General features: G+C 34.5%; 116 protein-coding genes and 1 tRNA gene (2 of these 117 running past the window's edge). 57 read left to right on the forward strand and 60 right to left on the reverse strand.

Annotated features, from left to right (window positions below):
* Both M0214_RS14655 and M0214_RS14660 read left to right on the forward strand, forming a co-directional pair.
* Positions 1-361, forward strand: partial view of a YgcG family protein gene (locus M0214_RS14655; RefSeq protein ID WP_248723307.1) — the 3' portion only. It extends 185 nt beyond the left edge of the window; the window shows 361 of its 546 coding nt (coding positions 186-546); the start codon falls outside the window, past its left edge; the stop codon is at positions 359-361.
* Between the two features lie 333 nt (positions 362-694).
* On the forward strand, positions 695-976 hold the full coding sequence (locus M0214_RS14660) for a hypothetical protein (protein ID WP_248723308.1): 282 nt from the start codon (positions 695-697) through the stop codon (positions 974-976).
* Positions 977-1059: 83 nt separating this feature from the next.
* Here M0214_RS14660 and M0214_RS14665 read toward each other — a convergent pair whose 3' ends face one another.
* Both M0214_RS14665 and M0214_RS14670 read right to left on the reverse strand, forming a co-directional pair.
* Entirely contained in the window at positions 1060-1398 is a 339-nt protein-coding gene (locus tag M0214_RS14665) for a DUF4870 domain-containing protein (protein ID WP_248724976.1), read from the reverse strand.
* Positions 1399-1469: 71 nt separating this feature from the next.
* A complete protein-coding gene (locus M0214_RS14670) occupies positions 1470-2327 on the reverse strand; it encodes a universal stress protein (protein WP_248723309.1) in 858 nt (285 codons plus the stop codon).
* A 179-nt stretch (positions 2328-2506) separates the two neighbouring features.
* On the opposite strand from M0214_RS14670, the gene M0214_RS14675 reads away from it, so the two are divergent.
* From M0214_RS14675 to M0214_RS14690, 4 genes are all read left to right on the forward strand, one after another.
* The gene (locus tag M0214_RS14675; RefSeq protein ID WP_248723310.1) at positions 2507-3271 is read left to right on the forward strand and encodes a DUF3108 domain-containing protein; all 765 of its coding nucleotides are present in this window, start codon (positions 2507-2509) and stop codon (positions 3269-3271) included.
* Positions 3272-3275: 4 nt separating this feature from the next.
* Complete coding sequence (locus M0214_RS14680; RefSeq protein WP_248723311.1) at positions 3276-3626, forward strand: FUSC family protein; 351 nt, start codon at positions 3276-3278, stop codon at positions 3624-3626.
* 120 nt (positions 3627-3746) lie between these two features.
* Complete coding sequence (locus M0214_RS14685) at positions 3747-4799, forward strand: M28 family peptidase (protein WP_248723312.1); 1053 nt, start codon at positions 3747-3749, stop codon at positions 4797-4799.
* A gap of 59 nt (positions 4800-4858) precedes the next feature.
* Positions 4859-5881: a M28 family metallopeptidase gene (locus M0214_RS14690; protein ID WP_248723313.1), complete on the forward strand. Its 1023-nt coding sequence runs from the start codon at positions 4859-4861 to the stop codon at positions 5879-5881.
* 51 nt (positions 5882-5932) lie between these two features.
* Here the strand turns inward: M0214_RS14690 and M0214_RS14695 are convergent.
* Both M0214_RS14695 and bshB1 read right to left on the reverse strand, forming a co-directional pair.
* A tRNA-His gene (locus tag M0214_RS14695) sits at positions 5933-6008 on the reverse strand.
* 76 nt (positions 6009-6084) lie between these two features.
* Complete coding sequence (bshB1, locus tag M0214_RS14700; RefSeq protein WP_248723314.1) at positions 6085-6807, reverse strand: bacillithiol biosynthesis deacetylase BshB1; 723 nt, start codon at positions 6805-6807, stop codon at positions 6085-6087.
* Positions 6808-7115: 308 nt separating this feature from the next.
* Here bshB1 and M0214_RS14705 point away from each other — a divergent pair, with 308 nt between their 5' ends.
* On the forward strand, positions 7116-8957 hold the full coding sequence (locus M0214_RS14705; RefSeq protein ID WP_248723315.1) for an SLC13 family permease: 1842 nt from the start codon (positions 7116-7118) through the stop codon (positions 8955-8957).
* A 73-nt stretch (positions 8958-9030) separates the two neighbouring features.
* Here the strand turns inward: M0214_RS14705 and rlmF are convergent, their stop codons facing one another.
* From rlmF to M0214_RS14720, 3 genes are read right to left on the reverse strand one after another with little or no spacing between them, the layout of a single operon-like run.
* On the reverse strand, positions 9031-9909 hold the full coding sequence (gene rlmF, locus M0214_RS14710) for a 23S rRNA (adenine(1618)-N(6))-methyltransferase RlmF (protein ID WP_248723316.1): 879 nt from the start codon (positions 9907-9909) through the stop codon (positions 9031-9033).
* 15 nt (positions 9910-9924) lie between these two features.
* Positions 9925-10194 (reverse strand): hypothetical protein, encoded by a 270-nt coding sequence (locus tag M0214_RS14715; protein ID WP_248723317.1) that lies wholly within the window; start codon positions 10192-10194, stop codon positions 9925-9927.
* Between the two features lie 19 nt (positions 10195-10213).
* Positions 10214-11620, reverse strand: coding sequence for an MATE family efflux transporter (locus M0214_RS14720; RefSeq protein ID WP_248723318.1), 1407 nt, complete (start codon positions 11618-11620; stop codon positions 10214-10216).
* A gap of 195 nt (positions 11621-11815) precedes the next feature.
* Here M0214_RS14720 and M0214_RS14725 point away from each other — a divergent pair, with 195 nt between their 5' ends.
* Positions 11816-12475, forward strand: a complete 660-nt coding sequence (locus M0214_RS14725) for an HAD family phosphatase (RefSeq protein ID WP_248723319.1) — start codon at positions 11816-11818, stop codon at positions 12473-12475.
* 167 nt (positions 12476-12642) lie between these two features.
* Here M0214_RS14725 and lpdA read toward each other — a convergent pair whose 3' ends face one another.
* Together lpdA and M0214_RS14735 are read right to left on the reverse strand one after the other, a co-directional pair.
* Positions 12643-14043, reverse strand: a complete 1401-nt coding sequence (gene lpdA / locus M0214_RS14730) for a dihydrolipoyl dehydrogenase (RefSeq protein ID WP_248723320.1) — start codon at positions 14041-14043, stop codon at positions 12643-12645.
* A 168-nt stretch (positions 14044-14211) separates the two neighbouring features.
* On the reverse strand, positions 14212-15795 hold the full coding sequence (locus M0214_RS14735) for a S41 family peptidase (RefSeq protein ID WP_248723321.1): 1584 nt from the start codon (positions 15793-15795) through the stop codon (positions 14212-14214).
* A 98-nt stretch (positions 15796-15893) separates the two neighbouring features.
* Between M0214_RS14735 and smpB the strand changes: the two genes are divergently transcribed.
* The 5 genes from smpB to corA all read left to right on the forward strand — a co-directional run bounded on the left by smpB (position 15894) and on the right by corA (position 19315).
* Positions 15894-16352, forward strand: coding sequence for an SsrA-binding protein SmpB (gene smpB / locus M0214_RS14740; protein ID WP_248723322.1), 459 nt, complete (start codon positions 15894-15896; stop codon positions 16350-16352).
* Between the two features lie 172 nt (positions 16353-16524).
* Complete coding sequence (locus M0214_RS14745) at positions 16525-17076, forward strand: hypothetical protein (protein ID WP_248723323.1); 552 nt, start codon at positions 16525-16527, stop codon at positions 17074-17076.
* Positions 17077-17086: 10 nt separating this feature from the next.
* Positions 17087-17629, forward strand: coding sequence for a pyridoxamine 5'-phosphate oxidase family protein (locus M0214_RS14750; RefSeq protein ID WP_248723324.1), 543 nt, complete (start codon positions 17087-17089; stop codon positions 17627-17629).
* A 131-nt stretch (positions 17630-17760) separates the two neighbouring features.
* A complete protein-coding gene (locus M0214_RS14755) occupies positions 17761-18246 on the forward strand; it encodes a mechanosensitive ion channel family protein (protein WP_248723325.1) in 486 nt (161 codons plus the stop codon).
* Positions 18247-18256: 10 nt separating this feature from the next.
* A complete protein-coding gene (gene corA / locus M0214_RS14760) occupies positions 18257-19315 on the forward strand; it encodes a magnesium/cobalt transporter CorA (protein WP_248723326.1) in 1059 nt (352 codons plus the stop codon).
* A gap of 59 nt (positions 19316-19374) precedes the next feature.
* On the opposite strand, the gene rimK is transcribed toward corA, so the two are convergent.
* The 10 genes from rimK to M0214_RS14810 all read right to left on the reverse strand — a co-directional run bounded on the left by rimK (position 19375) and on the right by M0214_RS14810 (position 28122).
* A complete protein-coding gene (rimK, locus tag M0214_RS14765; RefSeq protein ID WP_248723327.1) occupies positions 19375-20751 on the reverse strand; it encodes a 30S ribosomal protein S6--L-glutamate ligase in 1377 nt (458 codons plus the stop codon).
* Positions 20752-20773: 22 nt separating this feature from the next.
* Positions 20774-21565: an RMD1 family protein gene (locus tag M0214_RS14770; RefSeq protein WP_248723328.1), complete on the reverse strand. Its 792-nt coding sequence runs from the start codon at positions 21563-21565 to the stop codon at positions 20774-20776.
* 2 nt (positions 21566-21567) lie between these two features.
* Positions 21568-21981, reverse strand: coding sequence for a VOC family protein (locus M0214_RS14775; protein ID WP_248723329.1), 414 nt, complete (start codon positions 21979-21981; stop codon positions 21568-21570).
* A 37-nt stretch (positions 21982-22018) separates the two neighbouring features.
* Entirely contained in the window at positions 22019-22321 is a 303-nt protein-coding gene (locus M0214_RS14780) for a hypothetical protein (RefSeq protein ID WP_248723330.1), read from the reverse strand.
* A gap of 2 nt (positions 22322-22323) precedes the next feature.
* A complete protein-coding gene (locus M0214_RS14785) occupies positions 22324-23298 on the reverse strand; it encodes a deoxyhypusine synthase family protein (protein WP_248723331.1) in 975 nt (324 codons plus the stop codon).
* Positions 23288-24223, reverse strand: a complete 936-nt coding sequence (gene speB, locus M0214_RS14790) for an agmatinase (RefSeq protein WP_248723332.1) — start codon at positions 24221-24223, stop codon at positions 23288-23290. The genes M0214_RS14785 and speB overlap by 11 nt, the downstream gene beginning before the upstream one ends.
* A gap of 1 nt (position 24224) precedes the next feature.
* Complete coding sequence (locus M0214_RS14795; protein ID WP_248723333.1) at positions 24225-25688, reverse strand: arginine decarboxylase; 1464 nt, start codon at positions 25686-25688, stop codon at positions 24225-24227.
* Positions 25689-26201: 513 nt separating this feature from the next.
* On the reverse strand, positions 26202-26816 hold the full coding sequence (locus tag M0214_RS14800; protein ID WP_248723334.1) for a MarC family protein: 615 nt from the start codon (positions 26814-26816) through the stop codon (positions 26202-26204).
* 1 nt (position 26817) lies between these two features.
* The gene (locus M0214_RS14805) at positions 26818-27327 is read right to left on the reverse strand and encodes a DUF3124 domain-containing protein (protein WP_248723335.1); all 510 of its coding nucleotides are present in this window, start codon (positions 27325-27327) and stop codon (positions 26818-26820) included.
* Positions 27328-27480: 153 nt separating this feature from the next.
* Positions 27481-28122 carry a protein-L-isoaspartate(D-aspartate) O-methyltransferase gene (locus tag M0214_RS14810; RefSeq protein WP_248723336.1) on the reverse strand — a complete coding sequence of 214 codons (642 nt, stop codon included), beginning with the start codon at positions 28120-28122 and terminating at the stop codon, positions 27481-27483.
* Positions 28123-28283: 161 nt separating this feature from the next.
* Here M0214_RS14810 and M0214_RS14815 point away from each other — a divergent pair, with 161 nt between their 5' ends.
* The 9 genes from M0214_RS14815 to M0214_RS14855 all read left to right on the forward strand — a co-directional run bounded on the left by M0214_RS14815 (position 28284) and on the right by M0214_RS14855 (position 36970).
* Positions 28284-29243 (forward strand): Gfo/Idh/MocA family protein, encoded by a 960-nt coding sequence (locus tag M0214_RS14815; protein WP_248723337.1) that lies wholly within the window; start codon positions 28284-28286, stop codon positions 29241-29243.
* A gap of 1 nt (position 29244) precedes the next feature.
* Positions 29245-30135 carry a 3-hydroxybutyryl-CoA dehydrogenase gene (locus tag M0214_RS14820; RefSeq protein ID WP_248723338.1) on the forward strand — a complete coding sequence of 297 codons (891 nt, stop codon included), beginning with the start codon at positions 29245-29247 and terminating at the stop codon, positions 30133-30135.
* Positions 30135-30803 carry a YggS family pyridoxal phosphate-dependent enzyme gene (locus M0214_RS14825; protein WP_248724977.1) on the forward strand — a complete coding sequence of 223 codons (669 nt, stop codon included), beginning with the start codon at positions 30135-30137 and terminating at the stop codon, positions 30801-30803. Before M0214_RS14820 ends, M0214_RS14825 begins: the two co-directional genes overlap by 1 nt.
* A 30-nt stretch (positions 30804-30833) precedes the next feature.
* Positions 30834-32201 (forward strand): exonuclease domain-containing protein, encoded by a 1368-nt coding sequence (locus M0214_RS14830; RefSeq protein ID WP_248723339.1) that lies wholly within the window; start codon positions 30834-30836, stop codon positions 32199-32201.
* Positions 32201-34159 (forward strand): DUF3857 domain-containing protein, encoded by a 1959-nt coding sequence (locus tag M0214_RS14835; RefSeq protein ID WP_248723340.1) that lies wholly within the window; start codon positions 32201-32203, stop codon positions 34157-34159. Before M0214_RS14830 ends, M0214_RS14835 begins: the two co-directional genes overlap by 1 nt.
* A gap of 23 nt (positions 34160-34182) precedes the next feature.
* Entirely contained in the window at positions 34183-35010 is an 828-nt protein-coding gene (locus M0214_RS14840) for an ion transporter (RefSeq protein WP_248723341.1), read from the forward strand.
* Positions 35003-35914: a tRNA (adenosine(37)-N6)-dimethylallyltransferase MiaA gene (gene miaA, locus M0214_RS14845; RefSeq protein WP_248723342.1), complete on the forward strand. Its 912-nt coding sequence runs from the start codon at positions 35003-35005 to the stop codon at positions 35912-35914. Before M0214_RS14840 ends, miaA begins: the two co-directional genes overlap by 8 nt.
* Positions 35907-36185 (forward strand): pyrimidine/purine nucleoside phosphorylase, encoded by a 279-nt coding sequence (locus M0214_RS14850; RefSeq protein ID WP_248723343.1) that lies wholly within the window; start codon positions 35907-35909, stop codon positions 36183-36185. The genes miaA and M0214_RS14850 overlap by 8 nt, the downstream gene beginning before the upstream one ends.
* A gap of 104 nt (positions 36186-36289) precedes the next feature.
* A complete protein-coding gene (locus M0214_RS14855; protein WP_248723344.1) occupies positions 36290-36970 on the forward strand; it encodes a GNAT family N-acetyltransferase in 681 nt (226 codons plus the stop codon).
* A gap of 31 nt (positions 36971-37001) precedes the next feature.
* On the opposite strand, the gene M0214_RS14860 is transcribed toward M0214_RS14855, so the two are convergent.
* From M0214_RS14860 to M0214_RS14870, 3 genes are read right to left on the reverse strand one after another with little or no spacing between them, the layout of a single operon-like run.
* The gene (locus M0214_RS14860) at positions 37002-38471 is read right to left on the reverse strand and encodes a hypothetical protein (protein ID WP_248723345.1); all 1470 of its coding nucleotides are present in this window, start codon (positions 38469-38471) and stop codon (positions 37002-37004) included.
* A gap of 11 nt (positions 38472-38482) precedes the next feature.
* Positions 38483-39076, reverse strand: coding sequence for a hypothetical protein (locus M0214_RS14865; protein WP_248723346.1), 594 nt, complete (start codon positions 39074-39076; stop codon positions 38483-38485).
* Positions 39060-39611: an RNA polymerase sigma factor gene (locus M0214_RS14870; protein ID WP_248723347.1), complete on the reverse strand. Its 552-nt coding sequence runs from the start codon at positions 39609-39611 to the stop codon at positions 39060-39062. The genes M0214_RS14865 and M0214_RS14870 overlap by 17 nt, the downstream gene beginning before the upstream one ends.
* A 174-nt stretch (positions 39612-39785) precedes the next feature.
* On the opposite strand from M0214_RS14870, the gene M0214_RS14875 reads away from it, so the two are divergent.
* From M0214_RS14875 to M0214_RS14900, 6 genes are read left to right on the forward strand one after another with little or no spacing between them, the layout of a single operon-like run.
* Entirely contained in the window at positions 39786-40343 is a 558-nt protein-coding gene (locus tag M0214_RS14875; RefSeq protein ID WP_248723348.1) for a DUF2911 domain-containing protein, read from the forward strand.
* 30 nt (positions 40344-40373) lie between these two features.
* The gene (gene meaB / locus M0214_RS14880; protein WP_248723349.1) at positions 40374-41444 is read left to right on the forward strand and encodes a methylmalonyl Co-A mutase-associated GTPase MeaB; all 1071 of its coding nucleotides are present in this window, start codon (positions 40374-40376) and stop codon (positions 41442-41444) included.
* Between the two features lie 26 nt (positions 41445-41470).
* Positions 41471-41884 carry a hypothetical protein gene (locus M0214_RS14885; protein ID WP_248723350.1) on the forward strand — a complete coding sequence of 138 codons (414 nt, stop codon included), beginning with the start codon at positions 41471-41473 and terminating at the stop codon, positions 41882-41884.
* A gap of 56 nt (positions 41885-41940) precedes the next feature.
* Positions 41941-42654 (forward strand): glycosyltransferase, encoded by a 714-nt coding sequence (locus M0214_RS14890; protein WP_248723351.1) that lies wholly within the window; start codon positions 41941-41943, stop codon positions 42652-42654.
* A complete protein-coding gene (locus M0214_RS14895; protein ID WP_248723352.1) occupies positions 42654-43274 on the forward strand; it encodes a lipid-A-disaccharide synthase N-terminal domain-containing protein in 621 nt (206 codons plus the stop codon). The genes M0214_RS14890 and M0214_RS14895 overlap by 1 nt, the downstream gene beginning before the upstream one ends.
* Complete coding sequence (locus M0214_RS14900) at positions 43271-44878, forward strand: glycosyltransferase family 39 protein (RefSeq protein WP_248723353.1); 1608 nt, start codon at positions 43271-43273, stop codon at positions 44876-44878. Before M0214_RS14895 ends, M0214_RS14900 begins: the two co-directional genes overlap by 4 nt.
* Here the strand turns inward: M0214_RS14900 and M0214_RS14905 are convergent.
* The 6 genes from M0214_RS14905 to mnmA form a co-directional block, all read right to left on the reverse strand.
* Positions 44865-45437 carry a phosphatase PAP2 family protein gene (locus tag M0214_RS14905; RefSeq protein WP_248723354.1) on the reverse strand — a complete coding sequence of 191 codons (573 nt, stop codon included), beginning with the start codon at positions 45435-45437 and terminating at the stop codon, positions 44865-44867. The two genes, M0214_RS14900 and M0214_RS14905, sit on opposite strands and share 14 nt — an antisense overlap.
* A 20-nt stretch (positions 45438-45457) precedes the next feature.
* Positions 45458-45685: a hypothetical protein gene (locus tag M0214_RS14910; RefSeq protein ID WP_248723355.1), complete on the reverse strand. Its 228-nt coding sequence runs from the start codon at positions 45683-45685 to the stop codon at positions 45458-45460.
* Positions 45686-45701: 16 nt separating this feature from the next.
* A complete protein-coding gene (locus M0214_RS14915; protein ID WP_248723356.1) occupies positions 45702-46148 on the reverse strand; it encodes a hypothetical protein in 447 nt (148 codons plus the stop codon).
* A 4-nt stretch (positions 46149-46152) separates the two neighbouring features.
* Complete coding sequence (locus tag M0214_RS14920) at positions 46153-47526, reverse strand: MATE family efflux transporter (RefSeq protein ID WP_248723357.1); 1374 nt, start codon at positions 47524-47526, stop codon at positions 46153-46155.
* Between the two features lie 290 nt (positions 47527-47816).
* Positions 47817-48758, reverse strand: a complete 942-nt coding sequence (locus M0214_RS14925; RefSeq protein WP_248723358.1) for a nitronate monooxygenase family protein — start codon at positions 48756-48758, stop codon at positions 47817-47819.
* Positions 48759-48918: 160 nt separating this feature from the next.
* On the reverse strand, positions 48919-50106 hold the full coding sequence (gene mnmA / locus M0214_RS14930) for a tRNA 2-thiouridine(34) synthase MnmA (RefSeq protein ID WP_248723359.1): 1188 nt from the start codon (positions 50104-50106) through the stop codon (positions 48919-48921).
* A gap of 192 nt (positions 50107-50298) precedes the next feature.
* Here mnmA and M0214_RS14935 point away from each other — a divergent pair, with 192 nt between their 5' ends.
* Both M0214_RS14935 and M0214_RS14940 read left to right on the forward strand, forming a co-directional pair.
* Positions 50299-51690, forward strand: coding sequence for a fasciclin domain-containing protein (locus tag M0214_RS14935; RefSeq protein ID WP_248723360.1), 1392 nt, complete (start codon positions 50299-50301; stop codon positions 51688-51690).
* 76 nt (positions 51691-51766) lie between these two features.
* Positions 51767-51904, forward strand: coding sequence for a hypothetical protein (locus M0214_RS14940; RefSeq protein ID WP_248723361.1), 138 nt, complete (start codon positions 51767-51769; stop codon positions 51902-51904).
* A 119-nt stretch (positions 51905-52023) separates the two neighbouring features.
* On the opposite strand, the gene M0214_RS14945 is transcribed toward M0214_RS14940, so the two are convergent.
* The 3 genes from M0214_RS14945 to M0214_RS14955 form a co-directional block, all read right to left on the reverse strand.
* The gene (locus M0214_RS14945; protein ID WP_248723362.1) at positions 52024-52734 is read right to left on the reverse strand and encodes a toxin-antitoxin system YwqK family antitoxin; all 711 of its coding nucleotides are present in this window, start codon (positions 52732-52734) and stop codon (positions 52024-52026) included.
* 231 nt (positions 52735-52965) lie between these two features.
* Complete coding sequence (gene yidC / locus M0214_RS14950) at positions 52966-54861, reverse strand: membrane protein insertase YidC (protein WP_248723363.1); 1896 nt, start codon at positions 54859-54861, stop codon at positions 52966-52968.
* 86 nt (positions 54862-54947) lie between these two features.
* Positions 54948-56585 (reverse strand): CTP synthase, encoded by a 1638-nt coding sequence (locus M0214_RS14955; RefSeq protein ID WP_248723364.1) that lies wholly within the window; start codon positions 56583-56585, stop codon positions 54948-54950.
* 314 nt (positions 56586-56899) lie between these two features.
* Between M0214_RS14955 and M0214_RS14960 the strand changes: the two genes are divergently transcribed.
* The 4 genes from M0214_RS14960 (at position 56900) to M0214_RS14975 (ending at position 58881) form a co-directional block, all read left to right on the forward strand.
* Positions 56900-57442, forward strand: coding sequence for an RNA polymerase sigma factor (locus M0214_RS14960; RefSeq protein ID WP_248723365.1), 543 nt, complete (start codon positions 56900-56902; stop codon positions 57440-57442).
* A 17-nt stretch (positions 57443-57459) separates the two neighbouring features.
* Positions 57460-57855: a hypothetical protein gene (locus M0214_RS14965; RefSeq protein WP_248723366.1), complete on the forward strand. Its 396-nt coding sequence runs from the start codon at positions 57460-57462 to the stop codon at positions 57853-57855.
* Positions 57848-58099 (forward strand): hypothetical protein, encoded by a 252-nt coding sequence (locus tag M0214_RS14970; RefSeq protein ID WP_248723367.1) that lies wholly within the window; start codon positions 57848-57850, stop codon positions 58097-58099. Before M0214_RS14965 ends, M0214_RS14970 begins: the two co-directional genes overlap by 8 nt.
* Before the next feature lie 119 nt (positions 58100-58218).
* Positions 58219-58881: a hypothetical protein gene (locus M0214_RS14975; protein WP_248723368.1), complete on the forward strand. Its 663-nt coding sequence runs from the start codon at positions 58219-58221 to the stop codon at positions 58879-58881.
* Positions 58882-59014: 133 nt separating this feature from the next.
* On the opposite strand, the gene M0214_RS14980 is transcribed toward M0214_RS14975, so the two are convergent.
* The 5 genes from M0214_RS14980 to bshC all read right to left on the reverse strand — a co-directional run bounded on the left by M0214_RS14980 (position 59015) and on the right by bshC (position 65458).
* Positions 59015-59254 carry a DUF3820 family protein gene (locus M0214_RS14980; protein WP_248723369.1) on the reverse strand — a complete coding sequence of 80 codons (240 nt, stop codon included), beginning with the start codon at positions 59252-59254 and terminating at the stop codon, positions 59015-59017.
* A 70-nt stretch (positions 59255-59324) separates the two neighbouring features.
* On the reverse strand, positions 59325-59801 hold the full coding sequence (locus M0214_RS14985; protein WP_248723370.1) for a DUF922 domain-containing protein: 477 nt from the start codon (positions 59799-59801) through the stop codon (positions 59325-59327).
* A 154-nt stretch (positions 59802-59955) separates the two neighbouring features.
* Positions 59956-61872: a LysM peptidoglycan-binding domain-containing protein gene (locus M0214_RS14990; protein ID WP_248723371.1), complete on the reverse strand. Its 1917-nt coding sequence runs from the start codon at positions 61870-61872 to the stop codon at positions 59956-59958.
* A 368-nt stretch (positions 61873-62240) separates the two neighbouring features.
* Positions 62241-63776, reverse strand: a complete 1536-nt coding sequence (guaA, locus tag M0214_RS14995; protein WP_248723372.1) for a glutamine-hydrolyzing GMP synthase — start codon at positions 63774-63776, stop codon at positions 62241-62243.
* 86 nt (positions 63777-63862) lie between these two features.
* Complete coding sequence (bshC, locus tag M0214_RS15000; protein ID WP_248723373.1) at positions 63863-65458, reverse strand: bacillithiol biosynthesis cysteine-adding enzyme BshC; 1596 nt, start codon at positions 65456-65458, stop codon at positions 63863-63865.
* A 315-nt stretch (positions 65459-65773) separates the two neighbouring features.
* Here bshC and M0214_RS15005 point away from each other — a divergent pair, with 315 nt between their 5' ends.
* The 3 genes from M0214_RS15005 to M0214_RS15015 all read left to right on the forward strand — a co-directional run bounded on the left by M0214_RS15005 (position 65774) and on the right by M0214_RS15015 (position 70704).
* The gene (locus M0214_RS15005; RefSeq protein ID WP_248723374.1) at positions 65774-67402 is read left to right on the forward strand and encodes a PhoX family protein; all 1629 of its coding nucleotides are present in this window, start codon (positions 65774-65776) and stop codon (positions 67400-67402) included.
* Between the two features lie 80 nt (positions 67403-67482).
* Positions 67483-69306: a cytochrome-c peroxidase gene (locus M0214_RS15010; RefSeq protein WP_248723375.1), complete on the forward strand. Its 1824-nt coding sequence runs from the start codon at positions 67483-67485 to the stop codon at positions 69304-69306.
* A 129-nt stretch (positions 69307-69435) separates the two neighbouring features.
* The gene (locus M0214_RS15015) at positions 69436-70704 is read left to right on the forward strand and encodes a carboxypeptidase-like regulatory domain-containing protein (RefSeq protein WP_248723376.1); all 1269 of its coding nucleotides are present in this window, start codon (positions 69436-69438) and stop codon (positions 70702-70704) included.
* A gap of 49 nt (positions 70705-70753) precedes the next feature.
* Here the strand turns inward: M0214_RS15015 and M0214_RS15020 are convergent, their stop codons facing one another.
* From M0214_RS15020 to ychF, 4 genes are all read right to left on the reverse strand, one after another.
* Positions 70754-73378: a DNA gyrase/topoisomerase IV subunit A gene (locus tag M0214_RS15020; RefSeq protein ID WP_248723377.1), complete on the reverse strand. Its 2625-nt coding sequence runs from the start codon at positions 73376-73378 to the stop codon at positions 70754-70756.
* Positions 73379-73415: 37 nt separating this feature from the next.
* Positions 73416-75272, reverse strand: a complete 1857-nt coding sequence (locus tag M0214_RS15025; protein ID WP_248723378.1) for a DNA topoisomerase IV subunit B — start codon at positions 75270-75272, stop codon at positions 73416-73418.
* Between the two features lie 108 nt (positions 75273-75380).
* Positions 75381-76295, reverse strand: a complete 915-nt coding sequence (locus tag M0214_RS15030; RefSeq protein ID WP_248723379.1) for a DMT family transporter — start codon at positions 76293-76295, stop codon at positions 75381-75383.
* Between the two features lie 301 nt (positions 76296-76596).
* A complete protein-coding gene (gene ychF, locus M0214_RS15035; protein ID WP_248723380.1) occupies positions 76597-77691 on the reverse strand; it encodes a redox-regulated ATPase YchF in 1095 nt (364 codons plus the stop codon).
* Positions 77692-77999: 308 nt separating this feature from the next.
* Between ychF and M0214_RS15040 the strand changes: the two genes are divergently transcribed.
* Positions 78000-78395, forward strand: a complete 396-nt coding sequence (locus M0214_RS15040; RefSeq protein WP_248723381.1) for a hypothetical protein — start codon at positions 78000-78002, stop codon at positions 78393-78395.
* A gap of 113 nt (positions 78396-78508) precedes the next feature.
* Here the strand turns inward: M0214_RS15040 and M0214_RS15045 are convergent, their stop codons facing one another.
* Positions 78509-78862, reverse strand: a complete 354-nt coding sequence (locus M0214_RS15045) for a 4Fe-4S dicluster domain-containing protein (protein WP_248724978.1) — start codon at positions 78860-78862, stop codon at positions 78509-78511.
* A gap of 76 nt (positions 78863-78938) precedes the next feature.
* Here M0214_RS15045 and M0214_RS15050 point away from each other — a divergent pair, with 76 nt between their 5' ends.
* The 9 genes from M0214_RS15050 (at position 78939) to M0214_RS15090 (ending at position 87447) form a co-directional block, all read left to right on the forward strand.
* Positions 78939-79997, forward strand: a complete 1059-nt coding sequence (locus M0214_RS15050) for an acyl-CoA reductase (protein WP_248723382.1) — start codon at positions 78939-78941, stop codon at positions 79995-79997.
* A gap of 77 nt (positions 79998-80074) precedes the next feature.
* On the forward strand, positions 80075-81139 hold the full coding sequence (gene serC, locus M0214_RS15055; protein WP_248723383.1) for a 3-phosphoserine/phosphohydroxythreonine transaminase: 1065 nt from the start codon (positions 80075-80077) through the stop codon (positions 81137-81139).
* Between the two features lie 133 nt (positions 81140-81272).
* Positions 81273-82223, forward strand: a complete 951-nt coding sequence (locus M0214_RS15060) for a D-2-hydroxyacid dehydrogenase (RefSeq protein ID WP_248723384.1) — start codon at positions 81273-81275, stop codon at positions 82221-82223.
* 107 nt (positions 82224-82330) lie between these two features.
* Positions 82331-82969 (forward strand): DUF937 domain-containing protein, encoded by a 639-nt coding sequence (locus tag M0214_RS15065; protein WP_248723385.1) that lies wholly within the window; start codon positions 82331-82333, stop codon positions 82967-82969.
* Positions 82970-83197: 228 nt separating this feature from the next.
* The gene (locus M0214_RS15070) at positions 83198-83638 is read left to right on the forward strand and encodes a DUF6146 family protein (protein ID WP_248723386.1); all 441 of its coding nucleotides are present in this window, start codon (positions 83198-83200) and stop codon (positions 83636-83638) included.
* 42 nt (positions 83639-83680) lie between these two features.
* A complete protein-coding gene (locus M0214_RS15075) occupies positions 83681-83986 on the forward strand; it encodes a DUF6787 family protein (protein ID WP_248723387.1) in 306 nt (101 codons plus the stop codon).
* Positions 83987-84042: 56 nt separating this feature from the next.
* Positions 84043-84396 carry a hypothetical protein gene (locus M0214_RS15080; protein WP_248723388.1) on the forward strand — a complete coding sequence of 118 codons (354 nt, stop codon included), beginning with the start codon at positions 84043-84045 and terminating at the stop codon, positions 84394-84396.
* A gap of 50 nt (positions 84397-84446) precedes the next feature.
* Positions 84447-86849 (forward strand): TonB-dependent receptor domain-containing protein, encoded by a 2403-nt coding sequence (locus tag M0214_RS15085; RefSeq protein ID WP_248723389.1) that lies wholly within the window; start codon positions 84447-84449, stop codon positions 86847-86849.
* A gap of 22 nt (positions 86850-86871) precedes the next feature.
* Positions 86872-87447, forward strand: coding sequence for a hypothetical protein (locus M0214_RS15090; protein ID WP_248723390.1), 576 nt, complete (start codon positions 86872-86874; stop codon positions 87445-87447).
* Positions 87448-87474: 27 nt separating this feature from the next.
* On the opposite strand, the gene M0214_RS15095 is transcribed toward M0214_RS15090, so the two are convergent.
* Positions 87475-87765 carry a hypothetical protein gene (locus tag M0214_RS15095; RefSeq protein WP_248723391.1) on the reverse strand — a complete coding sequence of 97 codons (291 nt, stop codon included), beginning with the start codon at positions 87763-87765 and terminating at the stop codon, positions 87475-87477.
* Positions 87766-87963: 198 nt separating this feature from the next.
* Between M0214_RS15095 and M0214_RS15100 the strand changes: the two genes are divergently transcribed.
* Positions 87964-88626, forward strand: coding sequence for an ABC transporter ATP-binding protein (locus tag M0214_RS15100; RefSeq protein ID WP_248723392.1), 663 nt, complete (start codon positions 87964-87966; stop codon positions 88624-88626).
* 85 nt (positions 88627-88711) lie between these two features.
* Here the strand turns inward: M0214_RS15100 and M0214_RS15105 are convergent, their stop codons facing one another.
* Together M0214_RS15105 and M0214_RS15110 are read right to left on the reverse strand one after the other, a co-directional pair.
* Positions 88712-89530 (reverse strand): hypothetical protein, encoded by an 819-nt coding sequence (locus M0214_RS15105; RefSeq protein WP_248723393.1) that lies wholly within the window; start codon positions 89528-89530, stop codon positions 88712-88714.
* Between the two features lie 168 nt (positions 89531-89698).
* Positions 89699-90874 carry an MFS transporter gene (locus M0214_RS15110; RefSeq protein WP_248723394.1) on the reverse strand — a complete coding sequence of 392 codons (1176 nt, stop codon included), beginning with the start codon at positions 90872-90874 and terminating at the stop codon, positions 89699-89701.
* 90 nt (positions 90875-90964) lie between these two features.
* Here M0214_RS15110 and M0214_RS15115 point away from each other — a divergent pair, with 90 nt between their 5' ends.
* Positions 90965-91729 (forward strand): TIGR02757 family protein, encoded by a 765-nt coding sequence (locus tag M0214_RS15115; protein WP_248724979.1) that lies wholly within the window; start codon positions 90965-90967, stop codon positions 91727-91729.
* A 125-nt stretch (positions 91730-91854) separates the two neighbouring features.
* On the opposite strand, the gene M0214_RS15120 is transcribed toward M0214_RS15115, so the two are convergent.
* Positions 91855-93756, reverse strand: a complete 1902-nt coding sequence (locus M0214_RS15120; RefSeq protein WP_371873512.1) for a peptidase M61 — start codon at positions 93754-93756, stop codon at positions 91855-91857.
* An 87-nt stretch (positions 93757-93843) separates the two neighbouring features.
* Here M0214_RS15120 and M0214_RS15125 point away from each other — a divergent pair, with 87 nt between their 5' ends.
* From M0214_RS15125 to M0214_RS15150, 6 genes are all read left to right on the forward strand, one after another.
* On the forward strand, positions 93844-94851 hold the full coding sequence (locus tag M0214_RS15125; protein ID WP_248723395.1) for a glycosyltransferase family 2 protein: 1008 nt from the start codon (positions 93844-93846) through the stop codon (positions 94849-94851).
* Positions 94852-94885: 34 nt separating this feature from the next.
* Positions 94886-96811, forward strand: a complete 1926-nt coding sequence (locus tag M0214_RS15130) for a BatA and WFA domain-containing protein (protein ID WP_248723396.1) — start codon at positions 94886-94888, stop codon at positions 96809-96811.
* On the forward strand, positions 96808-98067 hold the full coding sequence (locus tag M0214_RS15135; RefSeq protein ID WP_248723397.1) for a dihydroorotase family protein: 1260 nt from the start codon (positions 96808-96810) through the stop codon (positions 98065-98067). Before M0214_RS15130 ends, M0214_RS15135 begins: the two co-directional genes overlap by 4 nt.
* Complete coding sequence (locus M0214_RS15140; protein ID WP_248723398.1) at positions 98067-98405, forward strand: hypothetical protein; 339 nt, start codon at positions 98067-98069, stop codon at positions 98403-98405. The genes M0214_RS15135 and M0214_RS15140 overlap by 1 nt, the downstream gene beginning before the upstream one ends.
* A gap of 3 nt (positions 98406-98408) precedes the next feature.
* The gene (locus M0214_RS15145; protein ID WP_248723399.1) at positions 98409-99062 is read left to right on the forward strand and encodes an alpha/beta hydrolase; all 654 of its coding nucleotides are present in this window, start codon (positions 98409-98411) and stop codon (positions 99060-99062) included.
* 206 nt (positions 99063-99268) lie between these two features.
* On the forward strand, positions 99269-99967 hold the full coding sequence (locus M0214_RS15150) for a fatty acid desaturase (protein WP_248723400.1): 699 nt from the start codon (positions 99269-99271) through the stop codon (positions 99965-99967).
* Between the two features lie 91 nt (positions 99968-100058).
* On the opposite strand, the gene M0214_RS15155 is transcribed toward M0214_RS15150, so the two are convergent.
* From M0214_RS15155 to M0214_RS15225, 15 genes are all read right to left on the reverse strand, one after another.
* A complete protein-coding gene (locus M0214_RS15155) occupies positions 100059-100763 on the reverse strand; it encodes a response regulator transcription factor (protein WP_248723401.1) in 705 nt (234 codons plus the stop codon).
* Positions 100764-100765: 2 nt separating this feature from the next.
* Positions 100766-102343 (reverse strand): sensor histidine kinase KdpD, encoded by a 1578-nt coding sequence (locus tag M0214_RS15160; RefSeq protein ID WP_248723402.1) that lies wholly within the window; start codon positions 102341-102343, stop codon positions 100766-100768.
* A gap of 76 nt (positions 102344-102419) precedes the next feature.
* On the reverse strand, positions 102420-103007 hold the full coding sequence (gene coaE, locus M0214_RS15165; protein ID WP_248723403.1) for a dephospho-CoA kinase: 588 nt from the start codon (positions 103005-103007) through the stop codon (positions 102420-102422).
* Entirely contained in the window at positions 103004-103963 is a 960-nt protein-coding gene (locus tag M0214_RS15170) for a YbbR-like domain-containing protein (RefSeq protein ID WP_248723404.1), read from the reverse strand. The genes coaE and M0214_RS15170 overlap by 4 nt, the downstream gene beginning before the upstream one ends.
* Positions 103960-104967: a glycosyltransferase family 2 protein gene (locus M0214_RS15175; RefSeq protein WP_248723405.1), complete on the reverse strand. Its 1008-nt coding sequence runs from the start codon at positions 104965-104967 to the stop codon at positions 103960-103962. The genes M0214_RS15170 and M0214_RS15175 overlap by 4 nt, the downstream gene beginning before the upstream one ends.
* 9 nt (positions 104968-104976) lie before the next feature.
* The gene (locus M0214_RS15180) at positions 104977-105795 is read right to left on the reverse strand and encodes a PhzF family phenazine biosynthesis protein (RefSeq protein ID WP_248723406.1); all 819 of its coding nucleotides are present in this window, start codon (positions 105793-105795) and stop codon (positions 104977-104979) included.
* A gap of 96 nt (positions 105796-105891) precedes the next feature.
* A complete protein-coding gene (locus M0214_RS15185) occupies positions 105892-106710 on the reverse strand; it encodes an enoyl-ACP reductase (protein ID WP_248723407.1) in 819 nt (272 codons plus the stop codon).
* A gap of 108 nt (positions 106711-106818) precedes the next feature.
* Entirely contained in the window at positions 106819-108471 is a 1653-nt protein-coding gene (gene recN, locus M0214_RS15190) for a DNA repair protein RecN (protein WP_248723408.1), read from the reverse strand.
* 78 nt (positions 108472-108549) lie between these two features.
* Positions 108550-109440 carry a DUF4835 family protein gene (locus M0214_RS15195; protein WP_248723409.1) on the reverse strand — a complete coding sequence of 297 codons (891 nt, stop codon included), beginning with the start codon at positions 109438-109440 and terminating at the stop codon, positions 108550-108552.
* Positions 109433-110644 (reverse strand): bifunctional phosphopantothenoylcysteine decarboxylase/phosphopantothenate--cysteine ligase CoaBC, encoded by a 1212-nt coding sequence (coaBC, locus tag M0214_RS15200; RefSeq protein WP_248723410.1) that lies wholly within the window; start codon positions 110642-110644, stop codon positions 109433-109435. Before coaBC ends, M0214_RS15195 begins: the two co-directional genes overlap by 8 nt.
* Before the next feature lie 9 nt (positions 110645-110653).
* Positions 110654-110980 carry a DNA-directed RNA polymerase subunit omega gene (locus M0214_RS15205; RefSeq protein WP_248723411.1) on the reverse strand — a complete coding sequence of 109 codons (327 nt, stop codon included), beginning with the start codon at positions 110978-110980 and terminating at the stop codon, positions 110654-110656.
* A 13-nt stretch (positions 110981-110993) separates the two neighbouring features.
* Positions 110994-111851 carry an outer membrane protein assembly factor BamD gene (locus M0214_RS15210; RefSeq protein ID WP_248723412.1) on the reverse strand — a complete coding sequence of 286 codons (858 nt, stop codon included), beginning with the start codon at positions 111849-111851 and terminating at the stop codon, positions 110994-110996.
* A 97-nt stretch (positions 111852-111948) separates the two neighbouring features.
* Positions 111949-112875, reverse strand: coding sequence for an ion channel (locus M0214_RS15215; RefSeq protein ID WP_248723413.1), 927 nt, complete (start codon positions 112873-112875; stop codon positions 111949-111951).
* A gap of 163 nt (positions 112876-113038) precedes the next feature.
* Positions 113039-113911 carry a 4-hydroxy-tetrahydrodipicolinate synthase gene (dapA, locus tag M0214_RS15220; protein WP_248723414.1) on the reverse strand — a complete coding sequence of 291 codons (873 nt, stop codon included), beginning with the start codon at positions 113909-113911 and terminating at the stop codon, positions 113039-113041.
* Positions 113901-114431 carry a hypothetical protein gene (locus tag M0214_RS15225; RefSeq protein ID WP_371873513.1) on the reverse strand — a complete coding sequence of 177 codons (531 nt, stop codon included), beginning with the start codon at positions 114429-114431 and terminating at the stop codon, positions 113901-113903. The genes dapA and M0214_RS15225 overlap by 11 nt, the downstream gene beginning before the upstream one ends.
* Before the next feature lie 58 nt (positions 114432-114489).
* On the opposite strand from M0214_RS15225, the gene M0214_RS15230 reads away from it, so the two are divergent.
* Complete coding sequence (locus M0214_RS15230) at positions 114490-115236, forward strand: 5'-nucleotidase C-terminal domain-containing protein (RefSeq protein ID WP_248723416.1); 747 nt, start codon at positions 114490-114492, stop codon at positions 115234-115236.
* A 7-nt stretch (positions 115237-115243) separates the two neighbouring features.
* Positions 115244-115343, forward strand: partial view of a bifunctional UDP-sugar hydrolase/5'-nucleotidase gene (locus M0214_RS15235; RefSeq protein WP_248723417.1) — the start only. It continues 815 nt past the right edge of the window; only the first 100 of its 915 coding nucleotides appear in the window; its start codon is at positions 115244-115246; its stop codon lies beyond the right edge, outside the window.

Below are 115343 nucleotides of genomic sequence, written 5' to 3' on the forward strand. Positions count from 1 at the left end.
ACCTGAGCAATTGGAAAAATTGACCTCAATAATTCGAGAATTTCAGAAAGAGACAACTAATCAAATTGCTTTAGTATCAATAGACTCAATTGGAAAATATACTGACTTTGACCAATTCGCGATTGACTTGTCGAATTACAACGAAGTTGGAATAAAGGGAAAAGACAACGGATTGACAATTGTTTTCAGTAAAAAATTGAGAAAACTACGAATTTCGACTGGTTATGGAATAGAAAAAATACTGACTGATGAAATCTGCAAGAAAGTAATTGACGAAACGATTATCCCTGAATTTAAAAACGGAGAATATTATAACGGAATTGAAAAAGGAATTACAGAATTAATTGCAAAATGGAAATAAAAGTACTTTGTACAACATCTATAACTTAAAAGAGGCTACATGTACTCATTGCGCTTAATTTAAAATGAACACCCAGAAAACATTAAAAATATTATTTCTTATTTGTGCAGTCTTGTTGACTAACTGTTATTCGACAAAAAAATTGAGCCGAAAAAGCACTTATTCCCCTTCAAACTTAAATAAGTTTGGAATTAACGGTCTTTACGAAAATAGCTTACAGGATTCAACAAGTATAGACCTTTGGACTACATTAAAAAAAAGTTATAGATGGAAGTGGGATATTCCAAAAACCAAAAAACCAATAGTAAAATTGGAGCTGATTTATGACAAAAATTGAATGTAAGCCTTATCGATAATGGCAGAGTTATAGACAAGATCATTTTAAACGGTAAAATAAAGGGAAATTATTTCTCCATTGACAAAAATTTAACCTTCGTGCCTCTATTTCCGATTTACTATATACATAATGAGAACAAAACCATTATAGGTACAGACGAGAATGGGAATTTGATAGTGGTAAATGGCTATATCCGCGAAGGACATATTTTGGTAATGGGAGCTGGATATAGAAGTATAACTAGTAGAGTGTATAAAAGATTAATTGAACAAAATTAATCGGCAATAAAACGTATAAGTTATTATTAAGCTCAAGCCTACTGGTAAAAAACACAATTAATTTTTCAGTGCCGAGTCTCCTTTTATTTAATAAAATTGAACGTTAAAGGATAGCTTGGAATCTCGCCGTTACCTGCTTTGATGGCATTAATAATCGGGAAAATAAAAGAAAAAATCCCCAGAACAATAAAGCCCAATAGCCCTAGTCCAAAAAATAGTATACCAGGAATACATATTAAAAAACAAACAATTAAACTCAATTGAAAATTAATAATATGCTTTCCATGTTCGTCCATTCTATACACCTTTTCTTTTTGGGTAGCCCACAGTATTAGGGGTACCAATAAACTCCCAAAACCAGTTATGAACAACAATAACTGACTCAAATGGGTTAATACGATTAATTGATTGTCTTGACGCATCATACATTTACTTTTTTGATTGATTACCTGTAGGACGCAAAACGCATTTTAATGTTACAGAATAACGGTATTTAAGTCATGGATTTTCCAGAAACGCTCTCCATTACCAAAAACGGCACATCTATACTAAATGCAAAGGTTTCTAACGCATGCCTTGTAAATAAACGATCTAAGAAGGAGTGTTTTTCGCTTATCATAGCAAGCATTTCAATATCGTTATCAATAATATACTGCCTTACCGTATCAAACATATCCTTTTTATTAACATCAATATAGTCGTGAACTGCCAACGGGAAATGTTCACCAAAAAAATCCATATTCGCCAATTGCTTTTGCACCAGATGGTGCTCATCGGCTACATTCAATACAAATAATTTGGCATTATAAATTTCTAAAATACTTTTTAAAGCTTTAAGTTCTTCAACTTTAAACAAGTTAATATGGTTTGTTGTAAAAGCTATTTTTTTAAGTGGTGTAAATGAACAGCCATCTGGAATGGCCAAAACTGGAACATGACAACGTTGCATTACACGAGCAGTATTACTACCAAAAAGAACCCGTTGTAAGCCCGAAGCCCCTTTGGTACCCATAATGATTAAATCGATATTATACTTACTGGAAATTTGGTTTATAGAATCTATAAAATTATCATAATCAACTATAGAATGAAACGTATGCTTAGCATTTGGTTTCTTGTCTTCAATACCAGTAATGATGTTTGACAAGGATTTTTTGGCCGCATCTATTAAAGTAGCATAAATGGTAGTAGATGATGAAACGGTCATCATATCGTCTGAAATAAATGAAGAAGCCTTTTGTACGTTTAGCACATAAAATTTACAAACCTCATCCTTAAACAACGCTGTGGCATAATGAATAGCATTAACCGAATTTTTAGAAAAATCTGTTGGTAACAAGATGGTTTTCATGGCTAGAACATAATGGTTATCAAGTAAATTTAATTGGTTAATCACTTAAAAACTATGACAATTATCAGCTAGCCAAACAGTTATTAAGAAATCAGAAAAATTAGCATAATAATGTAAAGCATTGTATTTTTCGGCACAATAAATGATTAGTAAAACGTTATAACCTAAAACCATTTTACATGATACGTTGCCTTATTTTACTTATGCTTTTTATGAGCCTCTCGGTTGGTGCCCAGAATACTGCCGTTGGGTATAACGAAAAACTAGTCTACACAGCCTCATACAATATGTCTGGCATTTTAAACGATATTGCAGAAATATCTATGGAAACAAGCCCTGTTAAGACATCGAAAGCAACCTTTTTAAGGTTAAAGTGTAATGCGGCCACCTATAGCCAATGGGATAGCTTTTTCAAAATAAGAGATCTTTATGAAAGTTATGTTAGCCCTAAAACCCTAAAACCCTATGTATACAAACGCAACATAAACGAAGGGGGCTATTATAAGGAAATGAAATACACATTCAGCCATAATACCAATACCATTAAATCGGTTCAAACCAAAAAGAACAACCGCATAGAAAAACGGGATTTTAAGTTTAACACCGGTACGAAAGATATTGTTTCGACTATTTATTCCATAAGGTTACTAGATTTTGAATCGATGGAGGTTGGGCAACGAAAAGTAACAACAATTGTTTTTGACCGAAAGGAAACCAAAGCAACCATTACCTATTTGGGTAAAGAGCAAATAAATACCGCTATAGGAAAAAAGGAGTGTTACAAAATAGCCATTGGAAGCGAATCTAAAATTATTGAAGGAAGTAGAGATAACTTGTTATGGCTCACTGCCGATGCCAATAAAATAATGGTCTACGGAAAATTTAAGATTCCAGTTGGCAATGGGGAATTAAAAATAAAGTCTGCTTCAGGTTTAAAAAATTAATAACATGAAAAAACTGTTTACCATACTCGCAATAATCACCTCGGTACTAGCCATTATCTTGGCCGTATTACCGGTTTTTAACCTAGCTATAATTCCTTCGATTTTTGCTTTAATCTTTGGATTATTAGCTTTTTATTTTTCAAAAAAAACAGGGCAAGTAAAAAAAATAATTCAGTTTACATTTTTATTAACCACCATGGCTCTTGTGCTTACCATTTATAAAGCCATATTTAATACTTCTGAAGTTGCAGATACAACAGGTTTAGAGGCAACAGAGTTACAGTCTGAAGAAGAGGCCATTGAAGACCTCGAAGACCTTGAAATCGATGCTGAACTTGGTGATATCGAATTATAATTAAGCCTTTCCACCGATATTCGTATATTTGACCAGAATTAGACTAATGCGCTTAGTTAGAACACTAACTGTTGTAGTTTTCAGGATTTATCTGGCGTTTAAACAAGATTTATAGTATTAATGAAAATCTTTTGCATTCTCTCAGCATTTGCCCTCGTTGGTACTTGTGCCACGCCAAAATACTCTACTAAAATCAAAAATCTTGAGGACAGTATAACCATAGTAGATAGTGCTACGGTAATACAATATGCAAACACTATAACTGCTAAAGAGTTAAAGACACAACTCTACATGATTTCATCAGATCAATTTGGTGGAAGAGCTCCCGGAACTTATGGACATAAACGAGCCGAAGAGTTTGTAATGTCTTTCTATACAAAAGAAAATATTGCTGGGGCCTATGGCGAAAAGCAATATATTCAAACCGTTCCATCAGAGTTTTTTCAAAATAAAACCAAAACTACCAATAATGTACTTGCCTTTATAGAAGGTTCTGAAAACCCCGAAGAGGTTATTGTTATTTCTGCACACCTAGATCACATTGGGTTGGATAAAAAAGGGAACGTCAATAATGGTGCAGACGACAACGGCTCGGGAACTGTAGCCATGTTACAAATGGCTCAAGCCTTCAACTTAGCTAAAAAAGCTGGTAAAGGCCCTAAAAGAAGTATTCTATTTGCGCATTTTACCGCCGAGGAAATTGGAAAAAAAGGTTCTGAATACTACACGCTTCATCCTGCATTTCCTATTAAAAATACGGTTGCCGATTTAAATATGGACATGATAGGCCGTGTAGACGATTTACACGAAACAGATAAAAACTACTTATACTTAATTGGTTCTGATAGACTGAGCAAGGAATTACACTATATATCCGAAAAAGTAAACAACACCTTCTTTAATATAAACCTAGATTACAAATACAATTCTGTTGGAGATAGAAACGATTATTATTCCAGATCAGACCATTATAATTTTGCCAATAAAGAAGTTCCGGTCATTTTTTACTTTAATGGAATACATGAAGATTATCACAAGCACACAGATACGGCTGAAAAAATAGATTACCTTTTGTTACAAAAACGTGCCCAATTGGTTTTTGCTACGGCTTGGCAAATTGCTAATCAAGAACATCGGGTGGTTCTCGATGAACATAATACATTCTTAAAATAACCCCCACAAACTGCTTTAATAAAGACTTTTTTCGTATTATAGTATAAATCGTGCCTATTATGAAAAAAATCATATTAATACCATTTATTGTCCTCCTAACAATTTCGTGTAGCTCTTCGAAAAACAAAAAGAAAAGCAAGGATAGAGACCCAACAACCTATGCAAATACCATTACTGCAAGTGAGTTAAAAGATATGTTATATATCTATGCTTCCGATGACTATGAAGGCAGAAAAACAGGAGAACCAGGCCAAAAAAAGGCAGTTGAGTTCATTAAAAATCAATATGTTTCCAACGGTATCCCATCACCTATTTCTGAAGACGATTATTTTCAGGAAATACCAGCATCTTATTTTAAAGGACATGTAGGTGCTTCGGAAAACGTTATGGCATATATTAAAGGAAGTGAAAAGCCAGAAGAAGTTATTGTTATTTCAGCCCACTTAGACCATATAGGTGTTTCTGAAAATGGTGAAATTAATAATGGTGCAGATGATGATGGTTCTGGTACTGTAGCTATTCTCGAAATAGCGGAAGCCTTTAAAACAGCAACAGATAAAGGACACGGTCCCAAACGTTCTATTTTATTCCTGCATGTTACAGGAGAGGAAATAGGACTTTACGGATCACGTTATTACACCGATGTAGACCCTATATTTCCTTTAGAGAATACAGTAGCAAATCTTAACATGGATATGATTGGACGAATAGACAAAAAATACAAGTATAACCCCAACTATATTTATTTAATTGGATCGAATAGGCTAAGCGATGAATTACATGACATTTCTGAAGCCATGAACGAAACATACGTTAAACTTAAAATTGACTATACTTATAACGCAAAAACCGACCCAAATCGCTTTTATTTTCGTTCTGATCATTACAATTTTGCCAAAAATAATATTCCCTCAATTTTCTATTTTAATGGCACACACGAAGACTATCACAGACCCACAGACACACCAGATAAGATAGAGTACGAACTCCTGGCCACAAGAGCTAAACTCGTTTTTTACACCGCTTGGGAACTGGCCAACAGAGCAGAACGTATTAAAGTTGATGAGGAAAAGAAATTTTAAAAACCAACAATAACAAAAAAAGCCTTTCGAAATTCGAAAGGCTTTTATTTTGGGTGGAAGACCGGGTTCGAACCGGCGACCTCCGGAACCACAATCCGGCGCTCTAACCAGCTGAGCTACAACCACCATGTAGCTTGCATTTTAAATGCGAGTGCAAATGTAATAGATTTAGCTGTTTCAGCAAAGACTTTTTTAACTTTTTACTACTTTAAATCGTACAGACTCTCTACGGCAGCATAACGCTCTGTGGTAAAGCCCTCTGCATGCTCTGCCCCTATTAAACGCCCTAAATCACGAGCTCTATATTCAACACTGTCTGTAAAATTTTTACTAGAAATTGGTGTTTCAGGCCCTTTATTATTTTCATCGTAAAATTGGGTTTTATAGGCCATAACAGCTGCTATTTTTTTCTCTATAAACCCAGAAACATCAACCACAAAATCTGGTTCTATATTTTTCCACTGGATATAGTGATAAACCTGTTTTGGTCGCCAACAATCCTGTAACGCTTTTTCTGTACCAAATTTAGTTTCAATCTTAACTAATCCGCTTAAGAAACAAGCACTACTAACCAACTCACTCCCTTTAGCATGATCTATATGCCTATCTTCTATGGCATTACATAACACAATATCGGGTTGGTATTTTCTAATTACCTTAATAAGCTCTAATTGATGCTGTTTATCATTTACAAAAAAGCCATCGGCAAATCCCATATTAATACGAATCGAAACACCCAGAATATTTTTAGCCATTTCAGATTCGGCCGCTCTTGTTTCTGCTGTTCCACGAGTACCTAGTTCACCTCGTGTAAGATCTACAATTCCGACCGTTTTACCATTTGCAATTTCTTTAGCTAGTGTAGCACCACAACCTAATTCTACATCATCTGGATGGGCCCCAATAGCCAAAATATCTAATTTCATTGATTGTATTTTATTGTACGTTTAATCGAAAAATTCCTAAAATATTTACAAAATATTCAGAAAATCTTCTGTGATAACTCCCTCGATAAGCATAATAATGCAAAGGAAATTTGTAAACCAACAAAACTTGTAAATACGAAAACGTGTTCGTTAATGGTTTTGTTAATTATTGTAGGCTAAATATAATAATTATTCAAAAATAAAGACTTACTGGAAAGCATGACATTAGTCATAATTAGTAGTTTTACTTGGTAATAATTTTACAGTATCAAAAAAAAGAAAAAAACTAACCGGAAAACCTATTCATTATGTATTTAATGCTCGTAATCTTAGTTATAACCATAGGCCTCTTTGTTTGGGGAAAATTCACCCCGGATATTGTAGCACTTATTTCCATGATAAGTCTTTACCTAACTGGTATTTTAACACCAACTGAAACATTGAGCGGATTTAGTAATCCTACCGTAATTATGATTGCTGCTCTTTTCATAATCGGTGAAGGTATTGCTCAAACTGGCTGGACAGCCATGGCTGGTAAAAAGTTTGTAGAATGGGCAGGCAAAAGTGTACCTAAACTATTGGTTATTGTAAGTTTAGGTGCCGGTGTTTTATCTGGATTTGTAAGTAATACAGGAACGGTAGCTACGCTAATGCCTTTAACTATTTCCTCTGCTTGGAGTATTGGTACTTTACCTTCTAAAATGCTTATGCCTGTAGCTTTTGGTTCTAATACTGGTGGTTTACTAACCCTAACTGGAACACCACCAAATATTATCGCTAGTAATGCGCTTGTTGAAGCTGGCCTTGAAGGATTTTCATTCTTCGAGTTTGGATTAATAGGCTTACCACTTTTAATAATTGCCTTATTATATTTTAGGTATGTAGGCTATAAACTTTTGCCTAATAATAAAACCAATAATAAGCCGGTAGATATTGAGTCTACGCTTCACAACTGGATTGAAGCCTACAAAGTAAATAACGATTACTATAGACTACGTATTAGATCCTTGTCTCCACTTATTGATACAAAAATTAAACATTGGGATTTTGAAAACGAATTCAATGTCAACATTATAAGGCTTAAGAGAAGACATCCAAATGTACTTAAAGGCTATCCAAAGTTCGAAGAACTTCCCGATTTAGAAACAGAACTTAGATATCATGATATTATTACAGTAAAAGGGGATACAGAAGCGATTAACAGAATTATGATTCGCTTCAGACTTGGTCTTTTACCTTTGGAAGCTGAGAGTACAGACGAATTAAAAAACAATCTTATAAACCAAGAGGTTGGTATGACCGAGGTTATCGTTAACCCAAACTCTTCGTTAGTGGGACGAAAATATAAGTTAGGCGAATACTTTAGAAGGTACAATATACAATTGTTGGCTGTTTCTAGAAACCACACCCCACTCACAGCTAAAGAAATTCGCGTAAAAGTAGGTGACGCCTTTTTACTAAGAGGAACTTGGGACAGTATTGAAGACCTTAAAAAACAACATGAAAATCTTGTTATTTGTGGTAGTCCCGAAGGTATGGCCAAAAATGTTGAAAGCCTTAATTACAAATCTTACATAGCTCTAGGTGCCCTATTGCTCATGATAGTATTCATGGTCTTTAAAATTGTTCCAGGATCTATAGCGGCTTTAATTTCTGCTGGTATTATCTTATTGACCAGATGCGTACCTATGGCCAAAGCATATAAAGGGATAAGCTGGATAAGCGTGGTAATGATTGCAGCCATGATTCCTATGGGTATCGCATTGCAGAAAACAGGCACAGCACAATTAATAGCCAATGGTTTGGTTAACTATCTTGGATCTGTAAGTCCAACGCTTTTACTTGGAGGGATCTTTATACTTACAACCACTTTTAGCCAAGTAATCAACAACTCGGCTACAGCAGTATTAATGGCTCCAATAGCAATTATAGCAGCTACATCGTTAAACTTATCACCAGAACCATTCATGATTGTTGTTGCTATTAGCGCTTCAACAGCATTCTTAACCCCTATTGGTACAACTACCAACGCTATGGTTATGACATCAGGTGGTTATAAGTTCATGAATTACCTAAAAGTTGGTGCGCCGCTTTTATTAATATTTTTGATTGTAACTATGGTTTTAGTACCTATAATTTGGCCGTTTTAAATCATCCAAAAAATCTTAATACAGGAATTAAAATTAAAGGTACGCTTATGAAATATATAAGAATTAGTATTGGTTAATTTGAATAGGACCAGGCGATAAACCTAGATTGTTTATTCCCTGGTCCACTTTTTAGAACCTTAATCGAGTTAACATTTAATTTTTTCAGGGCTACTTTCAATCCTCTTATCAGTTCTTTCTTTGAAACTAAAGCACTGAACCATACGCACTGGTTCTTAAATAAGGAACTCTCGTAAATATAATTATGCAGAAATGCCTTTTCCCCGCCTTTACACCATAACTCGTTATGCTTTCCAGAAAAATTTCTGGTTAAACTTTCTTCCGTTTTCCCCAAACCTCTCAGTTTTTTTGTTGTAGCAGCGATAGCTTCTTTTTCAGATTTATAGAACGGGGGATTACACATAGCAACTGTAAATTGGTCTTCGTCTGATAAAACACCTTTTAAAATAAACCTACTATCCTTTTGAAACCGAAGTGAAATAGCATGATTTAAATCATTCTTATCAACTATGTTTTGGGCAAATTCCAAAGCGGTTGTATCGATATCGGTTCCCACAAAATCCCAATTGTACTCTGCATTGCCCAAAATAGGATAAATACAATTGGCTCCTGTACCAATATCCAAAACGTTGACGTCCTTCGAAACCCCAGAAAACTCCAACAATTCTGCTAAATGATGAATATAATCTACACGTCCGGGAATTGGTGGGCATAGATTCTCATCTGGAAAATCCCAAAACTTAATGCCGTAATACTTAAACAACAAAGCTGTGTTAAGCGCTTTTACTGCCTTTGGATCAGCAAAATCTATAGTCTTGGTTTGGTATTCATTAGTAAACACAAATGAGGTTAATTGCGGATACACCAAGCCTAGGGCATCTAAATCGTATCCAGAGCTGTGTTTGTTATTTGGATGTAAGTTTGATTCTTTCAATTTTATTATGAATTACTAATCGGCTAATTGAATATTAAGTTCTGAAATTGAACCTTCTTTAATTCTTTCAATTTCATTAAGAGACAATTGAAACCAATATTCTTTTTCACTTTTATCAAAAAAACTGAAACAAAATTCGTCTTCAGTCGCATCAAACCCTCCGCAATAATTTAAAGTTTGAAATTGATCACTGCTTTCAATCTCTCTCCATTGTTCTATTGGTAAGCTCTTTTTGATAATCTCGTCGCAAATATTACGAAGCTCTATATCTATTTTAATTTTCAAAATTCAATATTTTATTAAACTATATCTGAACCATTTTCCAGTTTCCTTTCCTAAACCATACTATAGCCATAATTGCAATTAGTATTTCTGCTACTGTTATGGCCCAAAATACACCTATTGGTCCAAAATCTAAATTAAATGCCATTAAATATGCAAATGGCAATTGTAGTAACCAAAAACAAATAAAATTTATTTTGGTAGGTGTTTTGGTATCACCGGCCCCGTTAAAAGCATTTATAACTACCATACCATAACCATAAAAAACATACCCAGCCGCAATGACCCTTAAACACAAGCTACCATATTTTACAACATCTAGAGTAGTGTTAAATAACGAAATAATCTGTGGAGCGAACACTAAATAGATTACGGAAACAAACCCCATAAAAAAAGAACTGTATTTACCTGTTTTCCAAACCGACAATTCTGCTCTATCTGGTTTCTGTGCTCCTAAATTTTGTCCAACTAAAGTTGCAGCTGCATTGCTCATACCCCAGGCAGGCATTAAAGTAAACATCATAACCCGGATGGCAATGGTGTAGCCAGCCAACACTTCGCTACCAAATTCACTCATAATGCGCATTAGAAACACCCAAGAGGACGTCCCGATTAAAAACTGACCAATACCACCTAAAGATACCTTAATGAGATTTAACATAACACCAACCCTAATCACCAAATCCTTAAAAGCTATTTTTATTTTACCATAGCCGTAGAATAAAACGGTTAACTGAAAAATAACTGCTACCCCTCTACCAATAGTAGTTGCGATAGCTGCTCCCTGAACACCGTAGGCTGGAATTGGCCCCAATCCAAAAATAAAAATAGGATCTAGAATGATATTTAATCCGTTTGAGAGGATTAACACTTTCATGGCAATAGATGCATCCCCAGCACCTCTAAAGATGGCGTTAATTAGAAATAACAGCATAATGGTTACATTCCCACCTAAAAGGACTTGGGTGTAACCATAACCCTCTTCAATTAAATCTGCTTCCCCGCCCATTAAACCTAAAATCTCTTTGGGAAAAAGAACACCAACAACGCTAATGCCCGCAGCAACAAAAATTCCAATAAAAATAACTTGCACCGCAGCTCTAGAAGCCCCCTGAATATCTTTCTCTCCTATACGTCTTGCCACTACAGCGGTTGCAGCCATACTTAACCCTATGGCTACCGCATATACCAGTGTAATCACAGACTCCGTAAGGCCAATGGTGGCCACGGCATTAACACTCACTTGAGACACATAAAGGATATCTACTATGGCAAAAATAGACTCCATGAGCATTTCCAAAATCATAGGAACGGAAAGCATAAAAACGGCCTTTCGTATACTCCCAGACGTGAACTCTTGTTCCTTTCCGGTAACGGCAATTTTAAAGTAGTGAATAAATTGTTTAAACGTAATTTTATTTGACTGCATGATTTTGCTGAATTAAAATAAACATCGCAGAAGACCTAAATCTTCAACTCATTTTTTAACCCGTAAATAAGGGTGTTAACGGAAGTCGGTTTAAACAATCATAAGCAGCAAAGTTGTTGAAATAATCTGAAAAATACAAAATGAAATTTTAGGCAAGCGTTTTAGATTGGTTTATATTCGTTGAAATTTTTTGCCATGCTCAAAGCAGTTATTTTTGATATGGATGGGGTTATCATTGATAGTGAACCCATGCACCACAAAGCCTACCATGATATGTTTGATGAGGTAGGCATTGAAGTTTCCAGTGAACTTTACGAATCTTTTACAGGACAATCAACGATTAATATATGCAAGCGTTTGGTTGAGCATTTCAATTTAGAAGCATCTCCAGAAACTCTTGTAGCTCTTAAACGAAAACACTACAAACAATTTTTTGAAACCAATTTTGACTTAACCCTTATTGAAGGTGTTTTGGAATTGATTCAAGATTATCACCGCAACGGATTGACTTTAGTTTTAGGTTCTTCTGCAGCGATGACGAGTATCAATCAAATTTTTGATCGCTTTGATTTAAATCAATATTTTAAGGCAAAATTGAGTGGTGCCGACTTAAAAGAGTCTAAACCACATCCCGAAATTTTTATAAAAGCAGCTGAAGCATCTGGTTTTAAACCTGAAGAATGTATGGTTATCGAAGATTCAACTAATGGCATTAAAGCAGCTAATAATGCTGGTATTTATTGCGTTGGTTTTGATAGTTTCCATTCCAAAAACCAGGATTACACAAAAGCTAACAAAGTAATTACCGATTTTAAGGAGATTTATTTTGATAGGGTTAGTTCTATTTTGAATTAAAAAAACCAATATCATTCTGAATTCCAGCCTGACACGGTAGGCAGGTGTTTCAGAATCGAATCAAAAAATAATTTAACTAATAGAGAAACTGAATCAAGTTCAGGTTGACAACAAAGCAAAAAAAAAGCAACCAAAAATGGTTGCTTTTTTCATCTATTTCTAAATTCTTAAATATGCAAAGCTCTATCATCAGTAGCAGCTAAAGCCGCTTCTTTAATAGCTTCTGTAAACGTTGGGTGAGCATGAGACATTCTAGAAATATCTTCGGCACTAGCTCTGTATTCCATAGCTACAACTGCTTCTGCAATCATATCGGCAGCACGTGCACCTACCATATGAACCCCTAGGATTTCATCGGTAGCTTTATCTGCCAATACTTTTACAAATCCGTCAATGTCCATACTCGCTCTACTTCGTCCTAAAGCACGCATTGGGAACTGTCCGACTTTATAAGCAACTCCAGCTTCTTTTAATTGCTCTTCGGTTTTACCAACCGCAGCAACCTCAGGCCATGTGTAAACTACGCCTGGAATTAAGTTATAATCTATATGTGGTTTTTGTCCAGCTAAAGTCTCGGCAACAAATACACCTTCTTCTTCAGCTTTATGTGCCAACATAGCACCTTTAACAACATCGCCAATAGCATAAATATTAGAAGCTGTAGTCTGTAGGTGGTCGTTCACTTCTACTCTACCTCTTTCATCTAATTTAACACCAGCGGCTTCGGCATTTAATCCATCGGTATAAGGACGACGCCCTACACAAACTAAACAGTAATCGCCTTTAAACTCAACCTCCTGACCTTTTTTATTGGTGGCTTTAACAATAACCTCATCGCCTACTCTTTCAACAGCATTTACTTGATGAGATACGTTCATTTTAAACTTTTGCTTCTTCAAAACTTTATTTAATTCCTTAGAAACTCCAGCATCCATAGTTGGAACAATTCTGTCTGCATATTCAACTACAGAAACTTCAGCGCCTAAACGCTTGTAAACTTGACCAAGCTCTAAACCTATAACACCGCCTCCAATAACAATTAGGTGCTTTGGCACTTCCTTAAGTTTTAAGGCTTCTGTAGATGTAATGATCCTTTCCTTATCAATAGTAATAAAAGGTAAGCTAGAAGGCTTGCTTCCTGTAGCTATAATGGTATTTTTTGCTTCAATTTCTGTAGTTTCCTCACCAGAAATAGTAATATGAGTGGCATCTTTAAAACTACCTAAGCCTTGATAAACATCGATATTGTTTTTCTTCATTAAGAAATCAATACCTCCAGTAGTTTGGTCAACAACCGATTGTTTACGAGCAATCATTTTTTTCAAATTCACTTTTATTTCTCCAGGAATATCAATACCGTGCTCCTCAAAATGCTTTACAGCATCTTCGTAATGGTGTGAAGAATCTAAAAGTGCTTTACTGGGTATACATCCTACATTTAAACAGGTACCGCCTAGCGTGGCATACTTTTCTATTAAGGCAGTTTTCATTCCTAATTGTGCACAACGTATTGCTGCAACATATCCACCAGGACCCGAACCAATAACGGCTACATCATATGAACTCATAAACTAATTCTTATAATTAAAAATTTGGAAACCAAAAATACGAATGTTTTATCGTAAGGCAATAAAATTAGTGTTTTATGAAGCAAAAATGAATTTACTATAAATTACCCATTGAAAATTTATAATTATACAAGCAGAACGGGATTTTTAAGATTATTTTTTAAAGAACTATAGTTTTCCAATTTCATTTAAGACCCAATTTAGTTCGGGGTCTTGTTTTAACAATCGATTCTGGATAGTTGGCAATACCTGTATATCTGGCTTTACCCCATAACCATCTGGTGACTGTTTGTAAGGAGCTTCAATTTGCATTAGCCCCATTCTTACACGTACTTTAGAATTTGGCAATTGATAAATTTTATAGATTCCTGCCACACAACCATTATAAGCACCTCCTGTTTCTTCACCCACAAATGTGGCTCTTTTTGTTGCCTTTAAATGTGTTGAAATTAAGGATGAGGCCGAAAAGGAATTGCCATTGATCAAAACATAAATCTTGCCTTTAAAGTTTAACGGATTAGGCTTTTTTGTTCTGGAAGACCCAAACTTATAATAGATTTTACCTTCCTTCTTTTTAGTGGTTATCATATTATGAGCGAAAATTATTGGTGATGCTAAACCAGAAGCTATCTTTAAACTATTTGGAGTTGTATTGCTCATTAGATATTTAAAAAAAGGCGTTCTACTATTCACTTCACTTTCTAAAATGAAGCGGTATTCCTTGTTGGTTAGATAAGAATACAATTTATCTATTTCTGCGATACGTCCGCCCCCATTGTCTCTCAAATCGAGAATAAGGTACTCGGTTTTTAACGAATCTATAGTCTTGAAACTTTCTTTGTAAAATTTTTTGTAGTTGCCATTGGTAAAACTTCTAATTTTCATGTAAGCCACAGAGCTATCGCTACCTATTAAACTAAAGTTTCTTGTAAACTGTTTGCGTTTACTTAAAAAACCATACTTCTTGTTATCTTTTCTTCGTTTTTTGGCGACACTTTTTGCATCTTTCCTTTCTTGAATAGATAGTTTTTTGGGCTTTATTTTATTGATAGAATCCTTTGGTTGGCTGACTTTACTATCATCTTTAGAAATACGCCTTAACACCCTTCTATAAACGGAATCTTTATTTTTAAAAGTAACCGTTAAGCTATCAACAAACCCCTTATCACGATAATAAAATGTAGAAAATCGTCTGCCAACATAACGGTTATATAGTGTAGTGTTATAACCATCAGAAGTAAATCGCTTTTTAAAAGTATGGATTAAATCAGGTACTGGCTCATCATCAATTTTAACAATTTCATTGCCTACTAAAGATGTGTCCTTACTATGCACAGCCGTTACCAATAGTTTATCCTCTATATACTCGAAATCTAAATCGTAAAATTCAAATTTTTTCTTATTTAGCGCCTTCAATTCCTTTCGCTTAAAGGCTTTACCACCAATACCAATAGAGACATGACCTTGTTTTACATGGGTAACTACAGGTGCCAACTTTTTGTAGAAAGTTCTGGAGTTAATAGGTTTATGAATAGATTTCTTGAGACTGTCAAATTTAAAATCCAAAACCGCTTTAGAGGTATATTGATATAACTTAGGGTGATGTTTTTTTAATTGATTATAAAGTCTGTCTACATCGTTATGCAATGCTTCAACGGTATGTAATTTGGTAATCTGTTCGTTATAAGTTTTAACACTTGTACAGGAAGCAAGACCCACTAAAAGAAAAATAGACAGAAGTAGTTTTTGCATAAATAAATTTAAATTTGAAGCTATGGCTAAAATAATTCTATTCTTTTTAATTTAATTACTATTAGTGTTTCTTTAACTTTTGAGTACTTTTGTGCACCATGCAAAAAACGGTCAACATATTAAATAAAAAAGCGCGCTTTCAATATGAAATATTGGATAAGTACACCGCTGGTATTGTGTTAACCGGAACTGAAATAAAATCTATTAGAAGCAGTCGCGCCTCTATAGCCGAAAGTTTCTGTGAATTCAATGACAGAGGAGAACTTTTTGTGGTAAACATGACTATTGAAGAATACAGCCATGGCACACATTACAACCACCGTCCCAAAGCGATTAGGAAGTTACTTTTAAACCGAAGGGAGCTTAAAAAACTGCATAAAGAAGTTCAAAATACGGGGCTTACCATAATCCCCTTAAAGCTATTTATAAACGATAATGGATTTGCCAAGTTAGATATTGCATTGGCAAAGGGTAAAAAACTTTACGATAAACGCGAAAACATAAAAGACAGGGATAATAAGCGTAATCTGGATAGGATTAAAAAGAATTTCAAATAAACAGAAACAAGAGCGCTTCGTTACAAGAGCCAAGAGAGAAGACTTTCTCCTGAATCTTGATTCCAAAAATCGTGGCTCTTTCTAAATAATCGTCAATAAAATTTATCAAAAAGTTAACTGTTTAAGTATTTCAAATTCACTAATTTCATTTCTTAAAAATTGAATATCTAAGATGAAAAAAACCTTATTCTTTTTTGTGGTTTTGTTTACCGCAATTTCAACTTTACAAGCCCAAAAAAAGTCCGATAAAGATGAAACTCCGCAAGTTTTTGCAATAGATACTACCAAAGCTAATACCATTGATAATACCATAAAAACCTTATACAACACAATTTCTGGAGATAAAGGCACTAAACGAAATTGGGGACAGTTTAAGTTTTTGTTTTACAAAGACGCGAAATTGATTCCATCTGGAGAAAACAAAGAAGGACAATTTAAATTACGTTTCATGTCTCCAGAAGATTACATAAAAAGCTCTGGAAAATGGTTGGAAGACAATGGTTTTTTTGAAAAGGAAATCCATAGAGAAACACAGCAATTTGGAAATTTAGTACACGTATTCAGCACCTACGAATGTTATTATAAAAGTACATACGAAAAGCCCTTTATGAGAGGTATAAACAGCATACAATTAATCTACGACAACAACCGTTGGTGGATTGTAAATATTTATTGGACCAACGAAACCGAAAAAAACAAACTACCTATAGCCTATTTACCTTAACAAATAGATTATGGCTAATTTTTTCACAGAATTATCACCAGAGTTAAAAGCATTTATTGAAAAACAGAAAGTATTTTTCGTGGCTACAGCTACCGCTGAAGGTAGAATAAATTTATCACCAAAAGGCCTAGATACATTCAGGGTAGAAAATGGCAACAAAGTACTTTGGTTAAATCTTACGGGTAGTGGAAACGAAACAGCGGCCCACTTATTAAAAAATAATCGCATGACTGTAATGTTCTGCGCTTTTGAGGGCAAACCTCTTATCCTCAGATTATATGGTCATGCTAAAATTTACCATGAAAGGGATGATGAGTTTCATGAATATATTAAGGCATTTCCTAAAATAGCTGGCACAAGGCAAATTATTGAAATGACCATTGATTCCGTACAGACTTCGTGCGGTTTTGCCGTGCCATTTATGGATTTTAGGGAAGAACGTCTGCAACTTAATTCTTGGGCAGAAAAACAAGGAGAAAAACGCTTAAAAGAGTATAGAAAAGCAAAAAACACAAAGAGTATTGATGGGTTAGATACCGGTTTAGAACTATAAACGCTTACACTTAAGTACTTCGAAAAATAAGTTTATGAATGTTTTTGTTCGTTATTTGCCCTATTCTTTTGTTAAGTTCACTTAAAACAAACTAAACTAATTTGTAAATTAGCTCATAGATATACTTGAATATGAGCACAGAAACAAAAATAGGTTTAATACTAGTATTACTAGCAACTTTGGTGGTTTTTATAATAGTAACCAGAAAAGCACTTATTAGATTTTCACTATTGAAAGCCATAGAACCAAATAGAAGAAAAATTGTTGGTTCCCTAATCTATTTTACATACTACATTATTGCCCTTTTCATTTTATTGCTAATCATTGGAATTGAATTTAATCAATTCATGATTTTTGCATCGTCTATATTAGCCGTTCTGGGTGTCGGCTTTTTTGCCCAGTGGTCTCTATTATCAAATTTAACGACCAGTATGATTTTATTCTTCTTTCACCCACTTCGTATTGGAAGCCATGTTAGAATCATTGATAAGGAATTGGACCTCTCAGGTCAGGTTATCGATATTACTGGATTTTATGTGCTTTTAAAAAAAGAGGATAATAAAATCGTTTCTATTCCAAATTCGGTGATCATAAATAAAGGCATAGAATTCAACTGATTAAACTCTTATGAAAAAACCAAAAAGAAAAGAAATAGGACAAATTCCTGGAACACCAGTTTATTTGGGTGAAAAAGAAAACAAAGCCCTAGAACTTGAGGTGTTCGATTATTCAGTTGATTCTTTTTCGGAGTCTAAGTATAACGGAATTAAAGGTGTATCTACATTATTGGCTGTAGATAGTGCAACATGGGTAAACATTAATGGTCTAAGCCATGTTGAAGACATCAAAGAACTTGGTTTAAAATTAGGTTTACATCCACTACTTATAGAGGATATTGTAAATACCCAACAAAGACCAAAATTAGATGAGTATGACGATTACGCCCTGTGTGTTTTAAAAATGTTGCATTTTGATAAAAACAACTCCTTAGTTATAGAGCATGTTAGTTTTGTTCTCGGTAAAAATTACATTATAACTTTTCAAGAAGCTGAAGGTGATGTATTCGACCCAATAAGAGAAAGGTTACGAACATCCAGAGGGTTGGTTAGAAAAATGGGGGCCGACTACTTACTTTATGCCCTTATAGATATTATTGTAGACAACTATTTTACTATGACAGATGACTTAAGTTCCAAAACTGAAGCCTTGGAAGATGATATCTTTAGCGCCACTAAAAAGAACGACGACCTAGTTTTGGAAATACAAACTTTGAAGCGAGAAATTTTAAGGATTAGAAAAGCTATTTACCCCCTAAGAGAAGTGGTTGGTAGCTTAAATAAATTAGATAATACACTAGTTAAAGAAAAAACAAATCTTTATTTATCCGATTTGCACGACCACATCATTCAAGTATCTGAAAACGTGGATATTTACCGTGAAATGATTTGGGGCTTAATGGATATACACCAAACTACATTGAGCAATAAAATGAACGAGATAATGAAAGTGCTTACCATAATAGCCACTATATTTATTCCCCTTACTTTTATTGCTGGTATTTACGGTATGAATTTCGAAAATATTCCAGAGCTAAAATACAATTACGGCTACTTCTTTTTATGGGGACTAATGGTTCTTATTTTTATTGGGATGCTTTATTACTTTAAACGAAAAAAGTGGTTGTAACTCTTTAAAGAATAGATGTTTTTTCATCTATTCTTTAAAGTATCATCAAGGCTTTTAAATTAACGTTTAAACTTTAGTTTCTTTTCAATTGCTTCAATCATGATATTTGCAACATCAAGTCCAGTAGCATTTTCAATGCCTTCTAGACCCGGTGAAGAATTAACTTCCAATAAAAGAGGACCCTTGTTAGAGCGTATAATGTCTACACCAGCCACAGGCAAGTTTAAAATCTTTGCTGCTTTTATGGCCAATCTTCGTTCCTCTGGGGTTATTTTTATTTTAGACGCCAATCCACCTTGATGGATATTTGCCCTAAACTCTCCCTTGGCAGCCTGCCTTTGCATGGAGGCAACTACTTTACCATTCACAACAAAACACCTGATATCCTGCCCGTTAGCTTCTTTAATGAACTCTTGTACTAGTATATTGGTTTTTACGCTCTTAAAGGCATTGATAACACTTTCTGCCGCTTTATTGGTTTCAGCTAAAACAACACCCTTTCCTTGTGTACTTTCTAAAAGCTTTATGATAAGCGGTGCTCCGTTTACCATCTTGATTAAGTCTTTGGTATCTAAAGGTGAGTTTGCAAAACCCGTAGTTGGTATATGAATATCATTTTTAGCGAATAATTGAGTTGCTAAAAGTTTATCTCTAGATTGTGTAATGGCTTCGGCTGAATTTAGACAATACACCCCCATAGCATCAAATTGTCTTATTAGAGCACAGGCATAGAAAGTCATGGATGGTTTAATTCTAGGTATAATGGCATCATAAGCATCAATAACATTTCCTCCTCTATATCTAATTTGAGGCTCAGCGGCATCAAACTTCATATAGGCTTGTTGTACGTTAAGAAATACCATTTCATGGCCTCTTGCCTTCCCTGCTTCCATTAAACGTTTGTTACTAAACAAATCTGGGTTACTAGCCAATAGCGCAATTTTCAAACCGGTCTTTTCTGGCATAAAACGAGCATACCTTTCCTCTATCTCTTCTTGTGAGAAACTTTTTTGTAAATCAGCTGAAGCCGCATCAACCATATAGCGGCCAGATAATGCCTCCCTGCCCAATAGCATTCTAAACTCCATAGAATCTCTATTGGCAAGAGTAAGTTCAATATCGAAAGTGTCATCTCCCAACGTTAATGCCGTTTTGATGACATAACGTTCTTCGGAAATTCCAAGGGAACTTTTAACCGTTCTCTTGGCTAAGATTTTCGATTCGCACTTAACAGAAATACTTCGGTTGTCCTGAAGTGGATTTACTTCAAATTTCACCCATTCTTCTCCCTTCTTAAGAAAAGGCTTGATATTATTGGCCTGTATTGATGATGTCTTAGCGCCAGAATCTATTCGTGCCTTTATGGCAGGAATTCCAAACTCTTTAAAAACGCACCATTCCTCACTACCAACTACTTTGTACTGTGTTGTATTCAATGTTATACTATGTTTTTTTGAATTAGTTGAATTTTAAAACGAAAAGGTCTATGACCTCAATTACAATTAAAATGATAATTATTAATTCCAATCTACTACTCTCTCTATGGAACATAATCTCTTTGAACAAATCGAGATTTTCCTTCACGATATCTATTTGGTGGTGAATACTATGATGTCTATCAACTAAATCGAATTTTTTCTTAAGTTCGATATTTAAACTGTCAAGTACCTTATCATCACTTGCTACTTCGTGAGACTCAAAAATATATAGATTTTCAGAAATTTTATTTTTTACATTTAAGACCTTACCTATATATCGTTTTAACTTTTTACCACTTATGTTTAGTTTACCCTTTTCCTCCAGAATATTGGTATGCCTTCTTGTATCTTCCAAAATCTGTTCGGCTATGCCGTAGTAAAAATTTAGTGCTACAGATTGTGACAAATTCAACATAATGAGCCTGATTTTTTCCGGATTTTCATCCTCTAAATTAATGTCATCAAAGCCAATATTGGTTTCATCACAGTTCAGTATAACATCTATATCCTCTGAAACAGGTTTTTTAAAAATAGTACCCTTTAATGCCGAAATGATTTTTCTTTTTAGCACATCTATTTCGGTTAAAGACAGATTGAAAAAACAAATTATACCGTATTTAAAAGCATAAAAGTACTTGTTGTCTCCCATACTATAGTACAGTTCATCATTATCTGAATATAGCGGCGTTTGGTTAAAAATGGTTTTTAATGCATTAATGTTTATGCTTTCCGATACTTTAAAGGCAACTGCATTGGCTTTATTGGCGCTCATAGCTAGGTTTCAAAAATCTCTTTTTTACTTTTAAAACTTTTAAACTCAATCATGTAACCATTTGGGTCTGTAATGAAGAAAGACAAATGCTCTCCAACCTTATTTTCCATAAAGGTTACTTCTGTAGTTACTTCCTGATTGGACTGCAATAGCTTCTTGTATAAGGCGCCCCATTTTTCAATACTAACAATAACCCCAAAGTGAAATGACGGTAGAATGTTATCATCCAATTTGTAGTTTTTATATTTAAAGTCGAAAGACCCCGATTGCGTAAATGTAAGTTGGTGGTTATACAAATTCACATCAACCCATTTATCTGTATGCCTACCTAGTGGCATTCCCAAAACTTCTGAGTAAAACTTCTTTGTTTGGTTTATATCTTCACATGGCAATGCTAAGTGAAATTGAGCTTTCATAATTAATTGTTTTAATTTATTATTTCAATAAAACGCTTTAATCCTCGAAAGGATTTTGAATAGCTTCTGGGTCGTCATTCTCAAAATCCTCGTAATCATCCTCATCATAATCTTCCATAACTTTTTCAAGTTTGGCACTAACTTTCACAAGATATTTAGTGTCCTCTGTAATAATTTCAACAGCTTCAATGAGCTCGTAATTTGCATTTCTAAACTGAATAATATCGATGTCATCATACCCATCAGGAAATTTTTCAACAACTAATGCTAAAATTTCGGGTGTCAATTTTTTAAAATCGACAATTACTCGTTTTAAGTTAGGGTTGTTTTTACTTTTCATGGCTACATATCTAATAAATAGGCAAAAATTAACGGCGCAACAATGGTTGCATCACTTTCAATAATGAATTTAGGAGTATCTATATCTAATTTACCCCAAGTAATTTTTTCATTTGGTACAGCACCAGAGTAAGAGCCATAACTGGTGGTAGAATCACTTATTTGGCAAAAATAACTCCAAAACGGTGTATCAGTTCGTTCCATATCCTGATAAAGCATTGGTACTACACATATAGGGAAATCTCCAGCTATGCCTCCACCAATTTGAAAGAAGCCAATACCTTTTTTGGAATTTTTGGTGTACCAATCTGCCAAAAAGGTCATGTATTCTATTCCAGATTTTATGGTACTTGCCCTTAACTCACCTTTTAAAACATAACTGGCAAAAATGTTTCCCATGGTGCTATCTTCCCATCCTGGACAAACAATTGGCAAGTTTTTTTCTGCTGCCGCATACATCCAAGAGTCTTTTAAATCTATTTCATAATACTCTTCAAGAACACCAGACAAAAGCATCTTATACATATACTCATGCGGTAAAAAACGTTCACCGTTTTCATCAGCCGCTTTCCAAATATCGTAAATATGCTTTTGTAACCTTCTAAATGCTTCTTCTTCAGGAATACAAGTATCTGTCACCCTGTTCAATCCTTGCTCCAATAAATCCCATTCCTCTTCTGGAGTTAAATCTCGGTAATCTGGAATGCGTTTGTAGTGCGAATGTGCTACCAAATTCATTATATCCTCTTCAAGATTAGCACCAGTACAGGAAATAATATGAACTTTATCCTGACGTATCATTTCTGCAAATATTTTACCTAATTCTGCAGTACTCATAGCGCCCGCTAAAGATACCAACATTTTAGACCCGCCATTCAATTGCGCTTCATAGGCCTTGGCTGCATCAACTACTGTAGCCGCATTAAAATGTAGGTAATATTTTTCAATAAAATTTGAAACTGCTCCTTTAGTATTCATCGTCTTCGTGAAATTTTACAGGTTTATTTAATCGATTCGAAACGTCGTACGAACCTTCAAAATCATCATTACCCTCTGTTTGAAACTTATAACTAAGCATTTTATAATATAGTTTAGCTGCCAGAAAATCTGATGATTTCTCGTTTTCATTTGGACATAGTTCAACGATATCAAACCCGACAACATTCTTTTCTTCAAAAACTTGTTTTAAGAAATCCAACGTTTCATACCACAATAAACCTCCAGGTTCTGGTGTGCCGGTACTGGGCAAAATTGAAGGATCTAAAGCATCTAAATCAAAGGTAATAAATACATTCTCGGTCATTTGGTCTATAGCTGATTCCATCCAAGAATCATCCATGGCCATTTCGTGGGCAAAATAGGTTTTATCAAAATCCATTACAGATTTCTCTTTTACGTCCATCGAACGAATACCAACCTGGATTAAATTGGTCTCTTGACTTGCCTCGTAAACAGCACAGGCATGATTGCAGGAACTGCCTTCATAAGATGACCTTAAATCTGCATGTGCATCAATGTGTAAAACCGTTAGGCTATTAAACGCTTCATTAAACGCTCTAATAGTGCCTATAGATATAGAATGCTCACCACCAAAAATAGTTACAAACTTGTTTTTCTTTATATAGCTTTTAACAACTTGATGAACTGCTTCTACCATTTTTTCGGGGGAACTGTTTTCGGCTACTGGATCAGCTAAAAAAACACCTTGTTTGTAGACTTCAGAATCTGTTTCTATATCATAAAGTTCCATATTTTCTGAAGCTTCTAAAAAAGCCTCTGGACCTTTATCTGCTCCTTTTTGCCAAGTGCTTGTTCCATCATAGGGAACTGGAATTAAAACAATGTTAGCTTGTTCTAATTTAGCATACTTCTCTGGTATGCCAGCGTAAGTTTTTGTATTCATTTTATTTACCTGCTAAATGCAAATCGTTTTCTGTTTCTAAAATTTCAATATTTTCTTCTAATAAAGGCTCTTTTTTGTAACCTAAGATTTCCAATAAATCTTCACTCTTTTGTTGTTCTTTAAAAAGTGTGGTTAAGATATTTCCTTGCTCATCTTTATCTATTAGTATGTGCTTAGGATTGGGTATTAAGCAATGTTGCAAACCTCCAAAACCTCCTATGGTTTCTTGATACGCCCCCGTATTAAAAAAGCCAACATATAGCGGTTTATCTTTATCATACTTTGGTAAATAAATAGCATTGATATGTTGCTCACTATTATAGTAATCATCGCTATCGCAAGTTAAACCGCCTAATAATACTCGCTCATAAGAACTATCCCATCTATTAATTGGCAGCATTACAAAACGTTTGTTTATGGCCCATGTATCAGGAAGTGTGGTAATGAATGAGGAGTTTATCATATTCCACTTCTCTCTATCGTTTTGTTGTTTTTGATATAACACTTCGTAGATAGCGCCACCACTTTCACCAACGGTAAAGCTTCCAAATTCGGTAAATAGGTTTGGAACATCCACGCCTTCTTCTTCACAAGCTTGCTGAATTTGGTTTACAATTTCATCAACCATGTATTCATAGTCAAAATCAAAGGCCAATGAGTTTTTTATTGGGAATCCGCCCCCTATATTTAAACTATCCAATGACGGACAAACCTTTTTTAAACTGATATATACTTTTAAACATTTTAAAAGCTCGTTCCAATAGTACGCATTATCTCTTATACCAGTATTGATAAAGAAATGGAGCATTTTAAGATTGGCCTTGGGATTGTCTTTTATTTCGGCGTTATAGAATGGTACAATATTTTTATACCCAATCCCCAAACGCGATGTGTAAAATTCAAATTTTGGTTCTTCCTCAGAGGCTATCCTAATACCAATATCAAACTTGCCGTTTATCTCGTTGGTTAGAAGGTTTATCTCCTCATAATTGTCTATTACCGGAATGCAATTTTTGTGACCGTTGTTAATGAGCCTGGCAATATTGGTAATATATTGCTCTCTTTTAAAACCATTACAAATAACATAAGTGTCATTATTTATTTTACCTGTTTTCTTTAGGTGCTCAACAATATCAATATCAAAAGTTGACGATGTTTCTATATGAATATTGTTCTTCAAAGCTTCATCTAAAATATGTTTGAAATGAGAACTTTTGGTACAATAACAGTAATTGTAAACACCTTGATAATTATGTTTTACAAATGCTTTTTCAAACCACTTTTTTGCTCTATTAATATTGTTTGATATTTGTGGCAAATAGGTAAATTTTAATGGTGCTCCATAAACCTCAACTAATTTATTTAAGTCAATGTCATGAAAAAATAATTGGTTGTTTTCTAACTCAAATTCTGGTTGAGGAAAATCGAATGTCTGATTGATTAAATCAATATATTTAGTATTCATTATAATAAAATTCTATTTTGAAGAAATTAAGGTGTAAAGAGCTTATTGAAAAGACAAGCTCATCAATTAAAAAAAATCAAAAAAGAAATGTTATCAAATACGTATTTGATTAACCGTAGTAGGCATAAAACCAAATAAAATTTGGTTTATGAACAATAAGAAGTTAACGGAAGTTAGCTCTAAATTTCGGATGCTTACACCATAAGCAGCTTTTGAATTTGACTTCCTAATTTTCAAAAGCCCGAACGTAAAAACAGGTCTCACTTTGTTCAGCTAAAAAGTTCCTATGGTAAAAAATTTCTAGTGCAAATGAAAAACAAAATATTTAATAAACAAGTATTTTTATATATTTTTTTACTTCGGTTTTTTTTATTGTACCACCTAAGAAAACCTTGTTTAAATAACTGAATATCAGCATTATAAAAACATAACTAATTTTATAACCCTGGTTTTAATATAAAATTATGGCTAAAAATACACAAACTTTAAGTCAAAGGTATTCAGGAAAAACGCCTAAAGTGTAGTTATAAAGTAACTTTTTATTCCTGTCATTATACTTTGAACTGCATAAGAAGCCAGAATTAGGCCCATAATTTTACTAATTACAGTAATCCCGTAATCGCCTATTATTTTTTGCACTTTATTGGCTATTAATAATATAAGAGCGGTTAAAAATATAACAACCAATACTAAAAATGTTGTTATTGCCTGTTGCTCAAGAGTATAGAGATTATTATCTGTTAAAATAACAACTGCCATAATAGCTCCAGGAGAAGCTATAGAGGGGATAGCTAAAGGGAAGACTGTAACATGTCTGTAGTCTGTAATTCTATTCTTTTCCCGTTCTGGCTTACCATCTCCAAAAATCATTGTGAGTGCAAACAAAAACAAGATAACCCCTCCAGACACCTGAAAGGCATCAAGAGATACATCCATTCCCTCAAAAATAAGCTGACCGACAATAATGAAAAACAACAAAATTAAAAACGCTAAAACAGAAGCTCTTATAGCTATTTTTCTTTTGTGCCATCCATCAAAATCACGAGTTGCCTCCAAGTATACGGGTACCGACCCAATGGGATCCATAACCGCAAATAAAAAGAAAAAAGTTGCCGCTAACTCTGCCATACTACTTAATGCGCCTTGAATGCGTTGTAAACGAAATACCCTGTGTACCTTGCATAGAATTCATAACACCTTCAAAAAGTGGTTCTGGACAAGACTTTGGTGTTTTCCACTCAAATAGAAAATTTGACCCGGTACCACCCTCAATATCGGCTTGGGCTATTACAATCTCTAGAGTTTCCATTGGAGACATATAGATTGGGTAATCGAAATAAGTTCTAATGTTTTCGCCCTCGGTATTAAAATAGTCTGCTCTTAGGAGATAAATGGTATCTTTTTCACTCACATTTCGTAAGCTAACCATGCCTGTTAAATTATACTTTTTCTTTTGAGAAAAACTGTAGATTTGGGAATACACCGATAGATAAGATTTCCCATGATTAAGGGAATCTAATTTAGAAATATCAACTTTCCGCTTTACCCAGTTTTCTTTGTCTATGCTAAATTCAGGCTGTACTTGTTTTTCTTTGCATCCAATAAAAAACAATAAAATTAATATTATAAGGTATCTCATATTGATGATTTTGCACATATAATCTTTATAAATATAGGTCTTTTAGAAAAAATAAAAACCAGCCTCGGTAAATTAGACTAAAAAACATAAATCTCTATAACGAACATTATAAATACAATAATTTTATGTTGTCGCTATTCGAGTTACAGTTTTTTAATTCTTATCCTCTAACATGGGTACAAACCTGAAATCACCAAATTCATGCTGTTCGAACTCTTTTGGTCCTTTTCTGATAAAAAGTGTCATGGTTTGCACGTCATTTCCAACGGGGATTACTAATCTTCCCCCCTCCTTTAATTGACTTAGTAAAGGCTTTGGCACAAATGGCGCTCCGGCAGTTACAATAATACTATCGAAAGGGGCTTCTTCTGGTAAACCTTTATAACCATCACCAAAAACAAGTTTTTTGGGCCTGTAGCCTATTTTCGATAAAAACTTACTTGTTTTTTTAAACAGTTCTTGCTGACGTTCAATACTATAAACTTTAGCGCCTAATTCACACAATACAGCACATTGGTAGCCACTTCCCGTACCTATTTCTAAAACTTTATCACCTCGTTTTACTTGTAGTAATTCTGATTGAAAAGCCACTGTATAGGGCTGCGAAATGGTTTGGTCAGCAGCTATGGGAAAGGCTTTATCTTGGTAAGCATGATCCAAAAAACTAGAATCCATAAACAAGTGTCTTGGTATATTACCAATGGCCCTTAATACGTTTTCATCTGCTATTCCTTTGGCTTTTATAACGTTAACCAACTGCTGCCTTAAGCCCTTGTGTTTAAATGTATCTTTCAATGGTTAGTGAAGTTTTTCAGCCTAAAATTAGTCAAACATTTCAAAGCTTAAAATTATTTAGAAGAGAATTTGGTATTAGGCTATTTTTAACGCTATTTCAACACCAAAGTATTAGCAAAAAATCACTAAATTCACGTACTTTTGTTGAAAACCATATTATTATGCTAAATGCTGGTGTACTAGGTGCGGGCCACCTTGGAAAAATTCACTTAAGACTTCTAAATCAATCCCATAAATACAATCTTATTGGCTTTTATGATGCCGATGCAAAAAACGGTAAAAAGGTAGAAGCTGAATTTGGATACAAGTTTTTCAAATCTATTGACGAACTTATAGATGCTGTTGATGTTGTAGATATCGTTACACCAACGTTATCGCATTACGATTGTGCCAAAAAGGCCATTGTTAAAGGAAAACACATCTTTATTGAAAAGCCTATTACCAATACTGTAGAAGAAGCCGAACACATAAGGGAACTTTTAGCAGAGAACAATTTGAGAGGACAAGTTGGTCATGTTGAACGCTTTAATCCAGCTTTTTTAGCAGTTAAAGATGATATCAATTCACCTATGTTTATTGAGACCCATAGGTTGGCAGAATTTAATCCCAGAGGAACCGATGTACCCGTGGTTTTAGATCTTATGATTCATGATATTGATGTGATTCTTAGTTTAGTAAAATCTAAGGTGAATCATATTTCGGCCAGTGGCGTTTCTGTAATCAGTGATACACCAGATATTGCAAACGCACGTATAGAGTTTGAAAATGGTTGTGTCGCCAATTTAACGGCAAGTAGAATTTCATTGAAAAAAATGCGTAAAGCTCGTTTCTTTCAAAAGGATGCTTATATCTCTGTAGACTTTTTGGAAAAGAAATGTGAGGTTGTTAAAATGAAAGACGCCCCAGAAAACCCTGGAGATTTTGATATGATTCTACAAAATGCCGAAGGAGTAAAAAAACAAATCTATTTTGACAATCCTAAAATAGAAGACAATAATGCAATTTTGGATGAGCTTGAGGCATTTGCCGATGCCATAAACACAAATACAACACCTGTGGTTACACTCCAAGATGGTACAGAGGCACTTCGCGTTGCCAATCAAATCATTAATTGTTTTTAGTATGCAAATTATAGCTGTTATTGGTGCAGGCACCATGGGAAATGGCATTGCACACACTTTTGCACAATCTGGGTTTAAAGTTAACTTAATTGACATCAATGAAGTTGCTCTAGAAAACGGACTTCGCACAATTACCAAGAATTTGGACCGCATGATTGCAAAGGAAAAGATTTCTGAAGTAGACAAAAAAGAAACCCTCAGTAATATTTCAAGTTTTACTGATATAAATGAAGGTGTAAAAACTGTAGATTTGGTGGTTGAAGTCGCTACTGAAAATATAGACCTGAAACTAAAGATATTCAAGCAACTCGATAGCCTTTGTCATCAACACACCATTTTAGCAACAAATACATCATCTATATCCATTACCCAAATTGCAGCAGTAACATCAAGACCTGAAAAGGTTATTGGAATGCATTTTATGAATCCAGTACCCATTATGAAATTGGTTGAAGTTATTCGTGGTTACAATTCCAGTGATGCTGTTACGAACACCATAATGGAACTCTCTAAATCTCTTGGGAAAGTTCCTGTAGAGGTTAATGACTACCCTGGCTTTGTTGCCAATCGTATCTTAATGCCCATGCTAAATGAATCCATAGAAACCCTTTACAATGGCGTGGCAGGTGTTCTAGAAATCGACACCGTGATGAAATTAGGCATGGCGCACCCTATGGGCCCTTTACAACTGGCAGACTTTATAGGTCTGGATGTTTGTCTTTCAATTTTAAATGTGATGTACGATGGCTTTAAAAACCCCAAATATGCGCCTTGTCCTTTATTGACCAACATGGTGCAAGCTGGTAAATTAGGTGTAAAATCAGGTGAAGGTTTTTATGATTATTCCGAAAGTAGAAAAGCTGAAAAAGTAGCCTCACAATTTATAAAATGATGTCGATAACAGATAACCTACAAAATATAAAATCTACACTTCCTGAACACGTTACTCTAGTTGCTGTTTCCAAAACAAAACCGGTTAGTGATATAATGGAAGCCTACCAAGCTGGCCAAAAAGTCTTTGGAGAAAATAAGATTCAAGATATGGCCGAAAAACATCATGTCATGCCAAAAGATATCGAATGGCATATGATTGGGCATGTTCAAAGAAATAAGGTGAAGTACATGGCCAGCTTTGTGAGTTTAATCCATGGGGTTGATAGTATTAAATTGCTTGAAGAAATTAATAAACAGGCTATGAAACACAACCGGGTAATCAACTGTTTAATTCAAATAAAAATAGCTTCCGAAGATTCTAAGTTTGGTATTATTCCTGAAGAAGCTAAAGATATTTTGGAGTCTCAAGCATTTTCAGAATTAAAAAACATAAAAGTGGTTGGTCTTATGGGAATGGCAACATTTACCGATGACCAAGAACAAATTGAAAAAGAATTTAAACTGCTCAAATCAACCTTCGAGAATTTAAAAGACATTAAAACTGAAAACTGCGAACTAAAAACCATTTCAATGGGTATGAGCGGCGATTATAAACTAGCCATAGACTGCGAAAGCACCATGGTAAGAGTTGGCAGTAGTATTTTTGGAGCAAGAAATTACAATTAAACAAAAAACGATTAAACGCATAAACTTTTTTTGTACGCAATACTAGACATAGAAACCACTGGAGGACGATATAACGAAGAAGGCATTACCGAAATAGCGATTTATAAATATGATGGTCACGAAGTAGTCGACCAGTTTATAAGTCTCGTAAATCCAGAACGCGACATCCAACCCTTTGTAGTAAATCTTACAGGTATCAACAACAATATGCTACGTAATGCACCTAAGTTTTATGAGGTTGCAAAACGTATCGTTGAAATAACCACAGATTGTATTATAGTTGCCCACAATGCAAATTTCGATTATCGCATTCTATGCACTGAGTTTAGTCGGTTGGGATTTGAATACGAGAGACAATCGCTTTGTACAGTAGAACTTTCTAAAAACTTAATCCCGGGACAGCAATCATACAGCCTTGGTAAACTGGTTAGAGCGCTGGGTATTCCGGTTTCAGACAGACATAGGGCCTCTGGAGATGCACAGGCAACAGTAAAATTGTTTAAAATGCTTATGGCCAAAGACAGTGACAAACAAATAATTAAAAATTCTGTTCGTGCCAATCCAAAACTTCAGTTAGAACCTCGCCATATAGATATTATCAAAGACCTTCCCTCCGTAACGGGAGTGTATTATATTCATAAAGCCGATGGTGAAATTATATACATAGGAAAGAGCAAAAACATCAAAAAACGTATAAACCAACATTTTACCAATACCAATCCCAAATCTAAAAAAATACAAGCCCAAGTACATGCGGTTACCTACGAGAGTACAGGAAGTGAATTGGTAGCACTTTTAAAAGAAAGTGAAGAAATTAAGCGCGTAAAGCCTATTTTAAATCGCGCCTTAAGAAGAACCATATTTACACATGCTCTTTACAGTTTTGTTGATGAAAACAACTATATAAACCTTAAAATAGATAAAGCTGACGGTAGAAAGCAACCTATAACTACTTTTTCTAATAGGCAAGCAGGCAAAAGTTTTATTACAAGAGTTGTTGAAGATTATAATTTATGTCAAAAACTCACAGGACTTTATAAAACCAAATCAAGTTGCTTTAACTACGAGGTTAAAGCCTGTAACGGTGCCTGTGTAGAACAAGAACCTCCCGAATTATACAATAAGCGTGTTGAATTACTAATCGAAAAAAATAGTTACCATAACAAAAACATGGTCATAATCGACCGTGGAAGAGATATCGATGAGCGTAGTGCTATTTTAATCGAAAATGGTATATTTACGGGACTAGGATTTTTCAACTTAAACTATCAGATTAATAATATAGAGGTTTTAAAATCTATAATAACACCCATGAATAATAACAGAGATACTCAACATATTATTCAGAGTTATTTAAGAAAAAACAAAAAAATCAAACAAATTATATTTAAAGATTAATGAACAAAATCTTTTTAACGCTCGCCTTTCTAGCTACCTTTAATCTCTTTTCACAAACTAAATATAACTCAGATTCTTTCCGTGTAACCCAGGCCGACATAGAAACGAACACCTTTGAAAAAGATTCTACTGCAAACGCTATTATCATTTATGAGGCTGGTAAAAGCTGGATTCGAAATTCTGACTATGACCTGGTAACAGAAGAAAAACACAAACTTAAAATTTTAACCAAGGAAGGAGCAAAACATGCCACCGTTATAATTTACCTCTACCACGACGACTCCAGTAATTATGAACGTGTTAAAAATATTGTAGCAACAACGTACAACTTAAAAGATGGTAAGGTTATAAAAAATCAATTAGACGAAAAGGACATCTTTGAAGAAAAACACAATGAAAACTATAATATCGTAAAGTTTACACTACCAAATATTCAAGAGGGTTCCGTGATTACCTATAGCTATAACATTGAATCTCCATTCAGATTTAAATACAAACCTTGGCATTTTCAACACGAAATACCCACACTCTCAAGTAGATATCAAACCAGTATTCCTGGACTTTGGGAATATAACATTAAGCTCGTTGGCGGAAAAAAACTTACAACTAATACCGCTGATGTAAAAGAGGATTGCTTAGATGGTCCAAATGGGTCCTCCGCTAGTTGTTTAGAATCTGTTTACGAGATGAAAAACATCCCTGCTTTTGTGGAAGAGGAACATATGACTACTAGAGAGAATTACCTAGCGAGAATTGAATATGAATTAAAAACATTTACTGACTTCTACGGTGTTGTAAAAGATTACTCCAAAGAATGGAAGGATGTAGACAAAGAGCTAAAAACAGAACCCAATATTGGCAAACAACTTACTAAATCTGTAAAATTAGAAGATTTGCTAAACACAGACCTAATTAATACTCCTAAAGGTTTAGAAAAAGCACAAGAAATTTACAACTACATACAGGATAGTTACACTTGGAATGGGAAACATCTAATTTTTAAGGACGTATCTGTAAAAGATTTAATTAAAAGTAAAACTGGCAATGTATCGTCAATAAACATATTACTCCACAATATTTTAAAAGAAAGTGGTTTTGATGTGAAACCACTACTAATCTCTACGAGACAGCATGGTATCCCAACAACAATATATCCTGTTATTTTAGATTTTAATTATTTAGTTGTTCATGCCTCAATAGACGGTAAAACGTATTTATTAGATGCAACCGATAAATATTTAAGCTTTGGAGAACTTCCATTTAAATGTTTTAATCACTTCGGAAGGCTTTTAGACTTCGAGAAAGAAAGCCAGTGGTTTGATATTGTACCCAAGAAGTCTGATGTCTATTATTCTGCCAATCTAAAAATAGATAACAACCAAAATATTGTAGGAACCATAAAATCTAAAATAACAGGAAAACATGCCTACGACTACAGAAAGTCTTATTTTAAAAATAAAACTGCTTATGTTGAAAAACTCGAAAATGATTTTAATGACCTAGAAATTTCTGATTTTAAAACTACAGAAAGCTCCAAAACCTCACCGGTATTTAAAGAAGAATATAACATAAAGTATACACCAGAAGACACGGGAGAAAATCTATATTTAGATCCATTTTTTATAAAATTCTTTACAGAAAACCCGTTTAAACTTCAAGAAAGAACCTATCCTATTGATTTCGGATACAAAGATGCTTTTAATTACACACTTATGCTTGATTTGGGAGATGATTACGAGCTTGTAGACCAACCAAAACCTGTTATCCTCAATTTACCGAACAAATCCGGAAAGCTTTTCTTTTCTCCCACACTAATTGGAAACAACTTAAATCTTTCTCTTAGAATAGAATTCAAAAACGCCATTTACCCTCCTGCTTATTATCCATATTTAAAAGCATTTATGAACAAAATAGTAGACATACAAACAAACACTTTATTACTTTTAAAGAAAAAGTAATTTCTTTAGTATTTTTGGGTAATATGAGTAATACGTCTAAAAAGCATTGGAAAGAGAGACTTCATGAAATTATCTATGAGGCAGAAACCCCTGAGGGCAAATTATTCGATGTTGTTTTATTAATAACCATAATTGCAAGTGTAATTTTGGTTATGCTTGAAAGCGTAAGTAGCATAGACGCTAAATTTCATAACATACTTAATGTTTCAGAGTGGGTTATCACCATACTCTTTACAATAGAATATGTACTTCGGGTGGTAACCGTAAAAAAACCCTTAAAATACGTTTTTAGCTTTTATGGAATTATTGATTTTTTATCTACAATCCCGAAATATATTTCCTTATTAGTTGGAGGCGTACATGCCCTGGCAGCTCTTCGAGCCTTGCGCTTGTTAAGGGTATTTAGAATTCTAAAACTTGGCCGTTATCTAGGGGCATCCAATAATTTAGTGAATGCTATTAAAGCCAGCAGAGCTAAAATTTCGGTGTTCCTTTTCGCCGTTATAATAATAGCCATTATTTTAGGAACGATCATGTATCTGGTAGAAGGTGAAGAACATGGATTTACAGACATACCTAGAAGTGTTTATTGGTGTATTGTTACTTTAACTACTGTTGGTTTTGGTGATATTGCCCCACAAACCCCTGTTGGTCAGTTTATAGCTTCATTAATCATGATTTTAGGTTACGGTATTATAGCAGTACCTACTGGGATTGTATCTGCTGAATATTCGGCACAAAACAAGAACAAACCCTCTACAAGTTCTAAAACTTGTAATAATTGCTTAGCCGAAAACCACTTAAAAAATGCTCAATTCTGCCATAATTGTGGCCATAAACTAAATGACTAAATTCCTAATATCTATTGTTGGGCCTACAGCAATTGGCAAAACAGCTTTGAGTATTAAGCTGGCAAACTATTTTGATACAGAAATCATCTCGGCAGATTCTCGTCAATTTTACAAAGAAATGCAAATTGGTACAGCAGCTCCCACTCTCGAAGAACTAAGTGCTGCACCACACCATTTTATACATCATAAATCGATTCATGAAAATTATAGTGTTGGCGCCTTTGAAAAGGATGCTATCAATAAGCTGGACGCTCTCTTTAAAACACACAATATCGTTATTATGGTTGGTGGTTCAGGTTTATATGTTGATGCCATTACCAAAGGTTTAGACGATTTTCCAGATGTAGATTCCAACATAAGAGAACAATTAAATGAGCAATTAAAAAACGAAGGTTTAACGGCGTTACAAAAGCAACTGAAGGAATTAGACCATACATCTTACAATACCATTGCCATAGACAATCCGCATAGGGTAATTAGAGCACTGGAGATCTGTATTGGTACAGGCAAACCATACGCCTCTTTTTTGAATAAAATTAAAAACCTACGAAAATTTAAAACAATAACCATCGGGCTTACAGCAAATAGAGAGATTATCTACGATAGAATAAACAAACGCGTAGATATTATGGTAAATGAAGGGTTATTAGAAGAAGTTAGAACTTTAATTCCGTATAAAGATTTAAACGCCCTGAATACGGTTGGCTACAAAGAAATATTCAAATATTTTGATAACGAGTGGTCGTTGGATTTTGCTATTTCTGAAATCAAAAAAAATACGCGTAGGTTTGCAAAACGTCAGCTTACATGGTTCAAGAAAAATGAAGAAACCATCTGGTTTGACTATTTAACCGAAACTAAAGAAATTATACAAAACATTAAAGAAAACATTGAACATGATTAAAGTAAATGAATATTTTGAAGGTAATGTAAAATCACTTGGACTAAACAACTCGCAAGGTAATTTTACCGCTGGTGTTTTATTACAGGGAACTTACGAATTCAACACCGAATCAAAAGAATGGATGACACTAACCTCCGGAAAGTGGGAGTTAGAACTTCCAGGTGAAGAAAAAAAATCTTATGGTGTATGGGAATCTTGTGAAATCCCTTCTGGAATCACTTTTAAGGTATACGTTCTAGAAGATTCTTCTTATTTGTGTAGATACGAGTAAGACAGATCATCTGTGATCAACTATAAATGACAGAAGACCAAAGCAAAGATAATTCTGAAATGCAATAATAATTTGGTCTTCTGTCTTTGGTAAAAACAAAAACCATGAAACCTTATCCGGAAACACCACTAGATAATCCTGTTTGGTCTTCATTAACCGATACGCATCATAATGAATGTATTGACTACGGAAATGTAAAGTTTTATCATCCAGATTTCACACCATTTGGGGCTTTCGTAAATGGTGAAGATACTAGCGCAGCCATAGAGAAACATGCCAAATTATTGGATACCTTTTTCATTGTTGGCAATAAACCCATAATCCCTTCTTCGTTTAGACCTCCAAAAAAACATGTAGGGTTGCAAATGATAATCTACAATGAAATTGAACACCCCATTTCGGAAGATATCATAGAATTAAATGAAGCGCATTACAACGACTTAATAGACTTGATTAGTTTGGTTTATCCGCATTTCTTTAAAAAGAAAACCAATCTCTTGGGTCGTTATTATGGTATTTATAAAAACAACCTGTTGGTGGCGGTAACCGGTGAACGTATGCAAACTAATAATTTTACCGAAATTAGTGCGGTAGCCACACACCCCGAACATACAGGAAAGGGTTATGCCAAGCAGTTAATTACCTATGCAGTTAAAAAAATATTTGAAGATCGTAAAGTGCCGTTTTTGCATGTAGACGAAACCAATTTAGGACCAATACAACTTTACAAGACATTAGGGTTTACAGAGCGAAGAAAAATGCAGTATTGGCTAATTAGTAAGTAGGCACTATACAAGGGGAGCTCCAAGGTAAATCTTATTTCATGGTAATATTGCTGTATTTGGCATTGACAACAATACTCTTATCACTACTAAAATCTCCAGTTGAAAAAGTAGCCACATTTCCCTGCGCTTTGTTAGGATGACTAAATCTAGACCGGTCTCCTTTATACTGTAAGCTATAATTTGTTTTGGGAAGCGATATTGTTGCATCACAGTTCTGAACAATAACGTTTAAGTTGGTGAAAGAATCACTAAGATTTCTAACGTTTATATCTCCAATATTGCTGTCGATGATGACATTACCTAATAAATTATCGATAGTAATATTAGAAGAACTAGAATTTAACACCAAATGCTTTACGTTATTGAGTTCAACCTGTTTAGTATACTTTAAATTAAGTTCACCCAAATTCCAATGTGTCACAAATACAGGAGAATAAGAAGCATTAATGGAAGTTAAACCTCCATTAATGCTATTTGCTATGAATTTAGTATATGCCAAATCTGCTTTTAAATTATCTACTGTCGAGGCAAACTCTACCTCACCGTGTTTAACGTTTACCTTTAGCTTTGCTTTTTTTGGCATTTTAATGCGTATGGTCTTTATAACTTTAGAACTCACTCCCTTATTGGTTAGCTTCTTAACGTACACCCTACGATTATTAGTACTCTTCTGTCGTTCTTTAATGGCTTTATTTCTTTCCTCCATAGCTTTTTCCAAAGCCTCTTTTCTTTCTTCAAGGTTTTCAGCCTGCTGCTCCATTTGCTCAGCAAAACGAACTCCCCAAGCTTCCATTTTCTTTTCAAATTCCTCACTATCCCATTTTTCTTCAAACTTTTTGGCCCATTCTTCCATTTTCTTACCATACTTTTCTTCCCATAATTCACCAAATTTCTTTCCCCAGGCTTCCATTTTTTTGGAGTAGTCTTCACCAAAAACTTTGTCTACTCGTTTTTGGTATTCATTGAGGTACTTCTCGCCATCTTTCTGGTAAGCCTCATAATCAAAGTTAATACTCTCAACATTCTTTGGTAACTCAGGAAGTTCAGGTAACTCTGGCATTTCTGGCAATTCGGGTATTACAATTTTTTCTGCAAATTTAATTTCTGGCAAATCGGCAATTTCCAGTTTCAACTCTTTCAATATAGTATTAACATCGGCCAAGTCACTATTCACTAGATAAGTACTACTGTGAACAGTTCCAGCACCACTACTTATCTTTACTTCAGTATTGGTAGCATTTACATCTAATTTCCAATGTTTTACAGCCTCTTTGAGTTCCTCTTCACTCAAGTCTTCTCCTTCAATGTAAGCCTCGATTTCCACGACATCTTTATTCCAGGTATCAAAGATCAAATTGCAATGACTTGTGTTTAAATCTATGGTAACATCTTTATCCACATTTATGGATTGCGACACTTTAGTCTGTTTCTGTGCAACCACATTACCAACCATAAAAAAGAAGATAGCTAAGAGTTTAATTTTTATTATTGATTTGTTCATTTCTTGATTGTTTAAGAGATTTGTTTTACCTCCTCGGTCCCTACTTCGGAAGGCGTTAATTCTTCTAATTGAGATTTTAATCTGTATAATAAATTTAAACGCAACTTTAAATTATCGATTAAAGCATTAACCGTTAACTCACTTGGCACAGAATTAGTTAGCTCTTTTGATAATTTTTTATACTCTGTATCTAACTCTGCCAACTGTTCTATGTATCCATCAAAAAGGTCTTTATTCTCTGGGCTGTACTTTATTTTAGATAATTCTAAATTAATACTCGCCAAATAATAATCTTCAACCTTTTTTAACCCGGGTGAAATATCCCCCAAAGTTTTGGTTGCTACAGTAGATTCTGAATTAACAATTGTTTGCGTTTCTTCAATACCAGAGGTGTTCGGGTTAATAAACTTATAGGCTCCAAAACTTAAGCCAATGAGCAACACAATACTTGCCGCCACTCGCATCCAAACATAATTTGAAGTTGAGGTATTTTTCTCTGGAAATGCCTCATCCAATCGCTTTAAAAAACGGTCTTGATGATGTTGTGGCATTTTCTCGTGCGATACTTTTTCGTTCTTGAACAAGTCTCTAATATCCTGTGCCATAATTTTTTAGTTTTAACAGCTCCTGTAACTTTACTTTTCCTCTAGATAATTGCGTTCTAGATGCTACTTCAGAAATATTTAAAATCTCTGATATTTCTTGATGATCATAACCTTCTATTAAATACAACATCACCACATATTGATATTTATCCGGCAGTCTATTTATAGCAAGCTTTACTTCATCTAATGTAATAGCATCATCTACTAACCATTTGTCGTCTGTGGGAGTATCTACAACTTTTAAGTGCACATCATCTAATTCAACAAGCTGTTGCTTTTTAGATTTAATAAAGTCAATACTCTTATTAACAACAATACGTTTTAACCAGGCACCAAAAGTAACCTCTGCCTTATATTGATCTAGTTTAGAGAAAGCTTTGATAAAAGCTTCTTGAACCACATCTTCGGCATCATTCGCATCCTTCAAAAAACGCTTGGCAACAATATACATACCATCGCAGTACTGGTTGTACAACTGCAGTTGTGCCTTTCTGTTGTTTTGTTTACATTGTTCTATAATGTCAACTTGAAACATGCAAATGCTACTTTTGGTTTAGGTTAGGTTTCATTCTAAAGACGACAAAAAAAATGAAGTGTTGCAAAAACTTATTTTTTTTGTGAATAAATACCAAAAGAACGTTAAAAATCGTTTGCTTTTAGTCTATTCATTGCTTTTTCAAGTATATTTATGTCGTAAAATTTTCTCTTCATGAACGCCTTCTTAAAACGGACTTTGGTCATCCTTTCAATTATTGCTTTAGGTTTATTGCTTTATTCGGTTTTTGTCGAAAATATCTTTGAAAAGCGCTTGAGTCCTAAAGATACTGTAAAATTTCAGTTGAATGATTTAAGGCTAAAAGTATTCTACAACAGGCCGTTCAAGAAGGAACGCGATATTTTTGGAGCACTTGTGCCTTTCAATAAAGTGTGGCGAACTGGAGCCAACGAAGCTACCACATTCGAGACCAATAAACCACTAGAGATAAAAGGCATGACATTACCTGTTGGAAAATATACCCTTTGGACGGTGCCTAAAGATTCTACTTGGAATGTCATGTTCAACTCAAAGCAATACGAATGGGGTGTAGATTCTGAAATGAATCCGCTTTGGGACCCTAATTACGATGTGATTAATATTGAAGTACCGGTTGAAAATATTGAAGGCACCGTAGAACAATTTACCATTGCATTCGATAATTCTACCGATAAACTCTTCTTAACCATGGCCTGGGACGATACCAAAATTGCCGTGCCTCTAAAAAATTAAGTTTATCTTAGTAGAAACCCTTGCAAACGCGTGGCAAAATCAAAGAAATCAGCACTTCAAACAGCAAAAGGTGTTTCTTCTCCCGAAATTACCAACAAAGATTCTATACAGTATTTAAAAAAAAGAAGACGCTCTAAAATTGATATAAACGAGCTAGTAAGTGCAATCCTAACTCAAGATATTACAGCGTTAAGCAAAGCTATAACCCTTATAGAAAGTAAGAAACCTAAACATTTAGACCTCGCCAATGCACTAATAAAAACCTGTTTACCATACGCTAATAATTCTGTAAGGATTGGTATTACAGGTGTACCTGGAGTTGGCAAAAGCACTTTTATAGAAGCATTTGGCAACCACCTCCTAAGCCTTGGAAAGCGGGTGGCCGTTTTAGCTGTAGACCCTAGCAGTTCGCTAACCAAAGGCAGCATACTTGGCGATAAAACCAGGATGGTCAATTTGGCAAAAAACGAAAATGTATTTATACGCCCTTCTGCTTCTGGAGACACTTTAGGCGGTGTGGCTCGAAAAACAAGGGAAACGATAACGCTTTGTGAAGCAGCAGGTTTTGATGTTATTTTAATTGAAACTGTAGGTGTCGGACAATCTGAAATCACCGTACATAGTATGGTAGACTTCTTTTTATTATTGAAACTTGCCGGTGCAGGAGATGAATTGCAAGGCATTAAACGTGGTATTATTGAAATGGCAGATGCCATAATCATAAACAAAGCAGATGGTGGTAATATTGAAGCGGCCAATATTGCAAAAACCGAGTTTAACAAAGCGCTTCACCTCTACCCCGAAAAAAAATCGAATTGGCTACCAAAAGTTAGTGTTTGTAGTGCTACTGAAAATAACGGTATTGAGGCCATTTGGGGTATGATTTTAGAATACCTGGATATTACCTCAAAAAACAACCATTTCAATAACAAACGAAACGAACAAGATAAGTTTTGGTTACTACAGACTGTGGAGGAAAAATTGAAGTCTAGTTTTTTTAATCAGGAGAAAATTAAAACCGAACTAAAAAAGCAACTGGAGCTATTAGAACATAACAAAACAACCCCGTTTGCTGCAGCAGATTATTTACTGAGTCTTTAATTGCTAACGCTTAAATCGTAAAAATTATGGCCAAAAAAAATTGGATTGAAAAAAGAGATGTAGATAAATCCTTTATCGTAAAAACAACCGACAAAAGATTTGCAGATATTCCAGAAGGAAGTAAAATGCTTATTGCTACTCCCAAGATAATCGATGCCTATGTAAAATGCATCCCTTTTGGACAAAAGGGCGATTTAGCTACTATGAGAAATGATTTAGCGATTGAATACCAAGCAGATAAAACCTGTCCGGTAACAGCAAGTATTTTTCTTAGAATAGTCTCTGAAGCTGCTTTTGAAGAATTAAAATCTGGAAAAGATAGTGATGATGTTACTCCGTTTTGGCGAATTGTAGACCCAAAATCCAAATTAGCGGGCAAATTAGAATGTGGTATAGATTTTATTGTTGAAAAGAGAACTAACGAAGGTATTCAAGATTAGTCTACCAAGTATTTAAATAAAAAGAATACTTTTGCAGCAATTAATTTTTCTTATTGATGGCCTACCAGTTTACCATTGTAATTCCGGTTTATAATGAAGAAGACAATTTAGAGCGTGTTGAACAAGAACTTGCTGCATTTACGAAAATTTCGAAAAAGCGTACTTGTATCTTATTCGTTAACGATGGCTCTAAAGATAATAGTCAAAGTTTAATCGAAACCATTTGTAAACGCAATGATAACTTCAGTTATATACTTTTTAAAGAGAATAGAGGTTTAAGTGCTGCCATAAAAGCTGGTTTTGATGAAACCAAAACCGAATTGGTTGGGTATATAGATTCTGATTTACAGACCAATCCAGAAGATTTCAACCTTTTATTGGAACATATTGGCGAATACGATTTGGTTACTGGCGTGCGTGCCGACCGAAAAGATTCTTTCGTAAAAAATATGTCCTCAAAGATTGCCAACGGCATAAGAAGGGCGTTTACACACGATGGTATGGACGATACCGGATGCCCATTAAAAGTCATAAAAACCGAATTTGCGCAACGCATCCCTATGTTTAGAGGATTACATCGGTTTTTACCTGCCATGATTTTACTTCAAAACGGCAAAATCATTCAAATTCCTGTGAGGCATTATCCTAGAATAGCTGGTCAGGCAAATTTTGGGTTATGGAATAGGTTACTTGGTCCGTTAAGCGATTGTTTTGCTTATTTATGGATGAAACGCAAATACATTAATTACGAAATTTCCAAACGAGGTTAATGAGCAATTGGATTGTTTATAGTATCGGGTTTATAGCTCAAATTTTATTTTCCTCTAGACTGATTATCCAGTGGATAACTTCTGAAAAGCAAAAAAAGGTAATAACGCCTTCTATTTTTTGGATACTGAGTTTAATTGCTTCTTTCTTACTGTTTATTTATGGTTATCTACGAGCCGATTTTGCCATTATGCTGGGGCAATCGCTCACCTATTTTATATACATACGTAATCTTCATTTACAGAAACAATGGGGTAAATTACCTGTAATTGTTCGTTCTATTTTAATAGTTACACCCATTGCTATTGTCTTTTATTATTACAACAATAATATCATAGACCGGGATTTACTGTTTAAGAACGAAGCCATCCCAAACTGGTTGTTATGGTTGGGTATAATTTCGCAAGTGGTATTTACTCTGCGTTTTGTTTACCAATGGATTTATTCTGAAGCTAAAAAGCAATCTAGTCTACCTTTAGGCTTCTGGTTTCTTAGTTTAACAGGTTCTGCCTTGATTTTAATATATGCCATATACAGAAAAGACCCTGTACTTTTGCTTGGTCATGTTTTAGGATCCATTATTTACTTTAGAAATATTGTTTTACATTATAAAGCAAAATGATAAAACGCTTAGAAAAATATCCAATCCTCACCATTATTATAACGGTAGTTTTAATTCTTCTTCCGTGTTTTAATTACTTGGACATAACCATAATGGAAGCGCGTAATTTCATTACGGCCCGCGAAATGATAAATGATGGTAACTGGCTACTCACTACCATGAACGGAGAGCCTCGCTATCAAAAGCCTCCATTACCAACATGGTTAGCAGCGCTATCTGCACTTGTTTTTGGCACCAAATCCCTCCTAGCCTTCAGGTTACCTGCTATTCTAATGGTTATTATCATGGGAATTAGCAATTATCTGTTAACTCTAAAACTGATAAATAATAAAAATAAGGCTTTAATAAATGCATTAATAACTATTACATCCTTTTATGTAATTGGTATCGTTATTGAAGCACCTTGGGATATTTTTACCCATGGTTTTATGCTATTTGGGCTGTATAATCTGTTTTTGCTTTTTGAAAAATCTAATAATTACTGGAAGCACACACTATTATCCGGCGTTTTTATAGGACTTTCTATTTTAAGCAAAGGCCCGGTTTCATTATATGTGCTGTTCCTTCCTTTCTTGATAGCCTATGGATTAACCTACAAATACAAGAATTTTAAAGTAAAAATATTTTCGATATTCTCTTTACTAATTTTGGCTATTAGTATTGGTGGTTGGTGGTATCTATATGTTCGTTTAGAAGATCCAGAAACATTTTTAGCCATAGCTAACAAAGAGACGGGAAACTGGTCTAGTTACAATGTAAGGCCATTTTATTACTACTGGAGCTTTTTTACTCAAAGTGGACTATGGACCATTCCTGCATTTATTAGTTTACTCTATCCCTACTTAAAGACAAGAGTATCTAACTTAAAGGCTTATAAATTTACATTGTTATGGACTGTTGCAGCTGTAGTTTTACTCTCTGTTATTCCAGAAAAAAAATCCAGGTATTTAATGCCTGTATTAATTCCTTTGGCACTTAACATTGGCTCTTATATTGAATACCTTATTAAAAATTTCAAACAGATAAGAGACAAACGAGAAACTATTCCTGTATACTTCAATTTTGGTTTAATTGCCTCTATTGGTATACTGTTTCCGGTTCTAGGGTTCTTTTTAGGGTCTTATTTAAAGGGACAGATTCTGTTTTGGTTTATATTAAGCACTCTGTTTTTACTTGTAATTGGCGTCTCTATGCTAATTCACCTAAAGCGTAAATCATTAAAACAAGTATTTTATCTCTCGGTTGCTTTGGTCGCTTCAATATGTGTGTTTGCTTTGCCTATGTCACGAATTCAGAACCCAAGTCACTATAATCCTATTAAAAAAACAAATAATGCTATTAAAGTTTATTCTTTAGGTTACGTTTCCCCAGAAATGATTTGGTTGTACGGTGATAAAATAGAAAGCTATAACCACGACAAAGCAATAAGAGAAAAAACCTTTGGCCTTCTAACAAACGAGCTTTCTGAAAAAGATAAAAAACACCTAGAAACCAAATACACTCTAGAGCATATTGACACTTACGATCTCAATAAAACCGAAACATCATCAAGGAAATATAGAAGTAGACTGAAAAACGATTACTTTATCCTTACGAAGCGATAAACTTCTGCATTGCATATTTCCCTAATTTATAGAAGATATACCCTGAAAACACTCCAAACGTTAGTCCGCAGACAATATCAGCAGGATAGTGTACACCGAGATAAATCCTACTGTAAGCTATAATAAGACTAACAACAATTAGAACATAAATAAGTCTCTTGTAGTAATTTTTAAGTAACAATCCGCCAAAAATAGCAATCGCCATAGAATTGGAAGAATGCCCTGAGAAGAAGCCATATTTACCACAACGCACTGCAATAAAACGCATTTGATCTATTAAATCTTGCTCACCACAAGGTCTTGGTCTGGCAAAACCTCTTTTAAATACGTTAGTAATCTGATCTGTAAACGTAATCATTAAGGCAGCCGTTACTATTAAAATCAATACAGCTTTCCACCCAAACTTTCTTTGGAATAAAAACAATAGCAACACACCCAAACATGGCCCAAAAATCCATTTATTGGTAATTCCGAGCCAAAGCCAATCCCAAGATTCAGTTCCTAAGTTGTTTAGATAAAGGAATAACTCGGTATCGTAAGCTAAAATCTTTTCAAGCATATTTAAATAGTTTCAGGATTTTATTCTTCGTATCCAGCTATCTCATTGTCATAGAACTCTGTAGCTAGTTTAATGGCATTTTCGGTTTCGGTTTCCAGTTCCTTTTGGTCTTCGGCATCAAAGTCCTCAAACCATTCCACGTCATCGTTTTCTAGGTTGATAATAAACCTAGGAAATTCAGTATGAATAACATAGATAGCATTAGGAAATTCAGAATTATCGCCTAGAATGAATTTTGGAAGCGTCATTTTTGTTTTTTTTCTATTAATCACATTTATTCAAAGGTAAAGTCTTCTTTTTAAACTTTAAAAATACCTTATCAAATTTTTTATCGACTATCATGTCTTTATCACCATCCCCAATTACAAAACTAATTTTTGTCATCCATCGTTTAGACACATTAGAATTGTTTGATTCAATCTCTTGGGTATCAGATAAGAATATGGTTTCATTATCTCCTGAAAGAAAGGTTAAACTACCCCTTTTAAAGGTCTTGATATTAGTTGCACTCAATACGGTAACATCAAGAAACTCATAATTAGCTAAATTTTGAAATGAAACGAAAAGCTGTCCGTATTCCGATTCTGCAATCTTATTGCCTTTTATATTAGATATCAGATTTTCAGTAAAAGTATCTACATGTGTCCTTTCCATAGCCCTAATGTTTCCAAAAGCTGCTAAAACTTTATCAATTGACCTCAGTAAACTCATAAAATTAGGTTCGATTAATTAGTTTTTTTGTTAAATAATGAAACCGAATATACAATAAAATGGCTGCTGTAGAAAGTCCAGCCAATAAGCCAAACCAAATCCCAAGACTGCCATAGGTTTCTGACTTACCTAAAAACCAACTCACAGGAAAACCAACTAACCAATATGAAATAAATGTAATAAGTGTTGGAATCTTAACATCCTGTAAACCTCTTAATGCTCCTAGTACAATGACCTGAATGCTATCACTAATTTGGAAAACTGCAGCTACCAAAAGAAGTTTTGAGGCAATGGCTACCACTTCGGTATTATCTGCTAGATTCTTGACATCATTAAAATCTACATATAGTTTGGGCAAAACACTATGAAATGCATAGAAAAGAATTGCAAATACGAACGCTAATAAAGTTCCCATTAAAAATAAAGAAAATGCTATCCTGCGAAGTTCACTGTACTTTTTCAACCCTTTTTGATTACCTACTCTTACCATAGAAGCGACGCTAAGGCCCATAGCCACCATAAAAGTCATTGAGGAAAGATTTAGCGCTATTTGATTTGCTGCCTGTGGATTTTTACCAAGTAACCCACTTAACCAAATGGCTGCGGTAAAAATAGCCACTTCAAATAGCATTTGCATCGCACTTGGTGCTCCTAAACTCAATACCTTTTTGATCATGGATTTTTCAAGTACAAGTAATTTTATTTTAGTTACGTAAGCCCGAGACTTATCTCTACCTTTTAGCAAATACCAAAGATAAATTACCATAACACATCTTGAAATCATAGTACCATAAGCAGCACCCACGATTCCTAATTTTGGAAACCCAAACATTCCAAAAATCAATACATAATTCAATAAAACATTAATTATATTAGCGACAAGTGTAGCATACATGGGGTATTTTGTCATTGAAAGCCCATCTGCAAACTGCTTAAAAGCCTGAAAAACGACTAGAGGTATTAAAGAAATAGCTACTAAATTAAGATAAGGCATTGCTAGTTCCACAACCTCTACAGGCTGTTTCATAAAATACATAAGTGGCTTAGCACAATACACCAACAAGAAGAGCGATATACCTAACACCGTACATAAAAACAAACCATGCTTAAAAGACGATTTCCCCTTTTGAAAATTGTCTTCTCCATCGGCTTCTGCCACTAATGGTGTTAAGGCCGTTGAAAAACCAATACCAATAGACATTGCAATAAACATAAAACTATTACCCAAAGAAACGGCGGCTAACTCAGCAGTTCCCAGTTGGCCAACCATTATGTTATCTACAAAACCAACAAAGGTATGCCCTAACATACCTAACATGACAGGGGCAGCCAATTGCCAATTGTATTTAAACTCTTTGGTATAGCTTTTAATATGCATTACACAAAGGTAACCTTTCAATAGTTATTAAAACGTCATGGAAACTAACATATAGGTCTCAAAACCTATGAAATATGTTGATAACTTGAAGTAACTTTCAGATTTTGAAGCATTTATTTTTTTAATTTTGTTTTGTAAAGAAATTGTAACGATACAATCGTAACTAACTCATAGTTGCGATATATAGAAACAACTGGTCTTTATTTTATTAGGGATTGAAAATTAATGCCCAACCGTTTCGAAATAACAAAGGAGGATTTTATTCCTCCTTTTTTTGTGAGTGAAATTAACTATAGTCCCTGTACTTCTTTTTTAGCAAGTTCAAACTCAATCATTATATCTTCTACTATTTGAGCCACTGGTTTAATGTCGTTTATAAGTCCAGACACTTGACCAATTTCGAGTTCTCCATTTTCTAAATCACCCTCGAACATACCTTTTTTTGCTCTGGCACGTCCCAATAGCGCTTTTAGTTCCTCTACGGTAGTTCCCTTTTTGTATAATTCCTGTACCTGGTTAAAAAACGTATTTTTTATCAACCTTACTGGCGCAAGTTCCTTTAACGTAAGCTGGGTATCCCCTTCTTTAGCGTTTACTACAACTTGTTTGAATGCTTGGTGAGCAGAACTTTCAGTACTGGCCACAAACCTACTTCCTATTTGCACACCATCGGCACCTAAAACCATAGTTGCCAACATGGCCCTTCCAGTTGCTATACCTCCTGCAGCTATTATTGGGATTTTAATTTGCTCTTTGACCATAGGAATAAGAGACAAGGTTGTTGTTTCATCTCGCCCATTATGACCTCCGGCCTCAAAACCCTCAGCCACAATGGCATCAACTCCTGCTTCTTGAGCTTTTAATGCAAACTTTAAGCTACTCACTACATGTACAACAACTATACCCTGGTCTTGTAACCATGTTGTCCAAGTTTTAGGATTTCCTGCAGAGGTGAATACAATCTTCACATCTTCCTCTACTATGATATCCATAATGTCTTGGATATTGGGGTATAACATAGGCACGTTCACCCCAAAAGGTTTACCTGTCGCTTTTTTACATTTTTGAATATGTTCCCTGAGTACTTCTGGATACATGGACCCTGCCCCAAGTAAACCTAAGACCCCTGAATTACTGGCTGCCGAGGCTAGACGCCAACCACTATTCCAAACCATTCCGGCTTGGACAATAGGAAATTTAATATTGAAGAGTTTGGTTATTTTATTTGGCATATCTAAAAATAGATATTTTTGAAATGAAACACCTCTAAGTAGTAGATAAATATCAGTAAAGTTTGAATTACATTTTAGACAATATGAGACCCTGTACCTATAAAGAATTAGTTTAGCATACAATTTTAAAGTACCCGTAAGGTTTCAAAATTGAGTTTCTCTAAGAAATAACTCCAGAGCCTAAAAGTTCGTCATTGATGTACCAAGCGACAAATTGCCCTTCTGTGATAGCAGACTGATAATCTTCAAATTCAACATACAAACCAGAATCTACTTTATGTAATGTTGCTTTTTCAAGCGGTTGTCTATATCTAATCCTAGCTTCAACTTGTAAAGTAGCATCAACTTCTAAAGCCATATCTTCACGAATCCAATGCAATTCGTCATTAGATACAAATAGTGCTTTTTTTAACAATCCAGGATGAGATTTACCTTGACCAGTGTAAATAACGTTTTCTTCAACGTCGGTATCAATAACAAACAAAGGTTCTGCGGTACCACCAACAGCCAATCCTTTGCGTTGACCTTTGGTGAAGTAATGAGCACCCTGATGTTTACCAACTACTTTACCCAAGTTCTGTTTGTATTCAATTTTTTTGGATAGAAATAGTAACCTATCTTCTTCTGAAGTAAATTCTGGTTGTTCTTGATTAAATACATCTTGTTCCTTAGGAATCTCGACAATAATTCCCTCTTTAGGTTTTAGTTGTTGCTGTAAAAAATCGGGTAACTTCACTTTGCCTATAAAACAAAGGCCTTGAGAATCTTTTTTATCGGCTGTTATTAATCCAATTTTATTGGCAATATCCCTAACCTCTGGCTTAGTCAATTCCCCAATGGGAAATAATGCTTTAGACAATTGCTCTTGAGATAACTGACACAGAAAATACGATTGGTCTTTATTATTGTCAACCCCAGCAAGTAATCGATACACCTCATTACCCTCTTTTTCAACTACACCTCTTCTACAATAATGACCTGTAGCGACATAGTCTGCACCAAGCTCTAATGCGATATTCATAAATACATCAAACTTAATTTCCCTATTGCAGAGCACATCTGGGTTTGGGGTCCTTCCCTTCTCGTATTCGTTGAACATGTAATCTACTATACGTTCCTTGTATTGTTCGCTTAAATCTACTGTTTGAAAGGGAATACCGAGTTTTTCGGCAACTAGCATAGCATCGTTACTATCGTCTAGCCAAGGACACTCATTTGAGATTGTAACAGAATCATCATGCCAGTTTTTCATGAATAAACCTATCACCTCATAGCCCTCTTGCTTAAGAAGATATGCAGCAACACTGGAATCTACACCACCAGAAAGTCCGATAACCACCCTTTTCATATACCTTGATACGTAATTTAAGAGTGCAAAGATAAACAAAAACCAAACTTATATGAACAGTAAAAACATCGATGAAATACACAAAAAAAGATATTTTGTTTAATTTTTACATTTTTTTATGAAACAAAATTTGTTTTTTTGTTTAATCATATAGTATATTTGTTAAACAAAAATTTAAAAACACATTACACAATGAAAACATTAACAGCCACAAAAAGATTATTAGTGCTATTTTTAGCTGCAACATTTGCATTCTCTTGCAGCAATGATGATGATGGTCCAGCGCCATTTGTTCCAACAAACAATCTTGTTGAACTAGTTCAAGCGACTCCGCAACTGTCTAGTCTAGAAACAGCACTTTTGAAGTACCCGGACTTAATTAACACATTAAGCGGAAATGGAAATTTTACAGTTTTTGCACCTGATAATGATGCATTCGATGCATTATTGGTAGCAATAGGTCAAAATAGTATTGACGATATCCCAGAAAATGTATTAAGAAACGTTTTGGAATATCATGTTTATGCAGGAGCCACACTAACATCTAATTTAGTTGGACCTGGTGATTTACAGATGGTTAATGGTGAAACAGCAACTATTACTTCAGATAACACAGGCGTATTTATTGCTGGTGCTCAAATAATAGGAATAGATGCTTTAGGCACCAACGGTGTAGCACATATAATCAGTAGTGTTATGGTACCACCGTCTATAGCTCCAATAGTAGGTACCATAGTAGCACCTGCATACTTTAATAAAGACTTTACAACGCTAATCGCAGCAGTTGAAAATGCCAACACAGATGTATTGTCTGTATTATTAGGTAACGGGCCAAGCGGAAATGGACTAACATTATTTGCACCAACAAATGCTGCTTTCGAAGCTGCTGGTGTAACAGATGTTAATGGTGCCGATGCTGTTCTAACTTACCATGTTATAGATGGTACAGTAAACGAAGCTGATTTGCCATCAAGTAGTGGATCAGCGATTACTATCCCAACATTAGGAGGAAACTTTTTCCTAACTAATGCAGGAAATGGTGTTACGATAAACGGTTCTACTACAGTTACAGCAACTGATATTTCAGGTTCAAACGGTGTAGTACACGTTATTGATAGAGTATTATTACCACCTACACAAACCATAAATGAAATTGTAGCTGAATTTGCAGGAGGAAATCCAGGCGAATTTACATTATTAGCTACTGCTTTACAAAGAGCTGGGTTAGGTGGCACGTTTGGTACCGCAGGTCCTTTTACAGTATTTGCTCCAACTGACGCAGCATTCCTAGCAGCTGGTTTGGATGCAGACGCCATAAATAGTACAGATCCTGCTGCTGTAGCTGGAATTTTAACGCATCACGTAGTTAAAGCAAATGCTTATGTATTCTCAAGTGATTTGGTAACTGGAAATGTTGAAATGTTGAACGATCAAAACGTAGGTATCGATGTAAGCGCTCTAACAGTGCAAGATGCAGCAATGAGTAGCCCTGCTGCAGGTTTAATACCAAGTTTATTAAATGTACTTGCAACCAATGGTGTTGTACATGTTATAGATAAAGTGTTGCTTCCAGCAGCACCATAATTTAGCTTGTTTGGTTTTGGCAGCTAAAACGAATTTAAATCTAAAATAAGATTAGAAAAAACTATAAGGTAGAGTTATGACAGCAAGCACTAAAGGTGGTCCAACCTTAGCGAATGTAATCTATAGAGTGAGTTACAAAATTGCTGTTAATGTGCAAATCTCTAATGGTGTAATACGTACATTCAACAAGGTTGTGCTACCACCTCTGCATTAAGATTTTACTTGGTCAGTTTGATTTATTTAGTTGGTTAGTTTGTTAGTAGACAATTGTTAGGATTAAGGTTTTAAATATCTATCTCTCGATTTAAAATTGTCTATGAAAGAGGGCTTCCTTTAATTAGGAAGCCTTTTCTTTTTGTATTTTGATTTAGGTGTAAAATCTTTTTCATTAATCAACACACCGTTTTCATAGTACTTCCACACGCCGTGTTTTTTTCCATTTTTATAGCGCCCTTCTGCGATTAAAACCCCTTTAGGATTGTAATATTTTGATACGCCATGCAACTCACCGTTTTCATAAAAAAAATGTTTAAGAACTACGTTCTTAATAGAGTACCATTTGGCTTCTCCTTCTAACTTACCTAACTGATAAAAAGAAGATTCAGCAAGCTGTCCGTTTTTGTAAAAAACCAATCGTTTACCATGCAATTGCCCTTGATTGTCATAATGCTCAACAGTCATTAATTTATCAGAATTATTATGATAATACTTCCACTTACCCACATACTTTTTACCGTCCATTTTCCCTTCACTGATTACTTTTCCATTAGAAGAAAAAAACTTGACTTCAGCAAAATTACTATGTGCATCAAATACCTTCGATGCTGTTAAAACAGCTTTACCTTTAATGTTTTTATAAAATTGGAACGTACCAATTTCCTTGCCGTGATTAAACTGCCCTTTGTAACGAAGCACTTTTGTGCCTTCAAAATTCTTTTTCCAAACCCCATGACGTTTTCCGTTGTCATCAAACTGATTGATGGATTGAGAATAAGAAAGGGAAACAAAAGAAATAACCAGTATTAAAATTTTTAAAATTTTCATTTTGATATCTTTTATTTTGAATGGTTTTTTAGGTCTGCACTTCGACTGTGCTCAGTATGACATATTGGAATTACATTAAAGTAACGAAAAACACAATTTGAAATTGTATTACAAAAAAGCTGCCAAAATTAATGAGTGTTTGTCATCTCTTTTGGCAGCTTAGTATTTTCTATTATGAGAACCTTAAACAACCCTTCGACTCCGCTCAGGGTGACAACACAGGTTGACAAACTATCGTTTTCTTTTTTGTTGCGCTTGCTTTTGTTTTTCTGCTTGCTCCATCATTTCCTGCATTCTCGCCTGAAATTTATTTTGCTTTTTAGGCTTCTTCTTATTTTCTTGAATCTGAGCATGGATTTTGTCTTCATCAAGTATGTAGTTCTTAATAACAAGAATAATACCTATACTAATCAAGTTTGAAATGAAGTAGTACAAACTCAATCCGGAGGCGTAGTTATTAAAGAAAAACAACATCATTATTGGTGAGAAATACATCATATATTTCATCATTTTCCCCATATCTGGCATACCCTCCTGCTGTGGTGCTGCCTGTACATTTTGCCCTGTTGTTAAACGCATATAGAAGAAAATAGCAATAGATGCTAATAAAGGGAACAAACTTACATGGTCTCCATAAAATGGAATATTAAATGGAAGGTTAGCTACCGTATCATAAGACGATAAATCTTCTGCCCAAAGGAAACTTTCCTGTCTTAAATCGAACGCCGAAGGGAAAAACTGGAACAAGGCATAAAACACAGGCAACTGGATTAATGCTGGCAAACACCCCGATAACGGACTCGCCCCTGCCTTAGTCTGTAAGGCCATGGTTTCTTGCTGTGCCTTCATTTTATTGTCTTTGTGCTTCTCTCTAATAGCATCTAATTCAGGTTTTAAAATTTTCATCTTAGCCTGAGACAAGAATTGCTTGTACTGTACAAAAGACAGACATATTTTTACCAAAATGGTCATGACTACAATAGCAATACCATAAGGCATAAGGCCTCCTAAGAAACCAAACAATGGCATGAAAACATAACGGTTAATCCAACCGAAAATCCCCCAGCCTAAAGGCACAATTTCATCTAGGTTTCTATTATAGGCGTTAAGCGTTTTAAATTCACTTGGCCCATAATACCAATTCATGTTATAGTTTAATTCGCCACCTTTTAATTCTAATGGGATTTTAGAAACAAATTTTTTGGTATACACCGTATCAACAACATCATCTTCTACCAGATTCTTTGAAGCTACATTTACCGTTTTAAAGGCACTATCGGTTAACAGAATAGATGAAAAGAAATGCTGTTTGTAGGCAATCCAAGTAACATCGTTAACCGCTTCCTCGTCATCTCTTTGCCCTAAATAACTATCTTTTCCATCTTCATGTTCATAAAGAAGTTCTGTATAACGGTTTTCGTAAGAAATACTCTTGGCGTGTCTGTATCCTGTATGCTCCCAATTTAAATCGATGGCTTGAGACCCATTAATCACGTTACTCAATCCTTGAGAACGAATGGTGAAATCCATCATGTAATCACCATCCTTAATATCGTATCTGTACTCTAAATACTGATTATCAGACACCTTTAATTTCATGGAAACAACAGTAGTATTACCATTCTTTGTAACCGATGGTATAAAAGGTAAGTCTCTGGTATTTAAAATGCGGTTATCGGTGGTTCCAAAATTTATATTGAAAGCCGCATTGTTATCCTTAATCAAATATATCGGATCATCTCTAAAGTCAACAAATGCCTTCAATCTAACTTCTGAAAGTGCTCCACCTTTGTTATTAAATTTTAATGCTAACAAATCACTTTCCACAACGGTTTCACCCTCAGAACCATTAATTGCTGAATAAGCAAATGCGCCTAGCTTGTTGTTCAATGCTATTTGCTGAAGCGAATCTACATTAGATCCAACTGGATAATCGGCAGCTATAGTTAATTTTGAGTTTTGAGCCTCTTCTGTTTTTTTCTGAGCCTCTACCTGTTCTTGCTTTGCTTTTTCCTGAGCTTCGAGCTCTTCTGGCGTGGGTTGATTTTGCCAGAACATGTAAACCATTATGGCGGCAATGAGAACAAACCCTATTATCGAGTTAATATCTAACTTTTTTTCTTCCATCTATTATAACTTTTAGACCTGCCAGATTTAACAACCGGGCAGGTCTCTTCAAATATTTTTAGTCTAAAGCAAAAAACTTTCCAATTTTAGCTTTGTGCCATACTGACACCTTTTTGCTTGCTTTTATATTTTAAAGCGGCTCTTACAAACGCTACAAATAACGGATGCGGATTTGCCACTGTACTTTTGTATTCTGGGTGATACTGCACTCCTACAAACCAAGGATGATCCGGGATTTCAACAATTTCCACCAGACCAGTATCTGGATTTAAACCCGTAGCAATCATACCAGCTTCTTCCATTTTTTCCTTATAATCACCATTAAACTCGTAACGGTGTCTATGGCGTTCCTTGATAGCTTCGGCCTTATATACATCTCTTACTAAACTTCCCATTTTTAAATCACAAGCCCAAGCACCCAAACGCATAGTACCTCCTTTATCGGTAATAGATTTTTGTTCTTCCATTAAATCGATAACAGCAGCTTGTGTTTCAGGGTTCATTTCTGTAGAATCTGCTTCCTTGATACCAAGAACATTTCTAGCAAATTCTATAACGGCCATTTGCATACCCAAACAAATTCCTAAAAATGGGATATTGTTTTCTCGTACAAACCTAACAGCGTCTATCTTACCCTCTATACCGCGCTCACCAAATCCGGGTGCCACTAAAACACCATCTAGATGAGATAGTTTAATCTCTATATTATCTTCATTAAGATACTCTGAATGTATAGACTCAATATTAACCTTAACCTCGTTGGCCGCTCCTGCATGAATAAAAGCCTCTAAAATAGATTTATAAGAGTCCTGTAACTCAACATATTTTCCTATTAAGCCAATGTTGACCTCGGTCTTTGGATTTTTATGGCGTGTTAAAAATTCGTTCCATTTGGATATATCTGGTTTGGTACACGCTAAATTGAGCTTATCTAAAACTACACTATCCAGACCTTCTTCCAGCATTAAATTCGGAACATCGTAAATGGTAGAGGCATCAATAGACTGAATAACCGACTCTTCGGTAACATTACAGAATAAAGCTAATTTTCTTTTTAATTCCTTAGGTAAATGATGTTCAGTTCTACACACCAAAATATCGGCCTGTATTCCACTTTCCATCAAGGTTTTTACACTGTGTTGCGTTGGTTTTGTTTTTAATTCACCAGCAGCAGAAAGGTAAGGCACCAAAGTTAAATGCACTACAATACCGTTGTGTTCTCCTAAATCCCAACGTAACTGACGTACCGCTTCTATATAGGGCAAAGACTCTATATCACCCACGGTTCCACCTATTTCGGTAATAACAATATCATAATCGCCAGACTTACCTAAAAGCTGAATACGGTGCTTTATCTCGTCTGTAATGTGCGGAACAACCTGAACCGTTTTTCCTAAAAACTCCCCTCTACGTTCCTTTTGAATTACACTTTGATAAATACGCCCTGTAGTAACATTATTGGCCTGACTTGTAGGTACATTTAAAAAGCGCTCGTAATGACCTAAATCCAAATCGGTTTCGGCACCGTCTTCGGTAACGTAACATTCGCCATGCTCGTACGGATTTAATGTTCCCGGATCTACATTAATATAAGGATCTAATTTTTGAATGGTAACTCGGTATCCTTGAGATTGCAATAGTTTAGCAAGAGAGGCTGCTATGATACCTTTTCCTAATGATGATGTAACTCCGCCGGTTACAAAAATGTATTTTGTACTTGTCATGTTGCGCTTATAAACGCAGGCAAATTTACAAAATTAAAATAGTTAATCGGAAATTGTTTATTGCTTATTTAAGTGTTGTTATTAACAAACGTATGCCCGATAAATATTTTCAACCCTTGACATATTCCGTCACTAACACCCAATATTTTTGCAACGAACAACAACAAAAGCATTTGGCACTTTTATTTTTAACACCTTTTTCTGAAACATTTCAACATAAATTCAGTCTTCATTAAAAATAATTGTAAAAAAAATGCAATAGGATAAAAACCTTGCGTCTTTATACATGAAGCACCTTAAAAAAAGTGCCTTAAATGAATCATCAATCAGAAAACAGTAAAAAGCTTAACGCGTTTTTTAATGAAGAGTACACTTCGCTTAAAACATACGTTAGCTCCAATCTTAAAGCTAGCATTAATAGAGATGCCGAAGACATTATACAAGATGTTGCTTTAAAATTATTTGCTGGTGCCGATAGATATTCACCCATAAACAATGTTGCTGGTTTTGTATACCGTGCCATAAAAAACAAGGTGATTGATGTGATGAGAACATCAAAAAAACATCGGGTTGATTATGACTCTCAAAATGAGAACAAGCTCATAGAATTTGCTTCGCTAGTTTATGAATCTGCAGATAACAGCTATTCAGAACAAATGAAAGAAGCACTTAAAAAGGCGATAATTAGCTTAAAGCCAGATTATAGAAATATTATCATAGCCATAGATTTTGAAGGCTACACTTATAAAGAAATAGAAGCAGAAACGGGTATTCCAGTGGGCACATTAATGTCTAGACGCCACAGGGCCATTTCTCAACTATATAAAAGGTTAAAAACTGAAAAAACGAATTATTAATTAAAAAAAATACGACCATGTCTAATTACTTTAAACACAAATTCAGAGGAAAATCTCCAGGAGAGATTATAGGAATGATCATTTTTGGAGCCATTTTCATAACCGGGCTAGCCATATTATTTGGTTACATTATTATGTGGCTATGGAATTGGTTGATGCCCATGATTTTTGGTTTGCCCACCCTAACCTTTTGGCAAGCGGCAGGAGTATTTATTCTTTCCAAAATTTTATTAGGAGGCTGTAATTTTGGGAACGATAGCTCCAAGAAGAGATCAAAATCCAAAAACGATAAAGCCTGTAAAGCCGAGTTTTCTAAATGGAAATACTACGACGATTTCTGGAAAGAAGAAGGCAACAAAGCATACGAAGCCTATATAGAACGTTTAACCACCAAAGAAGCAGATCATGATTAGTCCATTTTACCAAAGCCGAAAACGCGGCGAAAGAATTCATATTCTTAAAACCAACATTACCTCAAAACCCGCTGTAAACACCTTAAAGTTACTTTTTAATGCACACCCAGATATTGTGAGATGGTCTATAGACCTCGAAGATATTGATAAGGTACTACGCATTGAAACCAATTCTAATTTACAGCAAGAAGACATCATTGAACAAGTTACTGCAAGAGGTTTTTATTGTGAGGAGTTGGAGTAAACAACACTTGCATTTGTAAAAAATTTCTTCTATATTCGCTTGGTTCGTCGAATAACCTTTACTTGATTTATTTAGTTTTCATAACAAAGTATTTTACTGAATTTAAATTAATTACAAACATGAAAAAACTTACTAATTTTCTAAAAAAAAATGTTAGAAAGGTAGATAGCTACTTACCAAGGCCAATTTTTCATCCATGGAGAATGTCTAAAAATGAAAAGAAAACATTTGACGAACTAATAAAAAAATCTAGCTATTATCTTGAATTTGGTTCAGGGGGAAGTACAATTAGAGCTTTAATGAAGAGCAATACAAAAATTTATTCTGTAGATTCGAGTTCAGAATGGATTGATTTTATGAGAAAATATAAAATTATTCGCCATTTTGAAGGGAAAAGACTTGATTTCTTTCATGTTAATATAGGTCCAACCATAGAATGGGGAAATCCAGCAGATGATTCCTCAAAGAGCCTGTACCCCAACTTCTCATCCCAAGTTTTCGAGAAAATAAATCCAGAAATGTTAGATACAATTTTTATCGATGGACGTTTTAGAGTAGCTTGTATACTTAAAACCATAATTCATTTACACAATTCTGGTAATTATCATAACAAAATTATTATGGTTCATGATTTTTGGAATCGAGAGTATTATCATGAAGTATTGCGCTATCTCAAAATTATGAGAAAAATTGACACATTTGGTGTTTTCTGTTTAAAAGAAAACTTAGATATTAATGATGTCAAAGAAGATTACAATCATTTTAAGTTTGATATAAGATAGAAGTGATTAAATAAAAAAGTAATTAATTGATTTAAAAAACTATGCAAACATAATATTCGTAGTTTTTTTACTTTGTTTCTCACTTAATAACTTTGACTCCTAACTAAGGAGTGTAGCCTAACTGTTTCAAAAATCAGTCCTGACCAGATTCAACATACCCCTTCCGAATATTCCTTACCAAATATTCTAGCCCATTTACCTTTAGCTCATAAACCGTGGTAAGCATATCGCCTAATTTATTTTTTGGAAATCCTTTTCTATGATACCAAACCACGTAATACTCTGGCAAATCAATTAGATAACGGTCTTTGTATTTGCCATAAGGCATTTTGGTCTGGGCAAGTTTTACGAGAAATTCTTTATCTGGGAGCATTTTAAATTTTTGTCAGGTTGAGTACTTCTCGATACAATTCCTCATTCTTCGGAATCACTCGAAGAGACATTTAATTAGATTGGTATTGAGAATACTTTTCAAGTTCTTCTGCAATATACGTTTCCCATTTGGCTTGGGCTTCATAATTTCTGGAATAATCGGTTTCGGTATCGTATTGATTTTGCAACTGTTTCAATTCCAAATTTATAGTGTTTTGAAGTGCCTTCAATTCCGATTTAATGGTCTTAGATAACTTTAAGCGTTCCATTCTGTAACGAAATTTACGTGCATGGAGTTCGGTAATATCAAAATGTAATTGCTCATGGCCTAGAATGTGTGAATTGGCCCTTTCCGGCTTGTACCAAGATTGTTCGGGGTAAAAATGTGCATGAACTTCAGAGGAAAAATCTACGACCTTATTATCCTGTTTTCTAATAGAATACCCAAAGGTTAGTCCAGAAGCTGTTATCGCTACAGCACCAATATTGGGATTGGGTTTGTCTTTAAAATCTGTCCATGACAGCCTGTAAGAACTTTTCCAAGACATTACGGGTTCATCTTGAACTAAAAGAAAACAGCAAAGCACTAAAAAAATTCTAATCACGGCAAAAGATAGTATATGTTGTCAAAATGCGCGGAGTCAAAACTCCATCAAGCAACTTACTCGACGATATACATTATAAAACGAAGTGCGCGACCGCTTATTGTTTTACCTCAACAATGGCTAAATCCTGATGCTTTACCAAGTACACCGTATCATTGTAGTAGCCACCAAACATTTTCTTTTTGTAAGAGAATTTGTTTTCTACATATTCGGTTATTGGGGCTTTGTTTACAGACATGAATAAATCTTCTGAAGATGCCAAACGAAGCACCACATCCATGGTTAAATCGAACCCTTTAACGGCCCTTTTATTTGGTGTTATAAAATATTTTTGTTCGTAACGTTTTGCAAAGGCATCGTTTTCATCATAATTCTTAGAGATGGTAGCATAATGAAATTGAAGTCTAGAAAGGTGTTCATTAGCTATTTCGTCTCCTTCAAAAGCCTTATTGAAATTGGTAGTCACCAAGATGATATCTCTTTGCTCAATTTGTTCATCTTCATTCTCTTTTTGAATCAAAGACGCTAAAATACTGGTCACATTTGAAGCAAAACCAACATCTCTGGTCTCTAAAAACACAATATTGTTTCCAGATTTCAAAACATCTTCTATCTGCTGTTTTACCACAAAATATTTATCATTTCCATCTTTATCTTTATTAGAAAACACCTGTCTAGCCGCGATAAACTCTTGCTTTAAACCATTAGAAACAGCTTTGTGCCTAGAATCTGCAATAACCACAATATTACTCATTAAAGTATCAGACTTCACATAGTTTAACACCTTGTTTTTAAGTAAATCTGAAGATGCCCTAGATTGAAATACATTATCGTAAAGTTTCAAGTTGGTGCCAATAGGTGACACTACAGGTACATGATATGACCTCAATGCTGAGGCTACTTTTTCGAAAGTTTTTGAGGTTAACGGGCCAATAACTGCATCTACGTCTTCAAAATTATTGGTCTTGATAATTTTGGCAACTTCGCTAACTTGGTTTTTAGTATCGTAAACATCAACTTTTAACGAAATACCCAACGTTTTTAGAGAATCTATGGCCATAAGCACACCCGAATGAAAATCTAATGACGCATCTAAATAAGGATCTCTTTTAATACTTCTTTCAGTACCGGCAATAGAATCGAAATCTACCCTGTTTAAACTGAAAGGCAACATTACCGCTATATGTTTTGTTGAATAATTAGAAATACTATCAACTAAACTAATTCGAGCTTCTTCTTCAACGTTAACGGACTCATTAAAAGGGATTTTAAGAATCATTCCCGCTTTTAAACCGCTTTCTGATAAACCGGGATTTAACCCCTCCAATTCGGCCTGTTCTAAGCCTAGCTTAATTTTTAGACGATAGAACCCTTCTTTTGGTAAGACTTTATAATAGCTAAATTGATTATCTATTTGTTTTTCGGCTTCATCTTCGATATTAGGCACCTTAATTTCCTGTCCTTCTTTTAAAACCTCACCCATGTCTGGGTTCAATGCTTCCAGTTCGGCTATTGTAATCCCGAATTTATAAGCCACACGCCATTTACCTTCCTTGGGTTGAACGATATAGGTCTTATATAGCTCAACAGCTTCAACAACTTCTGTATTCTTATAAATAGGAATCTGTAGTTTATCACCCTTGCGCAGTGGTTCGGCGTATAAATGTTTATTGTGCTTTTTTATCTCGTCTTCTGTAACACTATACTTTCTGGCTAAGCTATACAAGGTCTCTTTACGCTTAGTTTTGTGAGTTTTAAAACCTTGTAATTCCCTAACAATAGTAGTTTTAGTATCTACTTTAGATTTCGGAATTATGAGTATGGTATTGGGTTTTAATCCTTGTTTTGCTTCTGGGTTTAAACTGTAAATATCGAATGGTGTTACAAAATAACGCTTTGCAATTTCTTCTACAGTTTCGCCTTGCTTTACCTTGTGAGTACTGTAATTTTGTGCCGTACCCAGATTAAAACTAAAAAGACATAGAAAACAAAAAATGGAAATGTATTTACTCATATAATAAGTTTTAAGCATTAAGCATGTAAATGACATACTCGTTTAGTTTTGGTTAAGCATATAACGTGCCAAAAAACACCCGCTTGCAAAACTAATTGTTGTTTTTAGAAGGCAAGTACAACTTATGGCCTACTAATATTTTCAAACTCACTAAATATATACGTTACGTTGTAATATAAAGTTGACTTATAATTCAAAATTATTTAAAAAATTATCATTTGCCGAAATTAATCATAAATCAACTGTCACCCTGAATTTATTTCAGGGTCTAAATGAATCTTAACATTAATTTGTAGTTGTTATGATATACTGAAACAAGTTCAGTATGACAAATATATGACACTTAATTTTTGATAAAGTCACGCCTGTTATTCCCACTCAATGGTGGCAGGTGGCTTTGAACTAATATCATAGACTACTCTATTAACGCCTTTTACCTTATTTATTATTTCGTTTGATGTTTTTTGAAGGAATTCATAGGGCAAGTTAACCCAATCTGCGGTCATACCATCTGTACTTTCAACGGCTCTAAGCGCCACACATTTCTCATAAGTACGTTCATCTCCCATTACACCAACACTATTTACCGGTAAGAGCATGGCTCCTGCTTGCCAAACATCGTCATATAAGCCCCATTCTTTTAATCCATTGATAAAAATAGCATCAACCTCCTGAAGGATGCGTACTTTCTCTGCGGTGATATCGCCTAAAATACGGATACCTAAACCAGGTCCTGGGAACGGATGACGTCCTAAAAGTTCGGGATCGATACCTAAAGACCGTCCTACTCTACGAACCTCATCTTTAAAGATAGCACGCAACGGCTCTACAATTTTAAGTTTCATAAAGTCTGGCAACCCGCCAACATTATGGTGGCTTTTAATAGTTGCCGAAGGACCGCCAGTAGCAGATACACTTTCTATTACATCAGGATATATCGTTCCCTGTGCCAACCAGGTAACGTCTTCAATTTTATGAGCTTCATCATCAAAAACTTCGATAAACGCATTACCAATGGCTTTACGTTTTTTCTCGGGGTCTTCAATGCCTTTTAAGGCATCCAGAAAACGTCCTGAAGCATCAACGCCCTTTACGTTAAGCCCCATACCCTCGTATTGGTTTAACACGTTTTCAAATTCGTTCTTACGGAGTAATCCGTTATTAACGAAAATACAGTATAGATTTTTTCCAATAGCTTTATTTAGTAGAACTGCAGCAACAGTAGAATCAACGCCTCCTGATAAACCAAGGACCACTTTATCTTTACCAACTTTTGCTTGTAAAGCCCCTACGGTTTCTTCAATAAAAGAATCTGGTGTCCAGTCTTGTGTAAAACCAGCTATACTCACTAAAAAGTTCTCTAACAATTGCTTACCATCTGTAGAATGATACACCTCTGGATGAAACTGAATGGCATAAGTTTCTTCACCATCTATTCTATATGCTGCATTTTCAACATCATGCGTACTAGCCATTAAAACTCCATTGGTTGGGAGTTGTTTTATGGTATCGCTATGACTCATCCAAACCTGACTTCCTGTATGAATATGAGCAAAGAACGGTTCGTTAACTTTAATAAAAGATAAATTGGCACGACCATACTCACGCGTATTCGAAGGCGCTACTTCGCCCCCTGAAAAATGCGCTAGATATTGCGCCCCGTAACAAACCGCTAACAATGGCTTTTTACCACGAATTCCTGATAAATCTGGATGCAAGGCATCTTCCCCTCTTACAGAGTTTGGACTACCAGAAAGAATAACGGCTTTATAGGCTTCTACGTTTGATGGAATCTTGTTAAATGGATGTATTTCGGAGTAAATGTTGAGTTCCCTAACTCTACGGGCAATAAGCTGTGTGTATTGCGATCCGAAGTCTAAAATGAGTACCTTATCATGTTGCATGCGCAAAAGTAAGCATTGATTTTGTACTAACGAATTAGCTTACTTTATTTTTTCAACATTTTTTGAACGTAAAAAACTTAAGGACGCTACATGGTCAACACTAAAAACTCCTGTTGTAAAGGTTGTAACCGTGCTATTAACTCGGGAATCAATTGTTTTCCGTATTCTAAATAAAATTCTGAAAAATTAGTGTTTCTCTCCTGTAAACTTCCGTTAGGGAATAATTCATTTTGAATATCTGTCATCCTTTGAACCTGATCGGACAACTTTCTTTTTTGTGCCTTCAACAAACGCTTTTCTAGCCTATCCAATCCTTTCAACTGTTTTTTCTCTTGAGCCTCTACAGCTCCCAAAAAAGATTTATCGGTTTGTTTGGCTAAATTTCGAAGTTCTTCAAACTGAATCAGCAAATGATTTTTCTGTTCCGAAAAATCTATATTAATGTTAGAAATCTCCCGAACCTTTTTATTGATAAATGCGTCTCGTTTTAAAAAAATATCTTCGTTTGAAATATTAAGATTCTTGAGTTTTTTAGTCTGACTTTCGGTTTGAATCAATACAGAATTCCTGAGCAACAATATTGGGAATGGTACATCAATAGCTTTAAAAAAACCTTTTAATTGAAACCAGTAAGCCAACTCACCACCTCCGCCAATATAACAGAGATTTGGTAAAATTACTTCCTGATACAACGGGCGCATAATTACATTTGGAGAAAACCGTTCCGGCACCTCATAGAGGTGTCCTAGTATCTCACTCTTGCTAAATACAATTTTTGTGTTGTTTACTTTATAAACGCCCTCTTCAAAAACGATACGCTCCCGTAAACCTTCATCTAAATAAAACAAGTTAATTTCTCGTGGATTTACTTGAATGTTATACCCGTTTGATAATTTTTCATTGGTTTCCGAAACCTTCTTAAAAGCAGTTTGATGTAATAATTCTTCTTCAGCATAGGGAATAAACAAACGTTTTAAGTCACTATCATTGCCATCAACAATTACTAATCCGTAATCCTTAAAAAGTTCGTTTGCTAAATATCTGGTAGCGCTTGTTAAATCCTGATGATTTAAATAGGCATTATTAAATAGTTCTTTTAATTCTTGGGCATTTTTAGATTGACCAAATTCCGACTCTACTACATTATAAACTTCTTCAAGTCCTCTGGTAGATAATTCGCCAACAGCGCCGCCATGTGCTCTATTCCATTGTACCTTTTTGCCACTATAATTAAAATAATTTATTTCATCGAAATCATGATCCTCGGTGGCCATCCAATATATAGGCACAAAATTAAATTCGGGATAGTGTTTCTTTAGCTGCTTGGCGAGGTTTATAGTTGAAACTATCTTGTACAAAAAGTATAAGGGCCCAGTAAATAAATTTAGTTGGTGACCGGTAGTTATAGTAAATGTTGTGGCTTCTTCTAAAAGTGTTATGTTTTTAAGAGATGCTTCGGAAGCTTTTACCCCTTTGTATTGTTTATTTAGCGAACAAACCAACGTCTGTCTAGCATCATCTGTAAAAAACTTTTGCTTCTCTTCGATTTGACTTTTGAAACTTTCAATATCCGGAAACCTGTTGTAAAAAGCCTTTAGCCCTGGCTTCTCAGCTAGGTAATCACATATTAAAGACGAGAAATAAACGGTTTTTGAAAATTCTAGGGAAGTAACTTTTGCCACAAAAAAAGGATTTTAACAAATGTAATTCATTAGTATTAACCACTGCAGAATCCTAACAGATTTTTAACTAATTCTCAATGTTAAGATAAAATAACATTGAGTTTTCAATACGCAAAAGCCTGATTTTAAAAAGCTAATCTCATCATTATCACCATTCTTTTTATTTAGAACAATTTTAAATATTAAACCTTGCATAATCTACCTAACATAATTGAAACAAAAAGTTAATACAACTACAGTACTCTATTAACAAACTTTAGACCTTCTAGAGATAGTTTTGGGGAATAACAATAATTAAAATTTACAAAAGAAAAAATGAAAAAATTACTCAATCCTTTTTATGTATTAATGTTACTCGCCGCAGTTTCTTTAACTAGCTGTGACATTGAAGACGGAAAAGACGGAAAAGATGGAATAAACGGTGTTGATGGCCAGGACGGTCAAGATGGCGTTGATGGTCAGGACGGAGAAGATGGAGAAGACTTAACCATTTCTGAAATGCAACCGCTTACCAATTCTGTAACTCCAAACTCTTTATTTGCGTTTAAAGGTGCTTTTGCGTCTTCTGCTAGTTTAGACATCATTATGTCTTCTGCAGATATCCTGCCAACAGATTCTACTTTCGTTTATGGTTCTTATATGGATGGCGCTGCCCTTTACCCATATGGAGATGGTACTTATGCCTTTATAAACAATTTAGAAAGAGACTACTCTATTGCGAGAATTAGATTAAACTCAGATTTAAAACCTCTAGAGGGTGATTACATTGTGAGTGCTACTGCAACAGCATTTACTGCACAATGTTCAGGATCTTCAATAACAATGGAAGAGCATGGTTTTGGCCCACTTTACCTTTCTGGTGGTGAATGGGGCGGAAATGCCAAAGGTGTTTACAAAATAAACCCATTCCGTTCTACTTACGATAGAGTTGAAGCAGAAAGATTACCTGCTTTAGGGGAATGGTCTACAGAAAATGCCGTTGCCATAGGTAAAAATGCTTTCCCAGGAAAAACTGTTGTATTTATGGGTGATGACGATAGTAATAATTCTTATCCAGAATCTCACTTTGCTATGTATGTGGGTGGTCTAGGTGATTTATACAGCGGTGACCTTTATGTCTTAAGAGGAAAAAACCCTGTTGAAACTTCTCCAGGAGCGGGTGGTCAACTTTTTGAAATGGGTATGGCCGAAGGTACTGAATACGATGTAGAATGGGTAAAGGTAACCGAACGTTCTATTAGCGAGCTTAACCAAGAAGCGATAGACTCTCTTGCTATTGGTTTCCAAAGAATAGAGGATATCGATTGGCAAAAAGGTTCAGCTTCTAATAACCGTACCGTTTACTTTGCGGCTACAGGAAGGTATCGTTCAGATAATCCTGATTTAGCAAATAGAGGAACTACTTTTGGTAGAATCTACAAACTAGAATTAGACCCTGACAACCCAACAGCTGACGCCAAATTAACTGTAGTGGTAGACGGTGACAAAGAAGGTGGTATTGGTGATGGCATGCACTCTCCTGATAATATTTTAGTTACTGAAAACCATGTTTACATACAAGAAGACCCTAACGGATATGCCGCACAAAATGCAGACATAACTGGTTATGCCAAGCTATGGCAGTACGACACAAACAATGGTACTTTAAACGAAGTTATGGAGTGCGACCAAATTACTGCGGCTGGACTAAATATTGGTAACACTTCTAGCATGTGGGAAATAACAGGTTTAATTGATGTAACTGACATTATTGGAGCTACTGAATCTACCTTTATAGGCGGTGCTCAAGTTCACGGTTGGAGACCAGAGAATAATCCAGAAACTTGCAAAAGAGCAGACGGCCACTTATTTAGTGACCCAACAGCTATCGACTATTCTCCTAATGGTACTGGTAGTCAATACGAAGGTTCTGTGCTTTTCAAAATAACCGGACTTCCGAGATAATATAAAATATTTCTTTCTAACAGGTTCCTCCTTTACGAGGAACCTTTTTGTGTTTATAACGATCTTAAAAATTCAAAAAATTGAAACCAATACAATTATTCCTCCTGTTAGTCTTTTTTGCCATAATGCTCTCTTGTAATAATCAGCAAAAATGGCTTCCAAAAAGTATTTCAAAGGATGCACCTTCTATGTTCAACGAAGACATAAAAGCCTTCTATTTTAAGACCTTAGATAGTGCCGCCCACTTCATAAAAAAAATCGATACCACAAATAGCTTACGTGCAAACCAAAACTTTTTTTTGCTTAGCCGAAAATGGTACAAGAGACTTGAACCGCTCTTAATTGCTTACGATTACGAAAATTACAAGTCCATGAACGCGCCTAATCTTTTAAAAGTTGAAATTGATGATTATACAGATATTAAAAAGCTAAAACCCAAAAGTTATCAGGTTCTGGAAGAGTATTTATTTGGAGATGACAGTATAAACAACAAAGAGCTACAAAGAGTTTACAAGTACCTTCAGGTTAGAATACCCTACATACGTAATAACCACGGCATTTACCGTCAACAAGACCGGCACCACCTAAAAATGATTAGAGATGCCATAGTAAACATTGCTACAAAAGGCATTACTGGTTTCGATTCGCCCATATTGGCTAACTCATTACAAGAAGCCCTTTATAATTACGAATCGATAAAAGAAATCCTTTCTATTTATGAAAACGCTTTCAACGACAATAATATATACAAGAGTTGGGTAAACGAAATTAATGACTGTATTTTAACTCTAAAAGCAGGAGCGTTTAACACTTTTGATCGATACTCATTTATAAAACAACATACTAATATTCAATTAGAATTAGTTAACAAAACGTCTTTAGATTGGGGAATTTCTTTAAGCAAATCTCGACCACTTAATCCAACGAGTACTAATATCTTCTCAGAATCCTTCTTCAATAAGAAAATGTTTGCCCCTCCCCATTCACCAGATATAACACCAGAAAGAATAAACCTTGGTAGAACTTTGTTTAACGACAAAAGTTTATCGGGTCCAGGAACGGTGAGTTGTGCGACATGTCACATAAAAGAAAAAGCGTTTACAGATGGTAATAAACTAGCTATAGGCTTAAATGGCAAGCCTCTACAAAGAAATAGTCCTACACTACCCTATGCCGTATACCAAAAATCTTTCTTTTATGATGGTAGAGGCGATGGTTTAGAAGGACAAATCGTGGGAGTAACGAACAACAAGAATGAATTTCATATAGACCTCAATACACTTGCCGAAAAGGTTAAAAACAAACCTGTTTATAAAACTGCTTTCGATTCTTTGTACAATGGCATCGTAAACGACAGAAACGTTAGAAATGCCATTGCAACTTATATTAGAAGCTTGACACCTTTTAATTCTAAATTTGATAGAAATATGCAAGGAAAAGAAAACTCCTTGACTGAAGAAGAAATATTGGGATTCAATCTTTTTATGGGGAAAGCAGCCTGTGCAACTTGTCATTTCCCACCCTCATTTTATGGTACGGTGCCTCCAAAATTTGATGAAACCGAATTTGAAAATCTTGGAATGATAAAAACAGCAAATTTCAATAAACCCGAGCTTGATGAAGATCCCGGGATGTTCTATCCTTATAAGGTAGAAGAAAAGCGTGGCTTTTTTAAAACAGCTACAGTTAGAAATGTAGAATTAACAGCTCCATACATGCACAATGGCGCTTTTGGAACTCTAGAAGAGGTCATTAAATTTTACAATTTAGGTGGCGGACAAGGTTCAGGACTTGATGTACCCTTCCAAACTCTACCTGCAAGTCCATTGGAGTTAGAAGATAGTGAGATAAATGCCTTAATAGCCTTTATGCATACATTAACAGATAAGGTCGAAGAATATTAGTTTATCCTAGAACTTGCTAAAGGTTTGTTAAATATCGTTTTTAGAATTGTTAAAATATCTGTTAGGCTAAAAAAACGCTAAGGTTTTTCGTATCTTATTTGCAATGAATCATTTAAACCTAAAAAAGTCATGAAAAATAAGCACTACTTATACCACATTACTCTAGCGGTATGTTTTTTTGTTATTTGTGGCAGCAATGCTTTAATAGCACAAAATATATCTAGATTCCTTGAAATTAAAGGAACTGTAATAGACGAGAATACTAAAGACCACTTAGTTTTTGCCGATTTGGTGATAAAAGGAACAAACATTAGTACAGTTACTAACATGGATGGCGAATTCCTGATTAAGGTGCCCTCTGAATATTTAGAAGGATCCTTAGTTGTTTCTCATCTAGGCTATGAAAAAAAAGAGGTTGATATCAATACCCTAAAAGGAAAAGTAAAAATCTTTTTAAAGCCAGCTATCACCACACTAGATGCCGTTAACCTTGTAACCATGCCATCTAGTGCAAGAGATCTGGTTTTGGAGACCCTTCGCAAAAAAGGAAGTTTGTACAATAATGACAATACGTTAATGACCGCTTTCTATCGTGAAACCATTAAGAAAAGACGTAAAAATGCATCGCTCTCTGAAGCTGTAGTGAAAATTCACAAACAGCCGTACACAAATTATAGAAAAGATAATATCGAACTTGTTAAAGCTAGGAAAAATACCGATTATTCTAAATTGGATACCATTGCCCTGAAACTACAAGGAGGCCCGTTCAGTAACATTTATACCGACTTGGTTAAATATCCTGAATACATATTTACCGAAGAAGAAATAGATGATTATAAATTTACATTCGGAGAATCTACGAACATTAACAAGAAGTTGGTTTATGTTGTGAATTTCAAGCAGCAAAAAAACGTAAGCACACCTCTATACTACGGAAAACTATACATAGATGCTGAGACTTTGGCCCTAACTAATGCCGTTTACAGTCTCAACGTTGAAAACAAAGATCTTTCCAGTCAAATGTTTGTAAGGAAAAAACCAAGACGTGTAGATGTACATCCTACAAAGGCAGACTATCGTGTTAACTACAGAATACAAAATGGTAAATGGCATTATGCCTACAGCAATATTCTACTAAGTTTTAAGGTGAATTGGAAAGGTAAATTATTCAATAGTATATACACACTAAACAGTGAAATGGCTGTAACAGACTGGGAAATTCAAAATACTAAACTTGCAAAACTAAAAAACCAGATGCTACGCCCATCCACAATTTTGGTAGATCAAACTTCAGGGTTTTCAGATCCAGAGTTTTGGGGAGAATATAATATTATTGAACCTGAAAAATCTATAGAGAACGCGATTTCAAAAATTAAAAAGCAATTAAAGAAGTCTTAACACTAAACCTTAATATTAAAAATCCCGATTAATAATCGGGATTTTTAATTTAAAACAATGTTGTTTGAGAATCATCTGTTTCAGAATCTTTCTTTGAATCTGAATTGTCTCCAGAAACCTCCGTCTCATCCACAACCTCTAAATCATCGGCATGCACCTCTTCTGGCGCTTCATAGGGCAAAGGTTCTAATAAATTAATTTGATTAACTTTATCCTTAGTAAGTTGATTTCCTAGGGCACTAATACCTTTTATAGCAATAAACTCTTCAAGATTAACTTCCAAGTTTTCTTTTCGGTCCTTTCCACGTTCTTTTGCAAATACAACTTCGGCAATAGGTTTCCAATCTGTAGACACGATTTCTAGTTGAGAATTTGGATCTTCAGAAATAAAAGATTCTACTCTGTTTTCATTTTCAATAAGGAAACGTTTTACGTAATAGATATCTTTTCCTCCATGATAATATATAGCAGATATCGGCTTTTTTGGAATCCACTTTTCAAGAACTATCATATCATTGTCAAAATGCATGGTCACCTCTGGAGTTGCCGTTCTCACTTCACCTTTCTGATTGATGATTAATAATTTGTCTTCTCCTCTAAATTCCCCAATAAGCTCTCCTCTCCCATCAACGTTTATTCTCTGAACAGTCTCATCGAACCATACTTTTCTAGGTTTTAAAGTAGAAACTCCTTTTTCCTTAAGCTCAATACGCTTTACAGAATATTTTGTAACGAGGTTACCTTTAGAAGTACGGGCTTTTATGAGTATATCTGCAAAATCTATATCCCATTTTAGCTTTTTGATACTTCCAACTTGTCTGAGATTAATTGTAACTATTTCGGCCTCTCCATTTGGATTCGCTGAAAAATAAGTTATTTGAGACCCTTTATTCCCATTGGTTAAATCATACTCCCTATCTCTAGTCATGGCCGTAACAGCAAAACGTTTGATATAAGAAGGCCCCCTAGATCCATCTCTGTACACCATATTATAGATGGTACGCTTATCTTTCTTTTTGAAAACTGCTACATGAATGATATCCTTGCCTACAAAGGTCTTAGAATCTACTCTTGTCACCATCATTTTACCCGATTTTGTGAATACAATGATATCGTCTATATCACTACAATCGCAAACATACTCATCGCGCCTTAATGAAGTCCCAACAAAACCTTCTTCCCTATTCACATAGAGCTTAGTATTCCTGATAACTACCTTGGTAGCATCTACATCATCAAAAGTTCTTATTTCTGTTTTTCGCTCTCTACCTTCTCCGTAATCATTCTTTAACCTTGTAAAGTAAGCAATTGCATAATCTATAAGGTTGTCCAGATGATGCTTTACCTCTGCAATTTGTTCCTCGAGAGATTCTATTTTTTGTTGCGCTTTATCTATATCAAATTTCGATATACGCTTTATTCTAATTTCAGTTAAACGAACTATATCGTCTTCTGTCACAGCTCTCTTGAGATGCTTTATATGTGGTTGAAGTCCTTTGTCAATTGCTTGAATAACACCTTCCCAAGTTTCTTCTTCCTCAATATCACGATAAATCCTTTTCTCTATAAAGATACGTTCCAAAGAAGCAAAGTGCCATTGTTCTTCAAGCTCTCCAAGCTTTATTTCAAGTTCTTGTTTTAATAGCTGCACCGTGTTGTCGGTAGACCGGCGCAACATTTCAGAAACTCCAATAAAAAGCGGCTTGTTTTCTTCAATAACGCATCCTAAAGGTGAAATGGAAGATTCACAGCTTGTAAAAGCATACAGTGCATCTATGGTTTTATCAGGCGACAAACCCGAGGGTAGATGTACCAAAATTTCCACTTCGGCAGCTGTATTGTCTTCTATTTTTTTAATCTTGATTTTACCCTTATCATTGGCCTTTAAGATGGAATCTATTAAAGACGATGTTGTTGTTCCAAAAGGTAATTCGGTAATAACTAGTGTGTTTTTATCTAACTGGGATATTTTAGCTCTAACACGAACTTTTCCACCTCTATTACCATCATTGTAATTAGAAAAATCTGCAATACCAGCAGTTGGAAAATCGGGAACGAGTGTAAAGCGCTTTCCTTTTAAATGTTTAATTGAAGCATCGATGAGTTCGATAAAATTATGTGGTAATATTTTTGTTGATAATCCAACAGCTATTCCTTCACCTCCTTGTGCCAATAACAAAGGAAACATAACGGGTAAATTTACCGGTTCTTTTCGTCTACCGTCATAACTTGCTTGCCATTCTGTAATCTTGGGATTGAAAACTACATCTAAACCAAACTTAGAAAGACGAGCTTCGATGTAACGCGAAGCTGCTGCTCGATCTCCTGTTAAAATATTCCCCCAGTTTCCTTGGGTGTCAATCAACAAATCCTTTTGCCCCATTTGAACCATGGCATCAGCTATACTGGCATCACCATGCGGATGATATTGCATAGTATGCCCAACGATATTCGCTACCTTATTGTAACGCCCATCATCAAGGTCTTTCATGGAATGCATGATACGACGTTGAACTGGTTTAAAACCATCCTCAATGGCTGGCACAGCACGTTCTAAAATAACGTATGATGCGTAGTCTAAAAACCAATCTTTATACATGCCCGTTACACGGGTAATGGTTTCTTGGGGCTCGTCGTGTTGTTCGTTGGTTAAGTCGTCGTTTTCTTCAATCATACTTCAAATTCCTGTCGGATAAAGATTCTCAATCTATTTATTTTTCTTCAATTAAATCCATTTCTACTTTCAAGTTCTCGATAATAAACTCTTGTCTGGTCGGGGTATTTTTCCCCATGTAGAAAGATAGTAGCTCATCTATCGACATATTATCATCTAACATTACAGGATCTAAACGAATATCATCTCCTATAAAATGCTTGAATTCATTAGGTGATATTTCACCCAAACCTTTAAATCTGGTTATTTCTGGTTTTGGCTTCAATTTTTCAATGGCATTTACCCGTTCTTCTTCTGTGTAACAGTAAATGGTCTCTTTTTTATTCCGTACCCTAAACAAGGGTGTTTGTAAAATATATAAGTGCCCTTCTTTAATTACTTCTGGGAAGAACTGTAAAAAGAATGTAATTAACAATAAGCGTATGTGCATACCATCTACATCGGCATCGGTAGCGATTACCACATTGTTATAGCGCAAATCTTCGAGTGATTCTTCAATATTCAATGCGGCTTGAAGCAAATTGAATTCTTCGTTTTCATAAACAATCTTCTTGGTAAGACCATAACAATTTAAAGGCTTTCCTTTTAAACTGAACACCGCTTGCGTGTTCACATCGCGTGACTTGGTGATACTACCAGATGCCGAATCACCCTCTGTAATAAACAAAGTCGTTTCTAGATTTCGCTCGTTTTTAGTATCGCCAAAATGCACACGGCAATCGCGCAATTTCTTGTTGTGAAGACTAGCTTTTTTTGCTCTATCTCTTGCCAATTTTCTAATTCCTGATAACTCTTTGCGCTCGCGCTCAGCTTGAAGAATTTTTTTCTGGATTTTTTCAGCAGTATCAGGGTTTTTGTGAAGGTAATTATCCAGTTTGGTTTTTACAAAATCGTTAATATAGGTCCTAACCGTTGGGTAATCCCCTCCCATATCTGTTGAACCTAATTTGGTCTTAGTCTGACTTTCAAAAACAGGCTCCATAACTTTAATAGCAATGGCTGCTATTATTGACTTTCTAATATCAGAGGCATCATAGTTTTTCCCGTAATACTCTCTTATAGTCTTTACCACAGCCTCTCTAAACGCATTTAAATGCGTTCCTCCTTGAGTCGTATTTTGTCCGTTAACAAAAGAATGATACTCTTCGCTGTACTGGGTTTTACTATGCGTTATGGCAACCTCGATATCATCGCCTCTTAAGTGAACAATTGGATAAAGCAAATCATTCTCATTGGTACTTTCAGACAATAAGTCCTTCAATCCGTTTTCACTAAAGTACTTTTCTCCATTAAAAACTATGGTTAACCCTGGATTAAGGTATACATAGTTTTTTAGCATTTTAACTATGTATTCACTTCGGTATTTGTAATTCTTGAAAATAGTTTCATCGGGTACAAAGGATACTTTTGTACCCTTTCTTCTAGAGGTGTCGTCTAACATTTCTTTATTTGTCAACTCGCCTTTTTCGAACTCAGCAGAAGCTGATTTTCCATCTCTAGTAGATTCTACCCTAAAATAATTGGAAAGTGCATTTACCGCCTTAGTACCAACGCCATTTAATCCCACCGATTTTTTGAATGCTTTGGTATCGTACTTTCCACCGGTATTCATTTTAGACACCACATCGACCACTTTACCCAAAGGAATACCACGGCCATAATCTCTTACTATCACTTTATTGCCTTGAATGGAGATGTCTATGGTTTTACCAGCTCCCATGACAAACTCATCAATGGAATTATCTAATACCTCTTTCAGTAAAATGTAAATACCATCATCTGGAGAAGAGCCATCACCCAACTTACCAATATACATTCCGGGACGCATACGAATATGCTCTTTCCAGTCTAACGAACGTATATTATCTTCGGTGTAGTTGGATTGTACTGCCATAAAAAAGTGGGATTTCGTGATTGCTTGCTAATATAACACAACGTCTTAAAAAATAAAACCCTCACCAGACAAAGTAATTAACAATAAAAGCCCTGTTTTGTTGAGAACCTAAGCCTTGGTTCCCTTGTTGCTTTTCATGGAAACAACCAATATTCCTGATATAACAATCAAAGCACCTAACAACTGTAAAAGAGTTAACTTTTCACTTAAAAAAATTGCTGCTAAAATTATTGTGGATATTGGCCCAAATCCTGCAATTACCGCAAAGTTCGAAGAATTTATCATTTTAATGGAAGCCGACACCAAATAAGACGGGATTACGGTGGCAAAAATGGCTATTAGAAAACCTAACACATAAACTTCTGTGGGAAGATTAAATATATCTGCCTGGTTTGTAATGAGGTAGTGTAAAAAAACACATAAACAAGACACTAACATCGCATACGATGTAAATTTCACCACTCCAAATTTGGGAATTAGCCAACCGCTACCAGATAAGTAAGCAGCATAGGTAACTGCACTTAAAACGATAAAGAAACCACCCAAATAAATATCACTCCCCGAAATGGAAACCTCATCACCAAACGCAATTATAATACCAATATATGTTAGTAAAATAGCACCAACTTGTACCTTGTTTATGGTCTGTTTAAGAAACACCTTGTTAATTAAAAGCACTATTGTTGGATATATAAAAAGGATGATACGTTCTAAACTTGCCTTTATATAGGTAAGCCCTACAAAATCGAAGAAACTCGACAAATAATAGCCAATAACACCAAATATAACTACCCAAATGTAATCTCTGCCAGTAATTTTATCACTATTGCCTTTATTTCTTGACAAAAAGGCAACTACCAAATAGAATGGAAAAGAAAAAGCCATGCGAAGAAGTAAAACACTAATGGGGTCAACATCATGCCTGTAGGCCAATTTAACCATTACTGCTTTTGAGGAAAACAGTACTATGCCTAGGATACCGATAGCAATTCCAACGATAAATTTACGGGTAGATTTTTGCATTTAGCGAATGTAAACCATACCCGTATTTTGTTGTAACACTTTAATGAGTAAATTACGATGTTCAAATACCCAGTTAGCAGTAGATAATGTTGTGATTTCGGTTGGAACTTATTGTCCTTGCAAAGGAGGTACGACTGTGTCAATCTCTAAATCAAAAAAGACTCTGACGTCGCTCTTCCAGCCCCTAGAGTGACAGAAAGCACCCTATCGTATTACTCATAAAAGTCCTTATTATATATAACGCTTAATCTGGGCACTTCTAAACTAACAGAAGGTCATTTTCGAAAATATTACCAAATAATTATACATTAAACAGGAAGTGCATAACATCACCGTCTGCAACAATATAGTTTTTGCCTTCCACACGCATTTTACCGGCTTCTTTAACCTTAGCTTCACTACCCAAAGACACATAGTCGTTATAAGCAATAACTTCTGCTCTAATAAAACCTTTTTCAAAATCGGTATGAATAACTCCGGCGGCCTGAGGAGCTGTTGCGCCTACATCTACCGTCCATGCGCGAACTTCTTTCTGTCCTGCTGTAAAATAAGTTTGTTGATTTAGTAACTTGTAAGCCGCTCGAATCAGTTTAGAAGAACCTGGTTCATCAAGTCCAACATCCTCCAAAAACATTTGGCGCTCTTCGTAATCATCTAATTCATTGATATCTGCTTCAGTACCTACTGCTAAAACTAAAACCTCGGCATTCTCATCTTTAACAGCTTCCTTAACTTGCTCAACATAATCATTACCAGAAACGGCAGCACTTTCATCTACATTACAAACATACATTACAGGTTTATCTGTTATGAACTGCAATGGTTTCACGTACTCCAAGTAATCTTCTTCACTAAACTCTAAAGCCCTAACCGATGTTCCAGATTCCAATCCGCTTTTAATCTTTACTAAAACAGCTTCTTCAGCCTGTGCTTCTTTATTTCCTGTTTTAGCAGCTCTTTTAACCTTATCCAGTTTCTTTTCAGCAGTCTCTAAATCCTTTAACTGAAGCTCCATATCTATGGTTTCCTTGTCTCTAATAGGATCAACACTGCCGTCTACATGTACAATATTATCATTATTAAAACAACGTAGTACATGAAGAATAGCATCGGTTTCTCTGATATTAGCCAAGAACTGATTTCCCAGACCTTCACCTTTACTGGCGCCTTTAACCAAGCCCGCTATGTCTACTATTTCTACAGTCGCTGGGATAACTTTTTCTGGATTTACCAAACTCTCTAGCTTTTCCAATCTAGGGTCCGGCACATTTACCACACCTATATTCGGCTCAATAGTACAAAACGGAAAGTTTGCACTTTGTGCTTTTGCATTAGACAAACAATTAAATAAGGTTGATTTCCCAACATTTGGCAATCCTACAATTCCTGCTTTCATAAGCCTATCCCTAACCCTTTCCGAAAGAAAGGGAACATATTTACGGGTAAAATTAAATTAAACATTATTCGAAAAACTTTAACTTCTGTATCCTTAAAAGTTAAAATTTGATTTTGCGAGCCTGCCTTGCGGCGGGCAGGTGCAAATGTAACTAATTAGATCATTAGTTTAAAAATTGTTCTGCCATTTTAAAATCTGGATACATAACGAATCCTTATGATTCCGATTAAAAAGTTTAATATACTTTATATATTATTAATATGTGAAATTCGTAATTTTATAATAGATAAATTAAAAAAATGAAAATTATGAAAAAGATAACTGCAACATTCGCAATTTTAACTATTTCTCTTGGTGTGTTTTCTGCAAACGCACAAGATAATGCTGTTTCACAACATGATGATTTTCACCAAGAAATTATCAAGGACATGCCATCTCTAGATTTCTTTGGAGAACATAAGTTTCGTCTACCACAACTAGAGTCACCTATCGCTATGACAACCCAAGGGACCGCGATGTTACAAACTGACGATTTTCGTGAAAGTTTACTTAAAGACATGCCTTCACTCGATTTCTTTGGTGAATACAAATTTATAGTACAAGAAGACCCTAAAATAAAATTTAGCAAGAAAGAACAGGCTACTAAAAATGATGAAAATAAAGATTATGAACTTCTAGAGGATATGCCTTCCTTGAATTTTTAAAGATTATACAAGAGTCTTCTTTTAAGTGTTAATAAATTGAATTAGTTAAACACAAAGTAAAAAAGCCCGAGTAATTAATTACTCGGGCTTTTTGATTATGTATGAGAGTACTTTTAATCCTCAGGATGCATAAAGCGCTGTTTGGCCAAAAGCTCTTCCTCTGTTTCTACATGGTCATCATCTGGCACACAACAATCTACAGGACAAACTGCCGCACATTGAGGCTCTTCATGAAAACCTTTACATTCTGTACATTTATCCGGAACAATATAGTAAAGTTCATCGCTTATAGGCTCTTGAGCTTCATCAGCATCAACTTCATTTCCGTTTGTTAATACTACAGTACCTTCTAGACTGGTACCGTCTTTGTAACGCCAATCGTCGGCGCCTTCATAAATTGCAGTATTAGGGCATTCTGGTTCACATGCCCCACAATTTATACATTCGTCTGTTATTATAATCGCCATACCGTTTTTTCTCTTGAGTTTGCTTAAATTTGCAGTTGCAAAAATAACGCCAAAACCTATCAAAACCAAATTAAGCATGCAATTACAATCAAGAATTAATGCTTTTGTAAAATTAGGTGATTTTTTAAGCCAATTTTCTAATGAAGTTATCACTAAAGACGATAAAATTGAATTTAATGATTTATTCTTTGATGGTTTCAAACATCAACTCAAATTAGCCAAAGAACACAATGGCTGGTTCACAAAAGAGAACATACAATTTTCATTAAAAAATTGGTCAGAGGCTTTAACTGAAGTCAATCTGAAAAAATGGTTAAAACCTTATACCATAAAGAGTACAAACTCCAAATTAGTTGCCATTATCATGGCAGGAAATATTCCTTTGGTTGGATTCCATGATTTCTTATCGGTATTAATCTCAGGACACAGTGTTTTGGTCAAACAATCTTCAAACGATAAACAAATACTTCCCTTTTTAGCAAAGTATATAGAATATGTAGAACCAACATTTAAAGGAAAAATAACCTTTACCGAAGACAAGCTAGAAGGTTTTGATGCCGTTATAGCCACAGGAAGCAATAACACTGCGCGTTACTTTGAATACTACTTTAAAGGTAAACCATCCATAATAAGAAATAACAGGAATTCTGTAGCCATTTTAACGGGAAGAGAAACTAAGAACGATTTAGTAAAATTGTCTAATGACATCTTTCAATACTACGGATTAGGCTGTAGAAGTGTTTCCAAACTTTTTGTTCCGAAGGGTTATGATTTTAATGATTTTTTTGAAGCTGTATACCATTGGCATCCCATCATCGATAGTGCAAAATATGCCAATAACTACGACTATAATAAAGCAGTGTATTTAATGAGTGAATTCGATATGCTTGAAAATGGATTTTTAATGATTAAGGAAGATTCTAGTTATGCGTCACCAATAGCAACAGTATTTTTCGAATATTACGAAAACATTAATCTTCTCAAGGAAAAACTAAACACCGATTCCAAGCAAATACAATGTGTCGTTTCAAAGGGCATATATGAAAACGAAGTCGCTTTTGGAGCCACCCAAAAACCCCAACTTTGGGATTATGCCGATAGTGTTGATTCTGTTGAATTTTTATTATCAATTTAATGAAAAAATTATTGATTTTTTTGCAAATTTTCGTGAATTAATCACCAACTTTGCATCTTTAAATTTTACCACACACAATGAAAAAACATAACTTTAGCGCCGGACCAAGTATTTTACCTCCAGAAGTTCTATTAAAAGCCTCTCAAGGGGTTGTTGATTTAGACAACAGTGGCTTATCTGTTCTTGAAATATCACACAGAAGCAAAGCCTTTGTTGATATTATGGAGAACGCAAGAGCTTTAGCTTTAGAGCTTTTAGGTTTAGAAGGTAAAGGTTACAAAGCCTTATTTTTGCAAGGTGGAGCCAGTACACAATTCTTAATGGTTGCCTTAAACCTTTTAGAAAAAAGAGCTGGTTATTTAAACTCGGGGTCTTGGGCTGCCAAAGCGATTAAAGAAGCGAAAATCTACGATGATATTTACGAAGTAGGTTCGTCTAAAGATGCTAACTATAATTACATTCCTAAAGGGTTTGAAATTCCTGAGGATTACGATTATTTCCATTGTACTTCCAACAATACGATTTATGGAACTCAAATGAAAGAATTCCCTAACTCACCCATACCTGTAGCGTGCGATATGAGTAGTGACATTTTTTCTAGAAGTTTAGACTACACAAAGTTTGATATTATTTATGCCGGTGCCCAGAAAAACATGGGACCTGCAGGTACCACATTAGTTGTTGTAAAAGAAGATGTTTTAGGTAAAGTATCGCGTAAAATACCATCTATGATGGATTATAAAGTACACATAGACAAAGGTAGTATGTTTAATACGCCTCCTGTTTTTGCTGTTTACACGTCTATGTTAACTATGGAGTGGCTAAAGGAAAAAGGTGGTATAGCTGCTATTGAAAAGGAAAACGAAAAGAAAGCACGCTTAATGTACTCTGAGATAGATTTAAATCCACTATTTAAAGGCTTTGCTGCTAAAGCAGACCGTTCTACTATGAATGCTACGTTTACTTTAGAAAACGAAAACCTAAAAGAAACTTTTGACACTATGTTAAAAGAAGCTGGTATTAGTGCCGTTAACGGACACAGAAGTGTTGGTGGATACAGAGCCTCTATGTACAATGCCTTACCAATAGAAAGTGTACAAGCTCTTGTAGAAGTAATGAGCGAATTAGAAAGAAAAGCATAATAAGTTTTCTGTAGTTAATTGCAATATTCACTATGCAATTGCTTACTCAAAACTATAAAAAACATAATTTAATATTTAAGTTGAATGTGTCAAGCTGATGAACTTTTAACTTATAACTTTTTAACTCAAAGAAATGAAAGTATTAGCAAATGACGGGATTTCACAAAGTGGAATTGATGCATTAGAAAAAGCAGGTTACTCGGTTAGTACGACTACCGTGGCTCAAGAACAGTTAATAAACTACATCAACGAAAATGATATTAGTGTTTTGTTGGTTCGTAGTGCAACTACGGTTAGAAAAGATTTAATCGACGCTTGTCCTGGCTTAAAAGTAATTGGTCGTGGTGGTGTTGGTATGGATAACATCGATGTAGAATACGCTAGAGAGCAAGGTAAACATGTGATTAACACACCTGCAGCTTCATCGCACTCTGTGGCAGAGTTGGTTTTCGGCCACTTGTATGGCTTAGCGCGTTTTTTACATAATGCCAATAGAGAAATGCCTTTAGAAGGCGACAGCAACTTCAAAGGTTTAAAGAAAGCCTATGCAAAAGGAACAGAACTTAAAGGGAAAACTTTAGGGGTTTTAGGTTTTGGACGTATTGGTCAAGCCACAGCAAAAGTAGCTCTAGGAGCCGGTATGAAAGTAGTTGCTTTCGACCCATTTTTAGAAAAAGCCGATTTAGAACTAGAATTCTTTGATGGACAAAAAGTAAATTTTGAAATTGAAACTATCTCCAAAGAAGATGTTTTAAAACAAGCAGACTTCTTAACATTGCACGTACCCGCTCAAAAAGAGTATGTTATCGATGAAGCAGAGTTCAACCAAATGAAAGATGGTGTTATTTTAGCTAATGCCGCCCGTGGTGGTGTGGTTAACGAAGTAGCGCTAGTTAAGGCTATTGAAAGTGGTAAAGTGGCAAGAGCAGCACTTGATGTTTTTGAAAAAGAACCTAAGCCAGAGATTCAATTATTAATGAATCCGTCACTATCATTAACACCGCATACGGGAGCAGCTACAAACGAAGCTCAAGATAGAATTGGAACTGAATTAGCGTCACAAATCATAGACATACTGAGTTAATAGTTTTTTAATGTGACCTAAACACAATATTTGAGTCCTAACTTTAAAGTTGGGACTTTTTTTGTACCTTCAAAATCCATTTTTAATTAAAAACATATTAAAATATCATGTCTGGAATTTTAGATTTATTAAACAGTGACCTAGGAAAAACCATAATTAGCGGTGTAGCCGGTCAAACCAATCAGCCTCAAAACAAAACACAAGATGTACTTACCATGGCATTGCCTGTTTTAATGCAGGCCATGAAACGTAATGCCTCTACACCTCAGGGAGCCGAGGGCTTACTTGGTGCTTTGAGTGGAAAACACGACGGTAGCATCCTAGATAATTTAGGTGGTCTTTTTGGAGGTGGTGTAGATAATAATGTTCTTGACGACGGTAGTAAAATCCTTGGACACGTTTTAGGTAACAAGCAACAAAATGTAACAAACGCCCTAGGAGCAAAATCTGGAATGGATGCTAGCTCTGTAGCACAAATTTTAAAAGTTGCCGCACCTATTCTAATGGGGCTTTTAGGAAAGCAGTCCCGCCAACAAAATGTTACTAACCAAAGTGGCATTGAAGGTCTTTTAGGCGGACTCCTTAGAGGCAATTCTCCTCAACAAGAACAAAGTTTCTTAGAATCTATATTAGATGCCGATGGTGATGGTAGTGTTATTGACGATGTTGCTGGAATGGTTCTTGGCGGTAATAAAAAGAAAGGTGGTCTGGGAGGCTTACTAGGTGGGCTTTTTGGAGGTAAGTAAATCTAATACAACTTCATACAAGTGCTGAAAAAGGATAAGATGAATCTTATTCTTTTTCAGCACTTTTTTATTAGAATGAACCTAAAAAACAGAAGGTTACGAAATTTTTTCAGTAAATTTAGATTAGTGATTTTACTATTCACTCAACGAAAGAGATGCTTTGCTCAATGACACTTTTAACAAAGACCTTGTTGTCGTAGTTTTGAAACTCTAATTTGAAACTGTATTATGAAAAATTTAATCTACTTACTTGTTGTTGGTGTTATTGTCTTTAATTGTAATTCCCAAAAGCAAATAGCTACTACCAAAAACAGCGATATCGAAACAAATAATAAAGTTAGTGATACTGTTAAGATAGCGAATGAAAAACTTGAATATGAAATCATTATCATAGACCCTGGTTTCTCCATTTGGCTAAATTCTACTGCTAGACAGGAAGGTTTTTATTCACAAAAATTCATGGAAAACAGAAATAACATTTATGTTATAGAATGGAACCAAAGAGTATTGCAACCTAACCGGTTTAACCCAAACTTATATGAACTTCAAATAAATTACGACCAGAATATTGACTATGGTTATGAAGTAAATTATAAACTCTACAATTATTTTATTTACTTTCAGTTAAAATATAAGCAAAGATTAGGTCCTTTTAACGTAAGAATTTAGTAATTTCAATGTATTTCATTAATTTTGCAGCAAATTATTGCTGTGAACAAGTTAAAAGAACGGTGGGGTATTAATTCTAATTGGCAAATTATTGTGATTTTCATAGTCTTTGCCATTACAGGTTCTACTGCTTCATACATTGGAAAACCCATACTTAATTATTTAAATATTACTTCGGAAGGATTAGGTACTTTTGGGTATTGGTTTTTACGCATTCTCTTGCTGTTCATAGTTTATCAGTTTTTGTTAGTAGGTTTTGGTTGGTTGTTTGGCCAGCATAAATTTTTCTGGGCATTTGAAAAGAAAATGTTGCACAGGCTAAGACTTATTAAGAATAAATATGAATAAATAATTACTTTAGAGGCTATTTGTAATAATATAGCATATCTTTGCATGAATATTTAATGAAGGTAAATTTCAAAAAAATATCATCTGTCATTCTTTTAACATTATTGACCACAAGTAATGTTATAGGTATTCACGCTTTCTTTCATGATCAAGGGTTTGAAACAAATCATTCTTTCAATAACCAAAACGAGCATGATAATGAAAACGAAGAAGACACTCCTTGTGATATTTGTATATTAGCCTTCAATATTAATAGTTTAGACTATAACACTTCTTTAGAGTTTGTCTACAAAAACTCTATCAGTACTCAACAGATTACTAATTCAAAAGCATTAGGCTATGTTGAGCTATTCCTTAACCAAAACTTTATAAGTAAAAATAGGAATAAGGCCCCTCCTACTCTAGTTTAATACTTCAAGAACAACAAGGAAATAAATTAGCAATCAAGATATTTCATAACATGAAAAATATCTTTCTAATCTTATTTCTACTAATAACTAGTTTTATTTACAGCCAAGATTGCAAAAGCATTCTCATTGGAAACGTTACTGATTTTCATGACAATGCGCCTTTAGAAAATGCCACGATAAAACTTATTGGTACAGATAAGATTACCATATCAGATAAGCAAGGGAAATTTACATTTAGAGACCTTTGTAACGATATTTACAAAATAGAAGTGTCGCATTTAGGTTGTGAAACTACAGTTTTCACATTAGAGATTAATGGAGACACTTTTAAAGCAGTAAGTCTGGAACATCATATTGAAGAACTCGATGCTGTTGCTGTAAAATCTAAAGGGTCTAAAAAGGTTACATCCACTGCTCAAGAAACCGTTATTAAATCGAGTACCCTGAATAAATACTCGAATTTGAGTTTAGGAGATGCACTTAAAGAAATACCAGGGGTAACTTCTTTAAATACTGGCAGCTCCATTGTTAAACCAATAATAAATGGTTTACATAGTAGTAGAGTGCTTATTCTAAATAATAGTGTTAGACTACAAGATCAAGAATGGGGTGTTGAACATGCCCCTAATATCGATATAAACAGTGCCAATCAAATTTCCGTTATCAAAGGTTCAGGAGCACTTGCATATGGTGGTGACGCTATTGGAGGTGTAGTTTTAGTTAATCCCGGGAGAATTCTTAGAAAGGATACGTTATACGGACGAACTATTTCAGGGGCTCAAACCAATGGGAAAGGTTACAATTTCTCTTCTGTTTTGAATAAAAATTATAAATCTGGATGGTTTGCACAAATACAAGGTTCCTACAAAAGGAACGGTGATTTTAAAACACCCGACTATATACTCACTAACACAGGCCTCCAATCTAAGGGATTCTCAGCAAGGTTTGGGAAAAATAAGTTAGAGTCAGGTTTTGAAGCATATTATAGCTATTTAGACAACGAAATTGGAATTCTAAGATCGGCCCATATTGGGAATATCAAGAGTTTAGCTAGCTCAATAAATGCTCCTGTACCGCTATTTATAGAAGATTTCAGTTACAATATTAACTCACCAAAACAAGAAGTGACACATCATTTGCTTAAAGCGTCCTATTACAAACGTATTAGAAATTTTGGTAAAATAGATTTTCAATATGATTACCAAAACAATCATAGGTTAGAATTTGATATTCGACGAGGGGACAGAAGTACGAAACCCGCTATAGATCTTGAGTTAAAAACACATACTATATCTATTAGTGCTAAAAAGGATAATAATTTAGACCGTAAATACAACTTTGGTTTTTTAGCTAGGTATCAAAACAATTTTGCAAACCCTGATACTGGAGTAAGACGCCTAATTCCAGATTACGACAAATACGATTTTGGGTTCTACGCTACAACGATTTGGAAAATAAATGATAATCTAATTACAGATGCTGGATTTAGATATGATTTCAGTAAAATAGATGCTTTAAAATTTTATAGAACATCTGCTTGGGAAAGTAGAGGTTACAACTTACTTTTTCCTGACCTTGTAATTGAAACTCTAAGAAATCAAGTATTAACAAATCCTTCTTTAGATTTCCATAATATATCTGGAGCTATTGGGCTAAAATATAATTTTGATGATAATCAGTTCATTTTAGGAAACTATACACTCTCTGGAAGACCCCCAAATGTATCTGAATTGTTTAGTGATGGTCTTCATCATTCAGCTGCCAGAATCGAAATAGGAGACCTTCGAATTGATAGCGAACGTTCTCATAGGGTTTCGGGGACCTATGGCTACACTAACTCCAAATTCACTTTTCAAATTGAGACATTCTTTAATAGAATAAACAATTTCATTTATATCGTGCCTAGCCCCGTAGGAATAATTCCTTTAATAAGAGGCCCGTTCCCTGTTTGGGATTATATACAGACGGATGCAAGATTTTTTGGAGCTGATATGACCATGAGTTATCAATTCAATTCTTATTGGAGTACCAATCATAAATCATCATTTATAAAAGGGTATGATTTAAAATCAGATTTGCCATTAATAGACGTTCCCCCATTTAATACATCGAATAGTCTTACCTATTCGAATTCAAATTGGAAAAATTTTACAGCAAGTATCCAATCAGAATGGGTATTTGAACAAAACGAATTTCCAAATGAATTTAATTTCACTGTTCCAATCGCTAATGAAGACGATATCAATGTTGACCTTGGACCTCCACCTGCATATCATTTAATGCATTTTCAAAGTGAAATAACATTTCCTGTATCAAAAAAAACAAGTTTGAATATACGATTAAGAATAGATAACATCTTTAATGAAAGCTATAGAAATTATCTAAATCGATTACGGTTTTTTACTGACGAACTAGGCAGAAACTTCAACCTACAAATACAATTCAATTATTAATATAAATTTTAAACACATAACTATGAAAACTATCAAATTTTATGCTATGACAATTATGGCAATTGCCATGCTTGCTTCGTGTTCAAATGATGACGATACACCTGAACCAGTTGAAGAAGAAGAAGCTATCACAAAACTTGTATTAACATTTACTAATCAAGCCGATGCAAATGATACAATTGTATTAACTTGGAATGACACTAACCAAGATGAAATAATCGACTCTAGTGAAAAAACTGTTACTGGTGAATTCAATACAAGTGCTGTATATAGTGCTGAAATTGGCCTATTTAATGAAGATGAAGATTTTCTAGATGAAGATATATTAGCAGACCAGGCTGGAATTGATGCGCATTTCTTTACTTATGCAACAACTCTAGATTTTACTATGACCAGAGCTAGCGACGATAATACCAGAACAGATAATAACAAACTTGGTGTAAAAACAGTTTGGACTGCTGGAACTAGTACTGGAACAGGAAGTATTACAATTAAATTATACCATGAGTCTCCTAGTGTTAGTGATAGTGACGGATTTGGAACTGCCGCCGGTGATGATACCGATATTGAAATTTCTTTCGACGTTACAATATCCTAGTATATTTTTTTTTATTATTTATACTAATTAATTGGATTTGACTTTAATGGTAATAGGTTCTTGATTATCCTTCTTATTAAACACATAGGTTAAAAACCACATAATGGTGAAGGAGGGAATAAAATCTAACCCAGGAACGATTTCTTCAATAAACGAAACTGCACCTGCTATTTTTCCTTTGTTACCATTGTACATTCTCGTCATGATATAAGCTGAAATGGGCGCCCAGAAAAGGTCTATAAATGTTATCATTCCAATAACGTCCAATAATATACTTAAGACTAACTTTTTTCTTCTACTTAAATTCTCTAATTTCATAATAACTTAATTACAATACTAATATTACAAAAAATATACCAAAGTTTTTTATTTACTTCTAATTGAAATCTTTAAAGCAATGTACACTAGGAACAGGTTCAACTAATTAATATTGAGTAAGTACTATAATCAACTCAGGTATATAATTCTTGTGCCTTATGCCATAAAGTAGTATTTTCATTGCATAGAATACAACAGATGATTCAAGCTAAAAACATCCATAAATACTACAACGACCTCCATGTACTAAAAGGTGTTGATGTCTCCATTAAAAAAGGAGAAATAGTCGCTATTGTTGGTGCCTCTGGGGCAGGTAAAACAACACTGTTACAAATTTTAGGCACTTTAGATAATGCTTCACAAAAGCAAGATTACGAATTGAGTATTAACAATACGAACTTAAAATCATTATCAGATAAAGCTCTTGCAAAATTTAGGAACGAACATATCGGTTTTATTTTTCAGTTTCATCAATTATTACCTGAATTTTCAGCAGTAGAAAACGTGTGCTTACCAGCATTTATTAAAGGAACTAAAAGAGAAGTCGCTGAGAAAAGAGCCAAAGAACTTCTAGACTTTTTAGGATTATCCAACAGATATAATCATAAACCAAGTGAACTCTCTGGTGGAGAACAACAACGCGTTGCTGTTGCTAGAGCACTAATTAATGAACCTGATTTAATTTTTGCTGATGAACCCTCTGGAAATTTAGATAGTGAATCTGCTGAAAACCTTCATCAACTTTTCTTTAAACTCCGTGATGAATTTGGACAAACTTTTGTAATTGTTACCCATAATGAAGAGCTGGCCAATATGGCTGATCGTAAGCTAGTGATGAAGGACGGAAACGTAATAATCTAATTAAGCTTCTTTTCTTGTAAGTAAGTTTTATACATACTATCTTAAAAAACTTAATTCAGATAATATCCCAAAATCTTCAAATCCTTTAGAATGTACTTGTCACACCCAGTATGGTGGTAGTCCGATTATTATGGTTGATTTCAAAACCAGTAAAGCCACCTATTACCAAATTTACAATCCCAGATCTTACAGCCCTGGGTAGTAAGACATAATGCAATGGTTCATCGAAGGTTAATGAATATGAGGTACCATCAGAAAAGAACCCAGATTGAATGGCGTCAATTATATACTCATCATCCCAAATATTAAACGGAGTTTGAGAACCAACAATCCACGTTCTGGTAGACGCTTCTTCAAAAGTAATATTTAAGCCATCTGAATGAGAAATAACTCCGTTATTGACCTCAACATCAAACTCTATAAAACCATTTTCATTTTCACCAAAATTCTGCACGATTTGAGTTCCCTCCACTCTAAAATTATCATGGAAGTAGTTACTAAAGGTCGTTGTATGCACACTTCCCTGTTCCCAAAACCATCCAGTGGATACTATACGAATAACTCCCCTGCGAAAAACCCCATCTCGACCTACTGTTCCAGAAGGACCAAAATCTACAGTTATTGTTTTAGGAAAAGTTTCCAAATCTGAAGGTTCTATGGAAACTGAAACATCAATTTTGCTAGTATTAGTTTTTCCAGTTAATGAATTTTCTGCATTTAAAATTATATCTCCTTTTATATTAACAAGATCTTGAAAAATTTGATTAGCTAAGTTGTATTCATTAAAACTTTCTAAGTAAAAAGTTCTGGCCTCATCACTTGGACCTGAATCGTTTAATGGTGTCTCGTCTTTTTGACATGATACAGATAGAACAATGAGTGCTAGGGCAATTATTTTTCTCATAATTATTGGGTTTTCAATCTACTATAACGTATTTAAGTTGCTTTTAATTGTAGAAAAGTAGATTCTTTTTTCTCTTTCTTAAAGACAAATGTACTAAATTATAGACGATTACTAAATCTATTTCACAGAAAAGCACCAGTGATAAGCGGGTAAATTATAGCTCTCGCACTAGTTGGAAGATCGGTTTAATTCAATCAATCCTAATATTGGTCCTAATGCTAATACTATAAACAAATATTTAATGTCGATTATAGATTCCAAACCATTCAAAATCTGAATACTTACTATAGTAATCGCAAATCCCACTGAGTTCACTATAGTTAATGCCGTTCCCTTTACTTCTGCTTGTACATTTTGTGCTACTAATGTGGAAAATAATGGGGAATCTGCGATAACGGTCATACCCCAAACTAAGACAAAAATAATCCCTAAAGCATGAGTCCCCAAGTAAAAAAACAAAGGAGAAAGCAAACAGCAAGAACAAGATATTAAGAGTGCTGTTTTAGCTACTTTTTTAACCGTAAACCTTTGAGACAAATATCCAGACAATATGCAACCAAATGCACCTATGCCAATTATAAAAAAACTTAGAAGAGATACGTCTATAGTCTCAATTTGATGAAAACTTAGATAAGCCTTTAAAACCAAAGGTAAAAAAGCCCAAAATGCATACAGCTCCCACATATGACCAAAATAACCAAATGCGGCAGACCTAAAGCTAGACTTTTTAAAAACTTTATAAACCATGGAGAAATTGAACTTTAAAGCAGGTTTTCTATAAGGGCCGTCCTTTACCAGACCTAGAATTAAGAGCCCTCCTAAAATTGCCAGGCTAGACGTAACATAAATTACAAAACGCCAAGAGGGAAACTCCCCAATACTTTTTAATAAGTGGGGCAAAGCAGTTCCCAAAACCAAAGCACCAACTAGAAATCCTAATGACTTCCCTAAGCCTTTTTCAAAATAATCGGCTGCTATTTTCATACCAACTGGATAAATTCCTGCCAAAAAGAAACCTGTAAAAAAACGAAAAACCAATAATGAAGCAAAGGAGTTAAAACTTAGGACCATAAAAATATTAAACCCTGCACTCAATAATGCACTAAAAAAGAACACCTTTGATGGTGAAAACCTATCTGTAATACTATATAAGGCAAAAATAAAGGTACCTAGAATAAAACCTAGTTGAACCGCCGAGGTTAAATATCCCAATGCATTTTGGTTTAAATCAAAACTTGTAATTATTGAACCCATTACACCATTACCGGCAAACCACAACGAAGTACAACAAAATTGAGAAAACACAATAATAGGGAGTATCCACTTTATTTTTACGCGAATCATTAATTGGTTGAGTTTAGTAATGCTGTAGTCTCTTTTTCATTTAGCTAATTACAGTTATTTTAGCCAAATATGAATAAAACGAGTAAAAAAATCTCAAAATTAGAGCTAAAAGCCTTTTTAGATGCTAAAGTAGAACAGTATAACAACCCTGGATTTATTGAGAGTGACCCCATACAGATACCGCATCTATTTTCTAAAAAAGAAGACATTGAGATTTCTGGTTTTCTTACCGCGACTATTGCTTGGGGTAACCGAAAAAGTATCATCAAAAATGCTAAGCGTTTAATGCATATGTTAGACGATGCACCTTTCGATTTCGTTTTAAATCATCAAGAAAGGGATTTAGAAAAACTGGAATCTTTTGTACATAGAACCTTTAACGGTGATGATTGTATTCAATTTATTAAATCATTAAAGCACATATACAACCATCATTCTGGTTTAGAAGCTTTATTTTTTAAAAATGCCGAAAAAGAGTCTTTACAAAAATCAATATCTAAATTCAAGGAAGTATTCTTCGAAATTAATCATTTGGCCAGAACCAAAAAACACGTAAGTGATCCACTAAAAAATTCTGCGGCTAAACGAATAAATATGTTTTTAAGATGGATGGTTAGACAAGATAATACGAATGTTGACTTTGGAATATGGAATAGCCTATCACCGAGTCAATTATCTTGTCCTTTAGATGTGCATTCCGGTAATGTTGCTAGAAAACTAGGTTTACTAAAAAGGAAGCAAAATGATGCTAAAGCATTAAATGAGCTGGATAAGAATTTACGGAAATTAGACCCCGTAGACCCTGTAAAATACGATTTCGCATTATTTGGACTTGGTGTTTTTGAGGGATTCTGATGGCCTAGCCTTACTAACAACTGATTACTTGACTACATACTGAAACAAGTTCAGCATTACAAAAAAACGATTGATAAACCAAGGTCTATCAATCGTAATTCGTAAATCCAGTATCGTAAATACAATTATCCTTTCAACCAAGCATTTCTTATTTTCTTCTGCATTTCGGTTGCGTCTTGTATTTCTAAAATAGCTTCCCCGTTGGTGTAAGGTTGAGTTGTCGTTGTTTTTATAACGATTTCCTCCCCCTCACGTTCTAGTACAACTTCAATATCTTTTCCTGGTTTCCATAAAAATACCTCCTGTAAAACTTGATTGGCATTTTGTAAAGTAACTGTTGTTCCATCAATGGACTTAATAACATCATTAGCTTGAACACCTTGTTCTTTCCAAAAACTAATCTCTAATGCAGATTCAGTAAAAAATATAGTTCCTTTTTGCCCATCTCCACTTACTATCGGAGCGCCGTTAAGCAATATGAAATTTGCGTTTATTTTTCCTTCACCAATTTCTAATCCTACTTTTTCAAAAAACAAATTATAATTAATCGGCAGGTCGCCCACAACATGGGTTTGTAAAAACTCGCCAACTGAAGGATACGTCATTTCAACTATTTCATCGATTAGTGTGTCATCTTCAAATGGTTTGTTTTTTCCATACCTGTTCGACAACTCTTTCATTAAAGACAGTATACCTCGGTTACCATCACTCTCTTCTCGTAATATAATATCGATACACATCCCAATTAAAGCACCCTTTAGATAAACATTTATATACTCATCCTTGTAAGGTTCCTTTAATACGTTTTCACTCATAATAGTGAAACTCATGGCATCGTTGTAGTTTTTAGAACGTTGTATTTTGGTCATAATATCGTTGTAGAATTCAGTTTCATCAACTAAACCCTGATCAACTTGAAATAGTGTAGCAAAATATTCTGTGACGCCCTCATACATCCACAAATGTTTTGAAAATGTAGGATTGTTGTAATCAAAATAATGTACATCTTCAGAGTGTACACTTAATGGCGTAACGATATGAAAGAACTCATGAGAAACCACATCAATCATACTCTCGGCAAGTGCCTCCTCACTGCTGGACTCTGGCAAAACCACTACAGTAGAAGTATGATGCTCTAAAGCTCCAAATCCTTTGGGCGAATCTTCTTTGCCTTCAGATAAATACAAATAAATATCGTAACGAGGTGTAGTATTTATATCTCCTAGGTAATTCTTTTGTGCTTCCATCATTGTATAGATGGTCTCTTTTAAAGATTTAGCCGAATGAACCTTGTTAGGAGAGTATACGCTCAAAACAATTTTTATATCGCCAACTTGAAATTCTTCTACATCTAAATTTCCATACATCATGGGGTTATCGGTAATATCAAAATATCGAGTAGCAAAATAACTAGTAGTTACACTTTTACCATCTTCACTTGTTGACGTATTGACCGTTTGTAACGCAGAAGTCCTAATAAAATCAACAGGAGCAGTTACATCCAATTTATATTGATTGTTCTTTAATGAGTCAAAATAGCCAATAAAACCGTGTAGATTTAAAACGTAGTTTACTGGTTCTATATTGGTTCCGGCCGGTGAAAATGGTTGTTCCTTACCTATACCACCTTCAGTTTCCATATCGTAAGTATCATTAACCAAATAGGTAATTTTATCCAAATCACCTGCATTAGCAATAGACCAAGAATTCTCATCCAGCTTTATAACTTCCATTTGCTCTCCTTTATAATTTATGGCCTTGAAATCCTCAATATATTTTCCAAAGTTGCTTATGGAGTATGTCCCTTGAATAACCTTGGGCAATCTGTATGTAACAGAGTCTTGATTAAATCTTCCTGGATTAATTGTTACTGGAGCCTTATCATTTTCAATTTGCGATAAATTAATTGTAGCTGTTATTGGTAAGTTAATTGCTAAATCGGCGGATGATTTCTTTGAAGCACCACATCCAACAACAACAATACTAAGAATTAATACAGCAAAAATTTTGTTGATCATTGATTTCATTTCTAGTTTTTTTTAAAGACCCGCAAAATACCACTATGTTACGGTTACCGTTCTTAAGGTTTTGTTAAAAGATAGTATATTCGCCGCATGCAGGAACGGTTAATAAGCATATTAACACCTTTTAAAAACACCGAAGCTTATCTTGGTGAATGTATAGATTCCATCTTGAACCAAACGTATTCTAATTGGGAATTACTAATTATTGATGACCATTCTACAGACAATAGTTATCAAGTCGTTGAAAAATACGCCAAAGCTGACAACAGAATTAAATTATTTAAAAATGAGGGAGAAGGCATCATTTCGGCACTTCAGCTAGCCTTTAAAAATAGTTCTGGAAAATTTATCACCAGAATGGATAGTGACGATATTATGCTACCTGATAAATTAGATATTTTAGCCAGTAATCTAATCGCTTACGGAAAAAAATATGTATCTGTTGGCTTGGTAGAATATTTTAGTGAACATGGCGTTGGTGAAGGATATAAAAGTTATGAAACTTGGTTAAATGACTTGACCAAAGAAGGAAGCAATTATGATGAAATCTATAAAGAATGTGTAATCCCCTCCCCTTGTTGGATGATTCACAGAGAAGATTTAATCGCTTGTGATGCTTTTAATCCAATTATCTATCCCGAAGATTACGATCTTACCTTTAGGTTTTACAAACATGATTTCAAGTGTATACCATGCGATTCCATAATCCATAAATGGCGGGATTATAGCACCAGAACTTCCAGAACACATGTGCATTATGCCCAAAATCATTTTACCAGCTTAAAAGTATTTCATTACTTAGATATTGATTATGATAAGACTAAAACACCCGTTGTTTGGGGCGCTGGAACCAAGGGGAAACTCATGGCTAAAATTTTTATAGAACGTGATATACCATTTAAGTGGATTTGCGACAACCCCTATAAAATAGGAAAAGACATCTACGGTAAAAAACTATTAAGTTTTGAAGCACTGGCTAGTATTGAAAACTCCCAAAGTTTAATTACAGTCGCTAATAAGGCGGCTCAAAAACAGATTAAAACATATTTAACAAGTCTTAACTTAAAACCAGTTACCGATTATATTTTCTTTTGTTGAAAATTATGTAATTTTGGTTAATTAATAGAAAGGAATGCAATTTAAACACCCCGAACTTCTTTACGCGTTATGCTTATTGCTCATTCCTATTATAGTTCATCTTTTTCAGCTTAGACGTTTTAAAAAAGAGCTGTTTACTAACGTAGCCCTTTTAAAAGAAATTAAACAAAATTCCCGTAAAAGTTCTGAATTAAAAAAGTGGCTCATCCTATTTACCCGATTATTGCTTCTAACCGCCATAATCCTTGCTTTTGCCCAACCGTTTACCACTAAAAACAACTCTTTAGAATCCCAAAAAGAAACGGTGATATATGTAGACAACTCCTTTAGCATGCAAGCAAAAGGAAGTCAGGGAGAGCTTTTAAAACGTGCTTTACAACATTTAGTTGGTAACATTCCTGAAGATGAAACAGTTTCTATTATCACGAATAACAGTACGTTTAAAAACACCACAACTAAGGTTATAAAAAACGATCTATTGCAGTTGCAATATTCATCAAATCAATTGTCTTTAGATGCTGTCCTGCTAAAAAGTAATGCGCTTCTAAGCCAGAAGAAAAACACACTGAAGAATCTTATTTTTATTTCAGATTTTCAGCAGAAAAACTCTAGTTTTAATCCTAACCTAGACTCATTAACAACACTACATTTAGTGAAATTAGAACCTATCAACTCTAATAATGTTTCCATTGATAGTGCTTTTATTTCTGAGATTACCCCTACAAATCTTCAGTTGAAAGTACTCTTAAAAAATAGTGGTAGACCAATAGATAATATTCCTGTTTCATTATATAATGGCGAGGATTTAATTGCCAAGACCTCAGTTGAAATTGATAAAATTGTTGAAACCACATTTACGCTTCCAACAAACGAAATCGTAAATGGCAGAATAACCATAGATGATGTCAACCTAAGATTTGACAACACTCTTTTTTTTAATATCAATAACCGTTCAAAAATCAATGTTTTATCTGTAAATGAGCAAAACGATGATTTTTTAAAGCGTATTTTTAATGAGGATGAATTTAACTTCACCTCTACCTCTTATAATGCGTTAAACTTTAACAGCATTGAAGAACAACATCTCATTGTTTTAAACGAAGTAGATAATATATCTAACGCACTCATTTCTGCCTTAAAACATTTTACTTCTCAAGGTGGCTCGGTGATTATAATTCCTTCAAATGATATCAATGTGCAGTCTTATAATCAACTATTATCTAATTTCAATGCAAACTTTGGAGCTTTAGTCAATTCCGAAAAACGCATAACAAGCATAAACTATTCACATCCGCTTTACAAAAAAGGGGTTTTTGAAAAACAAGTTTCCAACTTTCAATATCCGAAAGTGAATAGTTTTTATGAAATTACATCAAATAGTTTTGCATCGGTTTTAAATTTTGAAGATGGTAAGCCCTTCTTGTATCAAGGGCAAAACAGCTTTGTATTTACATCGGCTTTAAACAATGAGAATTCCAACTTTAAAAACTCACCTCTAATTGTACCAACGATATACAATATAGCAAAACAGAGTTTTAAAACACCCGAACTGTATTATACCATTGGAAATGAAAATGAGTTCGAGGTAGAAACACAATTGCAGCAGGATGACATTTTATCCCTTGTTAATAATGGTATTAGCGTTATACCTAGACAAAAGTATTTTAATAACAAGGTAATAATCAACACTTCTGAAACACCAGATATAGCAAACATTTATAATATCAAAAACAAGAACGAAACTATTAAAAATGTAAGCTACAACTACGATAGAAGTGAGAGTAATCTTGTTTATGAAAATCTATCGAATTACAAAAATGTAACATTGAGTGATTCCATACCCGAAGTATTTGATACGATAAAAAGTGATGCAAAAGTTAATGCCTTGTGGAAATGGTTTGCTATTTTTGCACTGATATTACTTATCATTGAAATGCTCATCTTAAAATATTTTAAATGAACATACTTATAAAGTCTGCCACCATTATAGATCCAAAAAGCGAGTTTCATAATTCTACTCAAGATATTTTAATTGAAAACGGCAAGATTTTAAAGATCTCCAAAAACATAAAAAACACTAACAATTACCAAGAAGTAAAACTAGACAATCTACACATTTCGCAAGGATGGTTTGATAGTAGCGTTTGTTTTGGAGAACCGGGATTTGAAGAGCGTGAAACCATTAAAAACGGACTTAAAGTAGCAGCCTCTTCTGGATTTACTACTATCGCTCTAAATCCAAACACCAACCCTATTTTAGATACTAATTCAGACATAACGTTTGTTACTGCTAAATCAAATAATAATGCTGTCACGGTCCTCCCAATAGGTGCTTTGACCATAGGAAGTAATGGTGTTGATTTAGCTGAACTTTACGATATGAGTACCGCAGGCGCAGTGGCCTTTTACGATTATAAAAAGCCTATATCCAATCCGAACCTGATGAAGATAGCATTGCAATATGCTGCTAATTTTGATGGGTTGGTATGTTCTTTTCCGCAAGAAAACAAAATTGTTGGTAATGGTGTCATGAACGAAAATGTTACCAGCACAACCTTAGGTTTAAAAGGCATCCCAGCCTTGGCGGAAGAATTGCAGGTAGCCAGAGATATATTCCTTTTAGAATACACAGGAGGTAAACTACATATCCCAACAATTTCAACGGCGAAGTCGGTTGAATTGATAAGAGAAGCCAAAAAGAAGAAATTGGATATTACTTGTAGCGTAGCTATTCACAACTTATGCTTATCGGATGGATCTTTAACTAGTTTCGACTCTAACTTTAAGGTATTGCCTCCCTTGAGGACACAAGAAGATATTGAAGCTCTGATTGCTGGAGTAAAAGATGGCACCATAGATATGGTTACAACAGACCACTCACCTATTGACATCGAAGAAAAGAAAGTTGAATTCGATCGTGCTGAATATGGTACTATTGGTCTAGAAACTGCCTTTGGAGCGTTACAAACTGTATTTACTCTTAAAAAGACTATCGATTTACTCACAAAAGGGAAACAACGTTTTGGTCTAGAACCAACGTCTATTACTATTGGAAATAAAGCTAATCTTTCACTTTTCAACCCTGACGAGAAATATACATTTGATACAAAGGGCATTAAGTCTAAATCAAAAAACAGCATATTTAAAGGCGCCTCTCTAAAAGGAAAAGTTTACGGTATTATCTCAAATAACCAAGTTTCTTTAAATACTTTATAATGAACCAGCAAGATATTGAACGCGGAAAGAAAAACGCAATTATTAGTTACATTACTATTTTTGGTGTTATTATTGCTTATTTTCTAAATAACGAACCGCATAAAAAAAGTGAATTTGCTAGTTTTCACATAAGACAATCTTTAGGGCTTTGGCTTACTTTTTGGGCTTTAGGCTACATTGTAGGAAGTTTTGATAGTTGGCTAGTATCCTCTAGTTTTTATTTGTTTTTTATTGTGCTTTTAATTTATGGTCTTTCATCTGCTATAATGGGTAAAATACAAATAGTACCATTGGTTGGCAACTTATACCAAAAGCTATTCTCAAATCTTGGGAAATAAACTATGAACAACACACTTTCTTTATACCATCTTACAAGACCATCCATCTTAACCGAAAACGCACCTTTATTAATAATGATGCATGGTTATGGTAGTGATGAAAATGATTTATTCTCTTTTGCTAGTGAATTACCAGATGAGTTATTTATAATCTCGGTGAGAGCACCCTACCCTATGGCGCCTTATGGAAACGCATGGTACACCATTAATTTTGATGCCGAACGTGGAAAATGGAACGATAAAGAACAAGCCGAATCATCTAGGGATTTAATCGCTAATTTTATAGACGAGGCCGTTAATAATTATCCAGTGGATAAACATAATGTAACTCTTTTAGGTTTTAGTCAAGGTTGTATTTTAAGCTGTGCTGTCGCTTTAAATTATCCTGAAAAGATTAAAAATATTGTTGGTTTGAGCGGTTATATTTATCACGATATCTTACCAAAAGATTTAAATGAAAAAGATTATTCCAGCTTAGACTTCTACTGCTCTCATGGTAGTGTTGACCAAGTTATTCCGGTAGATTGGGCAAGACAAACACCTAACTTTTTAAAAAGCTTAGGGATTAAACACCAATATTCTGAATTCCCGGTTGGTCATGGTGTGGCTCCTCAAAATTTCTTCGAATTCAAAAGCTGGTTAAGTGAGCGTATTTAATCTAATTTGAGTACCTATTTACTATAATACTGAGTTTACCTTTCCCTTAATCGCAACTTTTCGAAGTAAGCTCTTACACAAAGCACTTATAATATTGTAAACTAACCGCTTATAATATCCATTCAGCTGTTTTTTATGTAAAATAAAGACTTTTTTTGTTTATTTTGTTTAATTTTTTATTATTTTTGTTAAACAAAAATAACCAAATGAACACAAAAAAACTACTACATCTTCCTATAGATCCTTTGGGTTCTGTGATTGGTGTTTTAATTGTAGTTTTTTGGACTTTCAGCCTGTATATCTTATTAAATTGGGACCTAAACTACAAGAATCCCTTAGTATATCTAGCAATACTAATACAAACACATTTATACACAGGCTTATTCATTACTGCACACGATGCCATGCATGGCACTGTTTCTAGAAATAAACTTATAAACAATATAATAGGTAGAGTTACCTCGTTATTATTCGCTTTTAATTTTTATGACCAGTTACTGGTTAAACACCACGAACACCATAGATACGTTGCTACAGACAAAGACCCCGATTACCACCACTCTGGCAAACTAGCAATTTGGTATTGGAATTTCATAAAACGGTATACCACCATTAAGCAACTCGTTTTAATGACCATTTCTCTTCAAATTTTAAGATTTATCTTCCCTTTGGAGAATCTCTTATTGTTTTGGATTCTGCCGGGTTTAATCTCAACATTTCAGTTATTTTATTTTGGTACATACATCCCACACAAAGATGGCCATGAACACGGTAACGAGCACAACGCAGGCACTCTTAACAAAAATCACTTGTGGGCATTTGTTACTTGTTATTTTTTTGGATACCATTTCGAACATCACGATAGACCAAATGTCCCCTGGTGGAAACTTTGGTTAACAAAATAATATATTACGATTAAAGACTGACTCTCAAAGAAAAAACCGGTTCTTTTTTAATAAAAGCAACCGGTTTTTTTTAATGGTTTTTTAAGGGATTCTATTCGTTTATGACTAACCTAAAGCCTTCTCCATGAATATTAAGGATTTCAACTTTTTCATCGGGTTTTAAATATTTACGCAACTTAGCAATATAAACGTCCATACTTCTTGAAGTAAAGTAGTTATCGTCTCTCCAAATTTTGGTAAGTGCTAACTCTCTTGGCATTAAATCATTTTCGTGTAAAGCTAACAATCGTAAAAGCTCGTTTTCCTTTGGAGATAATTTCACAGGGTCTTCCCCATTAAAACTTAAGAAACGAAGTTTAGAGTTTAAGTTAAATTTACCAATCTTAAACTTAAACTGTTTACTATCTGAAATCGTCTCTGTAGCTTTGCGTTGAATGATTGCTTTTATTTTCATGAGAAGCACTTCACTATCGAAAGGCTTGTTTAAATAGTCATCGGCACCGACTTTATATCCTTTTAAAACATCCTCTTTCATCGTTTTAGCTGTCAAGAATATAATGGGTACATCGGTATTCTTTTCACGTATTTCTTTAGCCAAAGTAAAACCATCTTTATAGGGCATCATGACATCTAAAATACACAAATCGAAATCGTCTTTTTTGAACTTCTCAAAGCCTTCCATGCCATTTTTTGCATGAGTGACATCGTAGTCATTCATCATTAAATAATCTTTAAGAACGGTTCCGAAGTTAGGGTCGTCTTCAACTAATAAAATGCGTTTCTTTTGCTCTTCCATATTTATGATATTAAGGGAAGTTTTAAACTAAAGGTACTTCCTTTTCCTTTTTCACTTTCTACAGAAACATACCCTTGATGATCATCTACGATACGTTTTACATAAGCCAATCCTAAGCCATGGCCTTTTACATTATGTATGTTCCCTGTGTGCTCTCTATAAAACTTTTCAAAAGCCCGTTTTACCGCTGCTTTACTCATTCCACTACCGTGGTCTTTTATTTTTAACAAAATGTTGGTCCCTACATTTTCGGTAGACACTTCTATTTCTGGTGCATTTGGTGAATACTTAATCGCATTATCCAAAATGTTTACAATAACATTGGTAAAATGAGTCTCATTTGCCAAAATCGATGATTTATTTGCCTCTAAAGACGTTTTTATATACCCTTTTCGATTTTCTACAATCAACTCTACATGTGCTATAGCAGTTTCGATTAAGTCGTGCAGCCTTACTCTGTCCTTACTAATGTTTAATTCGTTCTTTTCTAGTTTAGATATTCTTAAAACATTCTCTACCTGAGCGTGCATACGCTTATTCTCTTCCTTAATCATGGAAAGGTAGCGTTTCACTTTATCCTTATCATTAATAATAGTAGGATTGCGTATAGCATCCAAAGCTAAGTTAATAGTAGCTATGGGTGTTTTAAACTCATGTGTCATATTATTGATGAAATCTGTCTTTATTTCAGATATTTTTCTTTGTTTAATTAATTGATATAGAGCACTTGCATAAGCAATAATTATTATGCCTGTAAAAACTATAGAAAGCAAAATCATTCCCAATATAGAGGATAGTACAAAACTATGATCGTTAGGAAAATCAACTAATAACTTGTAAGGCGTTTGACCATTATCATCGTAAAAAATAGGCACTCTGAATTTGGAGTGTTTATCATATTCGAAATTTTCGCTTTGTACTTTTGTTGCTAACCCGTTACTGTATATGGCATACTCAAAATCTAAATCGATATTATCTTCTTTTAATTTTTGAGTTAGCATCTCACTAATAATTTCATTAGAAACTCTTTTGTGAATGGGAATGGTTTTAGCCCATGCTCTAAAATTTTTCCTGAAGTAATTTGCTTCGGCCTCTTTTATTCTTCCACTCTCAGTTAGACTAATAATTGGGTTTTCTCTTAAATCAGTGTCATCTATTAAATCTTTACCTTTGTACACTTCAAGACTGGAAGTACCAGTAATTCTCTGTATTGCTATGCTATCTAAACCAATGTCAAAGAGCGACTGAGATAATTTATAATTCTCTTCTAAAACACCGCTTCTATAAATAAGCGCTTCCTTGGTGTTCTTATTCTGCTGATATATAAACAGTTGTGATACTGCATTAGAATCGACCTCTGTTTCCGAATTAATTAATTTTTGAAAAGACTCGAACTTAGCATAGTATTCCTTATCGTCTATTTTGTTTGAAACCTCATACAAGGTTGAAATAACATTAGACTCAAATCTATTACGCTCGTTCTCTACCGAATCCTTTATAAAAAACGCCTGAACAAAGATTATACCTATTAAGGATAGACTCATTAAAAGTACCAATAGGATAAATATTCTTTTGCTCATTAATCAAAATTAACATTTTAACATTTAGCTTTCTTGTGTTTTAACCTTACATTAACAAAAATGTTAAAATCGCTATTTAGGCGTTGTTTTTTAGTAGTTTTTCATGGATTACACCAACCTGATTTATGGTATCCTGAAGATCAATATTTTCAATAACAAAATGTGATAATTCCACCTTTTTTTCTTCTGGCCATTGGTTTTTCATAATAGCCTTTATCTTTTCTTTGGTAGTGTTGTTTCGCTTAAGAAGCCTTTCAATTCTTAACTCCACTGGTGCAGTTACTGTGATAATATAATCGAATTGTTCTTGTATTCCATTTTCAAATAGAATGGCTACTTCCTTAATTACATAGGGAGACTGCTGTTTTAGCAACCACTTTTCAAAATGCCTAGCTACCTTAGGGTGAACAATAGCATTCATCTGCTTCAAGTAGGACTTATCATTGAAAATAATATTGGCTATATGAGGTCGGTTTAGCTTACCATCTAAATAAGCATTAGTTCCAAAAAGCTGAATGAGTTTCCTTTTAATGACTTTGGATCGATTCATTAACTTTTTAGCTTCATCGTCTGCAATATATACCGGAACTCCTAATTTCATGAATTCTTTTGCAACTGTAGTTTTGCCTGTACCTATACCTCCTGTAAGTCCTACAATCATCATCTGTTAATTATAAATTCAATTCGTTGCTGATTGATTCTTTCGTTCTTAACCGTTTTTGGAAACTTCACTAATTCTGGAATTAAAAAGGCTTGGTTCTCTATAACTTTAGAATAATCGCAAATTAGTTTAAAATCGTTTTCTTTAACCGATTTAAAATTCTTTAAGCTTACGTAATAGGACACACTAACTTCCCTTGGAAAATATTTTATATTTATATCTTCTGGAACATTAATAACCCTAACAGGAATTTTTAAGGTACCCTCTGTAAATTTTTCTACGGTTGCTTTTAAATTTACTTCAGTATCAGAAAACTTTAAATCGCCTTTATTTTTTGGTAAGCTTAGCTTTATGTTTTGATTTAAATCATTTCTAAGCTCTTCTATGAGTACTTCTTCTGTATCTATAGCATTAATTTCCTTGACCATTACATGAGGCCCTATAATCACAATAGAATCCGGTTCTATAACCACAGGGGTAGAACTATTGTAACCTGCACTGTATTTTATATTGGCATTTAATCTAATCGGAACCTTTTTAACTTGGTTTACATCGTACCTGAAAGACAAGGTATCTGGCGTTAAATTTAATAGCTGTACTTGTTTATCAAACTGGGTATTGTTTAAGTAGGCTATGGATTTATTCCAAAGATACACACCTCCTGTTTTGGTAACATCCTTAGAAAAATCAATTTTAATTTTCGGTTTGTCAATGTAATATTGAAACCATCTAAAACCATGTGTTTTTAAATCTATATCCAGATAGAAAGAATCGTTTAATATTACCTCCTCCTCTGGGATATTAACCTTTTCAATTTCGAAAGTAATGGTATTGGTGTAATTCTTTGAAAGCTTAGAGAAAATCAAGATGATAAACGAAAACAATAAGAACAGGAGAAAAACGTTCACCGTTTTGTTCTTTATGGATGCAGATATTTTAGATTTTAATTTTTTAATCATTTATTCTTGAAAAATAATTCCGGGAAATATTCTTCTGGAGCTTTATTTAGAACACCAATGGCCCAGGTAGATTCTAAAAATCCTAGACCATAGCCAATAAATTGAACACTAATTGCCCACAATGCCATTATTGCTACAATCACGTTTTTTGTAACAAAAAGTGCAACAAAAAAAGCAATCACAAAATACAAAACATATAATTGGAATAACCAACTTATTCCAATTATCAGCAGTAAAATAGATAAATCAAATCCTAAAAGAAACACACTAGGAAACCAATAGGTTAGCTTTTTAGTAGATGGGTGCCATTTATTTAAAATGGGTCTAACCTTCCCGAACTTGTTGACTTGCCTATAAAATTTAGACCAAGAAATTCTGCGTTTGTGAAATACCTTAGCCTCCGGAATCAACTTGGTTTTAAAACCTAAATCCCAAAGTCTAATAGATAAATCGGGGTCTTCACCAGGATGAATACGCCCGAAACCACCTGAAGCTTCAAAAGCTATTTTAGAAATCCCCATATTAAAACTTCTGGGCTGGAACTTCCCAATATTATTTTTATTTCCCCTAATCCCTCCTGTTGTAATAAAGGAGGTCATGGAAAAATTAATGGCTTTTTGAAGGTTTGTAAACGATTCGTGTGCTGAATCTGGTCCTCCAAAGCAGTCTACATAGTCTTTAGAAAGGCTTTTTTCAACTTCAGTAAGATAATTTGATGGCAGAATACAATCGGAATCTAAAATGATAAAATAGTTTCCCTTGGCCTTTTGCATCCCAAAGTTCCTGGAATCTCCAGGGCCTGTGTTATCCTTAAAATAGTAGGATATGTCTAACTTGTGCTTGAATGCTTTTACAACATCCTCGGAGGAAACAGAAGACCCATCCTCTATGATTACAATTTCAAAAGGTATTGAGGTTTCTAATGAAACAAAACTTTGTAATAGCTCTTGGGTTTCATCTGGGCGATTGTAAACGGGGATAATGAAAGAAAACGGTAATTTCATAGTAACTTTTTACAGTTTTAAACTTCCTTCTAATATTATTTGAGCTGTACTTTTAATAACTACCTTGTTATCATTAATTAGTTCAACCTCCATAAACCCTGTTCTATCAGAACATTGAAACGAGTTCATTTTTTTCTTTCCTAAGCGCTCACTCCAATATTTTGCCAAAAAAGTGTGTGTTCCTCCTGTTACAGGGTCTTCGTTAGTTCCACTCCAAGGCCAAAAATATCTCGATTCAAAGTCAAAATTATCCTTATTGGATAAAGAAGTAACCAAAACACCATTTATTGATTTATGGGAACGATACAATGCTTCAAAATCGGGCTTTAATTCGGTTAAAGCTTTACAACTATCTATTTCTAAGAGTAGAATATTTGTTTCCCTATTGAATTCAATATTTTTAACTTTTTTGAGACCTAAAGCATCTAATAATGGTTTAGGGACTTCTGCCGATTCTGTTCCATATACAGGAAATTCCATTTTAATTAATTTCCCTTCCCTCCCGATTAATAAATCGATATTTTGAATATTAACAAAATGAATGTCTGTTATTGCTGAATCTCTTTCAAAAAGGACTTTTGAAGACGCTAATGTAGCGTGCCCACATAATGGAATTTCCATTTTAGGTGAAAAATAACGTATAGCGTATTTATTCTTAGTGTCTAACTTTTTTATAAATGCGGTTTCAGACAAACCTAATTCTTTGGCAATAGCAAGCATTGATTCATCGTTCAAATCATCTTCTATCAAACAAACTCCAGCCGGATTACCCCTAAAAGGCTTATCTGTAAACGAATCGACAATATATGTATCGATTTTATTTTCCATCTTTATAAATTATGATACTAGACTACACAAATGTAACAAAAAAGACCTGCTAGGTTTTAAAAACCTGGCAGGCCTGATAGAATATTTTAATATATTTTATTCTTCACCCATAAACGTACTCATAACAGCATCGCTAACGCCCATGTTGCTGAATCCGCCATCGTTATAAAGATTTTGTAGCGTTACACGTTTTGTAAGGTCACTAAACAATGTAACGGTATAATTAGCACAATCCATAGCCGTAGCGTTACCTAGTGGCGACATTTTCTCAGCATACGAAATGAAACCATCAAATCCTTTAACACCACTACCAGCAGTTGTAGGTGTTGGAGATTGAGAAATTGTATTAACACGTACTTTTTTATCTCTACCAAAGAAATAACCGAAACTACGCGCAATACTCTCTAAATAAGCCTTGTTGTCTGCCATATCGTTATAATCTGGAAATACGCGTTGTGCCGCCATATAAGTTAAAGCAACGATACTTCCCCATTCGTTCATAGCATCTGCTTTGTAAAGCGTTTGCATTACTTTGTGAAAAGACATAGCCGATACGTCTGTTCCTTTTTGTGTCCAAGTATAGTTTTGGTCTGTATAATGCTTACCTTTTCTAACGTTGATAGACATTCCTATGGAATGTAAAACGAAATCTATTTTTCCGCCTAAGATTTCCATTGATTTCTCTATCAAATTCTTTAAATCTTCTTCGGAAGTGGCATCTGCAGGAATAATTTGAGAACCTGTTTTTTCTGCTAATTCGTTTATTTGTCCCATTCGCATTGCCACAGGTGCGTTGGTTAGCACAAACTCCCCGCCTTCTTCGTGAACACGCTCTGCTGTTTTCCATGCAATTGAATTAGAATCTAAAGCTCCAAAAATAATTCCTTTTTTTCCTTTTAATAAATTATGTGACATATCTTGGTTAGTTATTATAGATGTTTATTCGTTGATTTGTTTAATTCGTTCAAAACAGGTTTCAAAAATACTAAACTTTTAACTTCTGGCTTTAAACTATTCATTTTTTCAGTTTAACAATTCCTTTGCATGAGCTATTGCTGAAGACGACATTTCTACACCACCCAGCATCTGAGCAATTTCAACAATACGCTCATCATGATTTAACTTGATCAAATTAGTTCGGGTTACCTCATCAACATCTTCTTTGTACACTTTAAAATGCGAGTGCCCTTTGGCAGCCACTTGTGGTAAATGCGTAATGGAAAATACTTGCATGGTCTTACTCATGCCTAACATAATATCCCCCATTTTATTAGAAATCTCTCCCGAAACACCCGTGTCTATCTCATCAAACATAATGGTTGGTAACTGGATATAATTTGATAAAATAGATTTAATAGCCAACATGATTCTTGATAACTCACCTCCAGATGCCGCTTTTTTCAACTCATTGAAATTTCCGCCTTTGTTTGCAGAAAACAAAAAGGATAGTGCATCTTTTCCGTTTGGCAAAAAGCTATCCTGTAAACTAACCTCAATATTAAATTGGGCATTGGCCATTCCTAAATCGCCCAAAATAGTTTCTAACTGTTCTTTTAACTCAGGAATTGAAGCTTCCCTACTTTTATGAATGGTTTCGGCTAAAGCATTTAACTTCTGTTCCTGCACGGCTATTTCTTTTTCTTTTTTTGAAATGGTATCATCTAAATTTTCGGTAACAGATACTTTTTCTTCCAGCCCAGCTCTGATTTCTATTAACTCTGAAATATTTTCAGCTACGTGCTTTTGCATTAAATCGTGCCACGTTTTTAGTTTAGAATCCACCTCTTCTAACCGTTTTGGATCTGCATCTAAACCATCTTGTAATAGATTAACCTCCGAAAAAACATCATCCATTTCAATAAGGCTACTATTCACCCTATTAAACAAATCTTCATATTTCGAGGACATTCCAGCTAATTTTTGAAATGTATTTTTTAAAGATGTAAGTGTTGAAAGTACTCCTATTTGTTCATCGCTCAACAATTGATAGGCTTCAACTAAATGCTCTTGAATACCTTCAATGTTATTGAGTGTATCGTATTCTACTTCTAAACGTTCTAATTCGCCTTCAACTAAGTTAGCATCGACTAACTCTTTTAATAAAAACGAATTATAATCGTGTTCTTTTATCGCTTCTGTCTGAAAGCTTAAAAGTTCATTTAATTCTTTTTTAAGTGTCCTGTAGACTTTTAATTCTTTATGGTATTGGTTTAATGAATCTTCATTTTTAGCTAAAGCATCAATAATTTTAAACTGAAACGCATCATCTGTAAGTTGTAACGTTTGGTGTTGCGAATGAATATCAATTAAATGAGCTCCTAAAAGCTGTAAGCTATTAAGGTTCACAGGGGAATCGTTTACAAAGGCTCTGGACTTACCAGAAGGCAATATCTCTCTCCTAATTATTGTTTGGGTTTCATAATCAAAATCTTCAGCTTTATACAAAGCCTCTAATTTATAATCTGAAACATCGAAAACCGCTTCAATAATACACTTTTTTGAAGCGTCTTTTAAACTACTTAAATCGGCACGTTTACCAAGAATTAAAGATAATCCGCCCAATAAAATTGATTTTCCCGCTCCAGTTTCACCTGTAATAATAGAAAACCCATTATTGAAGTCAACCTGAAGGTTGTCAATTAAAGCGTAGTTTTTTATTGAAAGTGACGTTAGCATTATTCAGTTTCAGTTCTCAGTTTCAGTTCTCAGTATAAGATGACGGCCAACTGCAACTGTAAACTGTATACTATCATTTTAGTATTTAATAGTTTGCCATTTAGAACTGTGCATAGGAGCAACCTTTTGAAGGATTTCCTTGAGGCTAGCAATATCTACATTTGGTCCACCGCCAAAAACCTGTGCAATCTCATCGGCCTTAGCATCAAAAAAAGTACGTTGTAAAAAAGAATTAGGCCTTCTTCTGTTTAAAACTTGAAATTGCTTTAACGCACTAGCTATTTTCTCTTTACCTGCCTTAGGATTTTCTGCCATGACATCTAACCCCTCAATATGATAGGTATTTAAAACATCTCTATACTCTTTAAAAGTGGGCGACAACATATTATCTATAAGCATGAACCTACTTTGTAAGCCATCTTCTAATTTCCAGCCTTTAAAATTTCCTTGTTGGGAATAATTTAAAATTGCCATAGCCTGCTTTAAATATGCATCGCCTCCATTGGGTTTGAAGGTATCAGCATCCAAAGCCAAAATCATGTATACGTGAAATGACAATACCGAAATTAAATTGGATTGAAATTGTGTGGGGTTATATATTAAATTTTGATATTCTAGATATTGAAATGTAAAATCCCTATCGTTAAAACTATACACTGGCGTACTGTAGGATGACCCATAAACTGGTCGAGAAGACTGTATCTGTAAAGTGGCCTGAAAAGTTTCTCCTCCTGTGTAGTTTGTTAGGTTTATAACCATACTACAATTAATCTTTTCTTGAGGAAGAAAGGTTTTATCCGTCCATTTGGTATTGTTAACAAACTCTGTAAGCTGCTTTTCCAAAGTTTTAAATATTGGAAAGTTCTCGTTACCGGTGAACTGTGCGTTTACAACAACATCGCAATTTAGTTCCTGTGAAACCCCTAATAACCCGATAAAAAAAGTTAAAACTACAACTATCTTACGCATTAATTTGCTCTATTATTTTGTTTAGTAAATCTACCGCTACCTCAGCTTTAGATTTCAATTGATACTCGGTAATATTTTCTTCGGAATCTATAAAAGTTACCTTATTTGTATCCCCTTTAAATCCAGCACCTTTATCGTTTAACGAATTTAAAACAATTAAATTTAAATTCTTTCTTTTTAATTTATCTTTTGCGTTCTCAATTTCGTTATTAGTTTCTAGCGCAAAACCAACTAAATATTGGTCTGTTTTTATATCTCCTAAAGACGCTAAGATATCTTTAGTTTTCTCTAATTCTAAGGTTAACGCAGCATCCTTCTTTTTTATTTTATCTAGGGCCACTTCTTTTGGTCTGTAGTCTGCTACTGCAGCAGAAAGTATAGCCACATCAACATCTTTGTAGTGTTTATGTGCTTGGGCATACATCTCCTCTGCACTGGTAACAGGTAAGACCTTAATCAAACTGTGAGTAGTTTTTTGATGAGTTGGACCGGTAACCAAAAACACCTGAGCTCCAAGGTTAGCTGCAGCTCTAGCTATTTCAAAACCCATTTTCCCGCTGGAATGATTCCCTATGAAACGAACGGGATCAATGGCTTCGTAAGTAGGTCCTGCCGTTATAAGTATATTTTTCCCCTTGAGTGGCAACTTATCTAAGATATCGTTTTCGATAAATGAAACGATATCTTCTGGCTCTGCCATTCTTCCTTCTCCAATTAAACCACTGGCCAATTCACCACTTGTTGCAGGTATCATAACATTACCGAAGCTTTTTAACTTTTCAAAAGAAGCTTTGGTTGTTGGGTGCTTGTACATATCCAAATCCATGGCTGGCGCAAAATACACTGGGCATTTAGCAGACAAATAGGTGGCCAAAAATAGGTTATCACAGACCCCATTTGCCATTTTAGACAATGTATTCGCTGTGGCTGGAGCAACCACAAACAAATCTGCCCAAAGACCTAAATCTACATGATTGTTCCAAACAGCATTATCGTCTTCTTCGTTTACAAATGAGGAAAACACCGGGTTTTTTGATAAAGTGGAGAGAGTTAAGGGTGTTATAAATTCTTTTGAAGCCGGTGTCATGACAACTTTTACATTGGCACCCGACTTTATAAACAACCTAACTAATGAAGCAGTTTTATAAGCGGCAATGCCAGCACTAATGCCTAACAATATATTTTTGCCGCTTATTATACTCATAAGAAATTATTACTGAGCGTCTTGTTCAGTATTTCTAAAATAAATCTTGTCTGTTAACCACTCTTGAATGGCTAAAGCATGAGGCTTTGGTAACTTTTCGTAAAATTTCGAAACCTCAATTTGCTCTTTGTTTTCAAAGATTTCTTCAAGACTATCGTTGTAAGTAGCAAATTCTTCTAACTTATCGATAAGTTCTTTCTTAATCTCTGTATTAATTTGTTCTGCTCTTCTAGCAATAATAGAAATAGATTCGTAGATGTTTTCTGTTGGTTCATCTACCTGATTCCTATCGTAAGTTACTGTGTTAACAGGAGCATTGATTTTCTTTAAATCCATTTTAAATATATATTTAACTTTTTACGCTATACTTTTTTAATTCTTCTTCAACAACCTCAGTCATTTCATTAACCTTGTCTATATGCTTTGACTCTCCAAAACTTTTTTTGAATGAATTAGCCATCTCCATAGTAGTATGCAAACGCTCTTTTCTTAATTCTACCAATTCTCCATCGGTTTCTGACCTAATGATTTCATAACTATTGACTGCTTGTTTGTAAACAGCATCTAGTTTATAAAACAAAGCATCTTCCCTTAAACTAGACCCTGGAAACTCAAAAAGGAAATTATCAAAAGATTTAATTGCAGCTTTAAAATCTCTTGTGTAGCCAGGAGCTATTTCACTGTACTGTTTCGCAATGCCCAATGCTTTTTGTTCTAATTTAAATTCTAACTCCTTAACCAGTTTATTGGCTTCAGTTAAATATTCAGAACTTGGAAAACGATTAATAAACCCTTGTATTTTCTCGATAGCCTCCATAGTCTCTTTCTGGTCCTTGGTGTAGGCAGGAGATAACTCATAGTAGCTTCTAGCACTCAAGAACGAGGCTTCTTCTAGCTTTTCACTTTTGGGATATGCTGTTGTAAACTGTTCAAATCTATAAGAGGAAATGTAGAAATCTCCCATTTTATAGAAAGTCATTGCATAAAGATACATGAGTTTCTGCGCCTGTGGTTTCCCTCTAAATTCTGGCACAATCTGAGCAAAAAGCCTATTAGCCTTGGCATATTTACCCTCGTTGTAAAGTGCTTCTGCCATTTCAAATTTCTTTCTAGTAGCACCTTCTCCAGAAGCTTTTAGCACCTTTTGATATTCGTTACAAGAACTGAAAAGAACCAGCACAATTGTTATGTAAAAAAACTTTCTCATGAATTTTAAACAGAATGCAAAATTAAGTTAATAATATGGAATTTAAAAATAATTATTTACGGCTAAAATAAGAGGTAAAACACAGCGGCGACAAGGTTTAAGTATTATTTAACTTTTCAATATTATCAAACAGCTTGTGATCTAAAACCATTTTTCCATCGGTGTTGTAATAAAAGGCTTTTTGAAACTTGTAATTTAACCGTAATTCCTCAAGGGTATAAGAATGCATTTGATGGACTTCTTGATTAAAAGATTCGTCGTAATAACTTATCATTATCAAAAATTCGCCTTGTTGCTTTATTAACTCTTCTTTGGTGAACACAGATAAGGGACTTTCTTTATCTACTTCATGGACTATAGTCCAGGTTGTTGGTAGATAATTTATGGATTTCCGTTCTAATTTTAAATTGTAAAAACTATTGGTGTATTCTCCATCCTCGTTCTGTTTAGTTAAAGACAGGGTAACTGTAACTTTGGGATAGATCATGATACTCCTTCTATTGTTCACTATCCTAAACATAATGGCCATATTATCAGCAAACTCCCTAAAGACAATATGTTTGCTAAATCGAATTGCTGCCCTTGGCTTGGAAAACCTACCATAAATTAACCCTGTTATAAAGGCAAAGACCACCAACCCAAAAAAGGCTTCAAACGACGATACTATACCGCTTGCCATCCCTTCTGGCGACATGGCCCCATAACCTAGAGTGGTGAATGTTTGTGCAGAGAAGAAAAAAGCATTAAAAAAATCTTCGGATAAATTTCCAGTTGAAGCTGTAATTGTTTCAATACCAATTAACAGATATATAAGAGCGAATATAGCATTGAGAACAAAACCAACCACAAAGGTTAGCAGGAAAAAATACCACCAGGAGATTTCAACTAAAAAGTTGTAGGCTTCAGAAAAACGGCGTGTTTTATTTAAATGTAGGATATTAAAAGAGCCGTTAGGGTTCATCATACGTTCTGCTGAGGCCGCAGATGCATTACCCAACCCTGGATCTTTTATTTTTTTTCCCATTTCTAGAAGTTATCTATACCTTTTCAATTTGTTAAAAAAATCGTCTTTTGCACCCAAATTTCACATTTTTTGAGTTCCGTAGCACTAATATGCAACTAAAAAAATGCTGCATTTGATCACAAAGTATTTATTTTTCACTTAAATTAAAAAAGTTAAATAACTTCTATGCTAAATACGCCTTGATTTTTTCTTTAAGATGACTAGACGCCGGTACTACCGGTAACCTTACCGTATCGGCACATAAACCTAAGGCCTCGAAAACAGCCTTGATTCCTGCCGGATTATTCTCTTCAAAAATATAACCAATAACATCAATGAGTTTAAAGTGAAGTTTATAGGCCGCTTTAGGATCTCCTTTAAGTCCTAAACGAATCATTTCAGAAAAATCTTTTGGTAACGCCTGACCTATTACCGATATAACTCCAGCACCTCCTGCTAAAACAACACCTAAGGCTAAATCATCATCACCAGAAATAACTAGAAAATCTTCTGGTTTGTTTTTCAACAACTCTAAATATTGAGCCATATTATTACCTGCTTCCTTGACTGCTATTATGTTACTAAAATCGTTGGCTAGCCTAATTGTAGTATCTGCTTCCATGTTCTTAGAGGTTCTACCGGGAACATTGTATAGTATGATATCTATTGGTGATACCTCTGCTATAGCTTTGAAATGTTGGTACAACCCCTCTTGTGTAGGCTTATTATAATAAGGAGACACTGATAATATAGCATCAATACCACTTAAGTCGGTAGTTTTAATTTCTTCAACAACTGCAGCGGTGTTGTTTCCACCTATACCTAATACCAAAGGTAATCGTCCGTTATTAGTTTCAGAAATAGTCTTGATAACAGCTTTCTTTTCTTGTTTGGTAAGTGTAACACTTTCTCCTGTTGTACCACAAATAACAAGGTATTCTACTCCATTTTCTATGTTGTAGTTTACTATGTTCTTTAATGCGTCGTGATCTACACTTAAATCTGAATTAAAAGGTGTAACTAAGGCAACTCCAGTTCCTAAAAACTTATTGTTCATTTCTAATTTTATTTAATATTTTTAAGTATTTAAAAAGCTCATTCTTAAACACTTCGAATTTCTCTATATCAGTTTTTATAATCAAATCATTGAGCCGTTCATCTGTCTGTAAAATCCCGACTTTTAGCTTTCCTTTAGACAGCGCAGTAACCAATTTTAATTCAATTTGGTCTTGCTTGTAATAGCTTATAAGAACATCAAATTCATGTTCCAAAAATGATTTTAACACTTCGTTATTTATCGTTCCTTTCCATCCAAAATCCTTCGGACCAAAACAATCATCCCAAGTATTTAACTGCTCACTTTTGTTTTCGGAAAAAGCAATAATTTTAATGTTATTAGGGTGAACATTAAAAAATACTCCCAATGCCTTCAAGGATTCAATGTCTTCATATTCATCGATATTAAGGACAACACCTAAACTTTTAACCTCAGAACTCGTAACATTTACATGCCTTTCAGATAACAATTTATTCAAGTACTTTTTATTAGATTTTTCCTTAAAACCCTTTAAAAACATTTATCTTTATACTTTGCGCAAAGGTAGCAAAAGTAGATTCATATTTCGGATTAATTTCATGAGGTTAACACATTTATTTTTTTTGTTATTTCTCCTGTTTCATTTAGGTTGTAAAACACATTTAACTAAAATAGAGGCTAAACAAATCAATATTTCTCAATCTATTTCCACTAACTCAGAAATTGAAGATTTCATAAAACCTTACAGAACACATATTGAAAGAGATTTAGACAGCACCTTATCCTATGCTCCAAAAACCTATACAAAAAACGACAACGAACTAAATACAGCTATAGGTAATTTAATGGCTGAAATTGTTTACGCTCAAGGTAATCCTATTTTCAAAAAGAGAACAAACAACAATATAGATATTGTATTATTAAACCATGGCGGGATAAGAGCACCTATACCTAAAGGTCCCATTAGCACAAGAACAGCTTATGAGGTCATGCCTTTTGAAAACAAAATGGTTGTTGTTGCCTTAAGGGGAGAAACGTTAAATGAAATGGTTTCCTATTTGGTTTCCAGCAAAAATGCTCACCCGTTTTTAGGATTGAAAATAACATTAGACCAAGAGTATAAACTACAAAATGTTGCTGTTAATGGGAAACCCATAGAGCAAAATAAGGTTTACCACATCGCCACGAGTAATTATCTATACAATGGTGGCGATAATATGAATTTTTTTAAATCCAATGAAGGCGTAGTTGATTTAGATTATAAGATTAGAAATGCTATGATTGATTACTTTAAACGAACAGACACCATAAAACCTGTTAAAGACGATAGATTTATAAGAAAATAGATGTGCCATGAAAAGAAGGGATTTTATACAACAGGTAACCGTAGGAAGTGCATTAACCATTGGTGGCTTAGGACTCCAATCTTTCGTTAGTACAGAAAAAAATAAGA

Origin of the sequence: Seonamhaeicola sp. ML3, assembly GCF_023273855.1 — a bacterium.
Classification (GTDB): Bacteria; Bacteroidota; Bacteroidia; order Flavobacteriales; family Flavobacteriaceae; genus Seonamhaeicola.

Bases quoted from the DNA above. Each gene is read 5' to 3' on its own strand.
- mnmA (WP_248723359.1), bottom strand. From the start codon at position 50,106: ATGAAAAGGGTGGTTATCGGACTTTCTGGTGGTGTAGATTCCAGTGTT.
- M0214_RS15050 (WP_248723382.1), top strand. From the start codon at position 78,939: ATGCAATTACAATCAAGAATTAATGCTTTTGTAAAATTAGGTGATTTT.
- M0214_RS14945 (WP_248723362.1), bottom strand. From the start codon at position 52,734: ATGAAAATTTTAAAAATTTTAATACTGGTTATTTCTTTTGTTTCCCTT.
- miaA (WP_248723342.1), top strand. From the start codon at position 35,003: ATGACTAAATTCCTAATATCTATTGTTGGGCCTACAGCAATTGGCAAA.
- M0214_RS14990 (WP_248723371.1), bottom strand. From the start codon at position 61,872: ATGAGTAAATACATTTCCATTTTTTGTTTTCTATGTCTTTTTAGTTTT.
- M0214_RS14925 (WP_248723358.1), bottom strand. From the start codon at position 48,758: ATGCCAAATAAAATAACCAAACTCTTCAATATTAAATTTCCTATTGTC.
- M0214_RS14665 (WP_248724976.1), bottom strand. From the start codon at position 1,398: ATGCGTCAAGACAATCAATTAATCGTATTAACCCATTTGAGTCAGTTA.
- M0214_RS15225 (WP_371873513.1), bottom strand. From the start codon at position 114,431: ATGTTTTTAAAGGGTTTTAAGGAAAAATCTAATAAAAAGTACTTGAAT.
- M0214_RS14900 (WP_248723353.1), top strand. From the start codon at position 43,271: ATGATAAAACGCTTAGAAAAATATCCAATCCTCACCATTATTATAACG.
- M0214_RS15005 (WP_248723374.1), top strand. From the start codon at position 65,774: ATGAAAAAATTACTCAATCCTTTTTATGTATTAATGTTACTCGCCGCA.
- M0214_RS15060 (WP_248723384.1), top strand. From the start codon at position 81,273: ATGAAAGTATTAGCAAATGACGGGATTTCACAAAGTGGAATTGATGCA.
- M0214_RS15150 (WP_248723400.1), top strand. From the start codon at position 99,269: ATGAACACAAAAAAACTACTACATCTTCCTATAGATCCTTTGGGTTCT.
- M0214_RS14690 (WP_248723313.1), top strand. From the start codon at position 4,859: ATGAAAAAAATCATATTAATACCATTTATTGTCCTCCTAACAATTTCG.
- M0214_RS15045 (WP_248724978.1), bottom strand. From the start codon at position 78,862: ATGGCGATTATAATAACAGACGAATGTATAAATTGTGGGGCATGTGAA.
- smpB (WP_248723322.1), top strand. From the start codon at position 15,894: ATGCAAAAAACGGTCAACATATTAAATAAAAAAGCGCGCTTTCAATAT.
- M0214_RS14750 (WP_248723324.1), top strand. From the start codon at position 17,087: ATGGCTAATTTTTTCACAGAATTATCACCAGAGTTAAAAGCATTTATT.
- M0214_RS14890 (WP_248723351.1), top strand. From the start codon at position 41,941: ATGGCCTACCAGTTTACCATTGTAATTCCGGTTTATAATGAAGAAGAC.
- M0214_RS15145 (WP_248723399.1), top strand. From the start codon at position 98,409: ATGAACAACACACTTTCTTTATACCATCTTACAAGACCATCCATCTTA.
- M0214_RS15195 (WP_248723409.1), bottom strand. From the start codon at position 109,440: ATGCGTAAGATAGTTGTAGTTTTAACTTTTTTTATCGGGTTATTAGGG.
- guaA (WP_248723372.1), bottom strand. From the start codon at position 63,776: ATGCAACATGATAAGGTACTCATTTTAGACTTCGGATCGCAATACACA.
- M0214_RS14985 (WP_248723370.1), bottom strand. From the start codon at position 59,801: ATGTCTTGGAAAAGTTCTTACAGGCTGTCATGGACAGATTTTAAAGAC.
- M0214_RS15230 (WP_248723416.1), top strand. From the start codon at position 114,490: ATGAGGTTAACACATTTATTTTTTTTGTTATTTCTCCTGTTTCATTTA.
- M0214_RS14670 (WP_248723309.1), bottom strand. From the start codon at position 2,327: ATGAAAACCATCTTGTTACCAACAGATTTTTCTAAAAATTCGGTTAAT.
- bshB1 (WP_248723314.1), bottom strand. From the start codon at position 6,807: ATGAAATTAGATATTTTGGCTATTGGGGCCCATCCAGATGATGTAGAA.
- M0214_RS15090 (WP_248723390.1), top strand. From the start codon at position 86,872: ATGAAAACTATCAAATTTTATGCTATGACAATTATGGCAATTGCCATG.
- serC (WP_248723383.1), top strand. From the start codon at position 80,075: ATGAAAAAACATAACTTTAGCGCCGGACCAAGTATTTTACCTCCAGAA.
- M0214_RS14975 (WP_248723368.1), top strand. From the start codon at position 58,219: ATGAAAAAACTTACTAATTTTCTAAAAAAAAATGTTAGAAAGGTAGAT.
- M0214_RS14815 (WP_248723337.1), top strand. From the start codon at position 28,284: ATGCTAAATGCTGGTGTACTAGGTGCGGGCCACCTTGGAAAAATTCAC.
- M0214_RS15095 (WP_248723391.1), bottom strand. From the start codon at position 87,765: ATGAAATTAGAGAATTTAAGTAGAAGAAAAAAGTTAGTCTTAAGTATA.
- M0214_RS15185 (WP_248723407.1), bottom strand. From the start codon at position 106,710: ATGTCACATAATTTATTAAAAGGAAAAAAAGGAATTATTTTTGGAGCT.
- M0214_RS14935 (WP_248723360.1), top strand. From the start codon at position 50,299: ATGAAAACATTAACAGCCACAAAAAGATTATTAGTGCTATTTTTAGCT.
- M0214_RS14860 (WP_248723345.1), bottom strand. From the start codon at position 38,471: ATGAACAAATCAATAATAAAAATTAAACTCTTAGCTATCTTCTTTTTT.
- M0214_RS15140 (WP_248723398.1), top strand. From the start codon at position 98,067: ATGAACCAGCAAGATATTGAACGCGGAAAGAAAAACGCAATTATTAGT.
- M0214_RS14940 (WP_248723361.1), top strand. From the start codon at position 51,767: ATGACAGCAAGCACTAAAGGTGGTCCAACCTTAGCGAATGTAATCTAT.
- M0214_RS15100 (WP_248723392.1), top strand. From the start codon at position 87,964: ATGATTCAAGCTAAAAACATCCATAAATACTACAACGACCTCCATGTA.
- corA (WP_248723326.1), top strand. From the start codon at position 18,257: ATGAAAAAACCAAAAAGAAAAGAAATAGGACAAATTCCTGGAACACCA.
- coaBC (WP_248723410.1), bottom strand. From the start codon at position 110,644: ATGAGTATAATAAGCGGCAAAAATATATTGTTAGGCATTAGTGCTGGC.
- M0214_RS15065 (WP_248723385.1), top strand. From the start codon at position 82,331: ATGTCTGGAATTTTAGATTTATTAAACAGTGACCTAGGAAAAACCATA.
- M0214_RS14705 (WP_248723315.1), top strand. From the start codon at position 7,116: ATGTATTTAATGCTCGTAATCTTAGTTATAACCATAGGCCTCTTTGTT.
- M0214_RS14780 (WP_248723330.1), bottom strand. From the start codon at position 22,321: ATGAAAAGTAAAAACAACCCTAACTTAAAACGAGTAATTGTCGATTTT.
- M0214_RS15105 (WP_248723393.1), bottom strand. From the start codon at position 89,530: ATGAGAAAAATAATTGCCCTAGCACTCATTGTTCTATCTGTATCATGT.
- M0214_RS14775 (WP_248723329.1), bottom strand. From the start codon at position 21,981: ATGAAAGCTCAATTTCACTTAGCATTGCCATGTGAAGATATAAACCAA.
- M0214_RS15025 (WP_248723378.1), bottom strand. From the start codon at position 75,272: ATGGCAGTACAATCCAACTACACCGAAGATAATATACGTTCGTTAGAC.
- M0214_RS14755 (WP_248723325.1), top strand. From the start codon at position 17,761: ATGAGCACAGAAACAAAAATAGGTTTAATACTAGTATTACTAGCAACT.
- M0214_RS15030 (WP_248723379.1), bottom strand. From the start codon at position 76,295: ATGCAAAAATCTACCCGTAAATTTATCGTTGGAATTGCTATCGGTATC.
- M0214_RS15015 (WP_248723376.1), top strand. From the start codon at position 69,436: ATGAAAAATAAGCACTACTTATACCACATTACTCTAGCGGTATGTTTT.
- M0214_RS15085 (WP_248723389.1), top strand. From the start codon at position 84,447: ATGAAAAATATCTTTCTAATCTTATTTCTACTAATAACTAGTTTTATT.
- M0214_RS14915 (WP_248723356.1), bottom strand. From the start codon at position 46,148: ATGAGTTTACTGAGGTCAATTGATAAAGTTTTAGCAGCTTTTGGAAAC.
- M0214_RS15120 (WP_371873512.1), bottom strand. From the start codon at position 93,756: ATGAAATCAATGATCAACAAAATTTTTGCTGTATTAATTCTTAGTATT.
- M0214_RS15215 (WP_248723413.1), bottom strand. From the start codon at position 112,875: ATGGGAAAAAAAATAAAAGATCCAGGGTTGGGTAATGCATCTGCGGCC.
- M0214_RS14825 (WP_248724977.1), top strand. From the start codon at position 30,135: ATGTCGATAACAGATAACCTACAAAATATAAAATCTACACTTCCTGAA.
- M0214_RS15170 (WP_248723404.1), bottom strand. From the start codon at position 103,963: ATGATTAAAAAATTAAAATCTAAAATATCTGCATCCATAAAGAACAAA.
- M0214_RS14820 (WP_248723338.1), top strand. From the start codon at position 29,245: ATGCAAATTATAGCTGTTATTGGTGCAGGCACCATGGGAAATGGCATT.
- M0214_RS15080 (WP_248723388.1), top strand. From the start codon at position 84,043: ATGAAGGTAAATTTCAAAAAAATATCATCTGTCATTCTTTTAACATTA.
- M0214_RS14965 (WP_248723366.1), top strand. From the start codon at position 57,460: ATGTCTAATTACTTTAAACACAAATTCAGAGGAAAATCTCCAGGAGAG.
- M0214_RS15070 (WP_248723386.1), top strand. From the start codon at position 83,198: ATGAAAAATTTAATCTACTTACTTGTTGTTGGTGTTATTGTCTTTAAT.
- M0214_RS15160 (WP_248723402.1), bottom strand. From the start codon at position 102,343: ATGAGCAAAAGAATATTTATCCTATTGGTACTTTTAATGAGTCTATCC.
- M0214_RS14805 (WP_248723335.1), bottom strand. From the start codon at position 27,327: ATGAGATACCTTATAATATTAATTTTATTGTTTTTTATTGGATGCAAA.
- M0214_RS15040 (WP_248723381.1), top strand. From the start codon at position 78,000: ATGAAAAAGATAACTGCAACATTCGCAATTTTAACTATTTCTCTTGGT.
- speB (WP_248723332.1), bottom strand. From the start codon at position 24,223: ATGAATACAAAAACTTACGCTGGCATACCAGAGAAGTATGCTAAATTA.
- M0214_RS14685 (WP_248723312.1), top strand. From the start codon at position 3,747: ATGAAAATCTTTTGCATTCTCTCAGCATTTGCCCTCGTTGGTACTTGT.
- M0214_RS15110 (WP_248723394.1), bottom strand. From the start codon at position 90,874: ATGATTCGCGTAAAAATAAAGTGGATACTCCCTATTATTGTGTTTTCT.
- M0214_RS14895 (WP_248723352.1), top strand. From the start codon at position 42,654: ATGAGCAATTGGATTGTTTATAGTATCGGGTTTATAGCTCAAATTTTA.
- M0214_RS14735 (WP_248723321.1), bottom strand. From the start codon at position 15,795: ATGCAAAAACTACTTCTGTCTATTTTTCTTTTAGTGGGTCTTGCTTCC.
- M0214_RS15020 (WP_248723377.1), bottom strand. From the start codon at position 73,378: ATGATTGAAGAAAACGACGACTTAACCAACGAACAACACGACGAGCCC.
- M0214_RS14865 (WP_248723346.1), bottom strand. From the start codon at position 39,076: ATGGCACAGGATATTAGAGACTTGTTCAAGAACGAAAAAGTATCGCAC.
- M0214_RS14675 (WP_248723310.1), top strand. From the start codon at position 2,507: ATGATACGTTGCCTTATTTTACTTATGCTTTTTATGAGCCTCTCGGTT.
- M0214_RS15125 (WP_248723395.1), top strand. From the start codon at position 93,844: ATGCAGGAACGGTTAATAAGCATATTAACACCTTTTAAAAACACCGAA.
- M0214_RS14885 (WP_248723350.1), top strand. From the start codon at position 41,471: ATGGCCAAAAAAAATTGGATTGAAAAAAGAGATGTAGATAAATCCTTT.
- M0214_RS15155 (WP_248723401.1), bottom strand. From the start codon at position 100,763: ATGGAAGAGCAAAAGAAACGCATTTTATTAGTTGAAGACGACCCTAAC.
- recN (WP_248723408.1), bottom strand. From the start codon at position 108,471: ATGCTAACGTCACTTTCAATAAAAAACTACGCTTTAATTGACAACCTT.
- M0214_RS14680 (WP_248723311.1), top strand. From the start codon at position 3,276: ATGAAAAAACTGTTTACCATACTCGCAATAATCACCTCGGTACTAGCC.
- M0214_RS14855 (WP_248723344.1), top strand. From the start codon at position 36,290: ATGAAACCTTATCCGGAAACACCACTAGATAATCCTGTTTGGTCTTCA.
- M0214_RS14875 (WP_248723348.1), top strand. From the start codon at position 39,786: ATGAACGCCTTCTTAAAACGGACTTTGGTCATCCTTTCAATTATTGCT.
- coaE (WP_248723403.1), bottom strand. From the start codon at position 103,007: ATGATGATTGTAGGACTTACAGGAGGTATAGGTACAGGCAAAACTACA.
- M0214_RS14800 (WP_248723334.1), bottom strand. From the start codon at position 26,816: ATGGCAGAGTTAGCGGCAACTTTTTTCTTTTTATTTGCGGTTATGGAT.
- M0214_RS14840 (WP_248723341.1), top strand. From the start codon at position 34,183: ATGAGTAATACGTCTAAAAAGCATTGGAAAGAGAGACTTCATGAAATT.
- yidC (WP_248723363.1), bottom strand. From the start codon at position 54,861: ATGGAAGAAAAAAAGTTAGATATTAACTCGATAATAGGGTTTGTTCTC.
- M0214_RS14910 (WP_248723355.1), bottom strand. From the start codon at position 45,685: ATGACGCTTCCAAAATTCATTCTAGGCGATAATTCTGAATTTCCTAAT.
- M0214_RS14850 (WP_248723343.1), top strand. From the start codon at position 35,907: ATGATTAAAGTAAATGAATATTTTGAAGGTAATGTAAAATCACTTGGA.
- M0214_RS14980 (WP_248723369.1), bottom strand. From the start codon at position 59,254: ATGCTCCCAGATAAAGAATTTCTCGTAAAACTTGCCCAGACCAAAATG.
- M0214_RS14870 (WP_248723347.1), bottom strand. From the start codon at position 39,611: ATGTTTCAAGTTGACATTATAGAACAATGTAAACAAAACAACAGAAAG.
- M0214_RS14970 (WP_248723367.1), top strand. From the start codon at position 57,848: ATGATTAGTCCATTTTACCAAAGCCGAAAACGCGGCGAAAGAATTCAT.
- M0214_RS14960 (WP_248723365.1), top strand. From the start codon at position 56,900: ATGAATCATCAATCAGAAAACAGTAAAAAGCTTAACGCGTTTTTTAAT.
- M0214_RS15135 (WP_248723397.1), top strand. From the start codon at position 96,808: ATGAACATACTTATAAAGTCTGCCACCATTATAGATCCAAAAAGCGAG.
- M0214_RS14770 (WP_248723328.1), bottom strand. From the start codon at position 21,565: ATGAGCGCCAATAAAGCCAATGCAGTTGCCTTTAAAGTATCGGAAAGC.
- M0214_RS15205 (WP_248723411.1), bottom strand. From the start codon at position 110,980: ATGGATTTAAAGAAAATCAATGCTCCTGTTAACACAGTAACTTACGAT.
- M0214_RS14720 (WP_248723318.1), bottom strand. From the start codon at position 11,620: ATGCAGTCAAATAAAATTACGTTTAAACAATTTATTCACTACTTTAAA.
- M0214_RS15130 (WP_248723396.1), top strand. From the start codon at position 94,886: ATGCAATTTAAACACCCCGAACTTCTTTACGCGTTATGCTTATTGCTC.
- M0214_RS15210 (WP_248723412.1), bottom strand. From the start codon at position 111,851: ATGAGAAAGTTTTTTTACATAACAATTGTGCTGGTTCTTTTCAGTTCT.
- M0214_RS14725 (WP_248723319.1), top strand. From the start codon at position 11,816: ATGCTCAAAGCAGTTATTTTTGATATGGATGGGGTTATCATTGATAGT.
- M0214_RS14835 (WP_248723340.1), top strand. From the start codon at position 32,201: ATGAACAAAATCTTTTTAACGCTCGCCTTTCTAGCTACCTTTAATCTC.
- M0214_RS14745 (WP_248723323.1), top strand. From the start codon at position 16,525: ATGAAAAAAACCTTATTCTTTTTTGTGGTTTTGTTTACCGCAATTTCA.
- M0214_RS15175 (WP_248723405.1), bottom strand. From the start codon at position 104,967: ATGAAATTACCGTTTTCTTTCATTATCCCCGTTTACAATCGCCCAGAT.
- lpdA (WP_248723320.1), bottom strand. From the start codon at position 14,043: ATGAGTTCATATGATGTAGCCGTTATTGGTTCGGGTCCTGGTGGATAT.
- M0214_RS14955 (WP_248723364.1), bottom strand. From the start codon at position 56,585: ATGACAAGTACAAAATACATTTTTGTAACCGGCGGAGTTACATCATCA.
- M0214_RS14920 (WP_248723357.1), bottom strand. From the start codon at position 47,526: ATGCATATTAAAAGCTATACCAAAGAGTTTAAATACAATTGGCAATTG.
- M0214_RS15180 (WP_248723406.1), bottom strand. From the start codon at position 105,795: ATGGAAAATAAAATCGATACATATATTGTCGATTCGTTTACAGATAAG.
- M0214_RS14795 (WP_248723333.1), bottom strand. From the start codon at position 25,688: ATGAATACTAAATATATTGATTTAATCAATCAGACATTCGATTTTCCT.
- ychF (WP_248723380.1), bottom strand. From the start codon at position 77,691: ATGAAAGCAGGAATTGTAGGATTGCCAAATGTTGGGAAATCAACCTTA.
- M0214_RS14905 (WP_248723354.1), bottom strand. From the start codon at position 45,437: ATGCTTGAAAAGATTTTAGCTTACGATACCGAGTTATTCCTTTATCTA.
- M0214_RS14785 (WP_248723331.1), bottom strand. From the start codon at position 23,298: ATGAATACTAAAGGAGCAGTTTCAAATTTTATTGAAAAATATTACCTA.
- dapA (WP_248723414.1), bottom strand. From the start codon at position 113,911: ATGAACAATAAGTTTTTAGGAACTGGAGTTGCCTTAGTTACACCTTTT.